This window comes from Mesorhizobium sp. U510 (genome assembly GCF_059180695.1).
The window spans coordinates 5,751,403-5,859,872 of record NZ_CP180532.1 but is presented as its reverse complement, the minus strand read 5'-3'; the positions used below and the strand labels follow the sequence as shown (position 1 = coordinate 5,859,872).

115 protein-coding genes and 1 pseudogene (2 of these 116 only partly in view) are annotated in these 108,470 nt (G+C 65.2%); 57 read left to right on the top strand and 59 right to left on the bottom strand.

The annotated features are described in order from the left end of the window. The 9 genes from ACLGL5_RS30280 to ACLGL5_RS30240 all read left to right on the top strand — a co-directional run. A protein-coding gene (locus tag ACLGL5_RS30280; RefSeq protein WP_069092729.1) for an aldo/keto reductase crosses the window boundary here: on the top strand, positions 1 to 802 show its 3' portion. It extends 188 nt beyond the left edge of the window; the window shows 802 of its 990 coding nt (coding positions 189-990); its start codon lies beyond the left edge, outside the window; the stop codon is at positions 800 to 802. A gap of 17 nt (positions 803 to 819) precedes the next feature. Continuing rightward, complete coding sequence (locus ACLGL5_RS30275; RefSeq protein ID WP_069092728.1) at positions 820 to 1,560, top strand: SDR family oxidoreductase; 741 nt, start codon at positions 820 to 822, stop codon at positions 1,558 to 1,560. A gap of 483 nt (positions 1,561 to 2,043) precedes the next feature. Further along, entirely contained in the window at positions 2,044 to 2,511 is a 468-nt protein-coding gene (locus tag ACLGL5_RS30270) for a GNAT family N-acetyltransferase (protein WP_064985902.1), read from the top strand. Between the two features lie 28 nt (positions 2,512 to 2,539). Further along, complete coding sequence (locus tag ACLGL5_RS30265; protein ID WP_069093480.1) at positions 2,540 to 2,923, top strand: ACT domain-containing protein; 384 nt, start codon at positions 2,540 to 2,542, stop codon at positions 2,921 to 2,923. A gap of 174 nt (positions 2,924 to 3,097) precedes the next feature. Beyond that, entirely contained in the window at positions 3,098 to 4,531 is a 1,434-nt protein-coding gene (locus ACLGL5_RS30260) for an aldehyde dehydrogenase family protein (RefSeq protein WP_069092727.1), read from the top strand. Between the two features lie 962 nt (positions 4,532 to 5,493). After that, positions 5,494 to 5,922 (top strand): MbcA/ParS/Xre antitoxin family protein, encoded by a 429-nt coding sequence (locus tag ACLGL5_RS30255; RefSeq protein ID WP_064985898.1) that lies wholly within the window; start codon positions 5,494 to 5,496, stop codon positions 5,920 to 5,922. Continuing rightward, a complete protein-coding gene (locus ACLGL5_RS30250; RefSeq protein WP_064985896.1) occupies positions 5,916 to 6,614 on the top strand; it encodes an RES family NAD+ phosphorylase in 699 nt (232 codons plus the stop codon). Before ACLGL5_RS30255 ends, ACLGL5_RS30250 begins: the two co-directional genes overlap by 7 nt. Before the next feature lie 170 nt (positions 6,615 to 6,784). Then, a complete protein-coding gene (locus tag ACLGL5_RS30245) occupies positions 6,785 to 7,075 on the top strand; it encodes an ArsR/SmtB family transcription factor (protein WP_032931173.1) in 291 nt (96 codons plus the stop codon). 43 nt (positions 7,076 to 7,118) lie between these two features. Beyond that, positions 7,119 to 8,234 carry an alkene reductase gene (locus ACLGL5_RS30240; RefSeq protein WP_069092725.1) on the top strand — a complete coding sequence of 372 codons (1,116 nt, stop codon included), beginning with the start codon at positions 7,119 to 7,121 and terminating at the stop codon, positions 8,232 to 8,234. Between the two features lie 157 nt (positions 8,235 to 8,391). Here ACLGL5_RS30240 and ACLGL5_RS30235 read toward each other — a convergent pair whose 3' ends face one another. The 7 genes from ACLGL5_RS30235 to ACLGL5_RS30205 all read right to left on the bottom strand — a co-directional run bounded on the left by ACLGL5_RS30235 (position 8,392) and on the right by ACLGL5_RS30205 (position 14,371). After that, positions 8,392 to 9,150: an amino acid ABC transporter ATP-binding protein gene (locus ACLGL5_RS30235; RefSeq protein WP_083246991.1), complete on the bottom strand. Its 759-nt coding sequence runs from the start codon at positions 9,148 to 9,150 to the stop codon at positions 8,392 to 8,394. Between the two features lie 41 nt (positions 9,151 to 9,191). Continuing rightward, positions 9,192 to 9,866: an amino acid ABC transporter permease gene (locus tag ACLGL5_RS30230; protein WP_019859628.1), complete on the bottom strand. Its 675-nt coding sequence runs from the start codon at positions 9,864 to 9,866 to the stop codon at positions 9,192 to 9,194. After that, complete coding sequence (locus tag ACLGL5_RS30225) at positions 9,863 to 10,534, bottom strand: amino acid ABC transporter permease (protein ID WP_019859627.1); 672 nt, start codon at positions 10,532 to 10,534, stop codon at positions 9,863 to 9,865. The genes ACLGL5_RS30230 and ACLGL5_RS30225 overlap by 4 nt, the downstream gene beginning before the upstream one ends. Positions 10,535 to 10,670: 136 nt before the next feature. Next, positions 10,671 to 11,459, bottom strand: a complete 789-nt coding sequence (locus tag ACLGL5_RS30220) for an ABC transporter substrate-binding protein (RefSeq protein WP_064985891.1) — start codon at positions 11,457 to 11,459, stop codon at positions 10,671 to 10,673. Between the two features lie 99 nt (positions 11,460 to 11,558). Then, positions 11,559 to 12,719, bottom strand: coding sequence for a saccharopine dehydrogenase family protein (locus ACLGL5_RS30215; RefSeq protein ID WP_069092724.1), 1,161 nt, complete (start codon positions 12,717 to 12,719; stop codon positions 11,559 to 11,561). Beyond that, positions 12,716 to 13,216 (bottom strand): Lrp/AsnC family transcriptional regulator, encoded by a 501-nt coding sequence (locus ACLGL5_RS30210; protein ID WP_010910740.1) that lies wholly within the window; start codon positions 13,214 to 13,216, stop codon positions 12,716 to 12,718. The genes ACLGL5_RS30215 and ACLGL5_RS30210 overlap by 4 nt, the downstream gene beginning before the upstream one ends. 258 nt (positions 13,217 to 13,474) lie before the next feature. Beyond that, entirely contained in the window at positions 13,475 to 14,371 is an 897-nt protein-coding gene (locus tag ACLGL5_RS30205; protein ID WP_069092723.1) for an AraC family transcriptional regulator, read from the bottom strand. A 135-nt stretch (positions 14,372 to 14,506) separates the two neighbouring features. Between ACLGL5_RS30205 and ACLGL5_RS30200 the strand changes: the two genes are divergently transcribed. Continuing rightward, positions 14,507 to 15,235: an SDR family oxidoreductase gene (locus ACLGL5_RS30200; protein ID WP_083246830.1), complete on the top strand. Its 729-nt coding sequence runs from the start codon at positions 14,507 to 14,509 to the stop codon at positions 15,233 to 15,235. Here the strand turns inward: ACLGL5_RS30200 and ACLGL5_RS30195 are convergent. Then, on the bottom strand, positions 15,208 to 16,137 hold the full coding sequence (locus ACLGL5_RS30195; protein WP_069092721.1) for a LysR family transcriptional regulator: 930 nt from the start codon (positions 16,135 to 16,137) through the stop codon (positions 15,208 to 15,210). The two genes, ACLGL5_RS30200 and ACLGL5_RS30195, sit on opposite strands and share 28 nt — an antisense overlap. A 125-nt stretch (positions 16,138 to 16,262) precedes the next feature. Here ACLGL5_RS30195 and ACLGL5_RS30190 point away from each other — a divergent pair, with 125 nt between their 5' ends. Beyond that, positions 16,263 to 16,457, top strand: coding sequence for a hypothetical protein (locus ACLGL5_RS30190; RefSeq protein ID WP_069092720.1), 195 nt, complete (start codon positions 16,263 to 16,265; stop codon positions 16,455 to 16,457). 10 nt (positions 16,458 to 16,467) lie between these two features. Beyond that, a complete protein-coding gene (locus tag ACLGL5_RS30185; protein WP_069093479.1) occupies positions 16,468 to 17,217 on the top strand; it encodes a sulfite exporter TauE/SafE family protein in 750 nt (249 codons plus the stop codon). A gap of 8 nt (positions 17,218 to 17,225) precedes the next feature. Here the strand turns inward: ACLGL5_RS30185 and ACLGL5_RS30180 are convergent, their stop codons facing one another. Both ACLGL5_RS30180 and ACLGL5_RS30175 read right to left on the bottom strand, forming a co-directional pair. Next, the gene (locus tag ACLGL5_RS30180; protein WP_069092719.1) at positions 17,226 to 17,783 is read right to left on the bottom strand and encodes a sugar O-acetyltransferase; all 558 of its coding nucleotides are present in this window, start codon (positions 17,781 to 17,783) and stop codon (positions 17,226 to 17,228) included. Between the two features lie 210 nt (positions 17,784 to 17,993). Then, a complete protein-coding gene (locus ACLGL5_RS30175; RefSeq protein WP_069092718.1) occupies positions 17,994 to 18,443 on the bottom strand; it encodes a universal stress protein in 450 nt (149 codons plus the stop codon). A gap of 362 nt (positions 18,444 to 18,805) precedes the next feature. Here ACLGL5_RS30175 and ACLGL5_RS30170 point away from each other — a divergent pair, with 362 nt between their 5' ends. Next, a complete protein-coding gene (locus ACLGL5_RS30170; RefSeq protein ID WP_223217899.1) occupies positions 18,806 to 19,750 on the top strand; it encodes a VirK/YbjX family protein in 945 nt (314 codons plus the stop codon). 103 nt (positions 19,751 to 19,853) lie between these two features. On the opposite strand, the gene ACLGL5_RS30165 is transcribed toward ACLGL5_RS30170, so the two are convergent. Beyond that, on the bottom strand, positions 19,854 to 21,386 hold the full coding sequence (locus ACLGL5_RS30165; protein WP_027047111.1) for an alkaline phosphatase family protein: 1,533 nt from the start codon (positions 21,384 to 21,386) through the stop codon (positions 19,854 to 19,856). Positions 21,387 to 21,637: 251 nt separating this feature from the next. Here ACLGL5_RS30165 and ACLGL5_RS30160 point away from each other — a divergent pair, with 251 nt between their 5' ends. Beyond that, the gene (locus ACLGL5_RS30160; RefSeq protein WP_069092717.1) at positions 21,638 to 22,219 is read left to right on the top strand and encodes a histidine phosphatase family protein; all 582 of its coding nucleotides are present in this window, start codon (positions 21,638 to 21,640) and stop codon (positions 22,217 to 22,219) included. Positions 22,220 to 22,225: 6 nt separating this feature from the next. Here the strand turns inward: ACLGL5_RS30160 and ACLGL5_RS30155 are convergent, their stop codons facing one another. From ACLGL5_RS30155 to ACLGL5_RS30145, 3 genes are all read right to left on the bottom strand, one after another. Beyond that, positions 22,226 to 22,627 carry a VOC family protein gene (locus ACLGL5_RS30155; protein ID WP_069092716.1) on the bottom strand — a complete coding sequence of 134 codons (402 nt, stop codon included), beginning with the start codon at positions 22,625 to 22,627 and terminating at the stop codon, positions 22,226 to 22,228. Positions 22,628 to 22,724: 97 nt separating this feature from the next. Then, positions 22,725 to 23,780 carry a sigma-70 family RNA polymerase sigma factor gene (locus ACLGL5_RS30150; RefSeq protein ID WP_069092715.1) on the bottom strand — a complete coding sequence of 352 codons (1,056 nt, stop codon included), beginning with the start codon at positions 23,778 to 23,780 and terminating at the stop codon, positions 22,725 to 22,727. Between the two features lie 42 nt (positions 23,781 to 23,822). Next, complete coding sequence (locus ACLGL5_RS30145) at positions 23,823 to 24,569, bottom strand: SDR family NAD(P)-dependent oxidoreductase (protein ID WP_069092714.1); 747 nt, start codon at positions 24,567 to 24,569, stop codon at positions 23,823 to 23,825. Positions 24,570 to 24,787: 218 nt separating this feature from the next. On the opposite strand from ACLGL5_RS30145, the gene ACLGL5_RS30140 reads away from it, so the two are divergent. Continuing rightward, positions 24,788 to 25,057 (top strand): hypothetical protein, encoded by a 270-nt coding sequence (locus ACLGL5_RS30140; protein ID WP_019859609.1) that lies wholly within the window; start codon positions 24,788 to 24,790, stop codon positions 25,055 to 25,057. 90 nt (positions 25,058 to 25,147) lie between these two features. Here the strand turns inward: ACLGL5_RS30140 and ACLGL5_RS30135 are convergent, their stop codons facing one another. The 8 genes and pseudogenes from ACLGL5_RS30135 to ACLGL5_RS30100 all read right to left on the bottom strand — a co-directional run. Then, complete coding sequence (locus ACLGL5_RS30135) at positions 25,148 to 25,894, bottom strand: pseudouridine synthase (protein ID WP_069092713.1); 747 nt, start codon at positions 25,892 to 25,894, stop codon at positions 25,148 to 25,150. 98 nt (positions 25,895 to 25,992) lie between these two features. Further along, positions 25,993 to 26,688 (bottom strand): VIT1/CCC1 transporter family protein, encoded by a 696-nt coding sequence (locus tag ACLGL5_RS30130; protein WP_069092712.1) that lies wholly within the window; start codon positions 26,686 to 26,688, stop codon positions 25,993 to 25,995. Next, complete coding sequence (locus ACLGL5_RS30125) at positions 26,685 to 27,089, bottom strand: OsmC family protein (RefSeq protein ID WP_019859606.1); 405 nt, start codon at positions 27,087 to 27,089, stop codon at positions 26,685 to 26,687. Before ACLGL5_RS30125 ends, ACLGL5_RS30130 begins: the two co-directional genes overlap by 4 nt. Positions 27,090 to 27,258: 169 nt before the next feature. Then, positions 27,259 to 27,648: a VOC family protein gene (locus tag ACLGL5_RS30120; protein ID WP_038648359.1), complete on the bottom strand. Its 390-nt coding sequence runs from the start codon at positions 27,646 to 27,648 to the stop codon at positions 27,259 to 27,261. 41 nt (positions 27,649 to 27,689) lie between these two features. Further along, positions 27,690 to 28,514, bottom strand: a complete 825-nt coding sequence (locus tag ACLGL5_RS30115) for an alpha/beta fold hydrolase (protein WP_051726845.1) — start codon at positions 28,512 to 28,514, stop codon at positions 27,690 to 27,692. Further along, complete coding sequence (locus tag ACLGL5_RS30110) at positions 28,504 to 28,998, bottom strand: SRPBCC family protein (RefSeq protein WP_069092711.1); 495 nt, start codon at positions 28,996 to 28,998, stop codon at positions 28,504 to 28,506. Before ACLGL5_RS30110 ends, ACLGL5_RS30115 begins: the two co-directional genes overlap by 11 nt. Beyond that, on the bottom strand, positions 28,995 to 29,330 hold the full coding sequence (locus ACLGL5_RS30105) for an ArsR/SmtB family transcription factor (protein ID WP_069092710.1): 336 nt from the start codon (positions 29,328 to 29,330) through the stop codon (positions 28,995 to 28,997). Before ACLGL5_RS30105 ends, ACLGL5_RS30110 begins: the two co-directional genes overlap by 4 nt. A gap of 210 nt (positions 29,331 to 29,540) precedes the next feature. Further along, positions 29,541 to 29,768: pseudogene (locus tag ACLGL5_RS30100) on the bottom strand (hypothetical protein); the annotation flags it as partial. Between the two features lie 159 nt (positions 29,769 to 29,927). Between ACLGL5_RS30100 and ACLGL5_RS30095 the strand changes: the two are divergent. Continuing rightward, positions 29,928 to 30,335, top strand: a complete 408-nt coding sequence (locus ACLGL5_RS30095) for a hypothetical protein (RefSeq protein WP_245307196.1) — start codon at positions 29,928 to 29,930, stop codon at positions 30,333 to 30,335. 103 nt (positions 30,336 to 30,438) lie between these two features. On the opposite strand, the gene ACLGL5_RS30090 is transcribed toward ACLGL5_RS30095, so the two are convergent. From ACLGL5_RS30090 to ACLGL5_RS30075, 4 genes are all read right to left on the bottom strand, one after another. Next, entirely contained in the window at positions 30,439 to 33,636 is a 3,198-nt protein-coding gene (locus tag ACLGL5_RS30090) for an efflux RND transporter permease subunit (RefSeq protein ID WP_069092707.1), read from the bottom strand. Beyond that, positions 33,633 to 34,595 (bottom strand): efflux RND transporter periplasmic adaptor subunit, encoded by a 963-nt coding sequence (locus ACLGL5_RS30085; protein ID WP_069092706.1) that lies wholly within the window; start codon positions 34,593 to 34,595, stop codon positions 33,633 to 33,635. The genes ACLGL5_RS30090 and ACLGL5_RS30085 overlap by 4 nt, the downstream gene beginning before the upstream one ends. Positions 34,596 to 34,606: 11 nt before the next feature. Beyond that, positions 34,607 to 34,807 carry a YgaP family membrane protein gene (locus tag ACLGL5_RS30080; RefSeq protein ID WP_027047108.1) on the bottom strand — a complete coding sequence of 67 codons (201 nt, stop codon included), beginning with the start codon at positions 34,805 to 34,807 and terminating at the stop codon, positions 34,607 to 34,609. Positions 34,808 to 34,937: 130 nt separating this feature from the next. Beyond that, a complete protein-coding gene (locus ACLGL5_RS30075) occupies positions 34,938 to 36,245 on the bottom strand; it encodes an NAD(P)/FAD-dependent oxidoreductase (RefSeq protein ID WP_069092705.1) in 1,308 nt (435 codons plus the stop codon). A 212-nt stretch (positions 36,246 to 36,457) separates the two neighbouring features. Here ACLGL5_RS30075 and ACLGL5_RS30070 point away from each other — a divergent pair, with 212 nt between their 5' ends. Continuing rightward, entirely contained in the window at positions 36,458 to 36,793 is a 336-nt protein-coding gene (locus tag ACLGL5_RS30070; RefSeq protein WP_069092704.1) for an ArsR/SmtB family transcription factor, read from the top strand. 24 nt (positions 36,794 to 36,817) lie between these two features. Here the strand turns inward: ACLGL5_RS30070 and ACLGL5_RS30065 are convergent, their stop codons facing one another. After that, the gene (locus tag ACLGL5_RS30065; RefSeq protein WP_019859593.1) at positions 36,818 to 37,702 is read right to left on the bottom strand and encodes an aldo/keto reductase family oxidoreductase; all 885 of its coding nucleotides are present in this window, start codon (positions 37,700 to 37,702) and stop codon (positions 36,818 to 36,820) included. Between the two features lie 93 nt (positions 37,703 to 37,795). Between ACLGL5_RS30065 and ACLGL5_RS30060 the strand changes: the two genes are divergently transcribed. The 8 genes from ACLGL5_RS30060 to arsK all read left to right on the top strand — a co-directional run bounded on the left by ACLGL5_RS30060 (position 37,796) and on the right by arsK (position 45,395). Beyond that, positions 37,796 to 38,701, top strand: a complete 906-nt coding sequence (locus ACLGL5_RS30060; protein WP_069092703.1) for a LysR family transcriptional regulator — start codon at positions 37,796 to 37,798, stop codon at positions 38,699 to 38,701. 160 nt (positions 38,702 to 38,861) lie between these two features. Then, positions 38,862 to 40,775 (top strand): diguanylate cyclase, encoded by a 1,914-nt coding sequence (locus ACLGL5_RS30055; RefSeq protein WP_064985862.1) that lies wholly within the window; start codon positions 38,862 to 38,864, stop codon positions 40,773 to 40,775. A gap of 66 nt (positions 40,776 to 40,841) precedes the next feature. Next, entirely contained in the window at positions 40,842 to 41,174 is a 333-nt protein-coding gene (locus ACLGL5_RS30050) for an ArsR/SmtB family transcription factor (RefSeq protein WP_069092702.1), read from the top strand. Positions 41,175 to 41,181: 7 nt separating this feature from the next. After that, positions 41,182 to 41,868 carry an aquaporin gene (locus tag ACLGL5_RS30045; protein ID WP_069092701.1) on the top strand — a complete coding sequence of 229 codons (687 nt, stop codon included), beginning with the start codon at positions 41,182 to 41,184 and terminating at the stop codon, positions 41,866 to 41,868. After that, positions 41,865 to 42,287, top strand: coding sequence for an arsenate reductase (glutaredoxin) (arsC, locus tag ACLGL5_RS30040; protein ID WP_038648335.1), 423 nt, complete (start codon positions 41,865 to 41,867; stop codon positions 42,285 to 42,287). The genes ACLGL5_RS30045 and arsC overlap by 4 nt, the downstream gene beginning before the upstream one ends. A gap of 65 nt (positions 42,288 to 42,352) precedes the next feature. Then, a complete protein-coding gene (locus ACLGL5_RS30035) occupies positions 42,353 to 42,673 on the top strand; it encodes an ArsR/SmtB family transcription factor (protein WP_064985856.1) in 321 nt (106 codons plus the stop codon). Between the two features lie 44 nt (positions 42,674 to 42,717). Further along, positions 42,718 to 44,103 carry an NAD(P)-binding protein gene (locus tag ACLGL5_RS30030; protein WP_064985853.1) on the top strand — a complete coding sequence of 462 codons (1,386 nt, stop codon included), beginning with the start codon at positions 42,718 to 42,720 and terminating at the stop codon, positions 44,101 to 44,103. Beyond that, complete coding sequence (gene arsK, locus ACLGL5_RS30025; RefSeq protein WP_069092700.1) at positions 44,100 to 45,395, top strand: arsenite efflux MFS transporter ArsK; 1,296 nt, start codon at positions 44,100 to 44,102, stop codon at positions 45,393 to 45,395. Before ACLGL5_RS30030 ends, arsK begins: the two co-directional genes overlap by 4 nt. Here arsK and ACLGL5_RS30020 read toward each other — a convergent pair. Next, positions 45,359 to 45,985: a class I SAM-dependent methyltransferase gene (locus ACLGL5_RS30020; protein ID WP_019859581.1), complete on the bottom strand. Its 627-nt coding sequence runs from the start codon at positions 45,983 to 45,985 to the stop codon at positions 45,359 to 45,361. The two genes, arsK and ACLGL5_RS30020, sit on opposite strands and share 37 nt — an antisense overlap. Positions 45,986 to 46,201: 216 nt before the next feature. Between ACLGL5_RS30020 and ACLGL5_RS30015 the strand changes: the two genes are divergently transcribed. Next, positions 46,202 to 46,648: an SRPBCC family protein gene (locus ACLGL5_RS30015; RefSeq protein WP_069092699.1), complete on the top strand. Its 447-nt coding sequence runs from the start codon at positions 46,202 to 46,204 to the stop codon at positions 46,646 to 46,648. A gap of 28 nt (positions 46,649 to 46,676) precedes the next feature. Here the strand turns inward: ACLGL5_RS30015 and ACLGL5_RS30010 are convergent, their stop codons facing one another. After that, positions 46,677 to 47,504: a helix-turn-helix transcriptional regulator gene (locus ACLGL5_RS30010; RefSeq protein ID WP_069092698.1), complete on the bottom strand. Its 828-nt coding sequence runs from the start codon at positions 47,502 to 47,504 to the stop codon at positions 46,677 to 46,679. Positions 47,505 to 47,594: 90 nt separating this feature from the next. Between ACLGL5_RS30010 and ACLGL5_RS30005 the strand changes: the two genes are divergently transcribed. Further along, the gene (locus tag ACLGL5_RS30005) at positions 47,595 to 48,479 is read left to right on the top strand and encodes an SDR family oxidoreductase (RefSeq protein ID WP_069092697.1); all 885 of its coding nucleotides are present in this window, start codon (positions 47,595 to 47,597) and stop codon (positions 48,477 to 48,479) included. 12 nt (positions 48,480 to 48,491) lie between these two features. On the opposite strand, the gene ACLGL5_RS30000 is transcribed toward ACLGL5_RS30005, so the two are convergent. Then, the gene (locus ACLGL5_RS30000) at positions 48,492 to 49,190 is read right to left on the bottom strand and encodes a RibD family protein (RefSeq protein ID WP_019859577.1); all 699 of its coding nucleotides are present in this window, start codon (positions 49,188 to 49,190) and stop codon (positions 48,492 to 48,494) included. Between the two features lie 340 nt (positions 49,191 to 49,530). Between ACLGL5_RS30000 and ACLGL5_RS29995 the strand changes: the two genes are divergently transcribed. The 3 genes from ACLGL5_RS29995 to ACLGL5_RS29985 all read left to right on the top strand — a co-directional run bounded on the left by ACLGL5_RS29995 (position 49,531) and on the right by ACLGL5_RS29985 (position 53,317). Next, a complete protein-coding gene (locus ACLGL5_RS29995) occupies positions 49,531 to 50,478 on the top strand; it encodes a substrate-binding domain-containing protein (protein ID WP_027047106.1) in 948 nt (315 codons plus the stop codon). Positions 50,479 to 50,708: 230 nt separating this feature from the next. After that, positions 50,709 to 52,304 (top strand): sugar ABC transporter ATP-binding protein, encoded by a 1,596-nt coding sequence (locus tag ACLGL5_RS29990; protein ID WP_069092696.1) that lies wholly within the window; start codon positions 50,709 to 50,711, stop codon positions 52,302 to 52,304. After that, a complete protein-coding gene (locus tag ACLGL5_RS29985; RefSeq protein WP_038648308.1) occupies positions 52,301 to 53,317 on the top strand; it encodes an ABC transporter permease in 1,017 nt (338 codons plus the stop codon). The genes ACLGL5_RS29990 and ACLGL5_RS29985 overlap by 4 nt, the downstream gene beginning before the upstream one ends. Before the next feature lie 150 nt (positions 53,318 to 53,467). On the opposite strand, the gene ACLGL5_RS29980 is transcribed toward ACLGL5_RS29985, so the two are convergent. Next, positions 53,468 to 54,046 carry a flagellar basal body-associated protein FliL gene (locus tag ACLGL5_RS29980; protein WP_245307195.1) on the bottom strand — a complete coding sequence of 193 codons (579 nt, stop codon included), beginning with the start codon at positions 54,044 to 54,046 and terminating at the stop codon, positions 53,468 to 53,470. A 185-nt stretch (positions 54,047 to 54,231) separates the two neighbouring features. Here ACLGL5_RS29980 and ACLGL5_RS29975 point away from each other — a divergent pair, with 185 nt between their 5' ends. Next, a complete protein-coding gene (locus tag ACLGL5_RS29975) occupies positions 54,232 to 55,497 on the top strand; it encodes a hypothetical protein (protein ID WP_069092695.1) in 1,266 nt (421 codons plus the stop codon). Between the two features lie 197 nt (positions 55,498 to 55,694). Here the strand turns inward: ACLGL5_RS29975 and ACLGL5_RS29970 are convergent, their stop codons facing one another. From ACLGL5_RS29970 to ACLGL5_RS29955, 4 genes are all read right to left on the bottom strand, one after another. After that, complete coding sequence (locus tag ACLGL5_RS29970) at positions 55,695 to 56,276, bottom strand: hypothetical protein (RefSeq protein ID WP_069092694.1); 582 nt, start codon at positions 56,274 to 56,276, stop codon at positions 55,695 to 55,697. Then, positions 56,273 to 56,869, bottom strand: a complete 597-nt coding sequence (locus tag ACLGL5_RS29965; RefSeq protein ID WP_069092693.1) for a hypothetical protein — start codon at positions 56,867 to 56,869, stop codon at positions 56,273 to 56,275. Before ACLGL5_RS29965 ends, ACLGL5_RS29970 begins: the two co-directional genes overlap by 4 nt. Next, positions 56,866 to 57,447 carry a hypothetical protein gene (locus ACLGL5_RS29960; RefSeq protein ID WP_069092692.1) on the bottom strand — a complete coding sequence of 194 codons (582 nt, stop codon included), beginning with the start codon at positions 57,445 to 57,447 and terminating at the stop codon, positions 56,866 to 56,868. The genes ACLGL5_RS29965 and ACLGL5_RS29960 overlap by 4 nt, the downstream gene beginning before the upstream one ends. Positions 57,448 to 57,546: 99 nt before the next feature. After that, positions 57,547 to 57,909 carry a hypothetical protein gene (locus ACLGL5_RS29955; RefSeq protein WP_083246825.1) on the bottom strand — a complete coding sequence of 121 codons (363 nt, stop codon included), beginning with the start codon at positions 57,907 to 57,909 and terminating at the stop codon, positions 57,547 to 57,549. Between the two features lie 173 nt (positions 57,910 to 58,082). Between ACLGL5_RS29955 and ACLGL5_RS29950 the strand changes: the two genes are divergently transcribed. Further along, positions 58,083 to 58,385 (top strand): hypothetical protein, encoded by a 303-nt coding sequence (locus ACLGL5_RS29950; RefSeq protein ID WP_019859569.1) that lies wholly within the window; start codon positions 58,083 to 58,085, stop codon positions 58,383 to 58,385. A 55-nt stretch (positions 58,386 to 58,440) separates the two neighbouring features. Here ACLGL5_RS29950 and ACLGL5_RS29945 read toward each other — a convergent pair whose 3' ends face one another. Beyond that, entirely contained in the window at positions 58,441 to 59,145 is a 705-nt protein-coding gene (locus ACLGL5_RS29945; RefSeq protein WP_019859568.1) for an XRE family transcriptional regulator, read from the bottom strand. A gap of 74 nt (positions 59,146 to 59,219) precedes the next feature. On the opposite strand from ACLGL5_RS29945, the gene ACLGL5_RS29940 reads away from it, so the two are divergent. Beyond that, positions 59,220 to 59,606 carry a hypothetical protein gene (locus tag ACLGL5_RS29940; protein ID WP_245307194.1) on the top strand — a complete coding sequence of 129 codons (387 nt, stop codon included), beginning with the start codon at positions 59,220 to 59,222 and terminating at the stop codon, positions 59,604 to 59,606. Between the two features lie 127 nt (positions 59,607 to 59,733). Beyond that, positions 59,734 to 60,411 carry a GcrA cell cycle regulator gene (locus ACLGL5_RS29935; protein WP_069092689.1) on the top strand — a complete coding sequence of 226 codons (678 nt, stop codon included), beginning with the start codon at positions 59,734 to 59,736 and terminating at the stop codon, positions 60,409 to 60,411. A gap of 199 nt (positions 60,412 to 60,610) precedes the next feature. On the opposite strand, the gene ACLGL5_RS29930 is transcribed toward ACLGL5_RS29935, so the two are convergent. Continuing rightward, complete coding sequence (locus ACLGL5_RS29930; protein WP_032921203.1) at positions 60,611 to 60,928, bottom strand: DUF982 domain-containing protein; 318 nt, start codon at positions 60,926 to 60,928, stop codon at positions 60,611 to 60,613. A gap of 84 nt (positions 60,929 to 61,012) precedes the next feature. Beyond that, positions 61,013 to 61,294 (bottom strand): DUF982 domain-containing protein, encoded by a 282-nt coding sequence (locus ACLGL5_RS29925; protein ID WP_019859563.1) that lies wholly within the window; start codon positions 61,292 to 61,294, stop codon positions 61,013 to 61,015. Between the two features lie 80 nt (positions 61,295 to 61,374). Here ACLGL5_RS29925 and ACLGL5_RS29920 point away from each other — a divergent pair, with 80 nt between their 5' ends. The 3 genes from ACLGL5_RS29920 (at position 61,375) to ACLGL5_RS29910 (ending at position 63,140) form a co-directional block, all read left to right on the top strand. Next, a complete protein-coding gene (locus ACLGL5_RS29920) occupies positions 61,375 to 62,073 on the top strand; it encodes a YdaU family protein (RefSeq protein ID WP_069092688.1) in 699 nt (232 codons plus the stop codon). Then, positions 61,994 to 62,371 carry a hypothetical protein gene (locus ACLGL5_RS29915; protein WP_141700961.1) on the top strand — a complete coding sequence of 126 codons (378 nt, stop codon included), beginning with the start codon at positions 61,994 to 61,996 and terminating at the stop codon, positions 62,369 to 62,371. The genes ACLGL5_RS29920 and ACLGL5_RS29915 overlap by 80 nt, the downstream gene beginning before the upstream one ends. 175 nt (positions 62,372 to 62,546) lie before the next feature. Next, positions 62,547 to 63,140: a DUF6456 domain-containing protein gene (locus ACLGL5_RS29910; protein WP_019859560.1), complete on the top strand. Its 594-nt coding sequence runs from the start codon at positions 62,547 to 62,549 to the stop codon at positions 63,138 to 63,140. A 55-nt stretch (positions 63,141 to 63,195) separates the two neighbouring features. Here the strand turns inward: ACLGL5_RS29910 and ACLGL5_RS29905 are convergent, their stop codons facing one another. The 8 genes from ACLGL5_RS29905 to ACLGL5_RS29870 form a co-directional block, all read right to left on the bottom strand. After that, the gene (locus ACLGL5_RS29905) at positions 63,196 to 63,498 is read right to left on the bottom strand and encodes a hypothetical protein (RefSeq protein ID WP_019859558.1); all 303 of its coding nucleotides are present in this window, start codon (positions 63,496 to 63,498) and stop codon (positions 63,196 to 63,198) included. Positions 63,499 to 63,814: 316 nt separating this feature from the next. Beyond that, positions 63,815 to 65,791: an acyltransferase family protein gene (locus tag ACLGL5_RS29900; protein ID WP_069092686.1), complete on the bottom strand. Its 1,977-nt coding sequence runs from the start codon at positions 65,789 to 65,791 to the stop codon at positions 63,815 to 63,817. Between the two features lie 138 nt (positions 65,792 to 65,929). Next, positions 65,930 to 66,427, bottom strand: coding sequence for a DUF2306 domain-containing protein (locus tag ACLGL5_RS29895; RefSeq protein ID WP_038648270.1), 498 nt, complete (start codon positions 66,425 to 66,427; stop codon positions 65,930 to 65,932). Between the two features lie 135 nt (positions 66,428 to 66,562). Next, positions 66,563 to 66,868 (bottom strand): hypothetical protein, encoded by a 306-nt coding sequence (locus ACLGL5_RS29890; RefSeq protein WP_019859554.1) that lies wholly within the window; start codon positions 66,866 to 66,868, stop codon positions 66,563 to 66,565. Between the two features lie 447 nt (positions 66,869 to 67,315). Beyond that, the gene (locus ACLGL5_RS29885) at positions 67,316 to 68,143 is read right to left on the bottom strand and encodes an ABC transporter permease (RefSeq protein ID WP_019859553.1); all 828 of its coding nucleotides are present in this window, start codon (positions 68,141 to 68,143) and stop codon (positions 67,316 to 67,318) included. A 2-nt stretch (positions 68,144 to 68,145) separates the two neighbouring features. Continuing rightward, positions 68,146 to 69,426, bottom strand: a complete 1,281-nt coding sequence (locus ACLGL5_RS29880; RefSeq protein ID WP_069092685.1) for an ABC transporter permease — start codon at positions 69,424 to 69,426, stop codon at positions 68,146 to 68,148. 2 nt (positions 69,427 to 69,428) lie between these two features. After that, positions 69,429 to 70,475 (bottom strand): ABC transporter substrate-binding protein, encoded by a 1,047-nt coding sequence (locus tag ACLGL5_RS29875; protein ID WP_083246824.1) that lies wholly within the window; start codon positions 70,473 to 70,475, stop codon positions 69,429 to 69,431. A gap of 43 nt (positions 70,476 to 70,518) precedes the next feature. Next, positions 70,519 to 71,652 carry an ABC transporter ATP-binding protein gene (locus ACLGL5_RS29870; protein ID WP_069092684.1) on the bottom strand — a complete coding sequence of 378 codons (1,134 nt, stop codon included), beginning with the start codon at positions 71,650 to 71,652 and terminating at the stop codon, positions 70,519 to 70,521. A 288-nt stretch (positions 71,653 to 71,940) separates the two neighbouring features. Between ACLGL5_RS29870 and ACLGL5_RS29865 the strand changes: the two genes are divergently transcribed. Then, the gene (locus ACLGL5_RS29865; RefSeq protein WP_069092683.1) at positions 71,941 to 73,329 is read left to right on the top strand and encodes an aminotransferase-like domain-containing protein; all 1,389 of its coding nucleotides are present in this window, start codon (positions 71,941 to 71,943) and stop codon (positions 73,327 to 73,329) included. Positions 73,330 to 73,390: 61 nt separating this feature from the next. Next, positions 73,391 to 74,638 (top strand): NAD(P)/FAD-dependent oxidoreductase, encoded by a 1,248-nt coding sequence (locus tag ACLGL5_RS29860; protein ID WP_069092682.1) that lies wholly within the window; start codon positions 73,391 to 73,393, stop codon positions 74,636 to 74,638. Here the strand turns inward: ACLGL5_RS29860 and ACLGL5_RS29855 are convergent. After that, on the bottom strand, positions 74,635 to 75,309 hold the full coding sequence (locus tag ACLGL5_RS29855; RefSeq protein ID WP_019859547.1) for a GntR family transcriptional regulator: 675 nt from the start codon (positions 75,307 to 75,309) through the stop codon (positions 74,635 to 74,637). The two genes, ACLGL5_RS29860 and ACLGL5_RS29855, sit on opposite strands and share 4 nt — an antisense overlap. Positions 75,310 to 75,460: 151 nt before the next feature. Continuing rightward, the gene (locus ACLGL5_RS29850) at positions 75,461 to 76,225 is read right to left on the bottom strand and encodes a helix-turn-helix domain-containing protein (protein WP_069092681.1); all 765 of its coding nucleotides are present in this window, start codon (positions 76,223 to 76,225) and stop codon (positions 75,461 to 75,463) included. 86 nt (positions 76,226 to 76,311) lie between these two features. Between ACLGL5_RS29850 and ACLGL5_RS29845 the strand changes: the two genes are divergently transcribed. Next, positions 76,312 to 76,587, top strand: a complete 276-nt coding sequence (locus ACLGL5_RS29845) for a hypothetical protein (protein WP_141700960.1) — start codon at positions 76,312 to 76,314, stop codon at positions 76,585 to 76,587. A 258-nt stretch (positions 76,588 to 76,845) separates the two neighbouring features. On the opposite strand, the gene ACLGL5_RS29840 is transcribed toward ACLGL5_RS29845, so the two are convergent. From ACLGL5_RS29840 to ACLGL5_RS29830, 3 genes are all read right to left on the bottom strand, one after another. Continuing rightward, positions 76,846 to 77,445, bottom strand: coding sequence for an SOS response-associated peptidase (locus tag ACLGL5_RS29840; RefSeq protein ID WP_064985800.1), 600 nt, complete (start codon positions 77,443 to 77,445; stop codon positions 76,846 to 76,848). 66 nt (positions 77,446 to 77,511) lie between these two features. After that, the gene (locus ACLGL5_RS29835) at positions 77,512 to 77,871 is read right to left on the bottom strand and encodes a low affinity iron permease family protein (protein WP_069092679.1); all 360 of its coding nucleotides are present in this window, start codon (positions 77,869 to 77,871) and stop codon (positions 77,512 to 77,514) included. Between the two features lie 142 nt (positions 77,872 to 78,013). Continuing rightward, entirely contained in the window at positions 78,014 to 78,259 is a 246-nt protein-coding gene (locus ACLGL5_RS29830) for a hypothetical protein (RefSeq protein ID WP_069092678.1), read from the bottom strand. 270 nt (positions 78,260 to 78,529) lie between these two features. Here ACLGL5_RS29830 and ACLGL5_RS29825 point away from each other — a divergent pair, with 270 nt between their 5' ends. After that, a complete protein-coding gene (locus ACLGL5_RS29825; protein WP_069092677.1) occupies positions 78,530 to 78,823 on the top strand; it encodes a hypothetical protein in 294 nt (97 codons plus the stop codon). A gap of 202 nt (positions 78,824 to 79,025) precedes the next feature. Here the strand turns inward: ACLGL5_RS29825 and katE are convergent, their stop codons facing one another. From katE to ACLGL5_RS29810, 3 genes are all read right to left on the bottom strand, one after another. Further along, a complete protein-coding gene (gene katE, locus ACLGL5_RS29820) occupies positions 79,026 to 81,134 on the bottom strand; it encodes a catalase (RefSeq protein ID WP_494372820.1) in 2,109 nt (702 codons plus the stop codon). A gap of 150 nt (positions 81,135 to 81,284) precedes the next feature. Next, positions 81,285 to 81,500 carry a CsbD family protein gene (locus ACLGL5_RS29815; protein ID WP_019859538.1) on the bottom strand — a complete coding sequence of 72 codons (216 nt, stop codon included), beginning with the start codon at positions 81,498 to 81,500 and terminating at the stop codon, positions 81,285 to 81,287. A gap of 275 nt (positions 81,501 to 81,775) precedes the next feature. Next, positions 81,776 to 82,807 carry a hydroxyacid dehydrogenase gene (locus tag ACLGL5_RS29810; protein ID WP_027047101.1) on the bottom strand — a complete coding sequence of 344 codons (1,032 nt, stop codon included), beginning with the start codon at positions 82,805 to 82,807 and terminating at the stop codon, positions 81,776 to 81,778. A gap of 201 nt (positions 82,808 to 83,008) precedes the next feature. Between ACLGL5_RS29810 and ACLGL5_RS29805 the strand changes: the two genes are divergently transcribed. Together ACLGL5_RS29805 and ACLGL5_RS29800 are read left to right on the top strand one after the other, a co-directional pair. After that, positions 83,009 to 84,064: a LacI family DNA-binding transcriptional regulator gene (locus ACLGL5_RS29805; RefSeq protein WP_069092675.1), complete on the top strand. Its 1,056-nt coding sequence runs from the start codon at positions 83,009 to 83,011 to the stop codon at positions 84,062 to 84,064. A 48-nt stretch (positions 84,065 to 84,112) separates the two neighbouring features. Next, positions 84,113 to 84,967, top strand: coding sequence for a sugar phosphate isomerase/epimerase family protein (locus ACLGL5_RS29800; protein ID WP_069092674.1), 855 nt, complete (start codon positions 84,113 to 84,115; stop codon positions 84,965 to 84,967). Between the two features lie 178 nt (positions 84,968 to 85,145). On the opposite strand, the gene ACLGL5_RS29795 is transcribed toward ACLGL5_RS29800, so the two are convergent. Beyond that, on the bottom strand, positions 85,146 to 86,330 hold the full coding sequence (locus tag ACLGL5_RS29795) for an FAD-dependent oxidoreductase (RefSeq protein ID WP_027047100.1): 1,185 nt from the start codon (positions 86,328 to 86,330) through the stop codon (positions 85,146 to 85,148). A 113-nt stretch (positions 86,331 to 86,443) separates the two neighbouring features. Then, on the bottom strand, positions 86,444 to 87,967 hold the full coding sequence (locus tag ACLGL5_RS29790) for a glucosamine inositolphosphorylceramide transferase family protein (protein ID WP_064985791.1): 1,524 nt from the start codon (positions 87,965 to 87,967) through the stop codon (positions 86,444 to 86,446). A 328-nt stretch (positions 87,968 to 88,295) separates the two neighbouring features. Between ACLGL5_RS29790 and ACLGL5_RS29785 the strand changes: the two genes are divergently transcribed. Both ACLGL5_RS29785 and ACLGL5_RS29780 read left to right on the top strand, forming a co-directional pair. Beyond that, positions 88,296 to 90,383, top strand: a complete 2,088-nt coding sequence (locus tag ACLGL5_RS29785) for a GumC family protein (protein WP_069092673.1) — start codon at positions 88,296 to 88,298, stop codon at positions 90,381 to 90,383. Position 90,384: 1 nt separating this feature from the next. After that, entirely contained in the window at positions 90,385 to 91,719 is a 1,335-nt protein-coding gene (locus ACLGL5_RS29780; protein ID WP_069092672.1) for a VpsF family polysaccharide biosynthesis protein, read from the top strand. A gap of 42 nt (positions 91,720 to 91,761) precedes the next feature. Here ACLGL5_RS29780 and ACLGL5_RS29775 read toward each other — a convergent pair whose 3' ends face one another. Beyond that, entirely contained in the window at positions 91,762 to 93,024 is a 1,263-nt protein-coding gene (locus ACLGL5_RS29775; protein ID WP_069092671.1) for a glycoside hydrolase family 5 protein, read from the bottom strand. Then, positions 93,021 to 94,190, bottom strand: coding sequence for a DUF1972 domain-containing protein (locus ACLGL5_RS29770; protein ID WP_069092670.1), 1,170 nt, complete (start codon positions 94,188 to 94,190; stop codon positions 93,021 to 93,023). Before ACLGL5_RS29770 ends, ACLGL5_RS29775 begins: the two co-directional genes overlap by 4 nt. A gap of 342 nt (positions 94,191 to 94,532) precedes the next feature. On the opposite strand from ACLGL5_RS29770, the gene ACLGL5_RS29765 reads away from it, so the two are divergent. The 4 genes from ACLGL5_RS29765 to ACLGL5_RS29750 are packed head-to-tail and all read left to right on the top strand — an operon-like array spanning position 94,533 to position 99,590. Continuing rightward, on the top strand, positions 94,533 to 95,801 hold the full coding sequence (locus tag ACLGL5_RS29765; protein ID WP_494372819.1) for a glycosyltransferase family 4 protein: 1,269 nt from the start codon (positions 94,533 to 94,535) through the stop codon (positions 95,799 to 95,801). Further along, entirely contained in the window at positions 95,798 to 97,099 is a 1,302-nt protein-coding gene (locus ACLGL5_RS29760) for an MATE family efflux transporter (protein WP_494372818.1), read from the top strand. The genes ACLGL5_RS29765 and ACLGL5_RS29760 overlap by 4 nt, the downstream gene beginning before the upstream one ends. A gap of 3 nt (positions 97,100 to 97,102) precedes the next feature. Beyond that, positions 97,103 to 98,338 (top strand): GNAT family N-acetyltransferase, encoded by a 1,236-nt coding sequence (locus ACLGL5_RS29755; protein WP_069092667.1) that lies wholly within the window; start codon positions 97,103 to 97,105, stop codon positions 98,336 to 98,338. A 28-nt stretch (positions 98,339 to 98,366) separates the two neighbouring features. Further along, on the top strand, positions 98,367 to 99,590 hold the full coding sequence (locus ACLGL5_RS29750) for a GNAT family N-acetyltransferase (protein WP_069092666.1): 1,224 nt from the start codon (positions 98,367 to 98,369) through the stop codon (positions 99,588 to 99,590). Between the two features lie 71 nt (positions 99,591 to 99,661). Here the strand turns inward: ACLGL5_RS29750 and ACLGL5_RS29745 are convergent, their stop codons facing one another. Next, complete coding sequence (locus ACLGL5_RS29745; RefSeq protein ID WP_019859524.1) at positions 99,662 to 99,976, bottom strand: EthD family reductase; 315 nt, start codon at positions 99,974 to 99,976, stop codon at positions 99,662 to 99,664. Positions 99,977 to 100,414: 438 nt separating this feature from the next. On the opposite strand from ACLGL5_RS29745, the gene ACLGL5_RS29740 reads away from it, so the two are divergent. The 8 genes from ACLGL5_RS29740 to ACLGL5_RS29705 form a co-directional block, all read left to right on the top strand. Further along, positions 100,415 to 100,591 carry a Flp family type IVb pilin gene (locus ACLGL5_RS29740; RefSeq protein WP_019859523.1) on the top strand — a complete coding sequence of 59 codons (177 nt, stop codon included), beginning with the start codon at positions 100,415 to 100,417 and terminating at the stop codon, positions 100,589 to 100,591. Between the two features lie 101 nt (positions 100,592 to 100,692). After that, entirely contained in the window at positions 100,693 to 100,917 is a 225-nt protein-coding gene (locus ACLGL5_RS29735; RefSeq protein ID WP_019859522.1) for a hypothetical protein, read from the top strand. A 70-nt stretch (positions 100,918 to 100,987) separates the two neighbouring features. Continuing rightward, positions 100,988 to 103,489 carry a DNA ligase D gene (ligD, locus tag ACLGL5_RS29730; RefSeq protein WP_069092665.1) on the top strand — a complete coding sequence of 834 codons (2,502 nt, stop codon included), beginning with the start codon at positions 100,988 to 100,990 and terminating at the stop codon, positions 103,487 to 103,489. A 279-nt stretch (positions 103,490 to 103,768) separates the two neighbouring features. Next, on the top strand, positions 103,769 to 104,677 hold the full coding sequence (ku, locus tag ACLGL5_RS29725) for a non-homologous end joining protein Ku (RefSeq protein WP_069092664.1): 909 nt from the start codon (positions 103,769 to 103,771) through the stop codon (positions 104,675 to 104,677). Beyond that, positions 104,674 to 105,798: a tetratricopeptide repeat protein gene (locus tag ACLGL5_RS29720; protein WP_019859519.1), complete on the top strand. Its 1,125-nt coding sequence runs from the start codon at positions 104,674 to 104,676 to the stop codon at positions 105,796 to 105,798. Before ku ends, ACLGL5_RS29720 begins: the two co-directional genes overlap by 4 nt. A 215-nt stretch (positions 105,799 to 106,013) precedes the next feature. Further along, complete coding sequence (locus ACLGL5_RS29715; protein WP_069092663.1) at positions 106,014 to 106,658, top strand: alpha/beta hydrolase family protein; 645 nt, start codon at positions 106,014 to 106,016, stop codon at positions 106,656 to 106,658. Positions 106,659 to 106,665: 7 nt separating this feature from the next. Beyond that, positions 106,666 to 107,436: an exodeoxyribonuclease III gene (locus ACLGL5_RS29710; protein ID WP_069092662.1), complete on the top strand. Its 771-nt coding sequence runs from the start codon at positions 106,666 to 106,668 to the stop codon at positions 107,434 to 107,436. A 344-nt stretch (positions 107,437 to 107,780) separates the two neighbouring features. Continuing rightward, on the top strand, positions 107,781 to 108,470 hold the 5' portion of the coding sequence (locus tag ACLGL5_RS29705; protein ID WP_069092661.1) for a transcriptional regulator. 906 nt of this gene lie beyond the right edge of the window; 690 of the gene's 1,596 nt are visible here — the first part of the coding sequence; it begins with the start codon at positions 107,781 to 107,783; its stop codon lies off the right edge, out of view.

Sequence of the window (108,470 nt, the reverse complement as noted above, 5' to 3'; positions counted from 1 at the left end):
AGAGGTGGTCGGCGAGGCGCTGCGGCCGATCCGCGACCAGGTGGTGATCGCCACCAAATTCGGCATCGACATCGCCGGCACGGCCGGACATGAGGGCATGGACAGCCGGCCGCAGCATATTCGCGACGTCGTCGAGGCCTCGCTCAAGCGGCTGAGGACCGACCGCATCGATCTTCTCTACCAGCACCGCGTCGATCCGGTCGTGCCGATCGAGGAGGTGGCGGGGACGGTGAAGGACTTGATCGGCCAAGGCAAGGTCAAGCATTTCGGCCTCTCCGAAGCGGGCGTGCGCACCATCCGCCGCGCCCATGCGGTGCAGCCGGTCGCCGCGCTGCAAAGCGAATATTCGCTGTGGTGGCGCGAACCCGAGGAGGCGATCGTGCCAGTGCTCGAAGAACTGGGCATCGGCTTCGTGCCCTTCAGCCCGCTGGGCAAGGGTTTCCTCACCGGCGCCATCAATGCCGATACAAGGTTCGACAGCAGCGACTTCCGCAACACCGTGCCGCGCTTCGCGGAGGAGGCGCGCAAAGCCAACCAGGCGCTGGTCGGCGCGATCGTCGCGATTGCTGCGCAGAAGAAGGTGACCCCGGCGCAGGTCGCGCTCGCCTGGCTGCTGGCGCAAAAACCCTGGATCGTCCCGATCCCCGGCACGACGAAGCTCAATCGCCTCGAGGAGAACATCGGATCGGCGGCCGTCGCGCTGACGGCGGAGGATCTTGCCGACATCGAAAACGCGGTCTCGGCGATTGCCGTGCAAGGCGAGCGCTATTCGCCGCAACAGGCGGCCAGGATCGATCGCTGAGGCGGAAGGAAAATCCCATGACAGACAGCATCAAGAACAAGGTCGTCGTCATCACCGGCGCCAGCAGCGGGCTGGGTGAAGCCGCCGCGCGGCTGCTGGCCAAGGAGGGCGCGAAGCTGGTGCTGGGCGCGCGCCGCCTCGACCGGCTCGAGGCGCTGGCCGCCGAGCTTTCGCTGGGCAAGGACGCCATCATGCAGACCGACGTCACCGATGTCGGCCAGGTCCGGCGGCTCGTCGACCATGCGGTGAAGACGCATGGCCGCGTCGCCGTGATTATCAACAATGCCGGACTGATGCCGCATTCGCCGCTGGAACGTGGCAAGGTCGAGGATTGGGACCGGATGATCGATGTCAACATCAAGGGCGTGCTCTACGGCATCGCCGCGGCGCTGCCGCACATGAAGAGGCAGAAGAGCGGCCACATCATCAACGTATCGTCGGTCGCCGGCCACAAGGTCGGGCCGGGCGGCGCGGTCTATGCCGCCACCAAGCACGCGGTGCGGATCATCTCGGAAGGGCTGCGGCAGGAAGTGAAACCCTACAACATCCGCACCACCATCATCTCGCCCGGCGCCGTGGCGAGCGAACTGCCCGACAGCGTCACCGAGCCCGATGTCGCCCAGGGCGTGCGCGCGCTCTACGACCGGGTGGCCATCCCCGCCGATTCCTTCGCCAGGACGGTGGTGTTCGCCATGAGCCAGCCCGACGAGGTCGACATCAACGAGATCCTGTTCAGGCCGACGGCGCAGGAGTATTAGGCGCGCGACGGGGACGTCTGACGTTCGTTCGCATCACGCCTTTGGCGATTGGCTGAAGCACCAACACTTCGTCATCCACGGGCGGAGCAAGGAGCGAAGCGACGCGGCGCAGACCCGAGGATCCATGCCGGGACTCCAACGCGCCACTACGGTTCGGAATCCTGCTCCGCTGCGCCTGTCAGCAAGGTCGCGGCATGGACCCTCGGGTCTCCGCGACGCCGCTGCCGCCCCTCGCTCCGCCGGTGGATGACGAAGTCGCGGGCTTGGGCCAATCCCCAAACCTTGACGCACCGCTCTTCCTGCTCCAGCCTGCCACCATGTTCGTTCTCGAGCCCACCATCGCCACGCGACGCCGTTCCTGCACAGTGCGGAGCGGCGAGCTGATTGCGCGACGACAAAGGCCGGCAGGATAGATCCGGTTCGTTCGTTTCCAGCCCCGCCCGCGACACCGCCGGCGGGGGTTTTCATGTCTGGAGCATTGTCATGACCATCAATTCTTCCATCCGGTTTCGGCCGGCCGAACCCGCTGACGCCGCCGCGATCAGGGACATCGTGCGATCAGCCTATGGCAAATGGGTGCCGGTGATCGGCCGCGAGCCGCTGCCGATGCGCGCCGACTACGGGAAGGCCGTTGCCGAGCATCCGTTCGAGCTCGCCGTCGCCGACGGCCGCATCGTCGGCATGATCGAAACCATGCTGGCCGGCGATCATTTGTGGATCGAGAATGTCTGCGTCGCGCCGCAGGCGCAGGGCAAGGGGATCGGCCGGCTGCTGCTGGAGCGGGCCGAGCGGAAGGCGCTCGAAGCAGGCCGCCTTGAGCTGCGCCTGCTGACCAATGGCGCCTTCGAGGCCAATGTGTTGTTGTACAAAAGGCATGGCTATACGATCGACCGGGAGGAGCCGTTCATGGGCGGCATGACGGTCTATATGAGCAAGAAATTGATGCGATAGCCGGCAAATCGGAGGCATGGACAAGACGATGGCTGCCAGGGTCAAATTGAGGCAACTTCCCGGCTCGTACGCGATTTCGCGGCTCGGGGCGGGTGATGGCATTCCCGGCTGGGCGGACGGGCCGGGCTTCGTCAGCATGACCAGGACCGACGACGAGCTTTCGATCACATGCCTGCAGGATCGTGTTCCAGGCACGGTCAAGCACGATGGCGACTGGGTCGCCTTCAAACTGCAGGGACCCTTTGCTTTCGACGAAACCGGCATCGTGCTGTCGGTCATCCAGCCATTGTCGGAAAACGAGCTGGGCATCTTCCTGGTGTCCACCTTCGACGGCGATCACCTGCTGGTGAAAGCGGCGGACCAGGAAGCGGCGCGACAGCATCTGGTCGAGGCAGGACACACGCTGCTGTAATCCATCCCATGCCGTCGAAAACGGCTGGGTTCTCTGGCCCAACGCCTCTGGCTCAATCACTGGCGCGCTGGCTCAACCACTTCGGGGGTTGCCTTTGACGGTGCGGTTCGCGCATCGTTATTTCTAGCTGGATATCACGGTCGGAACGGTCCTGCGGCACCCCAAGGAGAAACCATGTCACACAATCTGCAGTTCTATATCGACGGCGCGTGGGTCGATCCTGTCGTGCCCAACGCACTCGATGTCATCGATCCGTCGAATGAGGATGTTTTCGCGCAGATCTCGCTCGGCTCCAAGGCCGATGTCGACAAGGCGGTGGCCGCCGCCAAGCGCGCCTTCAATTCGTTCGGCTTCACCTCGGTGGAGGAGCGCCTCGATATCCTGAACCGCGTCATCGCGGTCTACAAGAAGCGCTCCACGGACCTGGCGCTTGCCGTGTCGCGTGAAATGGGCGCGCCGCGCCAGATGGCGCTCGACAGCCAGGTCGGCGTCGGCCTGGCGCATCTGGAGAAGATGGCGGAGACGCTGAAGACATTCCAGTTCCGCCACGCCAAAGGTTCCTCGCTGATCGTCAAGGAGCCGATCGGCGTCGTCGGCCTGATCACGCCGTGGAACTGGCCGCTGAACCAGATCACCTGCAAGGTCGGCCCGGCACTTGCCGCCGGCTGCACCATGGTGCTGAAGCCGTCGGAGATCGCGCCGCTCGACGCCATCATCTTCGCCGAGATCATCGACGAAGCCGGCGTGCCGAAGGGCGTGTTCAACCTCGTCAATGGCGACGGCCCGGGCGTCGGCCAGGCGCTGTCCAGCCACCCCGACGTCGACATGATGTCGTTCACCGGTTCGACCCGGGCCGGCATATTGGTGGCCAAGGCCGCCGCCGATACGGTCAAGCGCGTGCACCAGGAACTGGGCGGCAAGTCGGCCAACATCCTGTTCCCGGATGTCGACCTCGCCCGCGCCGTCACCAAGGGCGTCGCCGGCTGCTTCGGCAATAGCGGCCAGTCCTGCAATGCGCCCACCCGCATGTTCGTGCCGCGCGACCGTCATGACGAGGCCGCCGGCTACGCCAAGGCGGCGGCTGAGAAGTTCGTGGTCGGCCCGGCCGACGGCGCCAACACCAAGCTTGGCCCCGTCGTCAGCCAGGTGCAGTTCGACAAGATCCAGGACCTGATCCAGGCCGGCATCGACGAAGGCGCGACGCTGGTCGCCGGCGGCCCTGGCCGCCCGGCCGAACTCAACCGCGGCTACTATGTCAGGCCGACGGTGTTCGCCGACGTCACCCACGACATGCGCATCGCGCGCGAGGAAATCTTCGGGCCGGTGCTGGCGATCCTGCCCTATGACACGGTCGAACAGGCGGTCGAGCAGGCCAACGACACCGTCTACGGCCTTGCCTCCTACATCCAGGCCAAGGACATCCAGAAGGCGCGCGACGTTGCGGCACGCATGCGCTCCGGCAATGTCTACATCAACTACCCGACCTGGGACGCCGGCGTGCCCTTCGGCGGCTACAAGCAGTCGGGCAACGGCCGCGAATATGCGGAATACGGGCTCGAAGATTTTCTGGAGATCAAGGGCATCGCGGGGTATGAGGCGGCGGAGTAGGGACGACGGCATTGATCAGCGGACCGGCCGTTGGTAGGCCGGTCGCCGGAATGATTTTTGGGAAAGACCAAGCCGGCAGGCTCTTACAGATGGGCTACCAGTGTTACTGCGCTATGTGAAGCCGTGCCTGTGGATTTGGCCCGCGCGATCTAGCTTGCTGGGCGGAACATGCTCGAACTGTCTGAGATCGATTAGCGCACCCTTTACTTCGAGATCGCAGCGCTCTGGCACCCATCGCCATTGTTGACCCAAGCGAGGGTGTGGATTGTCGCGCCAACGCTTCACCTCTAGGCCGCCCACGTTGTTGCGTTCAAACTCGGCTGGCCAAATCTTTGCCGATGGCATTGTCAACGACGTCAACAACTCTGGCTCAGACATCTCAACCGCGCCGCACTGCGGCATGGGCGCGCGGGATGCTGCTTCGAGAAGTTTAGGCAAAAGCACTTTGATCAAATGCTGCGTCGCTGCGTCTCCAATTTCCGGACCTTGCCAATAGCAGGCGCGAAGTCCACTGCGGCCACTGAAAAACAGATCGGATAGTTCAGGCGGGTCCAGCCTAAGAGTGAAGACGGCTCGGCGCGCCTGCTTCTCCTGAGCTGTCTTCCCTGAGTAGTACGGTTCTAGCCCGGGATCCAAAACGGTCGAACCACGGGCTATCCGATCAGCGACCTCTTCAAATGGGACTTGCTGTGAGAGAAACGTCTTCCGGCGCTCTGGCAAACCGAGATAGTACCATTCACTTTCAGGAATGAGGCCTGGGGGCATCGTATCGCACCGAGAAGGGCTTTATCGGGAATACTTCGGGTTGCTCCTATATAGAACAATGCCCAGCCGTAGCCATGCCTGCATCTGACACATGTGTCTCTGGAGGATGACGACGTTTTCGAAATTGAACGCGCATCCTTATCCTTGCCAATTGGCAAATACATGCTATATCTCTGCCAATAGCAGGGTGAGCAATTATGCAGCTTCAGTCCATCGTCACCACGCCGGCCGCGGTCGGGTCAGCCATTTCGGATGAAGAGGCGGGCGCGCTGGCGCGCACCACGGTCAATCTGTTCAAGGCGTGGAACCTGACGGACCTCGAGGCCTGCATCCTGCTCGGCGGCATGTCGGCGCGCACTTGGGCACGTTGGAAGACTGGGGCACGTTGGAAGGAAGGCGGCATCGGCCGGATCGACCGTGACCTGCGCACCCGCATGGCGCATCTGATGGGCATCCACAAGGGCCTGCGCTATCTCTTCACCGAGCCGGCGCGCGGCTATGCCTGGATCCGCAAGCCCAATGCCACGTTCGGCGGCCAGTCGGCGCTCGACCTGATGCTGCGCGGCGAAATCTCCGACCTTGCCGCCATGCGCGAATGGCTCGATGCGGAGCGTGGTGCATGGTGAGTGGGCTCGCGGTCCGGCGCCGCGTCCACTGGCCCCAGACGTTTCGCATCATCCGCTCCATCCATCCGCCGATCGACCTGTTCGAGGACATTGCCGATCCGCGCGACTGGGAGGCACTGGCCGCCGTCGAGGAGAAGACCAATCCGCGCATAAGGCTGGAGATCGGCGACCTCGGCAAGGTCGCGGCGGCAAGACGGGTTTCCGGCCCCGGCGCCAGCTTCGTCATGGCGCCCTTCGTGCATTGTTCGACGCTGCGGCCCGGCCGCTTCTCCGATGGCAGCTACGGCCTCTATTATGCCGGCGACAGCGAGGATGTGGCGCTGGCCGAAACCATCCACCACCACCAGAATTTCATGCGTGCCACCAACGAGGATCCCGGCTGGACGGCTGACTTTCGTGTGCTGATCGGCAGCGTCGACCGCGACCTCGATGACGTCAACGGCGTGCCCGGCGTGCTCGACCCGGACGATTACACCGCCTCGCAGGCGGCGGGGCGGGCGCTGCGGGCAGGGGGCAGCGACGGGCTTGTCTGGAACAGCGTGCGCATGCCGGACGGGCAATGCATCGGCATCTTCTGGCCCGACGTCATCCCCGTGCCGGTGCAAGGCCGGCACTACTCCTACCACTGGGACGGCAAGCGCGTCGATTTCGTGCGCCAGCACGATACGGGCAAGGTGCTGGCGGTCACCTGACGCGATGGCGGCGCATTCGCCGCGGAGGCTGGCGCCCGGCCGCGCTATTTCCGGCATCGTGCCGTGTCCAGGGACCAGTTTGCTCCGATTGCCTTCGAAAATGGTATGGATTTCCTGCCATATCGGCTCTACCCGATCTATATATCGAGAGAGATCGATGCGAGGTGAAGATGGACCGCGACATCATATTGAAGGCACTGGCGCATCCGTTTCGACGCGATGTCCTGGCGTGGCTGAAGGAGCCTGAACAGCACTTCGCCGCGCAGGCGCATCCGCTCGAGATGGGTGTCTGCGCCAGCCAGTTCGACCATCGCGGCTTGGCGCAGTCCAGCGTCTCGGCGCATCTGGCGACGCTGGCATCGGCCGACCTCGTGACGACGCGTCGGGTCGGCCAATGGGTGTTCTACAAGCGCAACGAAGAAACCATCGCTGCCTTTCAGGCCGCCTTGTCCGATCTCTGACGATCCTCCCCCGATCCCCCAGAATGCATGAAAGGCATTTCTCATGACTACCCTCTTTGATCCCTTGCGGGCCGGCGACCTGACGCTGGCGAACCGCATCGTCATGGCGCCGCTGACGCGCAATCGCTCGCCCAATGCGGTGCCCGGCGACCTCTCGGTGACCTATTACAGCCAGCGCGCCACGGCTGGTCTTATCGTGACCGAAGCCACCGCCATCAGCCATCAGGGCCAGGGCTACGCCAACGTGCCCGGCCTCTATGGCGCGGATCAGCTTGCCGGCTGGAAGCGTGTCACCGATGCCGTGCATAGGGGCGGCGGCAAGATCGTGGTGCAGCTCTGGCATGTCGGACGCATCTCGCACAACACATTGCAGCCCGGCGGCGGCAAGCCGGTGGCGCCGTCGGCGATCCGAGCAAACTCCAAGACGTTCCTGGTCAAGCCGGATGGCAGCGGCGAGTTCGCCGAGACCTCCGAGCCGCGCGCGCTCGAAACGGCCGAACTTCCCGGCATCGTCGATGATTTCCGCCGCGCCGCCAAGGCGGCGATCGAGGTGGCGGGTTTCGACGGCGTCGAGATCCATGGCGCCAACGGATATCTCATCGACCAATTCCTGCGTTCGGGCACCAACCATCGCGGCGACGCGTATGGCGGGTCGATCGAGAACCGGACGCGCTTCCTGTTCGAGGTGGTCGACGCGGTCACGGGCGCTGTCGGCGCCGGCAGGACCGGGATCAGGCTGTCGCCGGTGACGCCCGCCAACGACGCTTCGGATAGCGATCCGCAGCCGCTGTTCAACCATGTGGTGACGGGCATCGGCAGCCGGGGCCTCGCCTATATCCACATCGTCGAAGGCGCGACCGGCGGCGCGCGCGACTTCAGCCAAGGCGACAGACCGTTCGACTATGCGGAGCTCAAGGCCACCTATCGCAAGGCCGGCGGCACCGGCGCCTGGCTGGTGAACAATGGCTACGACAAGGAACTGGCCGAAAAGGCCGTCGGAGACGGCTATGCCGACCTTGTCGCGTTCGGCAAGCTGTTCATCGCCAACCCCGACCTCGTCAGCCGGCTGAAGCGCAATGCCGACCTGAACGCCCCCGACAAGGCGACGTTCTATGGCGGCGATGCCAGGGGCTATACGGATTACCCGACGGCGGCCTGAGCCGCCCATCTCAGACGGTTTGCCCTTTCGCTTCCAGCGGAAGGGCAGCCGCTCGCCCGGTCCATGATCGGACTGAATATTTGACCCGAACGGCGTACAGATCCGTTGCACCGCAACGCTAACGGCCGCCGGACTGATCGACGGCCTTTCGCCGCCCTCAGTGCCTTAAAATCTTGCTCAGGAAGGCGCGGCTGCGGTCGGTCTTGGGGTGTGAGAAGAACTCGTCGGGCGTGCCGCTTTCGACGATGGCGCCGGCGTCCATGAACACAACGCGTTGGGCGACCTTGCGGGCAAAGCCCATCTCATGCGTCACCACCATCATGGTCATGCCTTCCTCGGCGACGGCGACCATGACGTCGAGCACTTCCGAGATCATTTCGGGGTCGAGGGCGGAGGTCGGTTCGTCGAACAGCATGATCTTGGGCCGCATGCCGAGGCAGCGGGCGATCGCCACGCGCTGCTGCTGGCCGCCGGAGAGCTGCGCCGGATAGGCGTTGACCTTGTCGGCGAGGCCAACCTTGGCCAGCAGTTCGCGCCCGGCATGCTCGGCCTCGGCGCGCGGGATCTTGCGGACATGGATCGGAGCGAGCGTGACGTTTTCGAGCGCGGTCTTGTGCGGGTAGAGGTTGAAGGACTGGAAGACGAAGCCGATCTCGGTGCGCAGCTGCGTCATGTTGGTGGCGGGGTCGCCGACGCGCTGGCCATCGACGACGAGATCGCCATCCTTGATCGTCTCCAGGCCGTTGATGCAGCGGATCAGCGTGCTCTTGCCCGAGCCGCTCGGGCCGCAGACGACGACCACTTCGCGCGGCTCGACGCTGAGCGTGATATCCCTGAGCACGTTGAGCGCGCCGAACCATTTGTTGACGCCGCGAAAGTCGATCATGCCGGTCTTGGTCGGGCCCGGTTGGGTCATGCCCGCTTTGGTCATAGTGCTTGGCCCTTTGGGGTTCGATGTCACAGCTGCACCTCGCCATGCGCCGCGCCCATGCGGCGTTCGAGCCGGCGGGCCAGCATGATCAGCGGATAACAGACGATGAAATAGCCGACGCCGACGAGGAAGAAGACCAGCAGGCCGTTGGGCACGCGCTGCACCACCAGCCAGCCGACGCGGGTGAGGTCGGTCAGACCGATGGCCGAGACGACGGAGGAATCCTTGATCAAGAGCACATATTGCCCGACCAGTGGCGGCAGCACGATGCGCATCGCCTGCGGCAGCACCACCTGGCGCATGCGCTGCCAGCGTGACAGGCCGGACGCCAGCGCTGCCTCGACCTGGCCCGTCGGCACCGAACGGATGCCGGCGGCGACGATCTCGCAGATGAAGCAGGCGGCGAGATTGGTCAGCGCGATGATGCCGGCGGTGAAGGCGTCGAGCTCGATGCCGAACTCCGGCAGGATGAAGAAGATCAGGAAGATCTGCACCAGGAACGGCGTGCCGCGGATGAGGTCGACCCAGGCGCCGATGACGCTGGAGATCAGCCGGTTGCCGCCGGTGCGCAGGATGCCGAGACCGAAGCCGAGCAAGGTGCCGAGCACCAGGCTGATCAGCGACAGCACCACCGTCATGCCGAGGCCGCGCAGAGCCAGCGGATAGGAGCCGGCGAGGCTGAGGAATTGTTGCCAGATCATGCGCGCGCCCCCGCCGTGCCGAGCCAGCGGCCGGAGAGAACGGCCAGTGCCTTCAGGCCGTAGTAGAGCAGCAAATAGAAGGCGGCGATGGTGAGAAAGCCTTCCGCCGGCATGAAGCGGTCGGAGGCGAGCAGTTGCCCGGCGCGCGTCAGCTCGGCAACCGAGATCAGCGACAGCAGGGCGGAATCCTTGACCAGCACGATCGCCTGGCCGAGCAGCGGCGGGATCGTCACCTTGAAGGCTTGCGGCAGCACGACCAGGCGCATGCGCTGCGTGTAGGTCATGCCCGAAGCGACGCTGGCCTCGACCTGGCCGCGCGGGATTGACAGGATGCCGGCGCGAATGATTTCAGAGATATAGGCGCCGCTGTTCAAGGACAAAGCGAGGATGCCGACGACGAGTTCCGGCAGCACGAAGCCGAGTCGCGGCAGGCCAAAATAGAGGAAATAGAGCTGCGCCAGCAAGGGCGTGGCGCGCACAGCGTCGATATAGGCCTTGGCCGGCGCGCGAAACAGCCAGCCGCGCTGCAAATTCATGGCGCACAGCACGATGCCGACGACGAGCGCGCCGACAAAGGACAGCGCCGACAGCCAGACGGTCGTGACCAGGCCCTGGCCGAACAAAGGCAGGTATTCGACGATGGTGCGGAAACTGAAATTTTCGAGCATGGCGCGCAGCGGTGTGAGTAGGCAGTAGGCAGTAGGCAGTAGGCAGTAGGCAGTAGGCAGTAGGGGAGTGTGTCGGAATGGAATGGCTATTCACCACTCACTATTCCCTACTGCCTAATTCCTATTCGCTAATTCCTCAGTGGTCTTTCTTCCAGGCGTCGGAATTCACCCAGTAGTCGAGGTTCTTCTGCAGGCGGCCGTCGATGGTGACCTGATTGAGGAACAGGTTCATCCAGATAAGCAGGTCCGGCTCGTCATAGCGGGTGGCGAAGGCAAGCGGCTCCTTCGACAGCAGCTCCGGCATGATGGTGAAGGTACCGGCCGGATAGGCGGTCGACTGGCCCTTGACCGCCGAGACGTCGTTGACGCCGCAATCGGCCTGGCCGTTGTTGACCGCGTCGAGCAGCAGCGGACCGCCGCCCTTGTAGCTCTTGATGTCGGCATCGGGGAAGGCGGCCTTGGCTTCCTTCTCACCGGTGGCGCCGAGCAGCACCGCGATCTTGGTGCCCTTGGCCTTGCAGTCCTCGGTGGTCTTGAACTTGCTGTCGGCCTTGGTGAAGACGGTGCTGCCCGTGTACATGTAAGGCGTGGTGAAGGCGACCTTCATGCCGCGCGCCAGCGTCGGCGTCATGTCGGCGACCAGAAGATCGGCCTTGCCCGACAAGAGCGCCGGGATCAGGCCGTCCCAGTCGAAGTCGAGGAAGGTGATCTTCACACCCATTTCCTTGGCCATCAGCTCGGCGAGTTCGACCGAACTGCCGGTGCGTTCGCCATTGGCGCCGACAAGCGAGAAGGGCGGACCTTGCGTCTGTACGGCGACGCGCAATTCGCCGCGCTTGGTGATCTCGTCCAGCGTTCCGGCGCTGGCGGCAGCGGTCAAGCCCGCGAGCGCAAGTCCGGCAATGAAAAGTCTGGCAATCTTCATTCTGGCATTCCTCCCAGTTGTTGTTTGCCCGCGGATTCCCTTGGGCGCTTTTTTGAGCGGCGGCGCCGTTTGCCGGCGGCGGCCACCGTTCGAAAATCCTCAGTCCCAGGCCACCGTCTCGGCAATTATGATGCCGCGTTTGGCCAGTTCGTCGAAGAAGGGTTCGTCGGGCACGTCGAGCAGCGGGTTCAAAAGGCCCGGCGTGGTGATCTCGCGTTGCGCGAGCATCTGCGCTACGATGCTGGCGGGATAGCCGACGCCGAGGCTCATGCCGAACAGGCCCGAGGTCAGGTCGCGCTCGATAATCAGGTCCGATGTCACGGTCTTGGCGCGGCCGCCTTCGAGGCCGGAAAAGACATTGCGCATCACGCAAAGGTCCTTCTCGCCGGGGCCGTATTGCAGTTGCGGGCCGAGCAGCCGGCCGAGGAATTCGCGCGGGCTGCTGGAGGTGCCGGGCACCTTGTCCTCGGAGAGAAAACCAAGCTCCTTCAACGGCGCCCAGAAGGCCGACCATCCCGGCCAGCGCAACGTGTAGCGGCCGGAGCGGCGCAGCCCGTTTGCGGAGGGAAGCATCTCGACATAATGCAGCGCGTCACCATTGGGGAAGGCTTCCAGCCGGCCGAGGCCGGCGACTTCGATCTCATGGATGAAAGGGCTGTCATGCTGGCGCGCGGCGGGTACTTCGACGCGCTTGCCGTCCTCGATCATGACGCTGTCGCGGTTCTGGCTGACCAGGACCATGTCGAAGTTCCAGCTCACCTTGTAGCAAAGCGGCTTGGCCATCGCCTTCGGCTCTGGGATGCCGCCGCAATAGGAATCGATTGATGTGATCGCATCGAACTGTTTTGCGGCGCGGGCGTAGAGCACGAGGTCGATGCCGGGGTCGAGCCCGCATTCGGTCATGATCGAAACACCGGCGCGTTCGGCTTCCGGCGCCAGATCGGCGATGGCCTTGCCGTAATTGGTGGTGACCAGCGGCGTGCGGGTCGCGATGGCGGCTTGCACCGCCTCGCGCATCAGCGGCTGCGGCAGCAAATCTATGACGGCGTCGGCGTCAGCCAGCACATCGGCCAGCGCCGGCCCGATCGCGCCGTTGGGCATGACGAAGCGCACGCGGGAAAGGTCGGTCAGATCAGCCAGCCGGGCCGCGCCGTCCGGCGTGGTATCGACGCAGATCACCTCCTCGACGCCACTGGCGACAAGATCGGCGATGGCCGCCCGGCCTTGCAGGCCGAGGCCGCCGAGGACCGCGATCCTCATGCCGGCTCCTTGCGGTCGTCCGACCAGCAGCCTTCCGGCAGGCTGACCCATTTGTTGCAGGACGCCATGACGACGAAGGTCTCGCTGCGCACGACCTCGCCCGGCTCGCCGGCGCCGGGGATCAGTTCGCTGGTGACGCGGTAGAGATCGGCGACGTCACCGGCCACCGTCACGTCGACGATGATGTCGAAGCGCCCGGTGACCACCGATGCCGAGTTGACGAAGGGCAGTTCGGAAATGCGCTGCGCCAGTTCACGGGCCCGGCCGCGCCCCTGGGCGTTGATGCCGACAATGGCCGAGATCAGCTCGGGCCGTTCGGTCAGGTTCAGCAGGCCGACGATCTTGAGCAGGTTGCGGTCGAGCAAATTGCGCAGCCGCGAGCGCACGGTGGGCACCGAAATCGCCAAGATCTCGGCGAGCCGGTTGATGCCCGGCTGCGCGTCCTGCGACAGCTGTTTCACCAGCCGCCGATCGGTCAGATCGAGATGTTCCCGCAAAAGCCAGTCTTTCATAAATGAGAGAAATAGATGCTATTTTCTTTCTTATGTGAAAAGACAGTATGGGAAATTTTTAATAACAGCAAGGCCCGTATCGCCTCTGGGCTGTGCCCCTCTCTTCTTCCATGCAGGCAGGTGGGATCAAGCGCCTGGTGGTAGATCGGTCGAAGCCGACGCACGGGCCGCTTGAGGGCGCGGCGCACGGGCTGGCAAGGCGCGGTCTTCCCGCCTTGCTCTTGCGTCTTCGAATTCAAGGGGTCAGGCGAGCTCGGTGGGCTCCGGAGTGGCGCGCAGGCGGCCGACATCGCGCACCGGCGGTGCGCCGAAGAGGCGGGCATATTCGCGGGAGAACTGGGAAGCGCTTTCATAGCCGACGGAGAAGGCGACGCCGGCCGCATCGCCCGACGTGGCGAGCAGGCGGCGGCGCGCTTCGTTGAGGCGGATGCGCTTCTGGTACTGGATCGGCGTCATCGCCGTGACCGCCTTGAAGTGGCGGTGGAACACCGAGGCGCTCATGCCGCCCATGCGGGCAAGATCCTCGACGCGGAACGGCTCCGCATAGTGGTCGCGGATCCAGGCCAGCGCGCGGCGAATCTGCGACAGGCGGCTATCGGCCCCGGCAATCTGGCGCAGCATGGCGCCTTGCGGCCCCTGCAGCAGCCGAAACAGGATTTCGCGTTCGAGCAAGGGTGCCAGCACTGGGATTTCGGTCGGATGATCGATGAGCTCAATCATGCGCAGCCACGCATCGACCAGCGCCTCGTCGGCCCGGCTGACGGCAAAGCCATGGCCGATCGGCGCCTCGGCAACGGGCGGCATGTCGAGGAGCAGCGGAGCGATCAGCGTGGTGTCGAGGGCCAGGCTGACCGAGAGGTAGGGATGCTGCGGGCTGGCCTGCAAAACCTTGCCGACGGCCGGCACTTCGACCGCGGCAATGAAGTAGCGGCCGGCGTCGTAATGCAGCAGCTGATCGCCGATCATGACGGATTTGGCGCCCTGCAGGACCAGGCAAAGCCTTGGGTCGTAGAGCCCCAGCAACGGCCCGGTCGTCGCCTCGCCCTTCATGATGGCCACGCGGGGAATCCCGGTTTCGGTCAGCCGGCCGCGCGCATGCCGCATCACCAGCGCTTTGAGGTCGTCGAGCGATTTCATCACAGCCTGTAGATCGCATCGGCGCGGCCGGCAATCAAGCTCCCGGCAGGAATAGGCAAGAACTCACCAGTTTTCGGCACGCGGCGGCCAGCGGTCGGCCCCATCTCTGCCGCAGACCAACCACAGATCAAACTGGAGATGGACATGACCGACAAGACCGCACTGGTGACCGGTGCCAACAAGAGCATCGGCTACGAAACCGCGCGCCGGCTGGGCGAAGCGGGCTACAGGATCTGGCTGGGCAGCCGCGACAGGGAACGCGGCGAAGCTGCGGCGGCCGAGCTCAGGCAAAAGGGGCTTGATGTGCGCATGCTGGAAATCGACGTCGCCAGCGACGCCAGCGTCGAGGCCGCCGCGCTGCGCGTTTTTGAGGAGGACGGACGCCTCGATGCGCTCGTCAACAATGCCGGCATCCTGGGCTCCATGCTCGCTCCCAGTGAAGAGCCCATAGCCATCATCAAGGATGTCTACGAGGTCAACGTGTTCGGCCCGATCCGCACCACGCAGGCCTTCCTGCCGCTGCTCAAGGCCGCCTCGCGCGCCAATGTGGTGATGGTTTCCAGCGGGCTGGGGTCACTCGGCGGGTTGACCGATCCTGCCAGTGAATTCTATGCGATCAATATCCTTGGCTACAACAGCTCCAAGACGGCGCTCAACGCCGCCACCGTTGCCTTCTCGAAGGAGTTCGCCGCAGCGGGTATCAAGGTCAATTCGGCCGATCCCGGCTATACCGCGACGGACTTCAACGGACACAGCGGCTACCGCACCGTGGGGCAGGCGGCCGAGATCATTGTTCGCCTGGCGACCCTGGACGAAAACGGTCCGACCGGCGGCTATTTCTACGATGAGGGTCCGTTGCCCTGGTAACGGCCCGGCAGGCCACCCGTTTCGGCTCCGGCCAGGGCCGCGGCCAGCAGCTTTGCCTGCGGTGTCAGTTCGTCGAAGCTGCGGGCGCAGAGGTTGAGCTGCCGCGTGGCCCAGTCGTCGCTGAGCCGCAGGCTGCGCAGCGTGCGGGCCGAGCGGCGGGCGGCACTCTCCGGCACGATGGCGATGCCGGCGCCTTGCGCGACCAGCCGGCAGACATTGTCGAGGCCGGGCACGCGGATGCGGATGTGCAGATGGCCGCCCAGGCGCGCGGCCTGACGGGTGATGTGCTCCTGCAGGGCATGGCCGAGGCTGAGGCCAACGAAGGATTCGCCCAGCATGTCTGCGAGGCTGGCGCTATGCAGGCCGGCAAGCCCCGGCCAGTTCCGCGCGGCGATCACCACCAGCCGGTCGACGAAGAACGGTTTCTGTTCGAGATGCGAGAGGCCGGCCCAGGTCGCGGCGATGCCGAGATCGGCCGCACCGCTGGCCACCGCCTCGGCGATCTCGTGGCTGGGGCGCTCGTCCAAATCAATGTCGATGCCGGGGTGGCCCACCAGGAAGGCCGGCAAGGTATCGCGCAAAAGCTCGGCCGTGGCGGCGGTGTTGGCCACCAGCCGGACACGGGCGCGCAGGCCGCCGGCATAGGCGCCGAGGTCGCCGGCCATCGCCTCTATCTGGTTCTGCACGGCGCGCGCATGATGCAGCAGCGCCTGGCCGGCCGCCGTCGGCACCACGCCGCGGCGGCGGCGTTCCAGCAGCGGCGCGCCGAGCCGCTCCTCCATGCCCTTGATGCGGGCGCTCGCCGAAGCCAGAGCCAGCCCGGCAAGCTCGGCGCCATGGGTGATGCTGCCGCGCTCGGCCACCAGCAGGAACAGCCGGAGATCGGTGAGATCGAAGCGCATTTCTTGCTCCCTGCGAGGTGCACGGCGTTGGCTTCAGCCTTCGGCCTGGACGAAGGCTGACAGCGCAACTTCCACATTGTGCGCGGGCCCGATGTCCGTCAAATCTTTTGCGATGGAGATTTGCGATGAGCGAAAAAGCGCGGGCCGGCTCGGTATTCTTGAAGGGCATGGCGATCGTGCTGGCGGTCGCCGTGGCCTCGCTTGCCATGGCGCAGGCACAGCCTGGCCCGCGCGGATGCACGACGGCGGTTCTCGTCAATCACGATGCCGTGCCGGCGAAACCGGATGCCGATGCCGCGGACATGCTGCTGCATGATTGATCCCGTGGGCATGCTCAGCGCCAGCTCCATCGCCTGGATCGGCGCGATCTTCCTCGCCGCCGGTTTCGTCAAGGGGGTCGTCGGCATGGGCCTGCCGACCGTGGCGATGGGCCTGCTGGCGGTGACGATGCCGCCGGCCGAGGCCGCCGCCTTGCTTCTGATCCCGTCGCTGGTCACCAATCTCTGGCAGTTGTTCACCGGCCCCGCCTTCGGCGCCCTGTGCAGGCGGCTGTGGACGATGATGGCCGGCATCATGCTGGGCACCGTCGCGGGGGCAGGGGTGCTCACAGGCGCGCATGCGGGCGCGGCCTCTGTGGGGCTTGGGGCAGCGCTTGTGCTTTACGCCATCCTTGGCCTGTTCAAGCTCAGCTTCACCACGCCGGCGCGCCACGAGGCCTTGATGTCACCGCTGGTCGGCGTGGCGACCGGGCTGGTCACCGGCGCGACCGGCGTCTTCGTCGTTCCGGCAGTGCCCTATCTGCAATCGCTGCGGCTGGAGAAGGAAGATCTCGTCCAGGCGCTCGGCCTGTCCTTCACCGTCTCGACGGCGGCCCTTGCCATCGGCCTGTTCAGGACGGGCGCGCTGGCATCGCCGGCGGCGCAGCTGACAGGCTCGATCCTGGCGCTGCTGCCCGCGCTGGCCGGCATGTTCATCGGCCAGGCGCTGCGGCAGGCGATGGGCGTCGAGACTTTTCGAAAGGTGTTTCTTGTCGGGCTGCTGACGCTGGGAGTGTATCTGGTGCTGGAGGCGTTGCGGTGAGGTTGGTCTCACTCGGCAATCGACCGGATAACCCGCGCCGGGTTTCCGCCGACAAGCGTGTTCGCGGGAACGTCTTTCGTGACCACCGAGCCCGCCGCGATGACGGCGTTTTCGCCGATGGTCACGCCGCCGATCACCGTAGCGCCGGCGGCGATCCAGACGTTGCGTTCGATGACGATCGGCTTCGCGTTGGTGAAGGCGCGGCGCCGTGACGGTTCGAGCGGATGGCCTGATGTGATGAGGCTGACATTCGGCCCGATCAGCACGTCGTCGGCAATGTCGAGCCCGCCAAGATCATAAAAGGTGCAGTTCTGATTGATGAAGACATTGCGCCCCACCCGGGTGTCGGCCCCGCCGGTCGCGTAAAAGGGCGGGATCAGCAGGAAGCTGTCGTCCACTTGTCTGCCGATCAGTTCGCTGAACAGGGCGCGGACCTCGTCCGCGTCGTTGAACGTCAGACGGTTGAGACGGGCGGTGATCGCCATCGTCCGCTTGACGTCCACCAGCATGGCCGCCGATTCCGACGTTCTCTCGGGGATTATCCTGGTACGATCCTCATGCGCCATTCGTCGTTTCCTCAGAGGCCCGGTCGAACGAATGTTGGCGCGCGATGGCCGCGCCGGGATGCGCCCCTTGGCTGTCTACTTGAGCATGATTCCAAAAGCCGGTTCCAGCTCTCGGGGTCACACTAACTCGTTGTTTTAAGGCCATTCCCAAGGGAAAGCGCTTTCGCGCTTTTCCCGGCAAAACCGTTTTACACTTTTCGTGGAATTGCTTTAGCGCACGACGAGCACCGGGATTGCGGTGTAGGACAGCACTTCCGCCGTCTGGCTGCCGAGAAGCAGCTTGCCCAACCCGCGGCGGCCATGCGAGGCCATCACGATCAGGTCGCAGCCTTGCGCCTGCGACAGTTCCAGGATCGCCTCGGCGGGCCGTTTGTCCTCGACATGCACAAGCTTGGCGGACACGCCGGCCGCATCGGCCGAGGCCTTGCACTTGGCCAGAACCTCCTTGCCATATTTGCGCGCCTCTTCCTGGTAGACGACCAGCTCATCGCCCGCCGCATAGCCGGCCATGGCGCCGCCCCAGGCGAAGATGGGGTAAGGCTCCGAGACGGTGACGAAGGTGACGGCGGCGTCGATGCCTTTTGCCAATGTGAGGCCATGGGCAACGCCCTTGTCGGCCAGTTCCGATCCGTCGGTGGCGATGAGCAGATGTTTGTACATGATGATCTGACCTGTTGTGCAAGGGCTGGCGCGCCCTTGGGGTGGCGGGAGCCTTGGTGCGGCTCCTCCTGATATAGTTGCGCCGCCGGTCTGCTCACAGGGCCAGCGTCATGTGGATCAGGGCCAGGCGAGGAAGCGTGCCGCGGCGATCTTCCGGTATCCCTGTTGGCTTTGGCTCGGTTGCGCCGCGACCGAGGTGGTTGCGAAGAAGAGCAGGCTCCGAAGACCACGCGCGGGAAGGTCGACCTTAGTGGCTACCTTACGAATTCGTATATCCGCGGCGAGGCGGCGGTAAGTTACGACATCCAACATTGAGATCATCCGCTGCCTTTGACTGACACGTCCCACCGAGAATACAGCAAATGATGATTGCCATGGGCGCTCCGCGGCCATTACGGCCAACAGGCCCAATAAAACGGTCGCCCTCCAAGTTTCGGCGCAAGCTGAACAATTGGGTGCATGAAAGCAAATGGGCGGCGCTTCGTTGGATGTTCCGGCGCGATATCGCCGCCATTCGATCGGCCCTCGGTGCTGAGCCGTTCACTGCAATCCTTGCTCAATATCCCGACATTGCGCTGAAGCCGGTTCGGCCGTATCTCGCCGCCAATTTGATGCGTATCCATCGTTGTGCAGCCGTCATTGGTCACTACACCGCGGCGGCGCGTCTTTTGACCGAGGCCGCCCTGGTCGAAAGCCACACGCGCGGTCGTCATCTCTTGGCAATGTCGACCGTTGCCGGTGAAGTCACGGTGGAACTGACGGGCCAGGCAGGTTTGTACCGAGAGGGGGAATGGCGCCTTCTCCTGCGCCTGGAAGGACGTCCCGTCATCGAGATGGCGCTCGCGATTGTGGACCGGTCGCTTCTACGTCTCGGTGGCGGCGGCAAGATCCTCTATATCGGCGCTCTGAAGTCGACGTCGACCGGTGTGCAAGGTCTCGAGGATTCCCGGATACTGACCAAAGCCATGGAAGGTCTGCGGCCGAAAACCCTGCTGCTCCTGGTTGCCCAGACTTTGGCATCCTCACTCAAACTGCGTGGCCTTGTCGCGGCATCAAACGCAGGCCACGTCTTTTCGAGGGACTATGCGCTGCGCCGCCGCATCACCGCGGACTATGACAGCTTCTGGGTGGAGTCCGGGGGTAGGCCAATACGTCGGACGATGTATGCCTTGCCCCTGGTGAAGGCTCAACGCGATCCAGCCGACTACAAGCCGAACAAACGGGCGCAAATACGCAAGCGTCAGCGCCGCGAGGTCGAAATCGCGCGTTCTGTCAGCGAATCCGTCAGGCTGTTGCTCCGAAGCTGAACGCCTTGCCGGGCCTGCATCCAGCCAGGTGGCCCACCGCAGGCGCTGGGCAGCTCGCCGGGCATGCCCGGCGGGCCAATCGCGAAACGGTATGATCCTTGGCTTAGAACGGTGCCGCCGGCAGCTCCTGGGTGCCTTCGAGCTTCACGGCCTGGAGTTCGTTCGCGTCATAGCCAAGAGCTCGCAGGATGGTGGGAGCTACCTGCGTCGTCTGCACCAGAGCTGGCACCGACCTCGGCTTGAGCGAAGGACCGCTGATGAGAAGCGCCACGTTGCGATCGTTCGCATTGGCGCCACCGTGCTCGGCAATCTTCGAGCCGGATGTGTAGACCACGCCCGGATTGACCGTGGCTATGAAGTCCGGCGTACGGCTGTCGGTGGCCGGATCCTGATAGGCGAGAGCAAGGGCATTCGGCGGCTGGATCTGGGCGATGCCTTCAGCCTTGCTCGATTTCTCGAGATAATCCTGCGCGGCCGCGAGGTTTTTGACCCTGTCTTGCGGCTTGAGCCAGATCAGCGCGGCGTCGTCGGCGATGTGGAAGGCATAGCCCGGTGTCTTCGTATAGGGATCATCGTCCAGTGGCTGGAACGACGCCGGGTCGATGGGCGACTGGCCATGCTTCGAGGCAAGTATGATCAGGGTCGAATTGGCGAGTTTGTTGTCCTTGAGTGCGGCCATCAGTTCGCCGACAGCGCCATCTACATAGGCGAGCTGGCCGGCGAGACCATTGCCAGGCGTGCCGCTGGCATCCAGATAGCCGCCCACCAGGCCGGCCTCGTCGCCGGGACCGGCCTTGGGAAGCTTCTGGCCCACGCTCACCGCCTGGAAATTCATGCCGAAAAGCGTGGGAACCGCCGCGGGATGCGAGCCGGTGCTGTCGAGGCCTTTGATTTCGTTGAGCACCGCCTGGACCCGCGCTTCATCGAAGTCGCGCTCGGCCTTGAAGCTTCCCGTCGTCTTGACCTTGGTGCCCGGAATCAGGCTGTCCTGTTCCAACGCGTAGAGGTCGTCGATGCCTTTGCCCGAAGGTCCGTTCAGCCATTCATAGGCGGGGTGCTTGTCGGACCAGGCCGTGCGGCCGCCATGCGCTTTCACGATTTCGAAGACGTTGTTGACCCGCACGAAATCATGCGGATAGACCACCGAGCATTTGCCGTTGATCAGCGTCATCGGCAGCTTTGCCGGGTCGATCTGGCTGCGGTAATCGCCTGGCTTGCCACCACCATCAAGGCGCGTCGAATCGACGTCGATGTTCTCGGCGAAGGCCACCTCGGCACCCGGCTCGCCCTTGCAGTCCGAAGCCGGCGCGAAATAGGTGCGGTCGTAGCTGTCGTCGTAGAACACGCCGGTCGATCTGGGTGTGCCGCCGGTTACCTGTGCCACAAGGCCAGGAAACGAGTCGGATGGGGCGCTGGCGAGCGCATTCGGATAGAAAATCCCGGTATCGGCGAGCGCGGCGAGCGAGCTTTTCGGATTTGCGGCGACATAGTTTGCCAGATCGAGCGCATGAAGCCCGTCGACGCTGATGAGCAGTACGTGCTTGTAGGGCGCGGCGATGGCGCTGGAATTAGACAGTGCGCCAGCCAATGCCGCCGTCAGCGTACCGGCTGCCAACGCCAGAGATAGTGTTTTCATAGAAGTGTCCCTCGTCTCGCAGCCCGCGATGGATCAAGGATAGGCGAGTGCACATGACAGGTTCATGAAAACTCGTTGGCAAAGGACCTTACGGATTGGTAAGCCAGCGGTGATGCACAAGAACCACCGCCGCCAAGCTGCGGAACGCAGGCGGCGAAGCGGCGCTCAAGTGCCGCGATGGCCGCCGGGTCTTTCGCTCCCTTGCGCCGACCGCTACAGCTTTGGCCCGACATCAACGAAGGGCCGAGCGTATGAACAGCGCGTATCCGCAAATCCATCTGGTCCGGCATGGCGAGACGGCGTGGAGCCTTTCGGGACAGCATACCGGTCGCACCGACATGCCGCTGACGCCGGCGGGCGAGGCCGCCGCGCGGGGCGTGGCGGAGCGGCTCAAGGGTCAGTCGTTCTCGGCGGTGTGGTCGAGCCCCTCGCAGCGCGCCTACAACACCAGCGTGCTGGCCGGCTTTGGTGCGCAAAGCGTCAGAAACGACGATCTGCAGGAGTGGGACTACGGCGCCTATGAGGGGCGGACAACCAAGGAAATCCTGGCCGATCGGCCAGGCTGGAACGTGTTTCGCGACGGCTGCCCGCAAGGCGAGATGGCCGCCGATGTCGGCGCCCGCGCCGACCGGATCATCAAACAGCTTCGCGAAGCCGGCGGCTCGATCCTGATCTTTTCCAGCGCGCATTTCCTGCGCGTGCTCGCCGCCCGCTGGCTCGGCCTGCCGCCGGAAGGCGGCGCGCTGTTCGTGCTCGATACGGCCAGCATCAGCGTGCTCGGCTACGAGCATGATCTCAGCGAGCCGGTCGTGCGCAAATGGAACCTGAAGTAGCGGCGGCTACTTCTCGAACTTCCGGATCGCTTCCGCCGTCACCGGCGTGAAGAAATTCACCAGATTGCCGTCGGGGTCGCGGAACAGCAGCGAGCGGTTGCCCCAGGGCATGGTGGTCGGCTTCTGCACGGTCGTGTCCCTGATGAAGTCCGACAGCCTGATGAATTCGGCATCGACATCGCCGACGCGGAATTCGAGGATGGCCGTGTGGTTGTCGGCGGGGCGGGCGATGTCGCCGCCGAACAGCATCAAGGTGCGCGTGCTGCCGATCGCCAGCGTGCAGGAAGGCGTCGCGAGTTCCGCGAAGTCCTCGGTGTAGACCGTCACCGGCATGCCGGTGATCTCGCCGTAGAAGCGCACGAGGCGCTGAACATCCGAGGTGATGATGCGGACAGAGACGAAATTCATTATTGGCTCCTTGATGGCTGAAGCCGCGGCCGGGCTTCCCGGCCGCTCTATAGGCCAGGCCTCCTGCCAGCTTTCTGTCAGCAGAAGTGGGCGACGGCTACGCTTCCGGTCCGGACCAGACCGGCGGCAGGCCGAAGGCGGCGAACAGGCCGGGGCCGAGCGGGGCGACATAGACCGTGAGCGATACGATGCCGCCATCGGCCGGCTCGATGACATGCAGGGATTGCGCGCGCCATTCCGGCTCCTGATGGCGCCGGGCATAGATCGCGACCGCCGGCTGGCCGTTGGCCCGTGTCGCCACGGCGCGGTAGCCGGCGAAATTGCTCCACACCGTCTTGAAGAAACCATGGATCGCCTGACGTCCCCGGTACCAGTCGCGCCATGGCGGCATGCGGTAGGTGGCGTCCTCGCGCAGCAGCGCGACCAAGCCGTCGAGATTGGCGGCTTGCCAGGCGCTGAGATAGCGTGCGAGCAGCACGCCTTCCCGTGGGTTGGGCTGCGATCGTTGCTGGGGGCGTCCCTGCGGATAGCGCTCACCCAGCGTCGCGCGCGCCCGCTGCAGCGCGCTGTTGACCGAGGCGGTCGAGCCGCCCAGCAATTGCGCGGTCTCCAGCGCCGACCAGCCCAGCACGTCGCACAGCAGAAGGGATGCGCGTTGCCTCGGCGGCAATAGCTGGATGGCGGCGACGAAGGCAAGCCGCACGGCCTCGTTTGTCTCGTAGCGCGCATCCGGGCCGGGCTCGCCATCGACAAGGTCCGGCAACTCGGCGTCGGGGTAGGGCTCCAGCCAGGAGAGCTCGGCGGCGGCCGGCCCGGCGGCGGCGCGCCCTTTGCTCGGCGGCCGTGCGGGCTCTTCGAGGATGCGGTACGCCGACGACCGCGCCTTGATGGCGTTGAGGCAGGCGTTGGTGGCGATCGAATAGAGCCAGCCGCGCGGCGAGCCGCGCCCGTCGAATTGCGCGCGCCCGCGCCAGGCCTTGAGGAACGTCTCCTGGACGAGATCGTCGGCCTCGTGCAGCGAGCCCATCATCCGGTAGCAATGCAGCTTCAGCGCCCGGCGGTGGGCCATCGTCAGGCGCTCGAAGGCAGGCCGATCGAGGATCGGCCTGCCTGTCGGGTCCAACGGCTCAAGCGGGCCGGGAGCGTCTGTCATATCGAGCCTGCCGTGCGGAGTTCGTCTGGCATCCTGCGCGCCTCATGCCGCAGCGGCAAGGCCGCTGCCGCTGACCGTGAAGGCGATGCCTGGCACCTTGCCGCCGGCCAGCGCCACCACGGCGCGCCCGACATCGGCGGGCGTCTGCACATCGCCCATGCTGGCCAGGAAATCCGCCGGGCTGATGCCGAGATAGGCGGAGATGCTCGAAATGCCGCGCTGGCCGACGCCGGTGCCGGCCATGATGCGCATCGGCGCCAGCGCCATGAAGCGCAGGCCAAGGCCAAGCCGGTCGGCCTCCTTCTGGCTGTGGGCGGCGAGGAACATCTGCATTTGCTTGGCGCCGGAATAGCCGCCGGAGTTCGGCGGTCCGCCGCTGAATGCCGCGCCGCTGGAGATCAGCACGACGCGGCTGCCCGGCTTCAACCGGCCCTGAAGTGCTGCCCTGCAGAACAGGAACGATGCCTTGACGTCCGTCTCCCAATTCGCCGAGAAATCGTCCCAGCTCTGGTCCTGGATGCAGGCCGACGGGGCAAAGGCGCCGGCGCAGATCACCAGCACGTCGGGCTGCAGCGCGGCGAACACCGTGTCGGGCGCCGTGTCCTGCGTGGCGTCGGCGGCCAGCGTCCTGACTCCAGACGCCTCCCAGGCGAGCTCCTTCAGGGCTTCCGCGCCGCGGGCGACGGCAAGCACATATGCGCCTTCGCCGAGCGCAGCTTCGACGATCGAGCGGCCGACACCCCGGCTGCCTCCGACCACGACGACATTTTGACCTTGCAACGATCCCATGGATCACCTCGCTTTTCCGGCCCGGACAATTCCGGCGCCTGTAGGTGAAGACAGGGGAGGCGGGCGGAAATCATCGGTGGGGCGGCGAAAATCTTTCGCGGGCGCGGATCAGGCGGCTCTCATTCGTTCGCCGGTTTGTCCAGGACATGATTGGAGCGATAAACTGGACGGCCCATCGCCGATCTCTTGGGCGCAACGAAAACCTGGGAGGAATGGATATGACGACACTGTTCGTGAGACATACCGTGTCCGACTACAAGGCCTGGCGCAAAGTCTATGACGGGTTCGCTCCGGTTCAAAAGGCCAACGGCGTGAAGGCCGAGGCCGTCTATCAGGCGGCGGACAACCCCAACGACGTCACCGTGACGCATGATTTCACCAGTGCCGCCGAAGCGCAGGCCTTCATCAAGAACCCAAAATTGAAGGAGGCGATGGCGAGCGCCGGCGTGGTCGGCGCGCCAAGCATGTGGATCACCAACAAGGCTTGATGGGCCGCCGCCCATCTCCTCGTTCCAACGCAAACTCCCGACGGAAAACTGAGCCTGGGCCGCTTGCGGTCTGGCCGGCGGGACGCTTGCTCAGCCGCCCAGCAGCGCCAGCTCCTCCGGCGTCAAATGCCGCGCGGTGCCCTTGGCGAGGCCGCCCAACGGCAGCCGGCCGATGGCGATGCGGATGAGGCGCTTGACCTCGATGCCGTGCGCGGCGAGCAGCCGGCGGATGTGGCGGTTGCGCCCCTCGTCCAGCACGATCTCCAGCCAGGCGGTGCGGCCGCCGCTGCGCAAAAGCGCGATCGAATTGGCGGCCAGGGTCTCGCCGTCGACGCTGACACCCGCACGCAGCGTTTGCAGCATCGCTTCGTCAGGCACCATGCCGACCTGGACGTGATAGGTCTTGGGCAGATGCGAGGCCGGGTCCATCAGCCGGTTGGCGAAATGCGTGTCGTTGGTCATGAGCAGCAGGCCTTCGCTGGCCTTGTCGAGGCGGCCGACCGGCGAGACAAAGGGCAAATCGAGTCTTTCCAGGCAGGTATAGACGGTGTCGCGCTGTTGCGGGTCGTCGCGGGTGGTGACCAGCCCGCGCGGCTTGTTGAGCATGACATAGACCTTGCGTTCGGCAACGACAGGCGCGCCGTCGACGACGATGCGGTCGCGGTTCAGGTCGACGCGCAGCGCGGCATCGCGCACCAACTTGCCGCCGACGCGCACGCGCCCTTCCGCGATCAGCACCTCGGCCTGCGTGCGCGAGCACAGGCCGAGTTTCGACAGCGCGCGGTTGAGGCTGACGCCGGGCGGCTTGGTTGTGGGCGATGTCGGTCGTGCTGCCATTCTGCTGCGGGTCGGTCCTTTGTATCGGACAGATGGCATGGGAGGCGCGGGAATCGCAAGCGATGGCCTTGTCCTGGATCAAGGTCGCGGTCGGTGGCTTACACCGCGGTCCCGACCAGCGCGCCGATGCCGGCGGTGAGCGCCATGGCGAAGGCGCCCCAGAAGGTCACGCGCAACGTTGCGCGAAGGATGTTGGCGCCGCCCGCCTTGGCGCCGATGGCGCCCAGCAGGGCAAGGAAAAGCAGAGACGCAAGCGAGACCGCCAGCACGAGCATTGAGGCCGGCGACACCAGCACCATGAGCAACGGCATCGCCGCGCCCACGCTGAAGGTCGCCGCCGAAGTCAGCGCCGCCTGGATCGGCCGCGCCGTGGTCATTTCCGAAATGCCGAGTTCGTCGTGGGCATGCGCGGCCAGCGCATCCTTGGCCATGAGCTGGTCGGCGACCTGGCGGGCCAGGTCCGTCTCCAGCCCACGCTTGACGTAGATTTGCGCCAACTCCTCGCGCTCGAATTCGGGCTGGGTCGCGAGTTCCTGGCGTTCGCGGGCGAGGTCGGCATTCTCGGTGTCCGACTGGGAGCTGACCGAGACATATTCGCCGGCCGCCATCGACATGGCGCCTGCCACCAGGCCGGCTATGCCGGCGACCAGAACCTGCGAAGCCGGCGCTGCGGCCGACGCCACGCCGACGATCAGGCTCGCGGTCGAGACGATGCCGTCATTGGCCCCCAGGACGGCGGCGCGCAGCCAGCCGATGCGCGACACCTGGTGGTTTTCGACATGCAGCCGGCTCATGCTTTTCTCCTGATCTTGCCTTCGAGTTTCGTGGCGGCGGCGACTGTATTGGAAATCGTGCCGTACTTGCGGACATTCTTGTGCAGCAACTCCAGCCGCTGGTCGGTTTCATCGGTGTCGACGACAAGCTCGTAGTCGATCGAGGCAATCCCCGGCGGGCTGTCGCGCCGAACGGCATGCAATGCGACCATGACGCCGCGCAGTTTGAAACCGAGCATCGGGGTGACTCGTTCGATGCCCTTGATCATGCAGCCGGCGATCGCCGCCAGAAGCAGTTCGGCTGGATTGAAGGCATCGGCCCGGCCCTCAAGACTGGTGTCGAGAACGAGTGCGGCGTCCTTGGTCGTGGCTGCGCTGCCTCGTGCATCGGTCCGTCTGGCTTCGACGCTGTATTCGAACATGGGGCCACCTGCTTCGCCGCCCGCGCGGCGGGCGCCATTCAGGCGTTTCTAGCCTCTTTTCAGGAATCCGGTTTTGATCCACGTCAGAATCCGGCCCTGCTGGCCCCGTTCACGTGCACGGCACCCCGCTGGTTGCGGGCGAGGCCGCCATTGTGAAGGCGATAGTGCCTCAACCGGCCTGTTGAGCCATGACGATGAAGTTGCCGCAGGTGTCGTCGAAGAAGGCGGCGCTGACCGGCCCCATGCGCCGGGGCGGCCCGAGAAATTTCACGCCGCGCCCGGCGAGGCGGTCGAAGTCGGCCTGGATGTCGCGGCTGGTGATCAGGGCCGCCGGGAATTGGGCATCATGGAGCGCTTGCTGCGCGGCACGCGCCGGCGCATCGCGATTGGGCTCAAGAACCAGTTCAGCGCCGTCGGCCTCGTCCGGAGACACCACCGTCAGCCAGCGGGCCTTGCCGCCGTCGTAATCATGCTTTTTCACGAAACCGAGGACCGACGTGTAGAAGGCCAGCGCCTTGTCCTGGTCATCGACCTTGATGAGGATATGACGAAGCCGCATGGTCAAATTTCCTTTTGTTCGCGTCGGGTCAGCGTCCGCGCTCAATCCCGCCCGTTGAAGAACGCCGTCAGCACCGGCGCATGCGCGGCGGGTTTCAGCATGTGGTTCTGGCCGGCCAGCGTCTGGTAGCGCGCATTGGGCAGGGCCTGTGCCAACGCCTTGTTGCCATGGCGCATCCACGACGGGCTTTTTCCGCCATCGGTCACCAATGTCGGCACGCCGAGCGTGGTCCAGCGTGCGGGATCCAGCGGCTTGCCGAGCTGGTCGCCGGCGACGATGGCGCCGTCATAAGGCAGCGTATGCGCCACTGCCTTGAGCTTGCGCCAGATCGGCGTCAGCTTCATGACGGCGATCAGCAGGCCGGGCATGCCGACCGATTTGAGGAAGGCGCTCACGGCGTCGCCGCGCCTGTCGTCCGCGATGGCTTGGCGGATCGTTGCCCAGTCGCCTTGCGTGGTCGTGCGGCTGTCGTCGACGATCAGCGGCGCTTCGTAGAGCGCAAGCCGCCTGATGCCGGGCAGGCGGGCTGCCGCCATCAGCGCCAGCATGGCGCCGGAAGACATGCCCCAGACATAGGCTTCGCCGCCGGCCGCCCGCAGCACGGCCTCGATGTCATCGATCTCGCGCTCGACCGTGTAAGGCGTGGTGTCGCCGCTGTCGCCACGGCCACGGCGGTCGTAGCGAAACACGGTGAAACCGCCTTCCAGCGCCTTGGCCAGCGGGCCGCTTGGACCCATGGTGCGCGAGCAGAGCGCGCCGTCGACGAGGATGAGCGGATGGCCCTGGCCGCGCCGCTCGCAGGCGATCGGCGTTCCATCCCGCGACAGCACGGCCTGCGTGGTCGGTTTGGCGTTCTCAGCCAGCATCGTCGGCTCCCTTGCCTATCAGCAGTTCCAGCCGGTCGAAGCTCTGCATCCAGCCGCCGCGCATGCCGAGCGCCAGCAGGCGTTCGCGGTCGGCGGCAGTCGCCAGCGTCACCTCGAAATGGACATGGGTGCGCACGCCGTCGGGCGTGAAGCTCACCGTGTGGCGGCTCCGGCCCGGCGGCTTGCCGGCCCATTCGCGGATTTCAGGATCCGGTTCGTCGTGGTAGCTCAGCCTGGCGTTCTCGACGACTTCGAGATAGCTGCCCTGGTTGCGGTAGAGCGCGCCACTGGCGGTCAGCATGTCGATGCGCCAGCAGCCGCCGACGCGCACGTCGAGCACGCAAAGGGGAATGGTGCAGTCCCTGATGCCCCACCATTGCGCCACCAGGAGCGGATCGGTCCACAGCCGGAAGACGCGTTCGACCGGCGCGTTGAAAATGCGCTCGATGGCAAAGCTGCGGTCGGTGGTTGCGGGCGCGGTCATTCCGGCCTGTCCGCGCCGCGCCGCAGCAGGTCTTCCATGCGGTCGAAGCGGCCTTCCCACAGCTTGCGGTAGTCGTTGAGCCAGCGGTCGATGTCGCGCAGCGGCTTGAGCTCGATGCGGCTGAGATGTTTTTGCGCCGCCCGGCTGCGGGTGACGAGGCCGGCCTGCTCCAGCACGCCGACATGTTTGGAGACCGCACGCACGGTGAGCGCGAAGGGCTGCGCCAGTTCGGCAACCGACGCTTCGCCGTCGAGCAGCCGGGCCAGTATCGCCCGGCGCGTGGGATCGGCGAGGGCGGCGAATGTGTCGTCGAGGGAGGTTTGATGAGCCATTGCGGAACCAATCAGTTCTGGAACTAATTGGTTCTATAAATGGTTTTAGCTGAGCCGTCAACGCGCTATACGGGACTGGGAGAGCTCGGGGAAATACGGCGTGAAGCCCCAGGCTCCTGTCTTTTTGTCCGCGATGCCGTTCAGCACTTCGAGCGCGTCGGCCGGCAACTCCAGTTCGGCCGCCGCCAGATTTTCCCTGAGGCGGCCCTTTTACGTGCGCAGCACCCGGTAGATCGCGGGGATGCCAGCACCGTCAGCGGCGTCGAGGAGAGGCCAGGCCGAACAGCAGCGAGATCGCCAGCCCCTGGAAGATCGGATCGGTCAGGATCACCGCCGCGCCGATCATAGCGGCAAGGGCGGTCAGCAGGATCGGCTTGAACCTGATCGCGCCGGCTTCGATCAGCGGCGCGCTGGTAGCCTGGGGTGCCTCGTTTCGTCTCCGATGGCCAAGCGCTGTCTGGACCTCATGTTGCCACAATCGGGAAATGCGATGGAACAGGCATCAGCAATGGGTCCAACACGTTGAAGAGCACTGTATTTCGTGCCCTCGTGGCGCTCCTCGGTACGGCGTTGCCGGCGCGGGCAGATGAGGCATGCATGGCCAATATGGGACGGTTTGAGCTCGGGCAATATGCCTGCCTGAGGGTCGGCGAGACGAGCCACCTGGCTCGCTGCGAGGTCAACCTCGATATCTTGTCCTGGAACGAGGTGCTTGACCATTGCCCGGGCGGCACCGCGCCGAAACCCGCGGTGGCTACGTCTGTTTGCCGGGCCAACGGCAAGTTCATCCCGGGCGGCGGGTTTGCTTGTCTCGTCGTGGCCGGCAGCACGCACCTGGCGCGCTGCGACACCGTGCTCAATGCTCCGTCTTGGACCAAGGTACAGGAGGGATGCCCCGGCGCACCGCTGCCGGAAGCCACTCCGGATGCCCAGGTGCATCCTGGGCTCAAAAATCTGTTGTCAGGTCCTCGCCGCCTGTTTGAACGGCTGCGAGACGCACTCTGAAGTCAGTGACGATTGGCGGTGGCGCTGTGCTGACCGTGGTTTGGCTGGACCGCCTGTTTGGCGTGCAGAGATTTCGCGTGATCCATGTGATAATCCGTCACCTTCACGTGCGCAGCACCCGGTAGATCGCGGGGATGACCAGCACCGTCAGCAGCGTCGAGGAGGCCAGGCCGAACAGCAGCGAGATCGCCAGCCCCTGGAAGATGGGGTCGGTCAGGATCACCGCCGCGCCGATCATGGCGGCAAGCGCGGTGAGCAGGATCGGCTTGAACCTGATCGCACCGGCCTCGATCAGCACCTCGCTCAACGGCCTGTCGGGCGACGCCGCATGGCGGATGAAGTCGACCAGCAGGATCGAATTGCGCACGATGATGCCGGCCAGCGCGATGAAGCCGATCATCGATGTGGCCGTGAACGGCGCCCCGAACAGCCAGTGCCCGCCGAGGATGCCGATGAAGGTCAGCGGGATCGGCGTCAGGATCACCAGCGGAACCTTGAACGAGCCGAACTGGGCGACGACGAGGATGTAGATGCCGAGCAGCGCGACGCCGAAGGCCGCCCCCATATCGCGGAAGGTCACCCAGGTGACTTCCCATTCGCCGTCCCACAAAAGCGTCGGCCGGCTTTCATCCTCCGGCTGGCCGTGCAGCGAGATCGCGGGCTTCGGCAGTCCGGTCCAGTCCTGCACGTCGATGGCCTTGCTGACGGCGAGCATGCCGTAAAGCGGCGCCTCGAAGCTGCCGGCAAGCTCGGCCGTCACCATTTCGGCGGCGCGGCCATTGTGCCTGAACACCGGGAACGAAGCGCGCTCCGGCGTCACCCGCACGACATCGCCGAGTTCGACGACGCCGCGGTCGCCAGGCAGGACATTGGCCGGAATGGGGGTGGTCAGGAAGCGCTCGTCGAGCGTCCTTTCGCCCTTCGGCCGCTCGATGCGGATCGGGATCGGCTGGCGGCCACCGCCGCGATGCGAATAGCCGACGGTCCTGCCCCCATTGAGGATGGCAAGCGTGTCGAAGACGTCGCTTTCCTCGACATGGAAGAACTCCGCATCGTCGGTGGAAATCGTGGCGCGCAGCCGGCGTGCCGGCTGTCCCCAGGAATTGTCGACGTCGACGATGAAGGGCACGGAGCGGAACGCCGTTTCGATCCTGGCGGCGACCTTGCGGCGGGTCTCGCCGTCGGGTCCGTAGATCTCGGCCAGCAGCGTCGCCATCACCGGCGGGCCGGGCGGCGGCTCGACCACCTTCAGGCTGGTGCCTTGCGGTACGGGGATCGTGGCGATGCGCTGGCGGACGTCGAGCGCGATCTCATGGCTGGAGCGGGAACGGTTCGCCTTCGGCAACAGGTTGAGCGCCACGTCGCCCTGCTGCGGCTCGGTGCGCAGGACGGCATGGCGGACGAGGCCGTTGAAGTTGAAAGGTGCCGCCGTCGCGGCATGTGTCTGGACCGATCGGACCTCCTTCAATTCGAGAACCTTGGCGGCGACGGCCTGCGCCACCGCATCGGTGGCCTCGACGGAAGACCCTTCCGGCAGGTCGATGGTCACCGACAGTTCGGACTTGTTGTCGAAGGGCAGGAGCTTGACCGTGACATGCTCGGTGTAGAACAGCGCGAGCGAGCCCAGGGTCAGGACGCCGACGACGAGCAGGAAGGCCCAACTCGCCTTCTTCGAGGCCAGGATCGGCCGCGCGACGGCGGTGTAGGCGCGGCCGAGCGGGCCGCCATTGCCATGATCCTGATGGGCATGCACCGGCGCCCGCCCGGCAAGTTTAAGCATCAACCACGGCGTCACCATCACCGCAACGAAGAAGGAGAAGATCATCGCCGCCGAGGCATTGGCCGGAATCGGGCTCATATAGGGGCCCATCATTCCCGAGACGAACAGCATCGGCAGCAGTGCGGCGACCACGGTCAAGGTGGCGACGATGGTCGGGTTGCCGACCTCCGCCACCGCCTCGATTGCCGCCTGCCGGCGATCGCGGCCGCCGCCCATGGCCCAGTGGCGCGAGATGTTCTCGATCACCACGATGGCATCGTCGACGAGAATGCCTATCGAAAAGATCAGCGCGAACAGCGAGACGCGGTTCAGCGTGTAGCCCATGACGCGCGAGGCAAACAGCGTGAGCAGGATGGTCACCGGAATGACGACGGCCACGACCATCGCTTCGCGGCGGCCGATGGCGACCCAGACCAGTACGATGATCGAGATCGTCGCCAGGCCGAGATGGTAGAGGAGCTCATTGGCCTTGTCGTTGGCGGTCTCGCCGTAATTGCGCGTCACGTCGATCGAGACATCGCCTGATATCAGCCCGCCCTGGAGCAATGCGACCCGGTGCAGAATGGCGTCGGCGACGGCGACCGCGTTCGATCCCGCGCGCTTGGCGATGGCGAGCGTGACCGACGGCACGCGCTCGACACCAACGCCGGCCCTGGTGACCGTCGACACCAGCGTATCGCCGGCGTCGGTGGCGAAGGCGACGTCGGCCACGTCGCGGACATAGACAGGGCGGTTGTCACGCGAGGTCAGAAGCAGGTTGCCGATCTGGTCTGGCGAGGCCAATGTCTCGCCGGCGACGATGTCGATCTGCTCGCCCTTGTCGCGAACACGTCCGGCGGGAAAGGCCTTGTTGGCGCCCGACACCTTGGCGGCGAGCTGCTGCAGGGTGACGCCGTAGAGGGCGAGCTTTTCGGGGTTCGGATTGACGCGGATGATCTCACCGGTGTCGCCGACCAGGTAGGTCAGGCCGACATTGTCGATCTTGGCGATCTCGGTGCGGAGTTCGCGCGCGACGCGGGTGAGGTCGTTGGCCGTCATGCGCGCGGCTGCCTGCGGCTTCGGCGACAGCGTCAGCGTGACGATGGCGACGTCGTCGATGCCGCGGCCGACGATCAGCGGCTCGGGCACGCCGACGGGAATGCGGTCCATGTTGGCGCGCACCTTGTCGTGGACGCGCAGCACGGCAGCGTCCGACGAGGTGCCGACGATGAAGCGGGCGGTGACCATCACCTGGTCGTCCCGCGTCTGCGAATAGACGTGCTCGACGCCGTCGATGCCCTTGACGATCGTCTCCAGCGGCTCGGTGATCAGCTTGACGGCGTCGTCGGCCTTCAGCCCGTCGGCGCGCACGAAGATGTCGACCATCGGCACCGAGATCTGCGGTTCCTCCTCGCGCGGCAGCGTGAGCAGCGCCACCAGCCCGAAGGCGAAGGCGGCGACCAGGAACAGCGGCGTCAGGGGCGACGCGATGAAGGCCCGCGTCAGCGCGCCGGCAATGCCGAACGAGGCGGGACCTTTCATGGCGTGACCACGACGTCGCCAGCCGCAAGACCGGTCAGGATCTCGACATAGTCGCCGTCGGCGCGCTTGGTCCGCTCGCCCGCGACCACCGCGCGCTCGACACTGCCGCCGCCTGCGGCGACGCGCACGAAGTCGATCCCCGAACGGGTCTGGATTGCCGAAGCCGGCACCAGCAGCGCGGAGCGCTCGGCGACCGGCAGCTCGACCAGGACACGGGCATCGATGAAATTGGTATCGAGATCATCGACCTCGACGTCGGCGATGACGCGGCCATTGTCGATCTGCGGATAGATCTTTGCGAGGCGGCCGGGGGCCTCCTTGCCGCCGGCATTGATGCGGATGGCCGCGCCCGCTCTCAGCGACCCCGCGTAACGCTCCGGAACGGCAAGCCGCAGGAACACCCCGCCGCCGCCAATGGTGGCCACAACCTCACCGGCCATGATGACCGCGCCACGCGTCACCGGCACGGTCAGCACGCGGCCGTCGCCAGGCGCAAAGACATCGCCCTCGGCGCCCTGCTGCACGATCACCGAACGCTGCGCCTCGGTCGCGGCAAGCTGGTTGCGCGCGACGTCGACTTCGGTGCGCAGCTGATCGAGACGCTGCGCGGTCATGACGCCCTTGTCGACCAGCGTCTGGCCACGGGTAAGTTCGGACTGCGCCGTCTCAAGCTGCGCCTGCAAGGCACGAAGCTGGGCGTCCAGAGCGGCGACCTGAAACGCGATCTTGTCGTCCTGGACGGTCGCGATCTTCTGCCCCGCCTTGACCAGTTCGCCCTCCGTGACAGCCAGATCGACGACAAGGCCGCCGATACGGGCGCGCGCAGGAACGGTGTCGCGTGCCTCGACACGGCCATAGACCGCCTTCCATTCGGTCACCGTCGTCGGCGCCAGTGTCAGCGTGCCGGCAAACGCCGGAGAGGCCGCCAGCAACGCGGCGAACAAAAGAGGCATGCGCATGCGGATTTTCCTCAGAACGCGCATCCCGGCTTGATGCCGAGCTTGCGGAAGACCATCGCCGCGGGGCAGAAGCCGGTGAACGCCGACTGCAGCATGTTCAAGCCGACGAAGACCGTCAGCCATACGAACAGCGGCGAGACAAAGGCGGTGAGCACGACGGACAGCAGCACCATGACGCCGGCGAAGGCGAGAACGGAACGGTCGAGGGACATTGTCATCTCCATTTGTATATGATGATATCTAAATATATGAATATTACCACTGACCGCAAGAGGCGATGCCAGATTTGTCGCTGGCGGTGCACCGCGCCCGCCAACCACCGTCCGCAAAGGCTAGCGCGGGTCAGGCTCCCGGGACGTCGGTTGATGCCTCGACCTTGATCTGCTTGAGCTTATCGATCCCAAGCGCCTGCAGTGCGAGGCGCTCATAGAAGGGTTCGGACTTGCCGGCCCTTATCTTGTGCAGGAAATACTTCTCGAAACCGACCTTGGCGGTGTGCACCCATTTGCCGGAGGACGACCAGTTGACATTGCGCGGCGGGATCTGCGGCTGCGCCACGAAGGCGACGCCGGAATCGCCGAAATCGGCGAGGCAGACCGCATTCCATGTGCCCTGGGCGTCAGGCTGCTTGCCCTCCACCAGCCGGCCGATGTTTCGCGCCGTCGCCGTGACCATGGATTCGATCATGAAGCCGGTCTTGGGCACGCCAACGGGGACCGGCGTCTTGCCGATCGGCGGGATTGCGACGCAGACGCCGACCGCGAATATTTCGGGGAACGCCGGGTTGCGCTGGTGCTTGTCGACAAGGATGAAGCCGCGCGGATTGGTCAGGCCCTCGATGCCGCGCACCGCCGCCACGCCGCGAAAGGCCGGCAGCATCATGGCATAGGCGTGCGGCAATTCATGCGCCTGCCTGACCGACCCGTCGTCGGCGAGTTCCTGGACGAACATCTTGCCGGGCTCGACCTTGTCGACCTTGGCGTTGCAGATCCACTTGATGTGATGCTGGCGCATCTCGCTCTCGAGCAGGCCCTTGGTGTCGCCGACGCCGTCGAGGCCGAGATGGCCGATATAGGGTTCGGAGGTGACGAAGGTCATGGGCACGCGGTCGCGCACCCTGGCGTCGCGCAAGGCCTTGTCGAGGATGAAGGTGAATTCGTAAGCCGGCCCGAAGCAGGACGCGCCCTGGACAGCGCCGATGACGACCGGGCCCGCCTTGGCGACGAGCGCGTCGAAGGCCGTCCTGGCCTTGAGCGCGTGATCGATGTGGCAAACGGACTGGGTGTTGTGCTCCGGCCCGAGACCCTCAATCTCGTCGAAAGCGAGTTCGGGGCCGGTGGCGATGACCAGATAGTCGTAGGAGACGGATGAGCCGTCGTTGAGTTCCACCGTGCGCTCGACGGGATGGACGCGCCTGGCTCCCTGCGGATGAAAACCGATCTTGCGGCGTGCCAGTACCGGAGCAAGGTCTATTTCGACCGCTTGCCTGTCGCGCCAGCCGACGGCGACCCAGGGGTTGGACGGCACGAATGAATAGTGGCTGCCATTGTTGACGACGGAGACCTGGTGTTCCCCGGCCAGTCCGTCGCGAAGCTCGTAGGCCATGATGGTGCCTCCCAGCCCGGCACCCAGGACGACAATATGCGCCATGTTCTTCCTCCGTTGCGGCGTCGCTTTGGCGCAACGCCGACACTGCCGATCCCTTGCGGGATTGGTTGATCTTGCGCCATTGTGGCGGGCTGCGATTTGACGCTGATCAAGCGACGTTGACGGAGCGAAGCATCGGCATCGATCCATCGACTTGACAGGCAGCCGTGCCAGGCTAATATTATTTGTAAATCTTAATATGATAATGTGTTCATATGCGCAACATAAAAATAGCCGAACTGGACAAGCGGGCGCGCGAAGCGTCCGAACTGCTCGCCGCGATGGCAAATGAAAAACGGCTGATGATCCTGTGCCATCTGCTGGACGGCGCGACGAGCGTGAACGAACTGGCCGAACTGGTTGGGATGAACCAGTCGGCGCTGTCGCAGCAGCTTTCAAAGTTGCGCGCGCTCAAGCTCGTGGACACGAGGCGCGACGCCCAGCAGGTCTACTATCGGTTGGCTTCGGTGGAGGTCGAGCGAATCCTGCAGACGCTCTACGGCATCTATTGCGATCCGCAGACACGGATCGCCAGGGTCGGCAGCCGGTAGCTGCCGACCGACGGCAGCAATGCCTTATGCCGCTTGCTCGGCTTCACTGCCGATGCCGTTCAGCACTTTGAGCGCATCGGCCGGCAGGTCGAGCTCGGCCGCCGCCAGGTTCTCGCGGAGATGACTGAGCGAGGAGGTGCCGGGGATGAGCAGGATGTTGGGCGCGCGGCGCAGCAGCCAGGCGAGCGCCACCTGCATCGGCGTCGCGCCGAGTTTCCGGGCGACATTGGCCAGCGTGTCCGACTGCAGCGGCGTGAAGCCGCCAAGCGGGAAGAACGGCACATAGGCGATGCCGTCGGCGGCAAGCGCGTCGATCAGCGCATCGTCGTCGCGGTGCGCGATATTGTACTGGTTCTGCACGCAGACGATCTCGGTGATGCTGCGTCCCTGGGCGATCTGGGTCGATGTGACGTTGCTCATGCCGATATGGCGGATGAGGCCCTGGCGCTGCAATTCGGCGAGCGTGTTCAACTGCGGCTCGAGGGATCCTTCGGCGGGGCCGTGGATGCCATGCATGGAGCGCAGGTTGACGACCTCGATCACATCAAGCCCGAGATTGCGCAGATTATCGTGCACGGCCTCGGTCAGTTCCTTGGGCGACATTGCTGGAAGCCAGGATGCATCGGCGCCGCGCCGGGCGCTGACCTTGGTGACGATGGTGAGGTTGGCGGGGTAGGGGTGCAGCGCCTCGCGGATGATCTGGTTGGTGACGTGCGGGCCATAGAAATCCGATGTGTCGATGTGGTCGACGCCGCTGGCGATCGCCTCGCGCAGCACGGCGAGGGCTGCGTCACGATCCTTCGGCGGGCCGAAGACGCCCGGTCCCGCCAGTTGCATGGCGCCGTAGCCGAGGCGCTTCACGGTGCGGTCGCCGAGTTTGTAGGTTCCGGCCTTGCTGATGTCGGTCATGGTCTCATCTCCTTTGGATCGGCCCAATGTAGACAAAGCGCGCCTGCGCGATAATATGGCGCAATCGGCACAGCCTGTGCGGAAAGGCGAACAATGGCAGCGGATCTTGGCGACCTACAGGCGTTCATCGCGGTGGCGCGCGCCGGCGGCTTTCGCGAAGCGGCCCGGGTGGGCAATGTCAGCGCCTCCAGCCTCTCGGAGACGGTGCGGCGGCTGGAGACCGGGCTAGGCGTGCGGCTGCTCAACCGCACGACGCGCAGCGTCGCCCCCACCGAGGCCGGCGCGCGCCTGCTCGAGCGGCTCGGCCCGGCGCTCGGCGAAGTCGAGGCGGCGCTCGACGTGGTCAACGGCTTTCGCGGCCGCCCGGCCGGCACGCTGCGGCTCAACGTGCCGGTCGTCGCGGCGAAACTGGTGCTGCCGCGGCTGTTGCCGCCCTTCCTCGCCGCCTATCCCGACATTCGCGTGGAAGTCACCGCCGAGGACAGTTTCGTCGACATATTGGCGAGCGGCTGCGACGCCGGCATCCGCTATGAAGAGCGGCTGGAGCAGGACATGATCGCCGTGCCGATCGGCCCGCGCCGGCAGCACTACGCCACCGCCGCCGCACCTTCCTATCTCGACCGGTACGGCCGCCCCGAGCACCCGCGCGACCTGTTGCATCACGCCTGCCTGCGCGGCCGCTTCGCCAGCGGCCTGACGCCGCCCTGGGAATTCGAACGCGACGGCGAGGTGGTGAGCGTCGAACCGACCGGCCCGCTTCTGGTCAGCACCGGCACGGCGATGGCGCTTGCGCTCGAAGTGGCGGTCGCCGGCGGCGGCATCGTCTCGCTGTTCGAGGACTGGCTGCGCCCCTATTTCGACGATGGCCGGCTGGAGCCGGTGCTGGAACCCTGGTGGCAGGAATTCTCAGGCCCGTTCCTCTACTATCCCGGCCGCCGCCTCACACCGGCGCCGCTCAGGGCGTTCATCGATTTCGTCGGCACGATGCGCTGGGGCTGATTTCGAGCCGATATCGCGCCGCCGGATGGCCATGCCCGTTGGCCCTGCTTGCCTGGTTTCCTTCGACAAAGAGTCAAAAGCCTGACGTAACACTTTGTTGTCATTGAGGGACTATCGAGGAGGCGATACGGCGAAAGCCCGGTGACAGGAAAGGCGCGCAATGGGTTCGCCCTGGTCCGAATTGCTGGCCAATCTCGCGGTCGTCGCGATGTTCGTTTCGGTCTGGATCCACACGCATGTGTGGCTGGATCGCAGGCCGGCCCCGGTAAAAGCCGCGGCCTTCGGCTTGCTTATGGGCGCCGGCGCCATCGTCCTGATGCTGACTCCCATGCAGTTGCAGCCGGGCGTGCTGGTCGATCTCAGGGCGACGATGATCGCCATTGCCGGCTTCTTCGGCGGTCCCGTCGCCGGCATTGTCGCCGGGGTCATGGCCGGTGCTTTCCGGACTTTCGAGGGTGGCATCGGCGCCTTCGCTGGAGCGGTCGGGATCGCGGCCACCATGCTGGTGGGTGTTGCCGGCAATCTTGCACTCAGGGGCCGCCGGCCCAGCATGGCCGACATCATGATCCTGGGTGCCGCAGCCGCGTGTGGCTCGCTGCTTGGCCTCAGTGTCCTGCCGCGGTCGGTCGTACAGACGGTTCTGCCGCAGGTGGTGTTTCCCTCCAGCCTGCTCATCTTTGTCTCCGTGGCAATGTCGGGGCTGGCGCTCTACCAGGAGCGGCGTCGCCTGGAGGCGCTGCAATCGAGGCGCATCTTCAAGGCGGTGGTCGAGACATTGCCCGACTGCCTAAACGTCAAGGATCTCGACGGACGCTTCATCGCCGCCAATCCGGCGACCGCCGAGTTGATGCACGCAGCCAACGCGAAGGCGCTGATCGGCAAGACGGATTTCGATTTTTACCCCAGCGAAACGGCGCGGGCATTCCGCGAGGACGAGCTCGCCGTCCTGGCATCCGGCACCGCCTCCACCATCGAGCAGCATCTTCACCACGAGGACGGCACCGATGGCTGGCTGGCGACACTGAAGGCGCCGTTTCGCGACAGGACCGGGGCCGTCATCGGCCTGATCACGCACAATCGCGACATCACCGAGCGCAAGCGGCTGGAGACCGAGCTGGCGGAAAGCCAGGCAAGGCTGGGAGACGCGCTCACGCACATGGCCGACGGGCTGGTGATGTTCGATCCCGCCGGAAAGCTCATTCTGTGCAACGCCCAGTATCGGGCCCTGTTTCCGAAGACGGCCGACATCAGGGTGCCCGGCACCGACTATCGCGACATATTGCGTGCCTCGGTCGCACGCGGCGAAAGCATCACGCCGCCCGACGCCGTCGAGGGCTGGATTGCCGAGATCATGGTCACGCAAACGCATGCCAGCCACCGCCAGATCCGGCTCGCCGACGGGCGCTGGCTCGACGTGCGGACCCGGCCGACCGGCAATGGCGGCAGCCTGAGCGTGTTTTCCGACATCACCGAGGCCAAGCAGGTCGAGGCGGAATTGCTGGCCGCCAACGAGAAGCTGAACCTCCTCGCGCATCGCGACGGGCTGACCGAACTGTTGACCCGGCGGGCCTTCGACGAGGCGCTGGCGCGCGAATTCGCCCGCGGCCGGCGCAACGCCACACCGCTCAGCCTGCTCATCATAGACGTCGACTGGTTCAAGCGGTTCAACGACCATTATGGCCACCCGGCGGGCGACGAATGCCTGCGCGCCGTCAGCGGCTGCATCGAGGCAACGGCGCGGCGGCCGGCCGACGCGGCGGCCCGCTATGGCGGCGAGGAGTTCGCGATCGTCCTGCCCGAGACCGACGCCAGAGGCGCCTTCGTCATCGCCGAGACCCTTAGAGGCAAGGTGCGCGACCTTCGGCTTGCGCATGCCGGCAGCGAAAAGGGTATCGTCACCGTCAGCATCGGGGTAGGCACTTTCGACGGGAGTGCCGACATCGAGATTGCCGATCTGCTGCGGCGCGCCGACGAGGCCCTCTATGGCGCCAAGGCCGCCGGGCGTGACCGCGTGCATGGCTGGCGCCCGCATCTGAGCGAACCACGCACGACGGGTTCCCGGCACAAGGCGTGAGCCCTGGTCGTCACACCACTGTCATGGTCCGCTGCCACTAATCCATACATCTGGATAGATGGATTGATGGACAAGACAACAGCATTGCTGGCGCTCGCAGCACTCGGCCAGGAAACCAGGCTGGAGGTGTTCCGGCTGCTGGTGCGGGCCGGGGACGAGGGCGTGCCGGCAGGCGAGATCGCGACGCGGCTCGGCACGGTGCAGAACACCATGTCGGCGCATCTGAAGATCCTCGGCCAGGCCGGGCTGGTCCATGCCGAGCGCGAAGGCCGCAGCATCCGCTATACGGCCGACATGACCGGGTTTCGCGATCTGCTGGCCTATCTGATGGAGGATTGCTGCAATGGCGCGCCGGGGCTTTGCCAGCCGATCCTCCAGGCGGTGACCTGCAAATGTTGAGCTTGACATGACCGATCTTCGTCGCCGCCTCGCAGCCGAAGCCTTGGGCACCGCCATGCTGGTCGCCACGGTGGTCGGTTCGGGGATCATGGCCAGCCGGCTGACCGGCGATGTCGCACTTTCGCTGCTCGGCAACACCCTTCCCACCGGCGCCATTCTGGTGGTGCTGATCACCACGCTGGGGCCAATCTCCGGCGCGCATTTCAACCCGGCTGTTACCCTGGTTTTCGGCCTGCGGCGCGACATTGGCTGGCTGGCCGCGCTGGGCTATATCACTGTCCAGATTCTCGGCGGCCTCGCCGGCACGCTGGTCGCGCATGCCATGTTCGAGCTGCCGCTGCTGCAGGTGTCGGCGACGGTGCGCAGCGGGCAGGGGCAGTGGCTGGCCGAACTGGTCGCGACTTTCGGCCTGGTCTTCACCATCCTTGCCGGCTTGCGCTTCCGCAGCGACGCCATCCCCTGGCTGGTCGGGCTCTACATCACCGCAGCCTATTGGTTCACGGCCTCGACCTCTTTCGCCAATCCGGCGGTGGCCATTTCGCGCGCCTTCTCCAACACGTTTGCCGGCATCCGGCCCTCCGATGTGCCGGCCTTCATAGCGGCGGAACTGGTGGGCGCGCTGCTGGCGCTGGCCGTGGCCGGATGGCTGCTGGCTGAACCCAAGACCCTCACTCAGATGAAAGCCGCGCAATGACCATCACCATCTATCACAACCCCGATTGCGGCACCTCGCGCAACACGCTGGCGATCATCCGCCAATCCGGCGAAGAGCCGCAGGTGATCGAGTATCTGAAGACGCCGCCGTCGCGCGAAAGGCTCGTCGAACTGATCGAGGCGATGGCGATGACGCCGCGTGCGCTGCTGCGCGAGAAGGGCACGCCCTATGCGGAACTCGGCCTTGGCGATCCCAAATGGAGCGACGACGAGATCCTCGATTTCATGCTGGCGCATCCGATCCTGATCAACCGGCCGATCGTGGTGAGCCCGCTCGGCGTCGTGCTGGCCCGGCCGTCCGAAAAGGTCCTCGACATCCTGCCCAATCCGGAGATCGGCGCGTTCACCAAGGAGGACGGCGAGGTCGTCATCGACGCGAGCGGCAAGCGGGTCGTCTGAAGCCTATTTCGATATTCTTCGAAATAGGACTTGACGGTTTCCGTCGCCGGCCGCATGCTATTTCCATGAAACTCGAACAAGCAGCGAAGCAGCTGGAAGCGCTCGGCAATCCGACGCGGCTGAACCTCTATCGTATCCTGGTGCGGGCCGGCGAAGCGGGCCGGCCGGTCGGTTATTTGCAGGAGAGCCTCGGCATCGCCGCCTCGACGCTGTCGCACCATCTGCACCGGCTGATCCTGACCGGGCTGGTCAGCCAGGAGCGGCAGGCGACGACGCTGATCTGCCGCGCCAACTATCCCGTGATGAACGATCTCATCGGTTTCCTGGCCGACGAATGCTGCGCCGATGCCGCCTGCAGCCCGGCAGCGGGGGACGCGGCCGCCTGATTTTTTTGCCTGTTATTTCGATAGTACCGGAAGGATAGAAGCTGATGCAAAACGATCTGCCCATCGCCGTCATCGGCGCCGGTCCGGTTGGTCTCGCCGCCGCTGTTCATCTCATGGCCCGGGGCCTGCCGGTGAAGCTCTATGAGGCCGGCAGCGGTGTCGCGGCCAATCTGCGGGATTGGGGCCATGTGCGGGTGTTCACGCCCTGGCGCTATTGCGTCGACGAGGCGGCCAGGAAGCTGCTCGAAGCCCATGGCTGGCGGATGCCGGACGCGGAAGCCTTTCCCACCGCCGATGAACTCGTCGCGCACTATCTCGAGCCGCTCGCCAACCTGCCGGAACTGGCGCCAGCGATCGAAACCAAGGCGCGTGTCGTCGCCATATCGCGCTGGGGCGCCGACAAAGTGCGCGGCAGCGAGCGCGGGACGCGGCCCTTCATGCTCGTGGTCGAAACCGCCAATGGCACCAGGCGCGACAGCGCCCGCGCGGTCATCGATGCCTCGGGGACATGGCGCACGCCCAATCCGCTCGGCGCCGGCGGCATCGCGGCCGAAGGCGAGGCGGAGCTTGCCGGCCGCATCGCCTACGGCATCCCCGATGTCCTTGGGCGCGACCGCGCGCTCTATGCCGGCCGCACGACGCTGGTCGCCGGTTCCGGCCATTCGGCGGCCAACGCCTTGCTCGACCTTGCCAGGCTGGCGGATGTCGCGCCCGGCACGGCCTTCATCTGGGCGGTGCGCGGAACCGACCTCGTGCGCATCTATGGCGGCGGCGACGCCGACCAATTGCCGGCGCGCGGCGAACTCGGCGCCGATATCCGCGACCTCGCCGAAAGCGGCCGCGTCCAGCTGGTGACGGGCTTTGCGACGCTTGCGATCCGCGAGCGTGACGGAAGGCTGATCGTCGAGGGGCAAAGCGAGGAGGGATTGCTGCAACTCGGCCCCGTCGACCGCATCATCGCCGCGACCGGGCAGCGTCCGGACCTGTCGCTGACCCGGGAGCTCAGGCTCGATCTCGATCCGTGGCTGGAAGGCGTCAAGGCGCTGGGTCCGCTCATCGATCCCAACGAGCATTCCTGCGGCGACGTGCCGCCGCATGGCCACCGCGAACTCAGCCATCCGGAGCCAGGCTTCTACACGGTCGGCATCAAGAGCTATGGCCGCGCGCCGACCTTCCTGCTGCTCACCGGCTACGAGCAGGTGCGCTCGGTCGCGGCGGCGCTCGCCGGCGACATGGCGGCGGCCGACGCGGTGCAATTGGTGCTGCCCGAAACCGGCGTCTGCACGGTGCCGGCTGGCCGTGCGTCGCAGGGCTGCTGCGGCGGGCCGGCGCCGGCGGCGATCGATGCGTGCTGCGTGGCGGATGCCGACGCCAAGGCCGCCGGCAAAAGCGGTTGCGGTTGCGCGGGCAAGATGGAAGCCGCCGAGTGAGCGACGCCAAGATCCCCGCTTGCGCCATCTGGGCGCTGGGCACCACGCAGATCGTCGGCTACGGCACGCTCTACTACAGCTACAGCATCCTGGCGCCGGCGGTGGCGGCGGAACTCGCCTGGTCGCAGCAATGGGTGTTCGCCGTGTTGTCGGTGTCGCTGCTGGCAAGCGCCATACTGGCGCCGTTCGCGGGCAGCCTGGCGGACCGGGTCGGGGCAGGGCGCCTGATGGTGCCGGGATCGCTGGCGGCGGCGGGTGCGTTGCTGTTGTGCGCGCTGGCGCCGGGGCGCGCCGGCTTTGCGCTTGGCGTGCTGGCCATGGAACTCGCCTCCTGCTTCGTGCTCTACAGCACGGCCTTCGTCGCCATCGTGCAGCTTGGCGGTGCGCGGCGCGGCATCACCCATCTCACCTTGATCGCCGGCTTCGCCTCGACCCTGTTCTGGCCACTGACGACGCTCCTGCACCAGCATCTCGGCTGGCGCGAGGTTCTCGCTCTCTTTGCCGCGCTCAACGCCTTTGTCTGCCTGCCGATCCATTGGTGGCTGGCCCGGCTTTCCACCCGCATCGGCAAGGCGAGGGAGCGGGTCGTCCCGGTCACGGCGGGCCTATCAGGGCCAGCGCCCGACCGGCGATGGTCGCTCCTGTTCGTCCTGGTGCTGGCCGGCTTTGCCATAGAAGGTTTCGTGCTTTCGGCTGTTCTCGTGCAGATGGTGCCGCTGCTCACTCTGGTCGGTCTCGGCGGCGCTTCGGTGCTGGTCGCCAGCCTGTTTGGCCCGTCGCAAGTGGCGAGCCGGCTGGTCAACATGCTGTTTGGCCGGGGCCTGACGCAGACATCGCTGGCGCTCGGTGCGACCGCCGCACTGGCCGGCGGCCTTGCCGTGCTGCTGATGGTGGCGCCCTCCGTTCCCGGCGCCATGCTGTTTGCCGTGCTTTTCGGCTTCGGCTCGGGCCTGATGAGCATTGTCGGCGGCACGCTGCCGCTCGAATTGTTCGGCCAGGAACGCTACGGCTCCTATGTCGGCTGGATCACGGCGGCGCGCCAGTTCAGCTCCGCCTTCGCCCCGTTCGGCCTGACCCTGATGATATCGGGCCTCGGCGTCTTCCCGGCCTTGTGGCTCAACGTCGTGGTCGGCCTGTTCGGCATCGCCGCCTTCGCCGCCGTCGCGCTGATCAGCCGGCAATCGCTTAGGGGTGAAAAGGGCGGCACGGCCGATGCGACGGCGCCGGGCGCGGACAGTTTTGCAGCAGCGCAAGGTTACGTGTCAGGTGCTCGCCTGAAAACGCTGAACTGAAAGGACTGAGAGGAGCCCCATGGCGTCAGATGCAGATGGTCGAGTGTGCGAACCAGTGCAAAGCCGGATCCAAGGACTTGGGCGAGCTTGCTTGCATCGTATCGTTGAACGGGCAGGCCGCTGCATTTCTCCGGCCCGTCGAGCGCGAAAGTCGCGATAATCGCGTAGCCGTTCGGTGCGAGTGCCCGTCCGAGTGTTGAGAGGTAAGCGTCACGATCCGCTTCTTCGACCATGAAATGGAAGGCAGCCCTGTCATGCCAGACATCGTAAATTCGCCTCGGCGACCAGGTGCGAATGTCAGCCACGATCCAATCGATTTGGCCGCCTGTCCCAGCCAGTCGACCGCGAGCCGCCGCGATCGCCGCCGCAGACAGATCCAGGACAGTGACGTCCTCAAAGTGTTGTTCCTGAAGATTATCCACCAATCGAGAGGCGCCGCCCCCTACGTCAATGATGGCAGAGCTGCGATCGGCAATCTCTTTTATCAACGAAAGAGAGGGCTCGGGATTATCTTGGAACCAACTGACGCCGTCCTCGCGTTTCGATTCATATGTTGCGTTCCAGTGCAACTGCGATGCCTCTTTCTCCATCGGGCCGGGCCTCACTTTTGGTGACACCGTCCAGCATATCAGTCGCGGTCGCCGGCCGGTGATCAAATTGTGGAAGCACGATTGTTCAGACCGGCAAGGATTGATCCAGCAGGGGCTGTTCGCGCCAAGGCGCAAATTGCCGCCAGCTGAAATTGCGCGGAAGTGCCAACCGATATTGCGTTACACTTTCCCCCGGCAGTCGCGGTAAATGCGGGGATGACCGATCCCTCCGCACCGATCGTCAAAACCATAGTTATCGAGGCAGCGCCGGCTGAGGTCTGGCAGGTGCTGACGACGCCCGCGATGATCCGGCAATGGATGTCGGACGAGGAAGTGACCGTCAGGCTGGAAGGGCATGCCGGCGGCGCGATCGTGATACGCGGGCTGCTGCATGGCATGCGGTTCGAGAACCATGGCACGGTCCGGGCGTTCGAGCCGGAGCGGCTGTTCTCCTACAGCTACTGGAGCACGCTGTCGGCCTCGCGCCTGGCGGACGTGCCCGAAAACCACACGCTGGTCCGTTTCGCATTGGCGCCGGCGGATCAGGGAACGCTGCTGACGCTGACGCTCTGCGACTTCGCCGAACCGGCGATCCGCACGCACGCCAATTTCTACTGGGGCCCGACCTTGCAGATCCTGAAGGCGGTGTGCGAGCGTCCTTGACGAAGACGCCGCGCAATGAGCCCAGCCTTTACCCCTTTGGACGCCGCGCCAAAGCCCGGATGCGGTCGGCGACCTTGCTGTCGATCGGGTTGTAGACCGTCAGGTTCAAATCCGGCCGGCCGTCGACCGCGAAGGACGAGTATTCCAGCTCGATGTCACCCAGTTCCGGGTGTTTTAGGCGCTTTGTCCCGTCGCCATGGGCGAGCACGTCATTCTCCTGCCACAGCGCGGCGAACTCGGCGCTGCCGCTGCACAGTTCGTCCACCAGCTGGGTGACCTCGGAGACGGGGCCGGCACGCGCCGCATCGGCCCGGAAAGCGCCGACGACGAAACGGGCAAGGTTTTCCCAATCATGCTGCTTGGCGCGGATGTGGGGCGTGAGGAACATGAAGCGCAATATGTTGCGCCGGCCGGCGGGGATGGTGCCGTAGTCGGTCAGCACGATCTCGGCGGCTCGGTTCCAGGCGACGACGTCCCAGGTGGCGGTCTTGACCAAAGCGGGGCTGGCCTCGAGCGTGTCGATGAGGCGCTGCAGCCGGGGGCTGACGCCCTCGTCGCCCCGGTAGCGGACCTCGGGCGGACGGCCGAGCCCCAGCATGAAGAGATGTTCGCGCTCCGCCTCGGTCAACAGCAGCCCCTTGGCGATGCGGTTCAGCACATCGGCCGAAGGCGCGCCGCCACGGCCCTGTTCCAGCCATGTGTACCAGGTCGGGCTGATGTTGGCGCGCTGGGCGACTTCTTCGCGGCGCAGCCCCGGCGTGCGCCGGCGCCCGGAGAAGCCGAACGAGGTGGGATCGAGCCGGGTGCGCCGGTCTTTCAGGAAGGCTGCGAGCGTGCCGGCTGAGTTTGTGGGCATCCTGTTAGCCATTATACCATGATAAGGTCACTACTTTAATGGAATAATAGACCGGAGATATTGCGCAGGCAACTGTGCAGGAGATTTTGCATGCGTATCTTTTTGACCGGCGCCACCGGTTTCATCGGCTCGGCGCTTGTTCCCGAACTCATCCAGGCCGGCCATGAGGTGGTCGGCGTCACCCGCTCCGATGCCGGCGCGGAGGCGCTGGCGGCGGCGGGCGCCGAAGTGCATCGCGGAACCCTCGAGGAACCGGCAAGCCTGCGCGACGGCGCGGCCGAAGCGGACGCCGTGATCCACACCGCCTTCGACCATGATTTCTCGCGCTTTGCCGAGAACTGCGAAAAGGACAGCCAAGTGATCGCGGCACTCGGCCAGGCATTGGCCGGATCCGACCGGCCGCTGGTCATCACGTCGGGCGTCGGCATGGGCAGCCCCGGACATGGCCAACTGGCGGTCGAGGACGTCTTTAACGCCAGCCATCCCAATCCGCGCATCGCATCGGAACTCGCCGGCAATGCCTTGCTGGAGGCCGGCATCAATTTGTCGGTCGTTCGCCTGCCGCAGGTGCACAATCCGGTCAAGCAGGGGCTGATCTCGCCGCTCATCGAGGTCGCGCGCGAAAAAGGCGTCTCGGCCTATGTCGGCGAAGGCCGCAATCGCTATTCGGCGGGGCATCTCTCCGACGCCGCGCGGCTCTACCGGCTTGCTGTCGAAAAGCGCCAGCCGGGCGCGCGCTATCACGCGGTCGGCGAGGAAGGCGTCGAGGTGCGCGCCATCGCCGAGGCGCTTGGCCGGGGCCTCAACCTGCCCGTCGTCTCGATCGCGCCGGAAAAGGCGGCGGAGCATTTCGGCTGGATGGGAATGTTCGCCCCCATGGACCTGCCCGCGTCCAGCGCGCTGACCCAGGCACGGCTCGGCTGGCACCCGACCGGCCCGACGCTGATCGCTGATCTCGACGCCATGCGCTATTGAGGCGCTGCGGCCTCAGCCAGGGCTGACGGCGTAGCGCAAGTGGATCAGCCCATGCGCCAGCGTTTCGCAGCTTGTCAGCGACAGCTGCATCTTGCCGGCGAGGCCGCTTTCGCCGAACTCGACAAAACCCTGGTTTCCCGCCCGCGCGTCGAGCGCGGGCGCGACGAGCAGGCTTAGTTCATCGACAAGCCCGGCCGCGAAGAAGGAGCCGTTGATGCCGGCGCCGCCTTCGAGCAGCAGACGCCTTATGCTGAGCTCACGCCCGAGCACGTCGAGCATGGCGGCGAGATCGATCTCGGCCGTTTCCGACACGATGTAGGACACGCCGTCGGCGGCGAGCTCGGCCAGATGGCTGTCGGAGACGTCACGCCCAAGCAGCACCACGACATGGTCGCCGCCGACATCGGGCTTGGCGAAGTGGAGCTTGCCGGAGGTATCGAGCGCCACGGCATAGGTTCCCGCGTCGCGTTGCGCGAAATGATGCGGCCGCTCGACCTTGCCGGCATGCGCCGGCGGGTGCGCGCCGGCCTTGCTCATCTCGGCCATGGTGACGCGCCCGACGATCCAGGCGTCGCCCCGGAGATCGCCGTGGATCTGCTCATAGAGGCCTGACCACTCGGCCCGGGTTCCGTCCCGGCTGGCGGTATAGCGGCTCGGATGAAGACTGCCGTCGAGCGAGGCGAGCATATGGCAGATGATATGCGGCTTCATGCAATTCTCCAGGGACGGACTGATCTTCAGAAGGACTCGGGGGTTCAAACTAGGGCCGCAGCCCCGGAATGGAAGCCGAGGCAAGTCGGTTTGATCAAAATTCCGACAATTCCGATAATTCGCCTCCAGCACTGTTATATCGATGTTGCACAAATGGTTGACCCTGGGTTAGCATTCCCTTGCTGATGCCGATGGGAGGCAGTTTTTGCAACGGCGATCAGCTGGAGCGGCATGCGCTGTCCTGCGCAAGGAGGATGCTCCAACACTTTGAACCGACGCATGATCCTTCCTGAAACCGTCCCGGTTTCCGGGGCGTGCGTTCTTGTGGAGGAGATCAACCATGAACAGACGTGAATTCCTGATGACGTCCGTGGCCGCCGGCGCCATGATGCTTGCAGCACCTTCGGCGTTCGCCGAGGATAAGCTGACCATACTGGGCTCGGTGCCCAATCTCGGCTTTCCGTTCTTCGTGCACATGCTCAATGAGATCAAGGCCGAAGCGCAGGCGCAAGGCGTTAACCTGACCGAAAGCGACGGCCAGAATTCAGCCACCAAGCAGACCGCCGACATCGAAGCGGCGCTGGTGCAGAAGGTCAACGCCATCGTGATTTCGCCCCTCGACGTCAACGCGCTGGCGCCGGCGATCGAGGAAGCGGTCAAGGCCGGTGTTCCCGTGGTGACGATCGACCGCCGCGTCGACGGTGTCCAGGGCATCCTCGCCCATGTCGGCGCCGACAATGTCAAGGGTGGCGAGGCGGAGGCGCAAGCCATGGTGGCGGCGTTCCCCAACGGCGCCAAGCTGTTCCATCTGCAGGGCCAGCCCGGCGCTGGCCCAGCGATCGACCGCAACAAGGGCGTGCACAATGTGCTCGATCCCCTGAAGGACAAGTACCAGATCATCTTCGAGCAGACCGCAAACTTCGCCCGCGCCGAGGCGTTGTCGGTGACGGAAGCGGGGCTCGCCGCCAATGGCAAGCCGGACGCCATCATCTGCGCCAATGACGACATGGCGCTCGGCGCGCTCGAGGCTTGCGCGGCGCGCAACTTCACCGACGTCAAGATCTACGGCTTCGACGCGCTGCCGGAAGCGCTGGTTGCCGTGCGCGACGGCAAGCTCGCCGGCACGGTCGAACAGTTCCCCGGCCAGCAATCGCGCACCGCCGTGCAGATCGCGGTCGCCTACGCCAAGAACAAGACCGAGCCGAAGGAGAAGCTGGTGCTGTTGACGCCGATCGTCATCGGCAAGGACAATCTCGACAAGGCCGAGAGGTTGAGCGAGACGAAGTAGGCTGATTGGATGAGGCCGGCGGGACAGCACCCCCCTCTGCCCTGCCGGGCATCTCCCCCGCAAGGGGGAGATCGGCAGTGTCGATGACGGCACTTTCCTTGCGACGTTGGAGATTAGCGAAAGCCGAATGGACAGCCAATCTCCCCCCTTGCGGGGAGATGTCCGGCAGGACAGAGGGGGGTGTTCACGCGCTGACGGGACCAGCATGAACCGCATCGAGGAAGCAATCATTGGCTGAAGCCGCACCTGTCCTGCTTGCCGTCGAGGGCGTCACCAAGCATTTCGCCGGTGTCACCGCGCTGAGCGACGTCTCGCTCGACATCCACCCCGGCGAGATCCTCGGCCTGCTCGGCGAAAACGGCGCGGGAAAATCGACGCTGCTCAAAATCCTGTCGGGCGTCATGCCGCTGTCCAGCGGGCGCATCACTTTCGACGGCGCCGACTACGCGCCGTCCAGCCCGCAGGATGCCAAGCGGCTCGGCATCGTCACCATCTACCAGGAGCTCAGCCTGATCCCGACGCTGACGGTGGCGGAGAACATCTTTATCGGCCGCGCGCCGGTCGGGCCGTTCGGCCTGGTGAGCTGGAAGCGCATGGAGCGCGACTCGCGCGACATCATCGCCCGTGTCGGCCTTTCCATCGATCCGATGACGCCGGTCTCGGCGCTGTCGGTGGCAGAGCAGCAGCTGGTCGAGATCGCCCGGGCGCTGTCGCTCAAAAGCCGGCTGATCATCATGGACGAGCCGACCTCGGCGCTGACCGAGACCGAGGTGCAGCGGCTGTTGTCGATCATGGGCCGGTTGCGCCAGGACAAGGTCGCCATCATGTTCGTCACCCACCGGCTGGAGGAGGCCTCCGCCATCTGCGACCGCATGACGGTGCTGCGCGACGGGCGGCTGGCCGGACATCTCGACCGCGACAAGGGGCGGCCGATCCAGTTGCCGCGGATCATCGAGAAGATGGTCGGCCGCGCGGCCTCCGAACTCTATGCAAGGCCGTCGCAGCGCGCGGTGGCCGGCGATGTCGTGCTGTCGGTGCGTGGTCTGCGCACCGTGCGCGACCCCGAGGCGCCGCATGCCATCGTGCTCGACGGCGTCGACATCGATCTCAAGGCCGGCGAAATCCTCGGCGTCGCCGGGCTTGTCGGCTCGGGCCGCACGGAGCTGGCACGCGCCATTTTTGGCGCCGACCGCATCGCGGCCGGAACCATCACGCTCGACGGCAAACAGATCGTGCCGGCCTCGCCGGCGGATGCCATCGCACTCGGTATCGGCCTTGTGCCGGAGGACCGCAAGCACCAGGCGATCTTTGCCGCCTTGGGCATCCTGCCGAATTTCTCCGTCGCTTCGCTCGGCACGTTCAGCAACGGCTTCGGCTTCATGGCCGAGCGGCGCGAGCGCGACGCGCTGTCGGGTTTCAGGAAGATGCTGTCGATCCGCATGGCCTCGGCCGAGCAGGCGATCGAGGGCCTGTCGGGCGGCAACCAGCAAAAGGTGATCCTGGCGCGCTGGCTGGCGCGCGATCCGAAAGTGCTGATCGTCGACGAGCCGACGCGCGGCGTCGATGTCGGCGCCAAGGCGGAGGTGCATCAGATCCTGGTGCAATTGGCAGCGCGCGGCATCGCGGTGATGATGATCTCGTCCGAGCTGCCCGAAGTGCTGGCGGTGTCGGACCGCATCGTCACCATGCGCAGGGGCCGCATCACCGGTGAGATGCCGGGCGTCGAGGCAAACGAGGAAAAACTGATGGAACTGATGGCGCTCGACAAGCAGGATGCTCTTGGGCAAGACGCGCTTGGGCAGGATGCGGAGGATCAGGCACGATGAGCATCGCTGAAGAGCAGAGCCAGCGCGGCGGCGCGACGATCGCGCGGCTGTTGATGAGTTTCGGGCCGCTGCTGTTCCTGGCGGCGCTGGTCGTCGTCTTCACCGTGCTGAAGCCGAGCTTCATCGACCCGATCAATCTGTTCAACATCACGCGCCAGATCTCGATCACCGGGCTGATCGCGCTCGGCATGACCTTCGTCATCCTCACCGCCGGCATTGACCTGTCGGTCGGCTCGCTGCTGGCCTTCTGCGGCATGGTCGCCGCCGTCGTCGCCAAGGGCGGTGCGGCCAACACGCTGTCGCTGTCGACCTCAGGCACACAGGGCTATGGCTGGTTCGCGGCGCTGCTGGCGGCCGTCATCGTCGGCGCCGCCGCCGGCGGCGTGCAGGGGCTTGCCATCACCCGACTGAAAGTGCCGCCCTTCGTCGTCACGCTGGGCGGGTTGACGGTGTTTCGCGGGCTGACGCTGACCATCTCCAATGGCGGCCCGATCTCGGGCTTCGACGCCTCTATGCGCTGGTTCGGCACGGGGTTGATCGGCCCGGTGCCGGTGCCGGCCATCATCTTCGCCATCGCCGCGATCCTGTGCCACATCGTGCTGCGCTACACGCGCTATGGCCGCGCCGTCTATGCCGTCGGCGGCAATGCCGAGGCGGCCCGATTGTCTGGCCTGCGCGTCGACCGCATCCTGGTCTCGGTCTATGTCATCGTCGGCTTCTTCGCCGGGCTCGCCGCCTTCGTGCTGTCGGCGCGGCTCAACTCATCGGAAGCGGTGGCCGGCATCGGCTATGAGCTGACGGTGATTTCTGCCGTCGTCATCGGCGGCACCTCGCTGTTCGGCGGCATCGGCTCGGTCGGCGGCACGGTGGTGGGTGCGGCGCTGATCGGCGTGCTGCAGAACGGGCTGCAGTTCAACAATGTCTCGTCCTACACGCAAAGCATCGTGATCGGGCTGATCCTGATCCTGGCGGTGGCGTTTGACCGGTGGCTGAAGTCGCGGGTGCGGAGATGAGGGTGTTCGACGGAACGAGGCGTTGATGATTTTGCGCCGATATACCCGCCGCAGAACAAGCGTGGCGCCAAGCTGGAGCACCCCTCGTCCGGCTCGGCGCTGACGCGCCGATCCACCTTCTCCCATAGGGGGAGAAGGGAAGATGGCGCATCACCCCGGCAACTGCTCCTCGACCACCCGCGCCGAGCCCGGCACCAGATGCCCGGCCTGATCGAAGTGCAGCACCACCACCCAGTTGAAGACATCGCCGGGCCATTTGCCGTTCGGCAGCAGCGCCTGCGGGTCGGCGCCAAAGGCCTTGATGAGTTTTCCGAGCTGGCCGTGATGCCAGGCGATCAGGATCGACTTGCCGTGGGTTTCACTGGAGAGTGCGGCGACGAGGGCTTTGACGTCCTTGTCGGCGAAGCGCTGGTCGATGGGCAGTTTCAGCGCCTGGCTGAGCGGGGTGAGCGTCAGCCGCTCGCGCGCGCTGTTCTTCGAATCGGCGCTGGCCACCAGCATATCGGGCCGGAAGGCGATACCGTCGAGCAGGAAGGGCTGGAAATAGGCGACATAGGCCTGCGCGCGGGCTTCGCCCTCGGGCGACAGACCGGGTCCGCTGTCGGGCTTTTCGCCATGGCGCACGATCAGCACCGTGGCGTCGGCAAGCCCTGATGTGCTGTTGCCGGCGGCATGGGCGGACAGAGCAAGCGCCATCACCCACAGGGCGGCGAGAACGAGGGGTTTCATGGCGGTCCTTCCCTGGGTTTCGAGCCGACCAATCAACGTATCAATTCGACGGAATCAGGGCCGCCACGGTACCCACGGCATCCCGGCATTGAACCAAGGAGATGCGCGGCCATTTCCCGGCCCGGTTGCAAAACGATCGCCCTTTGCTAGAAAGGCCTGGGGCGGGTGGCATCGTGAGAGACCTCATGTTTGCCGATATCATCAGGCCGATCAGCTTGAGTTTTTCGCTGCTGCGGCGCTTCTGGCCGCAGCTTGTCGCGCTGGTGCTGGCCGGGGTGCTGGCCGGCGATCTCCTGCTGCAGCTGGCGGCGAAAGTGGCGCTCGCCAATCATTTCGCCGGGCTTGCCATGCTGACGCTGGTGGCGCTGGCGCAACTGGTGGTGACGGTGGCGATGTTCCATGTGCTGCGCCCCGGCCTGCCGCATCTCTTGGCCGCGCAGCGCGGCGCCGACAAGGCCGCGGAGGAGCAGGTCACTGGCGACCGGCGCGGCTCGCGGCTGGTGCGCATGATCACCATCGCGCTGTTGCCTTTCTTCGCCTATTACGCGGCCTGGGGGTTCCTCGGCGATATCGTGCGGCAATATTCGCGCGCCACGCTCGACCAGGCCGATTTCGGCCAGGCCGGAAATGTGCTCGACGTGCTGGATTCGCGCTGGCTGCTGATCTCGGTGGCGGTGTCCTGGCTGATCCGCCGGCTGGCCAAGTTCATGCAGACGAAAACCAAGACCGCCTCGTTCTGGCAGATCGTCGTGGTGATCTGCGAGACCAACTGGATCTTCGTCGGTCTCTATGTGATCAGCCGCTGGAAGGATACGGCGCTGCAATGGCTGATGAGCCGGTCCTTCTGGTCGGTGGTGCAGGCGTCGGCCGATGGGCTGGCGAGCCCAGTGCCGGTGGCGACGGCGGCCCCGATGGTGCCGGTCGAGATCACCTCGATCGCGCCGTCGACGGTCGCCATCAACCTGTTCTTCTACATGCTCCTGCCGCTGATCTGGCTGGTCATGGCGGCGCTGATCTATGGCTATGACGTGCGCGACGATGCCGCGCTGATGCGCGTGCACAACCGGGTGGAGCGCTTCGGCAAGCGCTATGCCGGCCTGCCGAAATTCCTGCGCGACTTCGTCGAGCATTTCATCGCCGGCTACCGCTCGCGCTACCTGCCGATCGCCAATGGCGTGCGGCTGACGGTGAGTTCCAGCCTTCTCCTTCTGTGCACGCTGATCATCGGCTATCGCCTCATCGACTGGGGCGCCGCCTGGCTGTGGCTCGGCGCGACACGGCTGATCGGCCCGCACGAGCTCGATGTCTGGCAGATCTTCTCGCACGGCGTGACGCTGCTGTTCGGCAGCCCGTTCCAGGATTCCTCCACCGGCATTTTGATCGAGCCGATCAGGATATGTTTTCTCGCCGCCGTGCTGGAGACGGCGTTTTCGCTGTCGAAGGGTAGATGAGCTCCCTTCTCCCCGTTTACGGGGAGAAGGTGCCGGCAGGCGGATGAGGGGCGGCGCTGTCGCGAAAGAATTGAGCTTGATTTCGTAGGGCCGGCGCTGGCCGTGACGTTAGGCAAATCAGCCACTTACCGGAGCGTTGGCGCTGCCCCTCATGGCCCTGCCGGGCATTTCCCCGTATAGTGACGGGGAGAAAGTAGCTACTTCGGCGGCCTTTGAAACCGCAGATACCATGGCCGTTCACTGCCCAGCCCGACCGCCGGGCGAATAGTTTTCACCGCGTCTTCCGGCACGATGAAGATGTCGCCGATGGTGACAGTGTCGCCCTTTTTGACGCCGGAGAATATCGCCGAGGTGCAGTTCATCACACCCGCCGGCAGGCTGACGCCGGCGATGACATCCGGCAGCCAGCGGCGCCCGGCGGCGTCGGTCAGCATCAGCTTGCAGCCCAGCCACTGCTTTTGCAGGTCGGGGTCACCTATCTTGACCGAGAACGTGGCGATGACGGCGAAGGCGTGGTCGGGCAGGCGGCCGGCCTTGCCGCCGCGCAGATCGGCCAGTTTCCAGTCGCTGCCGCCGAACGGCACGGACTGGCCGAAATCGACATCCCTGGCGATGAGGTCCTCGCCATGCAGCCATTCGCGCAGGCTGTCATAGCTGGTCTCGGCCAGCGTCAGCGGCAGCAGGATGGCAAGCGCCACAAGGCTGCGCCGCCGCCATTTTTGCTCGGCCTGCCGGTCTTCGCTGGCGATCGGTCCAGAGGCGGTAGAAACGGCGCTCATGACTTGCCTTGAGGTGGCGGCGCATCGAGGTCGTATTCCGGCAGCACATCCGCCGGCTGGCCATCGGCGCTTGTCGGCACCCCATCGAGGCTGATGCGCGCTTGCGCGTCGAGCGGGCCGAACTGGCGCGCTGCTATCAGCAGGCTGGCGCCGCGGATCTGGTCGGGCGGTATTTCGAACACGAACAGGCCGCGCTTCTCCAGGCCCGGATCGACGCCATGCGGCGGCATGTCCTGGCGGTAGCCGAGCCGTTCCGTCTGGTGATAGCGCAGCCCGGTCGGGCCTTGCCAGGTGCCGTCGGCAACCGTGGTGGAGGCAGCGGTGGCGGTGAGGCTGGTCGTCACCACCGCCCACAGGCCGCTGGTGGTCAAAAGCTTTTGCCGGCCGAACTGGTTGGTTTTCAGCGCGCGGGCAAAGACCACCTTGTCGAGCCGGACATCGAAGCTGCGCGCGCGGATGGTGTCGCGCATGGCGCCATCGGCCGGGATCGGCGCGGTGAGGTCGGCATAATGCGGCTTTGACACCTGCATGCCATAGCTCAGCACCACGGTCGCGCCGAGGATGACGAGATTGCCGAGGATGCGGATTCTCATGAGCCGGTTCCCGGCACGTCGGCGACCGGCAAGGTGATGGTGCCGAGCCGGTAGGGATTGAACCAGCCGGGCATGCCATAGAGGTTGTCGCGCGGCTTGAATATCTCGGCGGTGACGCCGAAGCTCAGGCTGGCCGGGACAATGGCGTCGCCGGCCAGCGGCCAGACATAGGCCATGCGCTCCGTCATGCCGGGATGCAGTTCCGGCGTCAGCGTCTCGTCCCGCGTCAGCGCGATCATCGGCATGGGATCGGGCAGGGCGAGCCCGTCCGGCTTGAAGACATCGAAATAGGCCTTGTCGGATTGCGCGGTGCGATTGGTCATGTCGGCCTCCAGCACCAGCGCCTTCTGGCCGGGCTTCATCAGCACGCCATAAACCTTGGCGTAGCTGACATAGGCGCGCACCGGCTGGACGCGCCAGCGTCCGGCATCGATGGCAGTGTCGAGCGGCAATTGCGGCGGAGCGTGGGCGGGGAGGGCGCCGAAGGCGCCCATCAGACCGGCGACGAACAGCGCCGCGATGGTTCCCGCGCCGGCCGTGATCCAGGTTTGAACTTTTGAGCGGGCAGTCCTGAACATTCCAAATCATGCACGTCGAACGAAGAGCCACCCACGCGCAATCTAGAAAGAAACGGAACCGATTGGAACCCGCAAATGGCTGGTCCAGCGTGCCAGGCCTCAGGCCGCTTCGAGCGCCCACAGGCGATGGCCGTAGCGGCGGAAGAAGCGGGCTGCGAGACGCTGCTGCCTGGCCCGAACGAGATCGGGCAGGCGCCGTTCCTGGCGCCAGCGCGGCATGTTGCGCCAGCAGGCGATGAAGCGGGCGGTGTCCTCGATGGCCTCCTGCGCCGACAGCGCCGGGCCGATTGCCGCCAGGAACAGTGGTTCGGATTGTTTCAACTCGTCGATGACGGCCTTGCGCCGGAAATGATCCTGGCGGGCCTGCGTGATGCCGTTGCGACGGATCACCTCGAAGGCTTCGAGCAGAGCAGGACTGTCGCCGGTGTAACCGCAGGCGCGGGCGAAATCGGCGGCATCCATCACTGCTCCCGGGTCTGATGCGGCAGGCGACTCACATCTGCGAGTTGTTGAAAGCATAACTCAAAAACCGATAAAAGGGAAACTTTTGGGAAAGTGTTAAAACTGCGACTCGACTCCCGGCTCAAAACACAGGATTATACGAACAAACCAGGAACAAACGGGGTGGAGAGGCAATGGCATTGCCGGGCAGGAAACCAGTCATCGCGCATGTCGCCTCGATATCGGTCGAGTGCGCCGATTGCGGCCGCAACAGATGGTGGAAACCGGATGAACTCCGGCGTTTCGGGGTGACGGGCAGCACGCCGCTGGCGGAGCTTTCGGGCCGCATCGTCTGCTCGGCCTGCCGCGCCGACGGGCTGCCGGGGACGGCGGTGTCGATCCAGGCCGCCTTCATCGACGAGCGTCAGCGCGTGCGCAGCGAGGCACAGATGCTGAGCGAGCGCGAGGTGCTGGTGGAGGGGGCGAGGCGGGCTTGACAGGGGGTGGCGGTGGTTTTTCCTTCTCCCGCAAGGGGAGAAGGAAAAAAGTGCGCTAATATCCCAGCAATTCCTTCAGCGGTATAACCCGCCAGACATGCTTGATCGCGTAGCGGTTGAAGGTCAGCGTCTTCGGCGGATTGTACTGCTCGACCACCAGCTCGCTCGCTGTGCGCTTGACCAGTTTCTTGACGAAGGCCTTGCCGTTCTTCTCGTTTTCTTCCGGAAACGTCTCGATCACCACATGGTCGCCGGGCACGGCGTCGCGGCCGCCGCAATAGATGAGGTCGCCGGGTTCGTAACGCGGCACCATGGAGTCTGAGAGTACATGCAGCGCGAACACCTTGGGCAGGTTGCGCACGCCCGGCGGGCGCTGGACATAGCCGGCGGGCTCGCCGTTGAAGGTGAAGTCGCCGTCGTCGCCGCCGACCGCCGCACCCAGCACCTCGATATCCATTGAGCCGGCGGGCATCGGGCCGGCATCGGTGACGATCTCGGCGTCGGCCACCGGTCCGGCATCGTCGAGGAAGACGACCTCGCCTTTGCCCAGCGCCACCGGGTCGACGCGCAGGAAGGCGGCGGTCTTCAGAAGGTTCTCGGTCTTGGGCAGGTTGCGGCCGGTTTCCCAATTGCCGACAGCGGCGACATCGGTGTCGTTATGCTCGGCAATGTGGCGCATGACCAGGCCGCGCTGCTTGCGCGCCTGGCGTATCGCCGCCCCGACCTTGATCGACAGTTCCGTTTTGGCCATGGCACCCATGTGAGCGATGAAAGCGGCTCTCGTCTATGAAAGAATGGCTTGCATATATTTTTGAGTTATGCTTATATCTGGTCATGCAGAACCTGTCCAGCTTTCATGGCGCGATAGCGCCGGCCTCGCGTGAGGCGAACAAGGCGACTGAAGTCGCCGCCCATTCCCTTCCGTCCTGGCCGTCCTCCCCGGCCGGGGCCAAGCCCGAGCGCTTTGACGCCTCGGGTCCGGCCCGCCTGTCCCTGGCGGCCGGAACGGCCGGAGCCGCCGCTCCCCTCGGCTCCGGCCCCCAATTCGACCGGCCCGTTTTGTCCGCCGGTCCCTACGTGCGCTCCTGCATCCGCACGCCGGACGGCACTGTCATCCTATTCGAGCCGATGACGGGCAGGGCGGTTTCCGCTCCCGACAGCAAGACGGCGGAGGCGCGGCTGGCGCGCCTGACTGCCGGACACGCGATCCGCTCCGGCTGATCCGGCCAAGAGCCGGCTTTAACACCGAACACCTGACCGTGGCCCGGACCGGGCCCGAACCCTGACGCCTTGCCGACGGCGCGCTCTCCAGTGCTGCCGAAGGCGCACCCCTGGATGGAGCCTGGACATGGCAAGCTACAGCGACGCCGAACTGCAAGAGATCGCCCGCTGGCTGAAGGAGGGGCTTTCGGCCTGGAGGATCGGGGCGGCGTTCAGCGCACTGCGCGGCAGCCAGGTGTCACGTAACGCCATCATCGGCATCGTCCACCGCAACGCCATGCTGGGCGCGATCGGCTTTGCCAATGGCCAGGGGATGCCGCCGGTCGCGAGACAAGCCGCCGGCGAAAGGACAATGCGCAAGCCGGCGGCCGCAGAGCGTGCAAATGGCAAGGCCAGCGGCAAGGCAGTGGCGCAAGAGCGCGCCGGCGTCCATTCGGCAGAGGGCGCGCGCAAGAACAAGGCCCGGCCCAGGCGCGATGCCTCGCCGGCCTGGCTGCCGCCACGCCTGTTCGTGCGCGAGGTGGGCGTGCTGATCGCCGATGGCGAGGCGTACCGTCTAGAGCCGCCCGCGCCCCAGCGTGGACCGATCGGCCGCCAGCCGCACGGCGTAGCGATGCGCTTCATCGACTGCCTGTTCGACCGCTGCCGTGCGCCGCTCGCTCTGACCCTGGACGAGGACCCGGAGAACGATGCGCCGGGCGGCCGGCCCGGCGCCGACATGCTGTGCTGCGGCATGCGAACCAAGGGGCAGAAAAGCTACTGCGGTTATCACCACGCGCGGTTCCAGCGGCGGGTTTGCACGTGAAAGCTTGCCTTCTCCCCGTCTCTATACGGGAGAAGGAGCCGGCAGGCGGATGAGGGGCAGCGCTGACATGGCAGGATTAAAAGCAGATATGAACTTCAAGCATCCAGTTCAGGCGCTACTCGTTCAGACGCCGGCGCCGCCCCTCATTGCCCTGCCGGGCATTTCTCCCCTTATAGTGACGGGGAGAAAGACGCTTGGCCTATTTCGGTATCTGCCGGCCCTGTTTGGGCATGCGGCTTTGCACGGTTCGTGCCTCCAGCCGCATCGGCGGGCCACCCTCGGCAACCAGGATGCCCGCGACGCGGGCAAAGCCGGTGAACACCTTTATCGCGTCGGATTCGGAGATCTGCGCGGCGATCGCGGCACTGCAGGCATTGAGCGCGCTGCGGTAGACGTGACCGCGCCGCTCGATCGGCCAGCGCTGCAGGAAATCGGCGGCATCGCTGACGCTGTCGATCTCCTCGACATGCCCTTCCAGGTTGACTTTGAGCGGCACTCCGGTTTTCAGCGTACCCACGGCGTTCACCTTCGATCTCAGCGAGACTATAAAGCCCGCGCTTATAAACGCGCAAGGCCGCCACGCGGTTGCATCGCCGCGGCGTCACGGGCCGGCGGCGGCGTCGAGCCAGTCATGCGCGCGGCTTCTCGGCTTTACCACCAATATGCCCTGTTGCCTGGCGGTCTTGCTGAAGGCCTCGAAGGCCGTTCGCGGGCAGCAACTGCCCTCGACCGCCAACCTGACCAGCCTTGCGGCTTCGATATAGGCGGGTGCGGTCTTGTCGGGCCATTGGTGCCGCAATGCCGTTTCTGCGTCGGCTACCGAGCCGACCAGCATGGTCTTGTTGTCGCAAAAGCGCAGCGTAATCGGCATGAACGCCGTCATCGGCAAACCTCCCCTTGGCACGGACGCGTCATAACGTGCGGGCCGGCGGCTGGTTCCATTAGCTTGCGTGCAGGCACCACATGAGCGAGCGGCCCTTCATGCAGCTCTATGTCTCCGATTTCGTCGGCGACACCTTGCCGCTCTCCACCGAGCAGATCGGCGCTTACATGCTGATCCTGATGGCGATGTGGAACGCCGGCGGGCGGCTGCCCGACGACGACGCCAAGCTGGCGCGGGTGGCGCGCCTTTCCCTGAAAAGATGGCGCACCATCAGCGTCGATCTGCTGAGCTTCTTCGAGCGCGAGGCGGGCGAGATCGGCCACAAGAGGCTGACCAGGGAATTGCACAAGGCGCAGGTCAAAAGCGAGGCGAGGGCCGCCGCCGGCGCACGCGGTGGAACCGCCACCGCCTTGAAAACAAAGGCTCATGGGGCGGCAAATGCCGGCGTTTTGCCACGGCATTCTCCAGACTCCAGAAACCAGAGCGAAAAAGCTTCTTTTTCCCCTGAAAATGCGCAGCATTTTTCGACTCATGGAGATCAAGAGGTGGCAGGGGGCTCCTTTGAAAATGCGCAGCATTTGTCCCCTGCTGCGGGCAGAAACAGACCAACTCCCAGTTTTTCGAGGAAGAAACCCGGCTGGCAGCGGCCGAAAACCCACACCGACGCCGCCAATGCCATCATCGAGGAGATCCGCAGCCATGACCGCAGCCGAACTGCAACAGGCGACGAAAGCGCTGGCCGCGATGTTCTCATGCTTCCCGCAATCCGCCCTGACTGACGTCGAGATGCAGATGCGTGGCTATCTCGGCGCGGTGCGCGACGCCGAGCTTGCCGATCTGCAGGCCGCCATCCAGCGCTTCGTGCGCGGCGAGGTGAAAAGCGGCAACGCCCAGTTCTGCCCATCGAGCGCGCAGCTCTGCATCGAGGTGCGGGAGCGACGGGTGATGCGCGAGCTGATGGCGCGGCGGGCGGCCTCACAAATCTTAGGTTCCTCGCCCCCGCAAGGCGGGGGAGAGGTGGCCCGGCGAAACCGGGACGGAGAGGGGGGCGACCTCCGCCAAGCCAAAGCCGGTTGAGGATGGAGCACGAAATCCCGTTGTACGTCGGGCCGTTTCCCTTCGACCGTCGGCGCTACCCCCGCTCCGTCTCGGGCTTCGCCCGATCCACCTCTCCCCCGCTTCGCGGGGGCGAGGAACCCAAGTTCTGCAAGGCCAGCTCACCATCCAACCACCCAACCCCAAGGAGCCACCCATGCCCAAAAAAGCCAAAGCCGCCAAACCGCAGGCCCCCAAACTGCCGAAGGGCGAGGCAGAGCAGGTGCGCATCCGCCGCGAGCTCGGCCATGATTTCGCGCTCAGCGACGACGCCTTCGGCCGCAAGCGCCTGGCCACCGGCACGGCCGAAGCGCGGCGCGTCTATGAAGTGTCGAATGACGGCTACACCTCCACCGGCGGCATCGTGCGGGTGCGCAATGTCGACCCGCTCCTGGGCATCACCTCGCTGTCGCGCCAGCAGCGCGAGGCCGGCCAGCGCTACCGCGAGGATTTCCAGTGCAGCCAGCAGGCGAGCGTGAAGCCGATGCGCTGGAGCGAGCGCGTCGACGGCGGCCGCCATGGCGGCGGCATCGCCGACAGCGTGCTCGACTCCGGCCGGGCGCATGCCGCCGCCACCAGGGCGCTGGGGCACTGGGAGGTCGCGGTGGTGGTACGACAAGTCTGCTGCGTGGGCGGCTCGATCAAGAGCCTGGCTGAGCAGACCGGCGAGGGCAGGGACGTGGTGACGAAGCTGTTGAAGGTCGGGCTGGACCTGCTGGCGGTGCATTATGGGATGATGATGGGGCGGTGAGGGGGCGCGAACAATCCGGCCAGCGATGCCGGCCGGATCAGTTCACGGGATCAGATTATCCGCAGACGCGGACTTCCTCGACGATCCTGTGATGATGGCGCCAGTGATTGATCACTTCGATGTGGCAACGGTGGTGCCGGTGGAAATAACGGGGCCTGTAGCCGTCATCATAGGGGTCGTAGGGGCTATAGACATAACGCCCGCCGCCATAGTCCCCATAGCCATCGTAATAGTCATTGCCGTAGGAATTGTCGTAGCCGCCGATGCCGATAAAGACGTGACTGCGGGCGGCGGCCGGGGCGATCATCGCCGCCGCCGAAGCAATGGCGATAACCGAGACAAGCAGGAGCTTCTTCATGGCTACCTCCTTTTCAGGTTGATCTAATATAACTCCCGGGAGGCGGGCGCGTTCCATGGATTTTACGATCCACCGACCAGACCAGAGCGCGGAAAGGTGACGCTTGGCGCTATGTGGCGGAACCGGTTGAGGCCGGGTGAGGGGCTCTTCCCTTCTCCCCTTGCGGGAGAAGGTGGATCGGCGCGTAGCGCCGAGACGGATGAGGGGTGTTCCAGCGGAGTGAGGCGTCGGCATTCTCTGGAACACCCCTCATCCGACCTCGCTTCGCGAGGCCACCTTCTCCCACAAGGGGAGAAGGAAGAAGCGCTTTGTCTCCCTAAAACAGCGCCTTCTCCAACGGCCCTTCCAGCGTCTCCGCAAAGGCCGTCGCCAGATGATGCCGGTCACGGAAGGCCAGTTTGCCACCGATGAACACGTGACACTGTGTCGGGCCGCAGAAGCGGTCGGTGAGGTCGACATAGCGCGTGTCTGGCACGCTTTTCACCACGGCGCGCTCTTGCGCCGCAGTGCTGTCGTTCGCGGCCTCAGCCCTCGGCGTGTCGCAGCGCGAGGGGGCTTCGCGCCACCACAAAGCGCGGGCCACGCAGGAATCGGCGAAACTGTCGCCGATCGGCGTGTCGCGGATGACGGCGGTCTCGACGCCGGCCTGGCTGAAGGCCTGCAACGTGGAGCGCAGGCCGGCCTGCCAGCGCGCGGTCTCGGCCTTGCGGCCGGCGGCGGGCATGTCGCGCGTCAGATTGCCGATCGAGAATTCCGAGATCACCACCAGGCGCGGCTTGCGGCGGATGATGTCCGTGATCGCCTGTTCGCGCCAGGCGTCGCATTCGGTGTAGTCGCGCTTCAGCACCGTGTTGAAGGTCGAAAGCCGTGACGCGCGGCACGAGGATTTGAGATAGGTGACCACCTTGGTGTCGTTGCGCTTGGCCGCTTCGACCAGCGGCGTCGACCAATGGTCGGCGTGCGAATCGCCGAACAGCACGATGGTGTGGGCGGCGTCGGCCGGGCCGAAGGTGCAGGGTTTCGGCTTCACCGTGTGGAAGTCGAGCAGGCAGTTCTTGTCGACGGCGCGCGCGATGGAGGGCTGTTCGGCGGCCTGTTCGATGCCGCGCTGGGCGGGGTCGATGTTGCGTGTCGCCAGATGCGCGTTGGTATAGGCCGCCGCCACGCCCATGCCGGTCAGCGCCAGGGCGGGGGCGAGTGCTCGAGCGCCAACGGTCAGCCAGCCGCCGCGCCGCGCCGGGTTCTCGATCAGATGATAGGTCAGGAATGCCAGCGCCAGCGCCAGCGCGCCGCAGCCGAAGCGCTGGAGGATGCTGAGATCCGGCGCCAGCATGCCGGCATAGACGATGACCGGCCAGTGCCAGAGATAAAGGGAATAGGAGAGCGTGCCGACCCACTGCAGGGGCGCTAGCGAAAGCACGGAGGCAGGCGCAAGAGCCTGCCAGCGGGCCGGGCTGGTTTCCGCCGCATCGTTCTCTTCGCCGGCGCCGCTCAGCAGCACCAGCACCGTGCCGGCGACCGGCAGCAGCGCATACCAGCCGGGGAAGGGCAGGTCCTCGCTCAAGCTGAGATAGGCGACCGCGATCAGCACCAGGCCGAGCCAGCCTTCCGCTGATCGCAGCCATGGCCGCTGTTGCCACAAGGCCGCCGGCGCCTGCGTCGCCAGGCCGCCGGCGGCGAACTCCCAGGCGCGCAGCGGCGAGAAGTAGAAGGCCCAGGCCGGCGAGAGGCTGGTCAGCCACAGGCAGGCAGCGAAGGAGGCGAGGCCGGCGACGCCGATCACCACGACAGCCATGCGTCGGTCCGGACGCAGCCAGGCCGCGAAGAGCAGCAGAGCCGGCCAGACGAGGTAGAACTGCTCCTCCACTGACAGCGACCAGAAGTGGATGAAGGGGTTGCTCAAGGCGTCGGCGGCGAAATAATCGAACGACCAGCGCAGCAGCCACAGATTGATGGCATAGGCCGAGGCGAACATGGCGCCGCGCGAATAGAGCGCCTGCTCCTGCGGCGCCAGGATGAAATAGCCGAGGCCAAGCGTCATCAGGATGACGAACAGGGCCGCCGGCAGGAGGCGCCGGGCGCGCCGCGCATAGAAGCGCCAGAGGTCGAGCCGGCCGGTCTCGGTGATCTCGCCCATAAGGTGCGTGGTTATCAGCCAGCCGGAAATGACGAAGAAGATATCGACGCCGGCAAAGCCGCCGGGCAGTGCCGAGAGCCCGAAATGATAGGCCACGACGCCACCGACCGCCAGCGCGCGCAATCCCTGTATATCAGGCCGAAACGATGCCGCCACGACAGCTCCTTCGTTACTTAAAGCCCGCCACTTGTCTCGGCGCAACCGGCCGATATCGCAATGCAACAATGTTTTCGCAGTGCAACATGGCCAGAACAAGGAAATGGTCGGAAAGGCGGCGGCTTCGCCGGCTGACACTCAGCCCGGCACCCGCGCACTGCGCGAGGCGTAGAGGCCGGCCGCTGCCGCGAGGATGACCAAAGCGGCGAAGATCGCCAGCTTCTGCGGTGTCGCGCCCTGCGGGCCGAAGGCGACGGCATACATGGTGCGGCCGGGAATGAAGGTCAAAAGTCCGGTGATGATGAGCCCGAAAATATAGGTGCCCTGCATGATGCGGCGGTGGGCGGCAATGTTGCCGCCGCGCGCGGCGCGCACGCCGCGCCACAGCATCACCAGCACCAACAGCGACAGAAGGTGGATCGGGCTGAACGGTCCCCACAGCCGGATCGTCCAGATGAACAGGCCGGAGCCGGCGACCGTCGCCATCAGCGCCACCCAGACGCGGCCAAGCGCGCGGTGGAGCCGGTCGCCCTTGGTGCGCCAAAGCTGCACGGCGCCGAGCAGCAGCGCGGCAATGGCGATCAGCGCGTGGAGCTGGATGACGGGCGAGGCATGGAACAAGGGGCTGAGCGACATCGGTGTTCTCCACGATATCGCGGATTATGGCCGATGAGACGCTGAGGCAGCAAGGACGGCTATGCGACTTCTCGATCCGGCCGCCCAAAAAAACAGCCCCGCCAAAGGGGCTGTTTTTTCAATGGTCTGGGCGCGTTACTTGCTGCCGCCGTTCTGTTTCACGCTGCTGCAGAATTCCGGATGGGCGTTGGTGGGATTGGCGTTCTTGGCCTCATCATCGCAGGCCGCCATCACCATCTTCTGGTCTTCCGGCGTCAGCGCTTTCCAGGCCTTGATGAACTCGTCATTGCTGCGCATCTTCTTCATGGTGGAGTCCGTGTAGAAGGGCTGCATCTTGGCCGGGTCGTCGAGAGCCGAGGTCCCGCTGCCCGATGCGGCGAGAGCCGAGCCGGCAACCATCGAAAGCGCCATGGCGCCAAAGCAGATCATCTTGGTATTCATAATGGATTCCTTCCCTGTTGCTTTGTGACCGTCTAAGCAACGATCAAGGGTGTAACGGGAGGATTTGGGTAAAAGTTCCAATTTCCCACGCAAAATGAACTCGGTTTTCTAAAAATGGCATACGAAAGATTTCAACGTTTGCAAGTTTCATTCATTCGCGCAGGAGAAAGCTCTCATCTGTTGGCGGATGGCTGCACAACGACTTGCCCCGACGTGCACCGTGGCCAGCGCCGAAGTTGGCCGGACGTCTAGGAGCCCAGCGATTTGAGAACTTCTCGGCTCTCTGATTGTTCCGCGCCGGCGGCCTCAAAAAAGGCCCCACCGGCAGGACCGGCGGGGCATTGATCGGAGGTCTGCGATCGCCCGGGAGGCGATCCCAAAAAGCCACGGGAACGACATGCGAAAAGTTTCACCGTCGCGTACGTCGCCCGTCGCCGATGGCGGGTCTCAGCCGCTTGCTGGCCGGCGGCCCTGGCCGCGTCGGGCAAGCAGGTTCGCCACCACCAAAAGCACGATCGACAGCGCCATCATCAGCGTCGCGGCGGCGGTGATGGCGGGCGAGAGTTTTTCGCGCAGGCCAATGAACATTTCGAGCGGCATGGTGCGCTGGCCGGCACTGGCCAGGAACTGCACGACCACCACCTCGTCGAAGGAAGTGACGAAGGCAAACGCCGCGCCCGAAAGCACGCCGGGCAGGATCAGCGGCAGCATCACCCGGAAGAAGGCGGTCAGCGGTTTCGCGCCCGAGATGGCGGCGGCGCGCATCAGATTGCGGTCGAAGCCGGTGAGGCTGGCCCCCACGGTGACGACGACGAAGGGGCTGGCAAGCGCGGTATGCGCCAGGATGATGCCGGCATAGGTGCTGGCGAGCCCGATGCGGGCGTAGAACAGATACGAGCCGACGGCGGTGATCACCACGGGCACGATCAGCGGCGAGAGCAGCAGCGGCATGACGATGCGGCGGCCGGGAAATTTCTCGTTCGACAGTGCGATGGCCGTCAGCGTGCCGAGCGTTGTGGCGATCAGCGTCGTGCCGAAGGCGACGATCAGGCTGTTGCCGATCGCCGACTGCCAGCGCTGCGTGCCCAGCACCACCTCGTACCAGCGCGTCGACAGGCCTTCGAGCGGGAAGATGAAGAAGGCGCCACTGTTGAAGGAAAGCGGCACAGGGATGAGGATCGGCACCAGCAGGAACAGGATGACCAGCCCGCACCACAGCCAAAGCAGCGCGACGCGGATGCGTTCACCAGGAGTGGGGTAGGGCGAGAGCAGCATGGCTACACCATCTTCAGGCGGTCGAGGCCGAGGATGCGGGCGAAGATGCCGAACAGGGCCAGGGTGAAGACCAGCAGGATGAAGGAGAGCGCCGCCGCCATCTCCCAGTTCAGTTCGACATTGACGTAATTGGCGATGAAGTTGCTGATCAGCTGGTCGCTGGCGCCGCCGATCAGGGCCGGGGTGATGTAGTAGCCGAGGCACAGGATGAAGGTGAGCAGGCAACCGGCCATGACGCCGGGGAAAACCTGCGGGAGGTAGACGCGCCGGAAGGCAGTGAAGGGTCTAGCGCCGAGCGAATAGGCAGCCTTCATCTGCGAGGGCGCGATGGTGCGCATGACGGAGTAGATCGGCAGCAGCGTGAAGGGCAGCTGGATATGCGTCATGGCGATGATCAGGCCGATGCGGCTGTACATCAAATCGAGCCGCTCGGAGGCGAAGCCGAGCCACAGCAGCATGTCGTTGACCAGGCCGAATTTCTGCAAGAGCACCGTCCAGGCGGCGGTGCGCACCAGGATCGAGGTCCAGAACGGCAACAGCACCGCCACGATCAGGATCGCCGCCAGCCCTTTCGGCACGCTCGCTATGAGATAGGCGAGGGGAAAGCCGAGCAGCAAGGTGGCAAGCGTCACGGCGGCGGCGACGAAGAAGGTGCGCAGGAACACTTGCAGGAAGATCGCCTGTTCGGGCGGCACGCGCTCGATGCCGCCATCGGCGTTCCACCTGAGGTCGAGGGCGCTCAGCAGGTAAAACGAGGTGAGGGCGTGGGTGCCGTTGGAGATGGTCGGCCAGGTGCCTGGCGCCGACCAGAAGGGCACGGCTTTGACGATCTCGAGCGGCGGCTTGCCGGCGGCGCCTTCGAGCTGGCGCACGGTTTTCAGCACCTGGCTGCGGGCGCCGGGCAGGCGTGCGTTGAGCGCCTTGGCCAGCTCATAAGCGGTGCCCTTGGCTTGGTTTTCGCTGAGGTCGGCGGCGAGCGCGATGAAGGCGGCGTCCGCAGGCAGGCCCTGGCCGTTCCAGTCGGCAAGGGCCTGGCTGGTGCGCGGCAGAGCGTCGGCGATAGTCGGGTCGTAGACGGCGCGCGACAGCAGCAGCACGATCGGGATGCCGAAGCTCAGGGCCAAAAGCAGGAGCAGGGGTGCTGCCAGCGCCAGCGAACGCAGCCGGTCGCCGAATTCGGCGCGCCGCAGCGCCGCCGACGCGGTTCCGGGATACGCGCCGGCGGCCGGCCGGCCGCGGGCCAGCGCGGGCCGGTCGAGTTCGCTGGGCTGCAGCGCCGACATCGCTACTGCGCCAGCCAGGCGTTGAAGCGCTTGACAAGGTCCTCGCCATAGTCGCCCCAGAACTCGGTGTCGGCGACCAGATAGGCGCCGGCCAGATGGTCCGGTGCGTTGGGCAGTTTCGGCAAGGCGTCGGCCGCGACGAACGAGGCCGCGTCGGTGCGCACCGGCCCGTAGGTGATGTAGCTGGCGAGCTTGGCATTGTTTTCCGGCTTGGAGATATAGGCCAGGTATTTGTAGGCGAGCTCCGGGTTCTTGGCGCCCTTCGGAATGGCGATCATGTCATATTCGAGGATCTGGTTGTTCCAGACGATCTTGAAGGGCTTCTTGTCGGTGTCGATGGCGTTCTGGATGCGGCCGTTCCAGGCGGTGGTCATCACCACTTCCTTGGAGGCGAGCAGCTGCGCCGGCTGCGCGCCGGCATCCCACCAGACGATGTCCTTCTTGATGGTGTCGAGCTTCTTGAAGGCGCGGTCGACACCTTCGGGCGTCGCCAGCACCTTGTAGACGTCGGCGGGCGCCACGCCGTCGGCCATCAGCGCCCATTCGAGGTTCTGCGCCGGGAATTTGCGCATGGCGCGCTTGCCCGGGAATTTCTTGGTGTCGAAGAGGTCGAGCACCGAGGTCGGCGCTTCCTTCAGCACGGTCGGGTCATAGGCGAGGATGTCGCCGTAAGCATCGAGACCGACACCGCAATCGAGTGCCGAGCCTTCGATGAATTTATCGCGCGGGCCGATCTTGGCATAGTCGAGGCGTTCCAGAATGCCGGCGTCGCAGCCCTGCAGCACCGTCGCGGTTTCGACCGTCACCAGGTCGATCGGCACGTTGCCGGTGTCGACCATGGCTTTGACCTTGCCGAGATCGCCGAGATATTCCTGCTCGAGGATTTTTGCGCCGGTCTCCTTGCTGAACGGCTCGAACCAGGCCTTGCGCTGGGCATCCTGCCAGGCGCCGCCGCTGGCCATGATCGACAGTTCATCGGCGAAGGCGTGGCCGATGCTGAACAGTGCGGCCGCGGCGAAAGCGAGCATCCGGGTCTTTGCGATCTTCATTTTTCTTCCCCTGTTTTTGAGATGGATCTGTTCTTGGCTTGGTTCAGGACGGCCCCGCTTTGGCAGCCGAGGCATCGGCGGGAAAGGCGCGGCAGTCCTGCGGCGCGCAGGAGACCGTGACGGCCTCGCCATTGGCCATGGTCGCCTCGGGGCCGACCTTGACGGTCAGCAGCTGGTCATTGCCGAGCCGGGCCAGAAGCCGCAGATGGTCGCCGAGATAGATGCGGCCGTCGACCGTCGCGGGCAAGGCGTTGGCACCGGCCGGCATAAGGCTCAGCCGCTCGGGGCGGATGGCGACATGGCAGGCATTGCCCTGCGCCACGCCGATAGCGAGCGCCGTGAGTTCGCCCCCGCCGGTCAGCCGCACGCGGCATTCCTTGCCCGAAACGCGGTCGACGATGCCTTCCAGCGTGTTGTTCTCGCCGATGAAGCTCGCCACGAAGGAGCTCTGCGGGGCGTTGTAGAGGTCGTCGGGCGAGCCGAGCTGGGCGATGGCGCCATTGTTGAAGACGGCGACGCGGTCGGACATGGTCAGCGCTTCGCTCTGGTCATGGGTGACGTAGACGATGGTGACGCCGAGCATGGTGTGAATCTGCTTGATCTCGAGCTGCATGTGCTCGCGCAATTTCTTGTCGAGCGCGCCGAGCGGCTCGTCCATCAGCACCAGGCTCGGCTCGAACACCAGCGCGCGGGCCAGCGCCACGCGCTGCTGCTGGCCGCCGGAAAGCTGCGCCGGCTTGCGGTCGCCGAACTGCTTCAGCCGCACCATGTCCAGCGCGCGGCCGACGCGGCCGGCAATGTCGGCCTTGCTCACCTGCCGCACGGAGAGCGGGAAGGCGACGTTCTCCGCCACGCTCATATGCGGGAACAGCGCGTAGTTCTGGAACACCATGCCGATGTTGCGCTGGTAGGGCGGCAGCCGGTCGACCGGCCTGCCTTCCAGCGTGATGGTGCCGCTGGTCGGCCGTTCGAAGCCGGCCAGCATGTTGAGCGTCGTCGTCTTGCCCGAGCCGGATGGGCCGAGCAGGGTGAGGAATTCGCCGCGCGCCACGCCGAGGTTCAGCCTGGTCACCGCGAAGGCGCGGCCGTCATAGGATTTTTCGACATCGACGAAATCGACGAAGGCCGGGCCGGCGGCAGAAGCCGAGGCTGGCGATGATGCGGCCAGGGCGCTCATCGGGCGCGATCCCGAAACGTACCGGCTGAAGCATTATGCGCCTTGTGATGCATGGTTCCATCCCATTGGAAGCCCGCTTCTCGGCGGGTCGTCCAAACTTGTATGCTCACACAATCATTCTGAATCAGAGCATAGATGCATACAACTTTGGGCGTCAAGCCAGTTTTTCGGCGATTGTGTGATATTTTCGCTTGGAGTTCTCCGGTTTTGAGTCACACAAGCGCTATTGTCCGGCGAATTGTCTTATGCTAGAGCGCTTACATCAGTCCCAGCCCGAATCCTGTCCGTATGCTCAGCGATCTCCGCCTTACCGAGGATGAAAGTCCGGTCTATCGCCGTCTCGCCGACGCGATCGCCGAGCGCATTGCCGCCGGCACGCTGGCGGTCGGCGACCGGCTGCCGCCGCAACGCGACATTGCGCGGGCGCTCGGCATCAACGTCACCACGGTGACGCGGGCGCTGGCGACGCTGCAGCAGCGCGGCCTGCTGGAGGCGCGGCCAGGGCGGGGCACGACGGTGGCGGCCAGGCAGGCCGGCGAGCGGCCCGGTTTCGTCTCGGCGCCGAGCGACGAGAGCGGCATCATCGACCTCTCGGTCAACCGGCCCGCCACCTCGGCCTATCTCGACGCGCTGGCGGCTCTTTTGCCGCGCCTGTCCAGGGATCCGCACTATGCCTCGCTGCAGGACTATCACCCGCCGGAAGGGCCGCTGTGGGCGCGCGCGGCGATCGCCGACTGGCTCAAAGCGGTTGCCGGCGACGGCGACCCCGGCCGCGTGGTGCTGGCGGCCGGCGCCCAGCACGGGCTCGATTGCCTGCTTGGCGCGGTAACCAGGCAGGGCGAGGTGGTGCTGGCCGACGAGGTGACCTATCAGGGCATCAACGCGCTCTGCCGGGTGCACGGGCTGGATCTGCGGGGCGTCGCCATGGATCGCGGCGGCATGCGGCCTGATGCTTTCGACGCCGCTTGCGCGCAGCTGCGCCCCCGCGCGGTGTTCCTGGTGCCGACGCTGCACAACCCGACGACGATTACGCTCAGCGAAGCGCGCCGCCACGAGCTTGCCGCCGTGGCGCGCCGTCACAATGTGCTGATCATCGAGGATGACGTCTACCGTCCCTTGGCCGACGAGGCCTTGCCTTCCTTCGCCATCCTGGAGCCGGAACTGACGGTGCATATCGGCGCGCTGTCGAAATGCCTGGCGCCCGGCTTGCGGCTCGGCTTCGTCATCGCGCCGCGCGCCATTGCCGGGCAGGTCGCGGCGGCGCTGCGCATCAATTGCTGGAGCATCAGCCCGCTGACGGCGCTGATCGGCGCGCGCATGATCGAGGACGGGGCAGCAGCGCGGATCATCGAGGTGCAGAAACAGGAACTGCGCCAGCGCCAAACGATCCTCAGCGAAATCCTCGGCCGCTACGATGTCCAGAGCCAGCCGAGCGCCACACATGCCTGGCTGCGCCTGCCCGAGCCCTGGCGCGGCGCCGGCTTTGCCCGCACGTGCCTGGAACGCGGCGTGGCGCTGCTGCCGGGCGATGCCTTCGCTGTCGGCCGCGAGCCGGTCCAGCACGGCGTGCGCATCAATGTCGGTGCGGCGCGTTCGCAGGACGATCTGCGCACGGCGCTGACCATCATGGCCGAGCTGCTGTCGGCCGGGCATCTGCAATTGCCGGGTTTTGTCTGATGTCTGCCGCCCAAAAGGGCGGCGTGGTTTTGCGACAAGGACAGGCGTGGGGGAACAACAAGTGACAGCTTCGAAGAGTGTCGAGATCGCCGTCATCGGGGCCGGCGTGGTCGGGCTGGCGACGGCGCTGCGGCTGGCCGGCGACGGCCGCGAAGTCGTGCTCATCGATCCCAACGAGCCGGGCTCGGGCGCCTCGTTTGGCAATGCTGGGACGCTCGCCGAATATGCCTGCATGCCGGTCGGCAATCCCGCGGTGCTGCGCGCGCTGCCGAAACTGCTTCTTGACGCCGACAGTCCGTTCTCGCTGCGCTGGAGCGCGCTCATGCATCTGGCGCCGTGGCTGCTGCGGTTTGTCAGGCAGTCGCTGCCGGCCGCCACCCATGCCAATGCCGTGGCGATGGCCGGGCTGCTGGCCGATTCCCTGCCGGCCTGGGAGGAGATGGCTGTCGAGGCCGATGCCGCCGATCTGCTGCGCCGCAATGGCTGTCTCTATCTCTATCGTCGCCCGGGCGATCTTGCCGGCGGCGCGTCGAGCCGGGCGTTGCGCGCCGAATTCGGCGTCGACCAGGCGGTGCTCAGCCCGGAGGAAGTGGCCGCGCTGGAACCGAACCTGCCGGCGGTGCAGGGTGGCGGGCTGTTTTTTCCGCAGTCGATGAACCTCACCGATCCCCAGACCATGATGGCGCGGCTGCTGAAGGCGGCGACAGGCCGGGGCGTCGCCTTGCTGCGGGGCGAGGTGACAGAACTGCAGGCCGATGCCGGCGGTGTCGACCTCAGCGGTCCCGGCCTGCGGCTGCGCGCCCACAAGGTGGTGATCGCCGCCGGTGCCTTTTCGCGGCCACTGGCGGCGCAGGCCGGCGACCGCATCCCGCTCGAAACCGAGCGCGGCTATCACCTCGAATTCGCGACGCCGGCGCCGGTGCTGACGCGGCCGGTGTGTCCGGTCGATCTCGGCTTCTACATGACGCCGATGGCCGGCCGGCTGCGCGTTGCCGGCACCGTCGAACTCGGCCGGCTGGCCTCGCCACCCAATCCGCGCCGGCTGTCGCTGCTCGATCGTGGCGTGCGCCAGTTCTTCCCCGCGCTCGGCCAGCCGTCGTCAAAATGGCTGGGCTTCCGCCCGTCGCTGCCGGATTCCAGGCCCGTCATCGGCCCGTCGCCCGGCAATGCGAACGTGATCTACGCCTTCGGCCATGGCCATCTTGGGCTGACGCTCTCGGCCGTCACCGCGCGGCTGGTTGGCGACCTCATAGCCGGCCGGCGACCCAACAGCGAAAGGCTTGCGCCTTTCGCCGCCAACCGTTTCTAACCGCCGCTGGCTGCCGGCGCCGTCTCGATCTCCTGGAGATAAAACACCTTGCTGGGCTGCAGATGGTCGACGCAGAGCTGCGCCAGCACCCAATTGTCCCGGCGCTTCAGCGCCTGGATCATCATCGCGTGGTGCTGGCGCGAGACGTCGAGCTTTTCCCTGTCGGCCAGCGAATTTGCCCGCACCGGCAGGCTGAGGCGCATATAGTGTTCGATCGAGGCGACAAGATAGGCATTGCCGCAGGCCGAGAACATGGTCAGGTGGAAGCGGTCATTGGCCTCGTGGATGCCCCTGAGGTAGCCTGCATCGACATGGCCGCTGTAGATGCGGTGGATCTCCTCCAGTTGCGCGATAAGCGCCTCGCTGACCGGCAGGGGGATCATCAGCGCCGCCTGGCGCTGCAGCATTTCTCGCACTTCGTAGATCTGCCGCACTTCCTCCGGCGAGAGCTGGCGCACCATGGCGCCCTTGTTGCGCTCGCGCGTGACGATGCCGAGTTTTTCCAGCTGGTACAGCGCCTGGCGGATGATGTGGCGCGAGACCGGGAAGCGGGCCAAAAGCGCATCCTCGACCAGGCGCGTGCCGGGCGCCAGCCGGCCGAAGATGATGTCTTCCTCCAGCGCATGCACGGTGTCGGCTTCCTTGCCGCCATAGTCGAAGCTGTTGAGCATCGCGTATCCCTGCTGCTCCCGGCTTCCTGTCCACCGGGAATGCCAGTCTAAAGCGGTTCATCGTTTCACGGAAATGCCTAACCACTGCATTTCCCTGCTGGGCGCAATTCCCCGGGGAAAGTGCCGCGCGCATTTCCCCGGGAAAACCGTTTCACACTTTTGCTGGAATTGCCTGGCCTTCGCGCACAAGGCTGACGACGATCTGGTCGAGGAGCGGGTCGTCGAGGCTGACGGGCCGGCACATCCCCAGCACCTGCCTGAGGCTGATCCTGCCGACTTCCTGGCGCATGATGACCGACACGCAGGCCGGTCCGGAACCGGTCAGGACGAATGCCTTGCCGACCAGAACCGGGTCCGAGAAGGGTGCCCATTGTACGGTTATGACAGACGGCTCCCTGGTCTGGCGGCGGTTGATGCCGGCGAAATAGATCCAGTTCAGGCGGGAGATGGCCACGCCATAATGCCAGCCGGGCACGCGCGCTCCACCCTGTCGATGGCCCTCGGCCCAGCGGGTGACGCGCCGGAAGGCCACCAGTTCGGGCTCGCGCCGCACAAAGGTGACCGACCGCAACAGCAGGTCGGGACGGTCGGGAATCGTGAAGTAGGTGAAGTAGGTGCCGCCCGCGATGGCGGGAGCCGGGCCGCGCATCATGTTCTCGTAAAGCGTCTGGTGGATCGGCAGCAAGGTCGGGTGTGCGGGCGCGGCGGCTTCCGGCGCGCGGTACAGTTCATCCTCGTCGATATGGAAATAGTCGCAGATGATCCTGGCTGTCGCCCGATTGGGCACGCTCTTGCCTTGCAGATAGCGCTCGAACTGGGTGCGGTTCATGTTCAGCCCGCGGCACACGGCGGCCACCGACGCATGGCTGCTGACCAGCCGTCGCAGATTCGCGGCAAGATTCTTGCGAATTGGCACGAAACCGCCCCTCGACAGTCGTCCGAACCATTATTCAAGTAATCGCTTATATTGCGCCAATCTCGCACAACATCGCGGCGCTGCGAATGGGACCTTCGACCAATATGGCGCTGCGCGGGATTATCCTTGTTCAAGCCAGGAACCAATGCGTGCGGCCAGCCGTTGGGTCGCACGGAAGGGACATCCGAAAAATGACTGACGAGCAAGAGAAGCCACCGGCCGCGACGGACGACGTTGTTCGCCGTTTGGTCAACAAAACCGGGATCACCGAAGCGCAGGCCCGCGAGCTTGTCGCCTTTCTTGGGCGGAACAATTGGACATCGCTGTTGCGCGAAGCGCGGATATTGAACCCGAAGCCCTAGAGCCGTTTGAAAGCGGCAAGCCCGAGGTGCCCACCCTGGCCTTCGGCGAAGGCCAGGGTGCTTGGCGGAATTGACCAGGATATTCTGGACTGGATTGTGCGCAAGAGACTTTGCCGGCCTTGAGAGTGCCCGCGCCGCGTCAGTCGACGTCGATGATTTTTCGTGGGGCTTTGCGGGCCCACGCATCAGACTCATGATTTCTTCTTCTGTCGGCAACATAGCCGCAGGGGAGGGCATCGGTATGATCGTTCCTTGCGGTTACGCACTTTCGGGGCGCACGGTCTCCACCTGAAGCGCTCCAGCCGGAAGTGGACGCAACAGTTCGGCTTCCGGTTTTGTCAGGTTGATCCAGGCCGCCCAATCAGCGGGCTGAAGAACGACAACCTGGCGATTGTGGTAGGGCGCGATATCCGGCCCGGGGTCCGTCGTCAGCATGGTGAAAGTGGGGGGCTTGTTGCCGACGGCTTCACGCCAAAGCCCCGCAATGGCCAGGAACGGGGAGCCGTTGAGCGTAAAGCGATGTTTCGCCTTCGGATATTTCGCGCCGGTGAATTCGAAGAAGCCGGACGCCGGGACGAGACAACGTTTGCTGTTTGCGAATTGCCGGCCTTCGGAGCGGAAGTTGAACACTGGCCCGCCTTTGGGACCGGCCGGCGGAAATCCGAATGTCATCGACGCCAATTCGATAGCGTCGCTGCCGGCGGTGGCGCGCATTATGGGCGCCGGGTCGTTGATGCGAATGTCATCGGCTTGAGGCAGGTCAAGTTCGCTCTGGTGGCTGGGTATTCGAAGCGCCAGGGACTCCATCATCCGGCAATACTCGGCCCATGCCACATGCTGTTCGTAGTCATTGCACATATCCGGCACTCGCTCTCAATGCGCTGGATTCTCGTATAACGGATTCCTCCGCCGCCGATGAAGTGCTTAGCCGGCCTCGGTTTCAGCGCGGCGAACCAGTGTCCGTGCCGCCTCTTCCTCGAGCTTGCCAAGCTTTGCCTTGATCTCCTCTGGGTCGGCATGTTCGAGACCGACGACGTCGTTCCTGGCGTCATTGAGCGCGACGATGATCTCGTCGAGCTTGGCGTGGATGGCGGCGGTGTCGCGGTAGCCCTGGATCAGGACGACGCCGGTGATGATGATAGCCGCCACGGACAAGGCATAGGTGACGGCGTTTGTCAGGCCGAAGGGCACCAGGGCAGTGCACACCACCATGGCGACGATGATGACGTAGAAACCCGGCGGGCGAGACAGGAAGTCAGCGCTGGCGAAGAGGAATTTGTTCATGCTTCCCACCGACCCTCCAGATGTTCACCAGGGCCAGAGCAGTTCCAGGAAAATTGTGAACGGCTCGCAGTACGGAATTGCATCACACAGGCACGGGCATGCGTTTCAGGAGAACGACCGCATCCAGGCCACACCGCAATCCTCACTCCCCCGAGGGCTTCGTCTTGCGGGCGTCTTGTTCGCCATTCAGAAGACCAAAATCCGCTGAACGCGTGCCGCTGTTGGCATGCAGGAAGCCATCGGAGGCGAGGCCACGGCGCAGCAACTCACGCACGGCGGCGGCTCGGCTTGGCATGCGCTTGTCGAAACGCCATGTGTCGAGGGCCGCGAATTCTTCCTCGTTCAGCATGACCTGCAGGCGTTCAGGGCGCTCGAGATTATCAGCCATCGTGGAGATCCTTCTTCCGGCGATGCAGGCGGTGAGCCGAATGAGTAAGTGACTTATGTGCCTCACAATCTGCCAATGGCCTGTTTGGTTCCGAGGTAGCCAAATACATTTGTTGCATCAGTCCCTCAAAGTGCTCCGGTTGCATCACTGGCTCAACATACTAACTAATTGATTTTATTAATACTTTTTTCACAATTGGCTTGCTTTAACGAATCGTGGGGCGCATGGTGAAAGTGAGGGAAAACCCAGTCCGCTGGACAGGAGTTTGCCATGCACAACTACCCGATCGAACTGCGCGACGACCTGAATCGCACGCTGATCAAGACCATCTACGATTTTGGAATCGTCAACGTTCCAGTCCTTGCCGCTCGACTGGCCGGCCGCCATTGCGACCTGTCGCTTGCCGACGCCGAACGGCTGGTGCTGGGCTTCGCCCAGTTCTATTCGGCGCCGATCGAGTTCGACCGCTCAGCCCGCGATTGGCGGTCGAGGGAGCCTGTCGGCGCGGACAATAATGGCCTGCTGCTCGATATCGTCGAAAACGGATTCGGCCGCGCCGCCTGACGCTTGGCCGGCGGGTTTCGGCTGGTTTGGTTGTGCGGGCTGATGCAGGATCCCCGCAACGGTCGGCCGGATTCCATCCGTATCCGTCAGCCCTAATATCCGGTGATGCCCCCCACTGCCGACGCGGGCGGCAATCTCGCCGCCGACTTCACAATCGCTGGACCTGGCTGCGGCGTGCGCGCAGCCAGGTCCAGTTCCGAGTTCAACCCAGCTTCACCTTCGGCTCACGCGCCCAGAAGCGCAGGTCGCCGAGACTGGCAATGAAGCCCGCGACATCCTTGGCGGAAGCCAGCGCAATGACCGCCTCGTCCTCGACAATACCGGCCTTGTCCAGCAGCGGGGTCGCCGCCTCGACGAAGCCGATGAACTTACAGTGCGCGAAGGCGTCGGCGACGAAATCGCGGGCGGTCGATTCCTTCAGCAGTTCGGCCATTGCAGGCTTTGCCGGCAGCAGCGCAATGGCGTCGTAGAGGACAGACGGCGCGCCGGCGATCATCTGTTGCGCGTCGATCCAACTCCCGTCGCTGGCCTTGGCGCCGCCGACCTTCGGCGCGATGATCTCGAACTTGGCGCCGGCCTTGGTCATCCCCTGCTTCAGCGCATTGAGCAGAGCTGCGTCGGTGCCGTCGGTCACCAGCATGCCGAGCTTGCGGCCCTCGAAGCGACCGGGGCCGTTCTTGAGGATGCTGAGCTTGTCCGACGCGGCAAGGTCGGTGCGCGTCGGCACCGCCGCATCGGCGGGCTTCGGCATCGCCTTCAGGCCGAGCGCATCCGCCACCTTGCGAGCCAACGCATCATCGATATTGAGAAGGTGGGACACGATGCGCTCGCGGATGACCGGGGTCTGCACCTTGCTCAGTTCGAAGGTCAGCGCCGAGGCGATGTGGCCTTGTTCAACGGGGTGCTGGCTGATGTAGAATTGGCGTGCCTGGCTGTAGTGATCGGCAAAGCTTTCGGAGCGCAAACGGGCCTTCGGTCCGGCTTCGGCTTCGGCAAAGGAACGGAAGCCCTTTTGCGGGGATTCGCGCGGGCCTTCATTCCATGAATTGGGCTGGTAGTTGGCCCGGCCGACCGGGTTGCGCATCGCCATATGTCCGTCCTGCTGGAAAGTGTGGAAGGGGCATTTCGGCGCGTTGATCGGGATGTGGGTGAAGTTGGTGCTACCCAGCCGTTTGATCTGCGTATCGAGATAGGAAAAATTGCGGCCCTGCAGCAGCGGGTCGTTGGAGAAGTCGACGCCGGGCGGCACGTTTTGCGTCATGAACGCCACCTGCTCGGTCTCGGCGAAGAAATTGTCGGGCATGCGATCGAGCACCAGGCGGCCGACCGCGATCGGCGGCAGCACCTCCTCGGGAATGATTTTGGTCGGATCGAGGATGTCGAAGTCGAAACTGTCGGCGAAGGCCTGGTCGAAAAGCTGCAACTGCAGTTCCCATTCCGGGAAATTCCCGGCGTGGATCGCGTCCCAGAGGTCGCGGCGATGGAAGTCGGGGTCCGCGCCGTTGATCTTGACCGCCTCGTTCCAGGCGACCGACTGGAGGCCGAGCTTCGGCTTCCAGAGGAATTTGACGAAGGTCGATTCATCCTTGGCGTTGAGCAGCCGGAACGTGTGGACGCCGAACCCTTCCATGAAGCGCAACGAGCGCGGGATGGCCCGGTCCGACATTGCCCACATGATCATGTGCATGCTTTCCGGCGTGAGCGAGATGAAATCCCAGAAATTGTCGTGCGCGGTCTGTGCCTGTGGGAAATCGCTGTTGGGCTCGGCCTTCGCGGCATGGATCAGGTCGGGAAACTTGATCGCATCCTGAATGAAGAATACCGGCATGTTGTTGCCGACAATGTCCCAATTGCCTTCCTGCGTGTAGAGTTTTACGGCGAAGCCGCGCACGTCGCGGGCAAGATCGGCGGAGCCCTTGTTGCCGGCAACGGTGGAGAAGCGCACGAAGGCCGGTGTCTTTTCGCCGGCGCGCTGGAAGATGTCGGCGCGGGTGTATTTAGCCAGCAATTCGTACGTCTCGAAATAGCCGTGGGCGCCATAGCCGCGCGCATGGACGACGCGTTCGGGAATGCGCTCGTGATCGAAATGGAAGATCTTTTCGCGGAAGTGGAAATCCTCAAGCACGGTTGGCCCACGGGCACCGATCCTCAGCGAGTTCTGGTCGTCGGAGACAGGGCCGCCCTGTGCGGTCGTCAGCACCTCTGCCGAACCGGAAGCGGTCTGGTGCAGTTCGCCGCCTTCGCCGCGCTGCAGTTTCTGATCGTGGATGGTCGCGGCCGTCCCGGCCGCTTTGGATGTTTGCTTCGCCATAACTGAAAATCCCTGGGGTCAATGCGCGGGCTGCGCTGGTTCCTCAATCTCTGGAATGGCAATGCGTTCCCGGCCGATTTCAAAACCGCAAAGAAGAAAGCCGCCGGTTCGAACGGCGGCCTCCAATTGTCTCTAGAAAGCGAAGAACCCTCAGAGGTTCTTGTTGATTGCGGCCGCGGTCTTGTTGGTCGCGTCCTTGACGGCCGACTTGGCGTCGCCGACGGCTTTCTGGACCTTGCCCTTGGCCTCCTGTGCGGCGCCTTCGGCGCGCAGGCGGTCATTGCCGACGGCCTTGCCGACGCCTTCCTTGGCCTTGCCTACGGCCTGATTGGCGAGACCAGAGGCCTTGTCACTTGTGCTTCCCATGGAATGTTCCTTTTTGCGAATTGTCTGCCTGACCGGCGGGGACCAACGTCGCTTTGTCAGGAAGGTTCCTCATGCCATGAAGAGCGCGGCAAAACGAAAAGGCCCGCCACCGACGCGAATCGTGACGGGCCTTCTGGAGTCGGTCGGGCGTCCCACCGCCCGACCTTTTACAGAACCTGTCAGCGGGGTGATCGTTCCATCACGACGTGAAGCCCGCCGGCTTCCGGGCTTTTCGCAAGATCTCGCAAGATGATGGAAATGCGGTGCCTCGCCCGTCAGTTCCGATCCACCGGCTTCGATCGCATGCGCGAGACCGTCTCGCGCTCGGCGCGCTTGGAGCGCAGCGGCGGCAGGCCGCGGTCGATCAGGTCCATGTCCTCCAGCACCATGTCGCCCATGCGCTTGAAAGCGATGTCGAGCGCGCCGGCGCGGTGGGCCGAGCGCAGGAAGCCGGGCAGGGTGCGAACCGGATGATCCAGTGCCGGCGGCTCTTCCGGGAAGACATCACTGGCGGCGACGATGTGGCCGCTCTTCACCGCCGCCATCAGTGCGGGGAAATCGACGACGCCGGCGCGGCTGAGCAGGATGAAGGCGGCGCCCCTGCGCATGCTGGCGAAGGCCTCCGCACCGAGAAAACCCTGGTTCTCGGAGGTCACCGAGGCGACGACGAAGACGAAGTCGCTCGAGGTCAGCACCTCGTCCAGCGAGGCGGGCTCGACGCCATTGTCGATCAGGATCGATGGCGGCAGCCAGGGATCGAAGACTTTGGTGCTGACGCGGAAACCCGTCAGCAGCCGGTTCAGCGCGCGGCCGAGATCGCCGAAGCCGATGATGCCGACATCGGCGCCCGACAGCAGCCGCGCCGTCTGGTTGCCGTCGCCGCCCCACAGCTCTTCGCCCTTGCGGAAGGCGAGGTCGGCATCGACGATGTCGCGGGCAAGGTTGAGCGCCATGGCAAGGCCAAGCTCGGCCACCGGCTCGGCGAACACCAGACCGGTGGTGACGACATGGATGCCGCGCGCGAACAGCGTCTCGTAAGGCATGTTGTTGAGGAGGTTGGACTCGACATTGAAGACGCAGCGCAGCGCCGTCATCCGACCCAGCGTCTCCGACGAGATCGGCGGCTGGCCGACAATATAGCGGGCCTGCGCCAGCACATTGGCCGGCAGTTCGGCGACACCGTCGGCCGTGGTCTCGACGATGCGGTATTTCGCCCGGAAGCGCGCCAGCTGCGGCGGCGTGAAGATCAGTTCCAGCGAGCGCGGTTCCGGCGCGCTGATCACCAGCGGCAAATCGTTGTTTGGCACGATGATTCCTCCCGACGCGGTCGACGCCGCGCATTTTTGCTTTGCCCATGTCGTTGCCCCAAAACCGTTTACATCTTTGGGCGACATGTGGCTCCGCAGCTAAAATACCGCCGATGAAACGATTTACAACTGCGAAAAATCGATTTACTCGTTTCTCATGCGGACAGAAATGCCTCTGTCCGCGCCTCGGAAGGAGGAGCAATGGCGCACAGGCAGGACCAGCAGCGGCGTGCGTCGATCCACGACGTGGCCAGCCGTGCCGGCGTGTCGGCGGCCACCGTCTCAAAGGTCATGGCCGGCGTCGCCACGGTGAAGCCCGAGAATGCGCAGCGCGTCTTTGACGCCATCGAACAGCTCGCTTACCGCGTCGATCCGCTGGCTTCCGACATGCGCCGGGCCAAGCGCCGCATCATCGGCGCCATCATGCCGGAATTCGAAAGCGAGTTCTTCGGCCAGATGGTCAGCCAGCTCGAAAGCCTGGCCGAGCAGCGCGGCTATACGCTGGTGGCGGCGTCGAGCCGCGAATCCGAAGCCCGCGAAACGGAAATCCTCGCCCGTATGCATGACTGGCGGGTCGCCGGCGTGGTGCTGGCGCCGGTGCGCAACGAGCATGGCCCGGCGGCCGCCTTCATGAAGGCCAACGGCATGACCGGCGTGCTGATCGACCGCGTGCTGTCCGACGACGCCTTCGACACGGTGTCGGCCGACAGTGGGGCGGCCAGCGCCGAAGTGGCGCGCGAGCTGATCGGCAAGGGCCATCGCCACATCCTGGTCGTCGGCCTTGGCGAGCAGGCGGCGACGGTGCGCGCCCGTCTCGACGGGTTTCGCACCACCGCGCTGCGCTTGGCGCAGGATGTGCGCATCGATGTCGTGCTTGCCGAAAGCGATGTCGAACCGCTCAGGGCACAGCTGCGTGATTACTTTGCAGAAGGCGAGCGCCCGACGGCGGTCTATTCGCTGTTCCTCAAGGGCACGCTGGTGGCGCTGTCGGAGTTCCGGCGGCGCGGCTGGCACTGCCCCAACGACATTTCGCTGGTCGGCTTCGACGACGCCGAATGGATGCAGGTGACATGGCCGGCCATCGCCGCCGTGGTGCAGCCGGTGCGCCAGATCGCCGGCCACGCCATGGAGGCGCTGTTTGCCCGGATTGAAGGCGAGGAGGGGCCGCCGACGGCACGTCTCGAACCTTGCAAGGTTTTGATGCGGGAATCCGTTGGCTCGCCAGGCAACGGCCCGCATTCCGTAAACCCGCAATAGAAGCTTCGGCGACAACAGCATCGCGACCGCGCGATCACAGAGGCTGAGATGAACACTTTTGGACTGCACACTTTCGCCATCGCCCCGGTCTGGGACCTCGACCTGATCGAGCCGCAGATGGAGCGGCTGAAGGGGTTGGGCATCGGCCTGCTCGAAATCCCGCTGCTGCGACCGGAAGAGATCGACACCAGGCGCACGCGCGCTTTTGCAGAACGCTGGAATGTCGAGCTTATTCCGTCGCTTGGCCTGCCGGCTTCACTCGATGTTGGCGCGCGGCCGGACGAGGCGCTGGCCTTTCTCGAGCCGGCCTTCGGCGTCTGCGAGGCTGTCGGCAGCAACGCGCTGGGCGGCGTCACCTATGGCACCATCGGCAAGACGTCGGGACGCGCGCCAACCGAAGACGAGATCGACGGCATGTGCCGCTTCCTGGTGCGCGCGGCCAAGGCCGCCAAGGCGCATGGGCTGAAGCTCGGCATCGAGCCCTGCAACCGCTACGAGACGCATCTGATCAACCGCGGCATCGATGCGACGCGGATCATCGAACGCGTTGGCGCCGACAACATCTTCATCCATCTCGACACCTATCACATGCATATCGAGGAGGAGAGTTTCGAGGCCGGCTTCAAGGCGGCGGCGCCCTATCTCGGCTATGTCCACGTCTCGGAAGCCAATCGCGGCGTGCCAGGACGCGGCATGCTCGACTGGGCGGCCTGCATGAAGGCCATCGCTGACATCGGCTACACCGGCGCCATCACGCTCGAAAGCATGAACCATGTCGACGCCGACATCGCCGGCGGGCTCGCCGTCTGGCGCCCGGTGGCGGAGAACCCGGACGACGTCATCGGTGTCGGCCTGCCGTTCCTGCGCGAGGCGGCGAGGAAGGCGGGGCTGCAATTGGGGTGAGGGTTTCCTCGGACTATGTGGCCCGCCGCGCTGGGCGGCGGATAGAAGCAACGGCGTCAAAGCGTTAACGCGTTGCTCTCAGCCCACAATCCTGGGCCTGGCGCGCTTCCCGTCTCCGCGGGAAGGGAGAAGGGAACACGCCTCGGCCTTGGATGGCGGGAGAAAGTGGGGAGGACCCTCACGCCATTCCGGGCTCCCGGCGCGGTCCCAAATGGCGCATCTTGCGGCCGATGATCATCAGCTGACGCGCCGTGTTGTTGCGCAGGCGCCGCACGCGCCATTCCAGTCCGGTTTCGGTGGTGATCTGCTTGGCGTAGAAGCTCACCCGCATGCCTGCCTTATCGGAGGCCACCTTGACCGGGTCGTCATAGAAAGCGCCGATCTTGTCAGCTGCCATGCCTGGTGTTTCCAGCCAGCGCGGAATGTGAACGGAATGGAGCTGATCGACATCGACCATGACCCGCCCGATGCCGACGCCCGGCGTCGGGCATGTCGTGTTGAATGCGTCGCCGATGAAGACGACGCCGTCGCGGCGATGGCCTTGTGTCGTGGTCAGATTGACCTGCCTGACCTCGACCGGGCTCGCCACCTCGAAGTTGCCGCACTGCGCCGCGATCTCGGGCATCAGTTCGCGAAGCATCTTCTGCGGATCGGCGCGGAAGTCCCGCGTCCATTGTTCGGCGACGGTGCGATAGACGAACATGTTCGCGCGCATCTTGTCACCGATGGGAAAGACGGTGAGATAGGCGACACGGTCTGAGGCTCGCTTGCCGTAGCAGGTGACGGCCCCAAAGGCGCAGTCACGCCGCGCAAGAGCGAGGTCGAATCCCATCGACAGCGAATGCGCCTTCGACAATTCGACGCGCTCGACGCCGATGGCGCGCCGCACCAATTCGCTGTAGCCGGTGGCCACCACCAGCAGGCGGGCATCGATGACGGCGCCGTCGGCCAGCACAAGCCGCTGCCGGTCAGGTCCGGTCGAGACTTCGGCCACCTTGCCGATCGTGATCGGCACTTGCGGCGGCAAGGCATCGCGCAGGCCGTTGATCAGCGCACCATAGGAAAATGCGTACTCCCACTTCTTTTCACGGGCGAAGAATTGACCGAGGCGGAAGACATCAACGTCGGTAAACGGGGTGACGAGCGGCATGACCATCTTGTCGAGGCCGAGCTTCTGGAACAGCTGCATTTGATCCGCACCGATCTTCTCGGCCCGGAATTCGTCGTGATGAACGCGGTGCGGATCGATCAGCGCCACCTTGCGGCCGGCGTTTCCCAACAGCGTTGCCAGGGTGGTGCCGGCCATTCCGGCGCCGACGATCGCTACGTCGACTTCGGTCGGGCCAGCCGCGGCGGTGGTCATGTCTTTGCCTTTCTGCTGGTCATCTTGCGCCTGCCACAATCTGCAGTGGAAATATCTTCCGGCCCCATATCAACCTCAAGCAACCAGCGCGGGTGGCTGGTAGTAACGATTGTTTACGTTAACGACGAACGCTTCTGTTTCCAGCGCGGCGCGATCGCCGAGCCATCGATGAATTCCAGGCCGCCCGCCTCGTTGAGCGTGTGCAGCTTGCGCCCATTCCATAGCGCCCCAGGAGTTAAGATGGTCTCGACGACTTGCTCCATGCCGTTCAAATCAAGGTGAGCGACGCGTGCGATGCCAAGGGCGGCGCCATAACTCCTGCGGCAATCCTGCACCGGGCGCAGCAATTGGCCGTTGCGCTCAACCATGCGGCCGGCCGGTCGCGCCGAGGCGATGTCGACCAGCACGGGGTTCTTGGGATGCGGTGTCCAGGGGCCGCGGAAGTCGGGCGCCGACCAAAGATGCAGCGCATCGGAGAAGGCGCCGCCGCCGTCCCTGACAGTGGCGAACAGCCACCAGCGCCCGCCATGCTCGACCAGAGTGGCGTCGCTGGCGACGATGTCGGACAAGAGCGTGGCTTCCTTGACCCATCCGCCGGGGAAGGCGGTGGCGCGATAGAGATCGACTGTGCGGTTGGCGCAGCTTTCCGGCACCATCCAGACCTCGCCGTCGCGCTCGAAGACGAAGGGGTAGGAGAGGTGGTAGGGCAAGTCGAGAACAGGCTCGGGACGGCCGATCGGTCCCGCCGGGCCGAACGGCACGGCGGAGATGATGGCCCGGCCCAAGCGGTGGATATAGTCCTCGACGAACAGGGTCACTTGTCCCCGGTACAGGATCGGGAACGGATCGGCGTAGAAGCGGCTGCCGTCGTCGGGCAGCACCTGCCAGCCGGCTGCCGGATGGACGCGCAGGTCGAACAGATCCTGCCCCTTGGTCTCGCGCCAGCCGACCTTCCAGTGCGGGGCATTGTAGCAGAGATGGTAGATCTTCTGGACGATGCGCCGCGCCAGCGCCTTGCCTGCCCTGATGCCGAGTTTGGTGGGCGAGGGTATCTGCGGCGGGGCACCGGCTTGCGCCGGTTCGGGCAGCACCGGCAGGGCGGCCCGCGCCGCGCCATTCACTGCCGAGGGGGGCATTGCCGCGAGGATGAGGCTTGCGGTGCGCGCGAGCATGTCCTGGAAGGAGGCCAGCGCGATGCCGCCATATTCGGTGCCCAGGCGCCCTTCGGCAACGGTGGCGCCGCTCTCCTCGACGCGGGCAATCGGGGTGCGGCCGTCCAGGATCAGCGCCAGCAAGGCTGCTTCGCCGGCGGCGCCGTCATAGGTGACGCGCCAGACCCGCGTTCCTTCCAGCCTCACATCGCCGCAGAGGTCGATCACCAGATCGGGAGAGGCGGGCGGCTGCGTCCGATAAGGCGCCAGCGCCGACAGCGGCAGGCGCTTGGCCAGTCCGTCCGCCGGCAAGCCATGGATGGCTGTCTCAAGCTGGAAAAGCGCGGCAGCGCTGCCCGGAATGCCGCCCCCGGCCGGCCTGGCATCGACCGACATCTCGACCTGCGCCAGTGCCGCCAGGCGCTGCAGCAGCAGCAGGTGAAAAGCACGGACGCATTCGCTGTCCAGGCGCAGGCTCACTTGCATGTAGCACCCCTAGCATCTTGATCGGTGTCGGGCCGGTGTTCGAAAATGGGGCAGGAGAGATGGCCGCACGGATGGTCTGGACTGATCTGCTGCCCCATTTCCATCCGTCTCCTGTTCACCAGCGCCGTGTCGACATGCACGTGCCTTTATCAGGCAAACTCCGTGCCAAAAATCAGAAGAGCTCTCAACATAATTAACAGTGTTTTAACAGTTGGAGGAATAGCTAGGTCGAAGCTGCAATTTACACTTGCAGGCACACGGAGTGTTGTCGGAGCGACCTTTGCAATCATCCCTGCTCTCGTTGCCGCAACAACCCGCTTCGGAGGCGATGCAATATGCCGCCCCGGAGCCAGTGCCGACGGCGTCCTATGCATCCTCGACCGTCGAGCTGGGTGACCTGAAGCGCATATTGGTGCGCCGCCGTTTCCTGATCTTGTTGACCGCCGCGCTGCTGACCCTCGGGGCGCTGGCCTATGGCTTGCTGACGCCGGCGCTCTACAGCTCGGTGGCGGAAATCCTCATCGATCCGCAAGACCTGCAGGTGGTCACCAACGACGTCAATCCGAGCCGCGTTCCGCCCGATGGCGGCATCACCATGGTGGAAAGCCAGGTCAGCGTCGTCCAGTCGACAGGTGTCCTGCTCAAGGCCATCGAGGCGACCAAGCTGACCGAGGATCCGGAATTCAACGGGCAGGGCGGGTTGGTGAGCCGTCTGCTCGGCGGCTTGCTCGGCTCGGGGTCGGCCGAAACCGACAGGACGGGCAAGACGCTCGATGCGCTGCGCCGCCGGCTGGCGGTTAAGCGGGCAGACAAGGTGCTGGTGCTCGACGTGATCGTCACCGCCAAGAGCGCCGACAAAGCGGCGAAGCTCGCCAACGCCATCGCCCAGGCCTATCTGGCCGATCAGGCGAGCGCGCGCGCCAAGATGGCCACGGACGCTTCCGATTCCATCACCGCGCGGCTGGAGGAGCAGCGCAAGCGCGTGCAGCAGGCCGAGAACGCCGTCGAGGCCTACAAATCCGCCCACAACATGGTGATGGCGGCGGGCAATCTGGTCAGCGACCAGGAACTGACCGAGATCAACACGCAGCTTTCGGCGGCGCAGAGCCGCACCGCGGCGCTGAAGGCGCAGGTCGACCAGCTGCGCCGCTCCGGCGGCGCGCCGGACGCCACCTCGGAAGCGATGCGCTCGTCGGTCATCTCCAGCCTGCGGGCGCAGGAGGCGACGCTTGTCGACCAGGTCTCGCAGCTTGGCACGGAACTTGGGCCGCGCCACCCCTCGATGATCGCCGCACAGCAGCAGCTGCGCGACACGCGCGCCCTCATCGCGCGCGAACTCGGACGCATCGGCGCCGCCGCCGAAACCGACTACGAGCGGGCGCTGGCAAACCAGCAGGCGCTGGAGGCCAAGGTCGCCGGCATGAAGAGCAAGTCGCTCGACACCGACCAGGCCTCGGTCAAGCTGCGCGAATTGCAGCGCGACCTCGAGGCGGTGCGCTCGGTCTACGCCACCTATCTGCAGCGGGCGCAGGAAACGCGCGAGCAAATCAATGTCGACAGCACCAATGCGCGCATCATCTCCAATGCGATGCCCGCCCTGAACAAGAGCTGGCCGCCTTTGCCGCTGCTGGTTTTCGGCGCCCTCTTCGGCGGGCTGGGACTGGGCACCGCGCTGGCGCTGATCGCGGAATATTCCTCGCCGACCGTGCTTTCCAGCGCGCAGATGCAATCGGCCATCGACGCGCCGGTGTTTGGCGTGCTGCCGGCAAAGGTAGGCAGTGGCCGCCGCTGGTGGCCTTTCAGCGGCGCCGCCGCCGCGGCCGGGCAGAAGACGGATGCGGTTGCGGGCCTGGCGCTGAGGCGGCTGTTCGCCTCCAGCCGGCGTCCGCCGAACTGGCCGCTGGTGCCGTCCATCCTGCTGACGTCGCCGCCGGAAGACGCCGCGCATCGGGGCCGGGTGGCGCGCCTGCTCGCCAATGCCGCGGCCGCCAGGGGCAGCCGCGTCCTGTTCATCGACACCAATGCCGTCAGCGGCAAGAAGGAGCCGCAACCCGGCCTGCTCGACGTGCTGCGCGGCGAATATGCCTTCGAGGCGTTGAGCCAGCACACCGCCGGCAGCAATGTCGCGGTGCTGGGCAGGGGCCGGCAAAAGGCCGTCTTCTCCGAGGCGCAGGGCGTCTACTTCACGCAGCACATGCTGGCCCAGGCCGGCCGCAACTTCGACCTCGTCGTCGTCGACGGCGGCGCGCTGGCAGACAATCTCAATGCCTCGCCGCTGGTCGCCATGGTCGACGAGATCGTGATGGTCGCGACGCTGAACTCGACGCCGATGCGCGACGTCACTGCGGCCTCGCAGGCCATTTCCGTCATGGGGCGGCTGCCGACCGGCGCCTTGCTGGTCGACGAGGCGGCCTGACATGGCCGCGACCGGGACCGACACCCGGACAGCCAACCCGGCGGCCGGCTGGGCCGGTTCCGGTCAAGTCCGCGCCGGCGATTCCGTCGACTGGATCACGCGCTTCGGCCTGGTCGCGACGGTGGCGCTGCTGTTCGCCATCTCCGGCGGCATGCTGTGGCTGGTGGGCTACAATTACGACGGCCTGACCGGCAACCCGGCGACCAAGATCCATCCTTCTACCTATCTGCTCGTATTGGTGTTTGCCTGGCGCGCCTGCACCTTCGGCAACCCGGTCGGCTATATGGTGGCCGTCGCCGACCGGCGGCCGGCCAGCACGCTGATGGCGGTCATCTCGATCGTGCTCTTGGTGGTCGTCGTCGCCAGGCAGCGTCCCGGCATGGCCGGCATGGTCGACACGTTCGTGGCGCCGGCGCTGCTGGTTATGATGCTGGCCGAGGACGACGAGAAGACATTCGCCCGGATGCAGACCGTCGTTCACGCCATCATGACCGTGAACGCGCTGCTCGCTCTGTTCGAGTTCGCCACCAAGACGCTGCTCTTTCCCTATCGCCTCGACGGCGAGGCGTTCATGAGCGACCTGCGCTCGACGGCGCTTCAGGGCCATCCGCTGTCCAACGCCACGGTCACCTCGATCTATGTGCTGGCGCTGCTCTCCGGTTCGAGATCCCTGTCGATGCCGGTGCGGCTCGGACTGATCGGCCTGCAATGCGCGGCCCTCGTCGCCTTTGGCGGCCGCTCCGCGATGGTGCTGACGATCGTGCTCGGCGGCTGCTACCTGCTCATCCAGGGGCTGCGCGGCTTGCGCACGGGGCGCGTCAACCTGCTCGGCGCGGCGCTCGGCCTGATCCTTGCCGCGCTGGTGCCGGTGGTTATCGCGGTCGCGGCGGCATACGGCTTTTTCGATGCGCTGCTCGAGCGCTTCGTGTCGGACTCCGGCAGCGCCAATGCCCGCGTCGAGATGTTCGAACTGTTCAAGCATTTCGAACTGCGCGACCTGATCGTGGGGCCTGACATCGACCTCATCGAGAGCCTGCGCCGCATCAGCGGCCTCGAACAGGGCATCGAGAACCCGATCATCCGCATGGTCCTCTACCAGGGCGCCTTCTTCACCTTGCTGCTGTTCGTCGGCTTCGCGCTGTTCATGCACGAAGTCGCGCGCCGCTGCCATGCCGGCATCTGGCTGCTGATGTTGGGCTGGCTGATCCTGCTCAACACCTCCGAAAGCCTGGCGTCGAAGACGACGCTGATGACCAAATTCGTGGTGATCGCGCTGGTGCTTTATAGGCCGGCAAGGGGTGTGGTGGGGCAGAGGGTGCAAGCCGGGCGAAGGTAGCGCCGTAGAACGCGACGATTGCCTGTGTGGAACGGTGGGCGCCTATCCCGGCATCACCAACCCAAGCGCCTCGACCATCGCCGGATCCAGCGCGCGCGTGGTGTCGTCCATCATGCCCATGCCGTCGAAGAGGTCCCAGAAGGCCCAGGGGAAGCCGGCCGCCTCGGCGCTCTGGCGGACATCGGAAATGTAGCGGGCGCGGTCGGGGTTGGGGGCGGCGGTGTAACGGGCGTCGGTGCGCAGCGCGCCGAATTCGCCCATGATGACACGCTCCGGGGCAATGCCGTTTCTGTCGGCCCAGTCGCGCGCCTGGCTGAGATATTTGTCGATGAACCAGCGGTCGGGCCGGGCGTCGAAATAGACTTTCAGCACGCGCTCGGTTTCGGCATAGGCGGCCTGCTTGTCCGCTTCCGAGGTCTCGGTATCCTGCGCCATGCGCGTTCTGACCGAGGCGAGCGTCGCGTCGAGCGAGCCGGCGGAGGCAGGCCACGGTACATTGTTCAGCGAGCGGTAGACGGGCTCGCGCATCCAGGGCGCGCCCTGATGGCTGAACAGATAGGGCTCGTAAAAGTGGAAGGTGAACAGGATCGGCTCGAAGGATGCCAGCGGCGCCGGCTCGAGTGCCGCCAGCCCGCTGACCATCGAGCCGCAGCCGCCGGTGACGACCAGCGGCAAGGTCCGGGCTGACGCCCTGGCCGCGGTCAGCAGGGACGCCTGGACCTGCGACCAGACGTTGGAGTCACAGGATTGCGCCGGTTCGTTGACCGGCTCCAGCGCCACCATGCCTGGCGTGAACCGCGCCAGCCTGCCGGCAAGCTCGCCGACCAGCGCCCGGTAGAGGCCGAAGGCCGGAGCCTCGGTGCTGGAGACCATGCGGTCGGGGTTCCAGTAATGCGTGGCGCCATTGGCCTGGACGTTGACGATGATGCCGAGACCGGCGGCGAGCGTGGCGGCGACGGCGGCGTCCAGCATGTCCAGCAGCTTGCCGCGCGTGGCGTCGTCTCCCGCCAGGAACGGACCGGGATCGACGGGCAGGCGGATGAAATCGAGCCCGGTGGCGCGCAGCCGACCAAGGTCGTCCGGGGTCGGCACCGGCCGCTGCGACTGGAAGGGCGGCCAGTCATAGTCGGTGCGCGGCGCGGGAAATTCGCGTGTCAGCGCGAACCAGGGCCAGGCGTTGACGCCACGGCGGAAACGCCATTCACCACTTGCCGCTCGCGCGGACGAAAGCGGCGCCAGCGCGGCAGGCACCAGCGCTGTCGACAGCGCGGTGGTGAGAAGCCGCCGGCGCGACCAGCCCGTCATACCGCGCCGGGCGAGGGGCGGTCGATCGCGGCCGTTCGGGCCGATGTGACGCCGAGAAGCCGGTAGGCTTCATTCTCATAGGCCAGAAGCACATCCTCCCAGCGGAAGGCTTCGCGGGCGCGCGTCCTGGCGGCCTCACCGCAGGCCTTGACCAGCGCGTCGTCCTCCATCGCCTGCTGCATCCGCTCGGCGCAGCTTTGCGTATCGGTGAAATAGATGGCGGCGGCTCCGGCGACCCATTTGTTGTAGGGATTGTCGTGCGCGATCACCATGTTGCCGGCGGCCAGCGCCTCGACCAGCGACGGGTTGGTGCCACCGACCGTGTGGCCATGCATGTACGCGCGCGCATGGTACCGCAGCGCCTTCACCGCCGCCTGGTCGTAGATGGCGCCGGGCAGGACCACCGAGGCGTTCGCTGCCTTGCGGACCGCGGCATGATAGGGGATCTGGTCGGACAGCGTGCCCAGCACCACCAGCTTCATGTCGCGCTTGCGGCTGCAGAAGGCTTCGACGATCGGCAGGATGCTGTTGTCGGGCTCGATGCGGGCGATCGAGATCAGGTATTTTCCGGGCTCGAGGCCGAGCGCGCGCACCGGCGCTTCGGGTGCCGATGTCACCGGATCGGCGCCATAGGCGATGGTGGAAATGGCGCTGCGCGGCCGGCGCGTCGCCAGGTGATCGGCAATGACAGGATGATCGGCGACCAGCCGGTGCGAAGCCCAGGCGCCGATCCACTCATTGAGCCAGAACCAGGTGCGCGCCGCGCGCCCCCATTTGGGGCGGCGCCACTCGATACCGTCCATATTGGTGATGACCTTGCGCCGCATCAGCCTGAGCCAGGTCAGGAAGACCGCGCCATTGTAGCCGAGCACCAGGCAGACGCCGGGCCGGCGCGCAGCGTCGAGCACGCATTGCCAGTCGAATTCCAGCGTCGCGCGCGGGCCTTTCGAGGCGACCTGGACGTGGATGAGGTCGATGCCGCGCCAGCTGTCGAGGCGCACCCTCTGATCGACCCGCTCGACCTCTTCCTGGCAGTAGACGCCGACCTTCCAGCCGCGTGCGACCAGAAAAAGCGCCAGTCTCTCGGCGAAGGTCTCGAAGCCGCCATGGGCCGCGGGGATGCCGCGCGTTCCCAGGATCAGGATGGAAGGCTGTTCCGGTTTCATGGCTGCTGGCGCTTTCAAATCCGTCCGACCCGCTGTGGAAGGCTGTCCCGTCTCGGCCTTGCAATAAGCCTGCCAGGCCCGATTCCAGCCATTGTCGCATTCGGGTTGTAAAATATTTGTTCCAGCCGCCGGAGTTGTTTCACTATCGGTCAACTTTCCGAACGTATGTGTACCGAAACGAGGCGATGCCGGGGCCAGTCGGCCCGCGAATGGATATAAATGGATATATTAGCCCGGCATGAACCTTGCTGATGGACTTCTGCGCGCCGGAAACGGCGGAAGGCGTGCAGCGTTGGTGTGGTGAACCGGAACAGATCCGTTTCATGACCGCACTGAAAACCAGTGAAGTCCAAAGGGGTGTTGGGCTTGACGTTTCCGATCGCCGGTATGGTCAGGCGGCGGAATCGTCACACCACCCCTGGCAGAAAGATGCGCGCGAAGATGCGGATTGCCTGCATCCATCAGGGGTACGAACTCTACGGCTCCGACCGCAGCTTCGCGGAGAGCGTGGCGGCGCTGCGCGCCGCGTTTCCGTTGGCCGACATCGAAGTGGTCCTGCCGCGCAGCGGACCGATCGTCGAAATCCTTCAGCCTCATGCCAGCCGCATCGTCTTCGAGCCGCTCTGGGTGCTCAGGCGCCAGGCGATGCTGAGGCTGGCGACCATCGAGATGGCGCGGCTGCCGGTCGCGCTGTGGCGGGCATGGCGGCGTCTGCGCGATTGCGACCTCGTCTATGTCAACACTTCGATCGTCGCCGATTATGCGCTGGCCTCGCGCCTGCTGCCTTCCAAGGCGCTGCTGCACATCCATGAAATTCCCGAAGGTGTGCTGCGCCGGATCCTCGTCGGGCTCATGCATTGGAGCCATGCCGATCTCATCTTCAACTCGAAAGCGACGCGCGACACGTTCGGCGAGCCCAGATCCGCGCGCTCCTACGTCGTCTATAATGGCGTTGCCGGTCCGGCGTCGGCGGAGGCGATGACCTATGACGGCAAGCGCCCGCTGCGGGTGCTGCTGCTTGGCCGCGTCAACCGGATCAAGGGCCAGGAAGTGCTTCTGGAGGCGATCGCCTCGCTGCCGGCCGAAGTCAAGTCAAGGATCGAGGTGCGGCTGGTCGGCGGCGCCTTCGAAAGCGTCGAGCGCGAGCGCGCCCTGGCCGAACTGGTCGAAACCATGGGGCTGGCCGGACAGGTCAGCACCTTGCCTTTCATCCCGGACCCTTCGGAGCATTATCGCTGGGCCGACATCGTCACCGTGCCGTCGCGGCGTCCGGAATCGCTCGGCCGTGTCGCCATCGAGGCCATGGCCTATGGTCGGCCGCCGCTGGTGTCGGCGATCGGCGGGCTGGTCGAAGTGGTGGCCGACGGCGAGACCGGCTGGCATGTTCCGCCAGGCAATGCAACGGCGTTGGCCGCGAAGTTGCAGGAGATCATCCTCGCCCCCGAGACCTGGCGCGGTTTCGTCGCCGCCGGGCGCAAGCGCTACGAGACGGTGTTCAGCGAACCGGTCGCCGCGGCCGCGATCGCGGCGATCGCCGCCGACAAGCTGAAGGCTGCCATCGCCAGGCCGGGCCGGACGGCAAGCACCCGGCAGGCGGAGACGCGGCCGTGAAGTTCCCCCTCCATCTGGTGCGGCGCCTCGTGCTGATGATCGGCGGCGAGGCGATGCAGAGCGGCTTTCATTTCGCCCTCAACATCGCGCTGTTGCACATGTTGTCGGCGCAAGGCTACGGCCTCTTCGCCATCGCCATGGTGATGGGCGGCGTCGGCCTGTCCTACATCAGATCGCTGACTGCCGTTCCAGCCTCGATATGGATGGGCAAGAGCACCAACAGTGCCGGCGTCGATGCTCATGACGTGGCCTTCGGATCCGCGGCGCTGGTGGTGGCGCTGCTGATGGCCGTCGGCACGGTTATCCTGATGCGTCTCCTGGGCGACCCGAGCGGCATCGCGGCCGGCTGCTTTGTCGGCGCCTGGTCGCTGCGCAGCCATATGCGTACGGCATTCTTCGCGCGCCGCCAGCAGGTGATCGTCTCCGTCAGCGACGCGGCTTTCACAATCGCCGGCACCGTGTTCGCCGGCCTGGCGATCTGGTTCGCCGAGGCCGCGCTGCAGACCGTGTTCTATGCCCTTGCCGCGGCCAATGTGATCGGCATCCTCGTCCTGGCCCGGCTGGCGCCCCGCACGCTTCGCATCAGCTTCCGCATGCCGACGCGGCGGCGCTATACCAAACTCTGGCGCCAGCTGTGCTGGTCGGCCTTCAGCGCGACCACCACCAACATCCAGGGGCAATGCCTGGCTTTGCTGGTCGCCGGCATTGCCGGACCCGCGGCCTACGCGCCGCTGGCGGCGGTGATCGTGCTGTTCGCGCCGCTGCGCATCATCAGCCTTGCTTTCGTCAACATGACGCAGCCGGAGCTCGCCAAGCTGATGCGGCGCAATGAAACGCGCCGCGTCTGGTCTCAGGCGAAGATCTGGTCGGTCGTCATGGGGCTCGGCGGCCTGGCCTATGGATGCGCCATCCTGTTCGTCCTGCCGATGATCAAATCCCAGGCCCTGCAGGATGCCTCGGTCGAGTTCATCGGGCTCTTCGTGACGGTCAATTTTATCCCGATCATGCTCTACATCATGCCCCGCATCGTCCTGGAGATTTTCGGTGATTTCCGCATCGTCGCCTTCATCACCATGGGCGGCGCCATCGTCGGGCTGGCGCTGATCGCCATCCTGCTGGCCGTCGCGTCCCCACCATGGGCGCTGCTGGGCTCCGCGGTCTCCGAGACCTTCGTGCTCGCGGCATCATGGTATTTCGCGCACCACCGCATGTGGAACATCGAGCATCCGGACCAGCAGCGTAACAGCCGTTTGGGCTCCTGGCGGCGGGCGGTCACGTTCGCCGCGGTAAAGCGATAGGAGATGGATGTGGCTGGCCAGGCGGTACAAATTGCTGCGGTGGATGACGGCTTGCCTTTAGGGGAAGCCTCCCGTCCGGTGACCGTCCCCGCGAACGACGCGTATACGGCGCGATTGCACACAAGCCTTGAAGCGGTCAGGCCGCTCTGGCTGCGCTTCCAAATGGACGGTGTCTGCACCGCCCACCAGCATTTTGCGTGGGTGCAGGGGATCGTGGCGCGGCTGATGCCGGCAGGCGCGGAGCCGCTCATCGTTGAAGTGAACGACGCGGTGACGGGCGCGCCCTTGATGCTGGTGCCGCTGATGCTGCGATCAGCCTTCCAGCATCGGGTGATCGAGTGGTTGAGCTGTGGCGTGTGCGACTATTCGGCACCGCTGCTGGCCGATGCGGGTGCGTGGACCGCCCAATCGGCGCAGGCTGCGTGGGCGGCGGTGCGTTCCGTGCTGCCGTCGGCGGATCGCTTCCATATCACGGGAATACCGCAGCAGATCAGCGGCGTCGCCAATCCCCTGGCCTTGCTGACGACCACGCGCGATTCCGTCCAGACCACCTTCGGTCTTGCCATCGACGGCGACCCGGAAACCGTGCTCAAGCGTCTCTGCAGGCCATCTTTCGCCAAGGAATTCGGCAAGGACTGGCGCCGGCTCGAAAGGCTCGGCGATGTGGAACTCGTCCAGGCCGGTTCGCCGGACCAGGTGGAGGAAATCTTCGGCGAACTGGTCCGGATGCGGCTCAGCCGCTTCCGCGAGCTTGGCCGCTTCGACCTGCTTACGCAGGAGGCTGTTGTCGATTTCTACCGTGACGCGGCCATCCAGGGGTTGTCGGACGGCTCGGTGCGGCTCTTCGGGCTGCGCGTCGGCGGCTCCCTGATCGCGGTTCAATATCTGCTTGTCCATCAAGGGACTGTTCATGCTCTCCTGATAGCCATGGACCAGAGCGTCGTGCCCAACGTCTCACCTGGAATGGCGATCATTGGCAGGTTGATGAGTTGGGCACGCGAGCAAGACTTCGGCTATTTCGACCTGTCGGTCGGCAACCAGAGCTACAAGGAACATATGGGCGCCAAGGGTTCGGTTCTTGTGGAACTCTGCCATGGGTACACGATGCGGGGCAGGGCGGCGAGCAACGCCATCGATCTACGCAACCGGACCGAAGCCTTCGTGCGATCCAAACCACGGCTGCTCAACGTGGCCCAGAGACTGATGCGAGGTTTGCGGCGTTCGCGTGGAGGACGTTGAGAGCAGGCCTGAACGGCGGGAGAAGTACGTGGCAGGCCAGGCAGTGCGAATAGTCGCGGTGGGGGATGCACCGGGCCAACCTCTTTCCCCAATTATCGCCGGTTGGGGCGCCGCCGCGCGCTTTGCCGCGCGGCTGCACACCAGCTTCGATTCCGTAAGGCCGCTGTGGTTGCGCCTCGAGGCGACCGGCTTGTGCACGGGCCATCAGGGCCTTGCCTGGGTGGAAGGGATCGCCAACCGTCTGATGCCCAAAAGCGCGGAACTGCTGGTCGTCGAGGTCAACGACGCCGCAACGGGCGCGCCGGTCATGCTGTTGCCGCTGATGCGCCGCCGGGCCATGGGCCATTATGTGATCGAATGGCTGAGCTGCGGCGTGTGCGATTATTCCGCGCCGCTGCTGGCCGATGCGAGACCCTGGACCACGCAGAGCGCCGACGCCGCCTGGGCGGCGGTGCGCGCCGTGCTGCCGCCGACGGACCGCTTCCACATAGCGGGGATTCCGCGAGAGATTCACGGCGTCGCCAATCCGCTGGCGCTGCTTTCGCAGGCGCGCGATTCCATCCAGATCGCTTCGAGCCTGGCCCTGAGCGGCGATCCGGATACGCTGATCAAGCGCATCTGCAAATCGTCCTTCGCCAAGAATTTCCACAAGCACTGCCGCCGCTTCGAACAGATGGGCAAGCTCGATCTGGTCGAAGCCGAGACGCCCGACATGGTGGAGGCGCATTTCGCGACGCTGCTCGAGCTCAGGCTCAACCGCTTCCGCGAACTCGGGCGCTTCGACCTGCTGACGCAGGCGCCGATCGTCGAATTCTACCGCAATGCCGCCCTGCAGGGCCTGTCCGACGGCTCTGTGCGGCTGTTTGGGCTGCGTGTCGGTGAAGCCTATCTCGCCGTCATGTACGTACTTGTCATGAAGGGCACCTTGCACGCGCTTTTGCTCGGGATCGATCACGACGCGGTGGCCAACGCCTCGCCAGGCCTGACGACGATGGGCAAGCTGATGATGTGGGGGGTGGCGCAGGGGCTCGACTGTTTCGACCTGTCGGTCGGCAGCCAGGGCTACAAGCAGCACATCGGCGCTTCGAGCGCGGTGCTGGCAGAATTGTGCGAGGCGGTGACGCTGCGCGGCCGGGGCTCGACCACCTTTATCCAGTTGCGCGGCAAGACCGAGCTTTTCGTGCGCTCCAAGCCCGGGCTGTACAAGGCCGTGCAGGGCGTGATGCGGCGATTTCGGCGATTGAAGAATTGAAGAATTGAAGAACGGCTCCCGAAGCGGCTTCGGGAGCAGGAATTGATGGCCGTGCGCCACGACGTGACGGCTCACAGCGGCTCGGTGTCGAAGAGCAGCATCGTCACCAGATCGTCATCCCCGGCGAATTTGCGCCGGTCCTCCGCGCAGGCGCGGCCGATCTCGCTGGCAAAGGCTGTGCGAATGGCCTCCAGACTGTCGAAATAGAGGATGGCGACCCTGTAGGGCGTCTCGCCCGGCAGGACGTTCATGACCGGCGACCGGCTGATCTCGTAGCGATGCAGTCCGGGCAATTGCTTGGCCAGCGGCACGTGAATGTCGTGGTAGTGACGCTCGAAGGCCGCCGGATCGGCGGGGGTTTTGTAGATGACAAGCATCTTGGCCATGATGGTGCTCCCTGTTTGAGGTGATCGCGCCTCGTCGGCGCCGCACCAATGTCGTTCGCCGGAAGCGGATTTCGACAGGGATGCGGGTTTTCGCGAGACCAACGGCATGGGGCCGGCGCCAGGAGACGTTCCGCGCCTCGCCATCTTGGCCGCCGGCCGGTGCCTGCGGCTGCGCACTTGATCCATGTCAAAGCGGATCGGCGTCGATGCTTTTATCTGGTTCAGTGTCTTGGGAAGGACACAAGGCGGTGGGTGGTTCCGGACCGGCAAGTTGAAAACAGCTCCGGTCCGGACTGCCTGTCCCTAGCCATGGCCGATGCTTCATGTTTTGATTCAATCCCGCGGGCAAGCACCTTCAAAACTCTGGCAGAATTTAACCGAACTGCAACTCACGATCTGTATTAGGTTGTGTGAGGGCTACGAAACCAAGGGCTTGCAATGCCATCAATTGTTTCCCGTTTCATGCGAGATGAAACCGGTGCTACCGCCATCGAGTATGGCCTGATCGCCGCCCTCATCGCGCTCGCCATCATCGCCGGCGCCGGTGCGCTCGGCAATGCGATCAACGCCAAGTTCACGAAAATCGGCAACACGCTCAACAGCAGCGGGTCGTAACGGTCGGCCACGGTCGCCAACCCGCGAAATTGACAGGACAGTTCGTCTCCGTCATCCTTGAGCCAGTCGCCTGATGTGTCAGGGCGACCGAGGGCAGCGTCATGTTCAGTCCCGTCACCAGCCAGAATGCCAAGCGCGCCGCGGTGCGCAAGGCGCTCGACGCCCACAAGGTCTACATCACCGCGCAGAGCTTTTCTGACGGTGCCTACCGCGCCCGCGTGCTGGTCGACGGCGAGGCCTATTGGGTGGATGAGTTTCGGCTGAGCCAGCTGCAGCAGGGCCTGTCGCCGGCCGAGCTCGAGCTGACCCCGGCCGCCGACGATTGACAGCGTGACTTCCATCCGTTCCGGAAAGCGGCGGTTGCTTCTGCTTGCCAAGCGCTTCGAGCGCTGACCCATGCCCGCTCCCGCCAAACTCAAAACCTATCGCGCCAAGCGCGAATTTTCCAAAACGCCGGAACCGGCCGGCGGGCTGATCACTGGCGACGGCAACCGCTTCGTCGTCCACAAGCACCACGCCACGGCGGATCACTATGATCTGCGCCTGCAGGTCGGCGACGTGCTGAAGAGCTGGGCGGTGCCGCGTGGGCCCTCGCTCAATCCGGCCGACAAGAGGCTGGCGGTCGAGACCGAGGACCATCCGCTCGAATATATCGATTTCGAGGGCGTCATTCCCGAGGGGGAATATGGCGGCGGGCCGATGATCGTCTGGGACACCGGCACCTGGGCGCCGATGGACGATGTCGAGAAGAGCCTGCGCACCGGCGCTTTCAAGTTCCGGCTGGCCGGCGAAAAGCTCAATGGCGGCTGGATGCTGACCCGCCTGAAGCCCAAGCCTGGCGAAGACGAGAACAAGAAGAACTGGCTGCTGTTCAAGGAGCGCGACCTCGCCGCCGACACGGCGCTGAATATTCTGGAGGCGCAGCCGGAAAGCGTGAAATCCGGCCTGTGCATCGAGGAACTGGCGGCCGCCGCGAAACCGCCAGCGAAGTCCGCGCCAAAGCCGGGTTCCCTGAAGCCCGGCGAACTGCCAGGCGCGGTGAAGGCGCCGGCGCTCAGCCGTATCGAGCCGCAGCTGGCGACGCAGGCACTGAAGCCGCCGGGCGGCGAAGGCCCTGCCGAGAACACCAACGAACTTTGGCTTCACGAGATCAAATTCGACGGCTACCGCACCATGGCGCATCTGTCCGACGGGCAGGTGCGGCTGATCACCCGGGGCGGCATCGACTGGACGAAGCGCTATGGCGACCTGCCGCATGCGTTCGCCAAACTGCCGTGCCGCGAGGCGATCATCGATGGCGAGATCGTGGTGCTCGACGCCAAGGGCATCAGCCGCTTCGCGCTGCTGCAGGATGCGCTGGCCGAAGGCGCCGGCAGCAAGCTGCATTTCTATGCCTTCGACCTCCTGCATCTCGACGGCTGGGATTTGCTGAAAGCACCGCTCATCCGGCGCAAGGCGCTGCTGGCTGAGCTGCTTGGCGGGCTCGGGGCGAATTCCGCCATCCAGTTCTCCGACCATGTCGAGGGCTCGGGGCAGGGCCTGTACGACCAGGCGACGGAGCTCGGGCTCGAAGGCATCGTTTCCAAGCGCGCCAGCGCGATCTACCAGAGCGGCCGCACCAAGAGCTGGACCAAGTGCAAGGCGCTGCAGAAGGACGATTTCGTCATCGCGGGTTACACGATTTCCGACGCGGCGGAAGGGCTGGCGGCACTCGGCATGGCCGAGTGGGAGGACGGCGAGCTGCACTATCGCGGCAAGGTCGGCACCGGCTTCGATGCCGAGACGGCAGCCGACCTGCTGGCACGGCTGGAGCCGCTGACATCGGGCGCCACGGCGCCGGAAGGCGTGGCGCGCGAGATCATGCGCGAGATGCATTGGGTGAAGCCGCTGTTCTCGGCGCGCATCCATTACGCCAACCGCACGGCGGACAATGCGTTGCGCCATGGCGTGTTTCGCGGTCTCAGGGATGTCGGCCTGTCGACGCCGGTCTCGGCCAAGCGCAAGCGGCTGATCTCGGAGGCGGATCTTGCCACCATCTGGGTGACCAATCCGGAGCGGCGGCTGTTCGGCAAGACGGGGCCGACCAAGCTCGATATCGCCGTCTATTACGCGCTGGTCGGCGACTTCATGCTGCCGCACATCCTTGGCCGTCCGGTGTCGCTGGTGCGCTGCCCGACCGGCCTGCCAAAGGATTGCTTCTTTCAGCGCCACGCCTTCACCGGCATGCCGCCTTCGGTGGTGACGTTCCAGGCGACCAATTCCGAGGGCGAGACCAAATCCTATCTCTCGGTCGAAGGGGCAAAAGGCTATCTGGCCCTGGCACAGTTCGGCGTCGTCGAGTTCCACACCTGGGGCACGCACCGCACCAGCCTCGACAAACCCGACCAGATCGTCTTCGACCTCGATCCGGGCGCGGGGATTTCCTGGCGCGAAGTGGTGGAAGCCGCCGTCCACATCAAGGGCGAGCTCGAGGGGCTGGGGCTGGTGCCGTTCGCCAAGACGTCCGGCGGCAGCGGCATCCACATCACCGTACCGGTGACGAAAAAGCAGAACTGGAAGAAGCTGCACCAGGCGACCAGCGCCATCTCCACCCATCTGGCGGCGACCGCGCCCGACACATTCACCACCACCATGGGCAAGGAAAACCGCAAGAAGCGCATCTTCATCGACTACCACCGCAACGCCCGCGGCCACACTTCCGCCGCGCCCTATTCGCTGCGCGCCCGCACCAATCTGCCGGCCTCGACGCCGGTGAGCTGGAGCGATCTGGAGGCGATCGATGCGCCGCAGGACTTGAATTATTCCTCGCTGCCGGGGCTGCTGGAGACGTCGGGCGATCCCTGGGCGGATATCGAGGATTTTGCGCGGGATTTGCCGACCCATCTTTCGTCATCCTAGGGTCTGCGCCGCGTCGCTTCGCTCCTTGCTCCGCCCTAGGATGACGAAGAAATGGGGAGCTTGTCGTTGTCAACCTCTGTCTAGGCCAAGGAGTCCAAGTCCATCGACGCTTCATACAATTTGAATTATCCTCCGCCCGCGACCCTCCAGCGCCCTAAAACACTTCGTCAGGGATTTGCCAGTATCTTGCGGGGTCGGTGTAGGATTTGCGCAGCCTTGTTCGTCCTTCGGACGAAAAGCGCTGAGCAGTATCAGTGCATGGCCGCGTAGGAGTGTATCATGGCGCCCAGGGCAAGTTGGAAGGGTTATCTCAAGCTCAGCCTCGTCAGCTGTCCGGTCCGGCTCTATCCGGCGACGACGACCAGCGAGCGCATCTCGTTCAATCAGCTGCACAAGAAGACGCATAACCGCATCAACATGAAGCCGGTCGATCCCGAACTCGGGCTCGTCGAGCGCTCGGACCTGGTCAAGGGCTACGAGTACGAGGACAAGCAGTACATCATCATCGATGATGCCGACCTCGACGCGGTGCGTATCGAATCCAACCACACGATGAACATCGAGGCCTTCGTCGACGAGGGCGAGGTCGATGTCATCTACCAGGACGCGCCCTATTACCTGGCGCCGGACGGGGCGATGGCCGAGGAAACCTTCGCCGTGCTGCGCGAAGCCATGCGCAAATCCGGCAAGCTGGCGATCGCCCGGCTGGTGCTGTCCAGCCGCGAGCGGGTGGTGACGATCGGCGCGCGCGAGAACGGCATGTTCGTGTGCACGTTGAGGAACCCGAACGAAGTGCGTGGCACGGCTGAATATTTCGGCAACATCCCGGCCGGCACGCCCGACCCGGAAATGCTCGAACTGGCCGAAGCGCTGATCAAGCAGAAGGAAACCACCTTCGATCCGAAGGATTACGAGGACCGCTACGAGATCGCGCTGATGGCGATGATCCGCGAGAAGCTGAAGGGCCATAAGCCGATCATCGCGGCCGCCCCCGAGCGTGGCAATGTCATCAATCTGATGGATGCGCTGAAGGCCAGCCTGTCGCAGTCGAAGCCGCCGGCCAAGTCGAAGAGCAAGGCCGACGAAGTGGTGGCCAAACCCGCCGCCAAGAAGGCGGCAGCGGGCGGCGCGCCTGAGAATCCGCTGAAGGCCAGTCTGCTCAAGGCGGTCGGCAAGAGCAAGAAATGACGGCACCGGCCGTTTCGGTTCCGGGGGCCGTCTTCGGTACCATCGGCGCGCTGGCGGCATTTCCCTTGCGGCTCGCCGCGCGGGAGGTCGAGCGCCAGCACGGCCAGCTGAGGCGCGGCATCACCAGGCGCACGACGCATGTCGTGTTCGGCCGCGCGCTGCTCGCCAAGGCCGGATTGACGAAAAACGGCGATGTCGGGATCGAGCGCCGCGTCGCCGTCGAGCGCGCGGCCGGGCGCACGCTGATCAGCGAGAACGGTTTTTTGCGCCTGCTCGGCCTGATGAAGGCGCCGGAGGCGTCATCACTGTCGCGGCAATCGCTGATCGAGCAATCGCGACTGTTGGGCGCCGACCTCGACCTGCTGTCGCTGTTCGATGCGTTCGAGCATGATTGCGAACCCTATTCCTTCCGCGACCTGATCCTGGCGCGCAAATATGCCGGGCTGGTGGCCGGCGGCGCGACCTGGGGCGCGATTGCGCGCTCCGTGCACCGCTCCGGTCCGGTCGCCTCGCTCACCGCCAAATCGCTCAACGTCGGCTCGCAGCACGGCCGCCCCGACGCAATCTATCTCGAAGGCGGCCAGAGCGAGCTCGACGGGCAATTGCTGTTCGATCTGGGCGCAGCGGCACAAGGCGACGACACGCTGGAAGATTTGTTCGCCGAGGCCGAAGCGGCGGAGGAGGGCGGCGACCACGAAGGTGCTGCCGCACTTTACCAGCGCTGCCTCGCCATCGACCCCAGCGACGCCATCGCCGCCTTCAACCGCGCCAACTGCCTGCGCGCCGGCGGCCACGCGGCGGATGCCGCGCATGACTATGCCAGGGCGATAAAGCTCGATCCGGCCTTTGTCGAGGCCTGGTTCAACCTCGCCGGGCTGATGAGCGAGCAAGGCCGCGATGCTTCCGCGCGACGGCATTTGCAGAGGGCGATCGCGCTCGACAGGAGCTATGCCGATCCGGTGTTCAACCTGGCCAGGCTGGAATTCGACGCCGGCAATCTGCCCGAGGCGCGGCGGCTGTGGGTGCGGTATCTGGAGCTCGACGCGGAGTCCGAATGGGCCGGGGTGGCTGCTAAAGGCGTGCAGTTCGTGGATATGCAGCTGGCACGGACGGCGGGGTGAGGGGGATCAATGGTCGCGCTTGAACACCCCCTTCTGTCCTGCCGGACATCTCCCCCGCAAGGGGGGAGATTGCGCGCTCACCCGCTTTCGCCAATCTCCAGCGCTGCAAAGGTGGGCCGGGCGTGCGAGCTGCCGATCTCCCCCCTCGCGGGGGAGATGGCCGGCAGGCCAGAGGGGGGTGTGACGGAACGCGGCCTTTCCGGGAAGACCGCCCCATGACCAGCTTCCTCTTCGATGGCTTCGACACCGCTCCCGTCACCATCCTGCTCGCCCATGGCGCCGGCGCTTCGATGGATTCCCCCTCGATGACCGCCACCGCCAAGGCGCTGGCCGTCGCCGGCTTCCAGGTCGCGCGCTTCGAATTCCACTATATGGCTGCGCGCCGCTACGGCCAGCGCAAGCCGCCGCCGCGTGCCGAGACGGTCAACCCGGAATATATCAAGGCGATCGCTGATCTCAGGGCCAAGGGCGTGACCGGGAAGCTTATCATCGGCGGCAAGTCGATGGGCGGGCGCGTCGCTTCGATGGTCGCGGACGAGATGTTTGCCAAGGGCGAGATTTCAGGGCTGGTCTGTCTCGGATATCCCTTCCATCCGCCCGGAAAACCCGACCAGCTGCGCACCAAGCATTTGACCGGGCTGAAGACGCCGATGCTGATTTTTCAGGGCACGCGCGACGAGTTCGGCACGCGCGACGAGGTGGCGGGTTATGGGCTGTCCGATGCGATCGAGGTGATCTGGCTCGAGGATGGCGACCATGACCTCAAGCCGCGCAAGGGCATTTCGGGATTTTCGACGGCCGATCATCTGAAGACCATGGCGGAGACGGTGAAGGCTTGGGCAGGCCGGATCGCCTCCTGATCCAACCATGAAACTCGCCACCTTCAACATCAACAACATCAACAACCGGCTGGAAAACCTGCTGGCATGGCTGGCGGTGGCGAAGCCCGATGTCGTCTGCCTGCAGGAACTCAAGGCGCGCGACATGCAGTTTCCGCGCACGGCGCTGGCCGAGGCCGGTTATGGCGCGGTGTGGAAGGGTGAGCCGACATGGAACGGCGTCGCCATCCTGGCGCGTGGCGCCGAGCCGGTGCTGACCCGCGATGCCTTGCCCGGCGACGATGCCGACCGGCAGAGCCGCTATATCGAGGCGGCGGTCGACGGCATCGTCATTGCCTGCCTCTATGCGCCGAACGGCAATCCGCAGCCGGGGCCGAAATTCCAGTACAAGCTTGCCTGGCACAAGCGGCTGGAGGCGCATGCGGCGCAACTCCTCGACACCGGCCTGCCGGTCGTGCTGGCCGGCGATTACAACATCGTGCCGGAGCCGCGCGACATCTATGCCACGCGCTCCTATGACGACAACGCGCTGGTGCAGCCGGAAAGCCGCGCCGCATTCGCCGCCCTCGTCGAGCAGGGCTGGGTCGACGCGTTGCGGAAGGTCTATCCGAAGGAGACGCTCTACACCTTCTGGGATTACCGCAGGAACCGCTGGCCGCGCGATGCGGGCTTAAGGCTGGACCACATCTTGCTGTCGAAGACGCTCGCCCGCCGACTGAAGGGGGCGGGTATCGACCGCGACGTGCGCGGCGAGGATGGCGCCAGCGATCATGCGCCGGTCTGGGTGGAGTTGAAGTAGCTCGCCTTGGTCATCTCCCGGCAAGCGGCGACGCCCCGGAGTATTCGCGCTTCAGCAGGCTCGTGATTTGGGCGTCGACAGGCTCGTTACCGTCCTGCCAGTCAGCACCGGTTTGGTCGCCTGTGTCATGGACGCTCCCTTGATTGGCCCAGCCTTGTTTCGAACGAAGCACGGAATGTCCAGCCATTTCCGTGCGTTCGCGCCCACGCGGCATTCGCTCCGGCGGCCACTCGACTCCGACGCGGCCTTGCGTAAGATCGGTCGCGGCGAGGGAATTCGATGCGACCACAGCCTGCGAATATCGAGGCCGATGCCGTCATCGGCGGCATCATGAGCCTTGCGCCATGACCAGGGGTGCCGACAGGTTAATGGCGGTGCTGCTGATGGCGCTGGCCGCGGCTTGCCTTGTCCATCTCTATCTCTTGCCGGGGGGCAAGAGTTTCGGCCTGACGGCCATGCATGAGCCTTGGGCGACGCAGCTGGTGGCCTTCTCGCTGCTGGCGTTCGCCTGCCTCGTCGGCGCGGTGCTGTTCTGGGCCGGGCTATTGCCGGGGCGGCCGACGCATCTGGCCGGGACACCGCTGTTCGGCCGCGCGGCCGAGGCGCAGGAGACCGGCAGGCCCGGCCTGCGCAAGATCTTTTTCGCGTTGCCGTTGATCGTGCTCGCAGCACTGGCCGTCGACCGGTTCGGCCCGTGGGGCGGCGGCGAGGTGGCCAGCCTGCCGAACGAACCGCCGAATGAACCGAAGACGGCCGAACCCAAGCCCAGTGAACCCAAGCCCAGTGAACCCAAGCCCGATGAACCCAAACTTGCCGAACCCAAACCCGCCGAGCCGAAGGGCCAGGATGTCGCCAGCGCACCACCGGCACCTGAGCCTGCCCCTGCGCCAGCCCCGCAACCAGCTCCGCCACCGATAGCCGCCAACCCGCCGCCGGCATCCGCGCCGCAGGCGCCGGCCGCTCCGCCGGAGGTCGCGGTCGTTCCGCCGCCCACCGTGGCGCCGTTGCCGCCACCACCGCCGGCGGCGCCGACG

Coding starts and splice junctions, on each gene's coding strand:
- ACLGL5_RS29855 (WP_019859547.1), bottom strand. CDS start 75,309: ATGCTCAACAGCTTCGACTATGGCGGCAAGGAAGCCGACACCGTGCAT.
- ACLGL5_RS29770 (WP_069092670.1), bottom strand. CDS start 94,190: ATGAAACCGGAACAGCCTTCCATCCTGATCCTGGGAACGCGCGGCATC.
- arsC (WP_038648335.1), top strand. CDS start 41,865: ATGACCATCACCATCTATCACAACCCCGATTGCGGCACCTCGCGCAAC.
- ACLGL5_RS29735 (WP_019859522.1), top strand. CDS start 100,693: ATGTTCAGTCCCGTCACCAGCCAGAATGCCAAGCGCGCCGCGGTGCGC.
- ACLGL5_RS30015 (WP_069092699.1), top strand. CDS start 46,202: ATGACCGATCCCTCCGCACCGATCGTCAAAACCATAGTTATCGAGGCA.
- ACLGL5_RS29895 (WP_038648270.1), bottom strand. CDS start 66,427: ATGTCGCTCAGCCCCTTGTTCCATGCCTCGCCCGTCATCCAGCTCCAC.
- ACLGL5_RS29720 (WP_019859519.1), top strand. CDS start 104,674: ATGACGGCACCGGCCGTTTCGGTTCCGGGGGCCGTCTTCGGTACCATC.
- ACLGL5_RS29890 (WP_019859554.1), bottom strand. CDS start 66,868: ATGAATACCAAGATGATCTGCTTTGGCGCCATGGCGCTTTCGATGGTT.
- ACLGL5_RS29970 (WP_069092694.1), bottom strand. CDS start 56,276: ATGAGCGCCGTTTCTACCGCCTCTGGACCGATCGCCAGCGAAGACCGG.
- ACLGL5_RS30105 (WP_069092710.1), bottom strand. CDS start 29,330: ATGGCTCATCAAACCTCCCTCGACGACACATTCGCCGCCCTCGCCGAT.
- ACLGL5_RS29940 (WP_245307194.1), top strand. CDS start 59,220: ATGCAGAACCTGTCCAGCTTTCATGGCGCGATAGCGCCGGCCTCGCGT.
- ACLGL5_RS30140 (WP_019859609.1), top strand. CDS start 24,788: ATGACGACACTGTTCGTGAGACATACCGTGTCCGACTACAAGGCCTGG.
- ACLGL5_RS29830 (WP_069092678.1), bottom strand. CDS start 78,259: ATGGCTGATAATCTCGAGCGCCCTGAACGCCTGCAGGTCATGCTGAAC.
- ACLGL5_RS29925 (WP_019859563.1), bottom strand. CDS start 61,294: ATGACGGCGTTCATGCCGATTACGCTGCGCTTTTGCGACAACAAGACC.
- ACLGL5_RS29785 (WP_069092673.1), top strand. CDS start 88,296: ATGCAATATGCCGCCCCGGAGCCAGTGCCGACGGCGTCCTATGCATCC.
- ACLGL5_RS29805 (WP_069092675.1), top strand. CDS start 83,009: ATGGCGCACAGGCAGGACCAGCAGCGGCGTGCGTCGATCCACGACGTG.
- ACLGL5_RS30200 (WP_083246830.1), top strand. CDS start 14,507: ATGGACATGACCGACAAGACCGCACTGGTGACCGGTGCCAACAAGAGC.
- ACLGL5_RS29815 (WP_019859538.1), bottom strand. CDS start 81,500: ATGGGAAGCACAAGTGACAAGGCCTCTGGTCTCGCCAATCAGGCCGTA.
- ACLGL5_RS29920 (WP_069092688.1), top strand. CDS start 61,375: ATGAGCGAGCGGCCCTTCATGCAGCTCTATGTCTCCGATTTCGTCGGC.
- ACLGL5_RS29945 (WP_019859568.1), bottom strand. CDS start 59,145: ATGGGTGCCATGGCCAAAACGGAACTGTCGATCAAGGTCGGGGCGGCG.
- ACLGL5_RS30010 (WP_069092698.1), bottom strand. CDS start 47,504: ATGCCCACAAACTCAGCCGGCACGCTCGCAGCCTTCCTGAAAGACCGG.
- ACLGL5_RS30185 (WP_069093479.1), top strand. CDS start 16,468: ATGCTCAGCGCCAGCTCCATCGCCTGGATCGGCGCGATCTTCCTCGCC.
- ACLGL5_RS30165 (WP_027047111.1), bottom strand. CDS start 21,386: ATGAAAACACTATCTCTGGCGTTGGCAGCCGGTACGCTGACGGCGGCA.
- ACLGL5_RS29740 (WP_019859523.1), top strand. CDS start 100,415: ATGCCATCAATTGTTTCCCGTTTCATGCGAGATGAAACCGGTGCTACC.
- ACLGL5_RS30235 (WP_083246991.1), bottom strand. CDS start 9,150: ATGACCCAACCGGGCCCGACCAAGACCGGCATGATCGACTTTCGCGGC.
- ACLGL5_RS30170 (WP_223217899.1), top strand. CDS start 18,806: ATGATGATTGCCATGGGCGCTCCGCGGCCATTACGGCCAACAGGCCCA.
- ACLGL5_RS29755 (WP_069092667.1), top strand. CDS start 97,103: ATGGATGTGGCTGGCCAGGCGGTACAAATTGCTGCGGTGGATGACGGC.
- ACLGL5_RS29880 (WP_069092685.1), bottom strand. CDS start 69,426: ATGTCGGCGCTGCAGCCCAGCGAACTCGACCGGCCCGCGCTGGCCCGC.
- ACLGL5_RS29975 (WP_069092695.1), top strand. CDS start 54,232: ATGTTTGCCGATATCATCAGGCCGATCAGCTTGAGTTTTTCGCTGCTG.
- ACLGL5_RS29955 (WP_083246825.1), bottom strand. CDS start 57,909: ATGGATGCCGCCGATTTCGCCCGCGCCTGCGGTTACACCGGCGACAGT.
- ACLGL5_RS30160 (WP_069092717.1), top strand. CDS start 21,638: ATGAACAGCGCGTATCCGCAAATCCATCTGGTCCGGCATGGCGAGACG.
- ACLGL5_RS30000 (WP_019859577.1), bottom strand. CDS start 49,190: ATGAAGCCGCATATCATCTGCCATATGCTCGCCTCGCTCGACGGCAGT.
- ACLGL5_RS29845 (WP_141700960.1), top strand. CDS start 76,312: ATGGGACCTTCGACCAATATGGCGCTGCGCGGGATTATCCTTGTTCAA.
- ACLGL5_RS30045 (WP_069092701.1), top strand. CDS start 41,182: ATGACCGATCTTCGTCGCCGCCTCGCAGCCGAAGCCTTGGGCACCGCC.
- ACLGL5_RS30095 (WP_245307196.1), top strand. CDS start 29,928: ATGGCCAATATGGGACGGTTTGAGCTCGGGCAATATGCCTGCCTGAGG.
- ACLGL5_RS29790 (WP_064985791.1), bottom strand. CDS start 87,967: ATGCAAGTGAGCCTGCGCCTGGACAGCGAATGCGTCCGTGCTTTTCAC.
- ACLGL5_RS29910 (WP_019859560.1), top strand. CDS start 62,547: ATGCCCAAAAAAGCCAAAGCCGCCAAACCGCAGGCCCCCAAACTGCCG.
- ACLGL5_RS29960 (WP_069092692.1), bottom strand. CDS start 57,447: ATGTTCAGGACTGCCCGCTCAAAAGTTCAAACCTGGATCACGGCCGGC.
- ACLGL5_RS30060 (WP_069092703.1), top strand. CDS start 37,796: ATGGCAGCGGATCTTGGCGACCTACAGGCGTTCATCGCGGTGGCGCGC.
- ACLGL5_RS29905 (WP_019859558.1), bottom strand. CDS start 63,498: ATGAAGAAGCTCCTGCTTGTCTCGGTTATCGCCATTGCTTCGGCGGCG.
- ACLGL5_RS30035 (WP_064985856.1), top strand. CDS start 42,353: ATGAAACTCGAACAAGCAGCGAAGCAGCTGGAAGCGCTCGGCAATCCG.
- ACLGL5_RS30085 (WP_069092706.1), bottom strand. CDS start 34,595: ATGCGCATGCCTCTTTTGTTCGCCGCGTTGCTGGCGGCCTCTCCGGCG.
- ACLGL5_RS30110 (WP_069092711.1), bottom strand. CDS start 28,998: ATGACCGCGCCCGCAACCACCGACCGCAGCTTTGCCATCGAGCGCATT.
- ACLGL5_RS29965 (WP_069092693.1), bottom strand. CDS start 56,869: ATGAGAATCCGCATCCTCGGCAATCTCGTCATCCTCGGCGCGACCGTG.
- ACLGL5_RS29935 (WP_069092689.1), top strand. CDS start 59,734: ATGGCAAGCTACAGCGACGCCGAACTGCAAGAGATCGCCCGCTGGCTG.
- ACLGL5_RS30005 (WP_069092697.1), top strand. CDS start 47,595: ATGCGTATCTTTTTGACCGGCGCCACCGGTTTCATCGGCTCGGCGCTT.
- ACLGL5_RS30090 (WP_069092707.1), bottom strand. CDS start 33,636: ATGAAAGGTCCCGCCTCGTTCGGCATTGCCGGCGCGCTGACGCGGGCC.
- ACLGL5_RS30215 (WP_069092724.1), bottom strand. CDS start 12,719: ATGAGGATCGCGGTCCTCGGCGGCCTCGGCCTGCAAGGCCGGGCGGCC.
- ACLGL5_RS30130 (WP_069092712.1), bottom strand. CDS start 26,688: ATGAGCCGGCTGCATGTCGAAAACCACCAGGTGTCGCGCATCGGCTGG.
- ACLGL5_RS30120 (WP_038648359.1), bottom strand. CDS start 27,648: ATGCGGCTTCGTCATATCCTCATCAAGGTCGATGACCAGGACAAGGCG.
- ACLGL5_RS30265 (WP_069093480.1), top strand. CDS start 2,540: ATGGCTGCCAGGGTCAAATTGAGGCAACTTCCCGGCTCGTACGCGATT.
- ACLGL5_RS30065 (WP_019859593.1), bottom strand. CDS start 37,702: ATGACCGACATCAGCAAGGCCGGAACCTACAAACTCGGCGACCGCACC.
- ACLGL5_RS29950 (WP_019859569.1), top strand. CDS start 58,083: ATGGCATTGCCGGGCAGGAAACCAGTCATCGCGCATGTCGCCTCGATA.
- ACLGL5_RS30030 (WP_064985853.1), top strand. CDS start 42,718: ATGCAAAACGATCTGCCCATCGCCGTCATCGGCGCCGGTCCGGTTGGT.
- ACLGL5_RS30135 (WP_069092713.1), bottom strand. CDS start 25,894: ATGGCAGCACGACCGACATCGCCCACAACCAAGCCGCCCGGCGTCAGC.
- ACLGL5_RS30270 (WP_064985902.1), top strand. CDS start 2,044: ATGACCATCAATTCTTCCATCCGGTTTCGGCCGGCCGAACCCGCTGAC.
- ACLGL5_RS29795 (WP_027047100.1), bottom strand. CDS start 86,330: ATGACCACCGCCGCGGCTGGCCCGACCGAAGTCGACGTAGCGATCGTC.
- ACLGL5_RS30145 (WP_069092714.1), bottom strand. CDS start 24,569: ATGGGATCGTTGCAAGGTCAAAATGTCGTCGTGGTCGGAGGCAGCCGG.
- ACLGL5_RS29875 (WP_083246824.1), bottom strand. CDS start 70,475: ATGAAGATCGCAAAGACCCGGATGCTCGCTTTCGCCGCGGCCGCACTG.
- ACLGL5_RS30175 (WP_069092718.1), bottom strand. CDS start 18,443: ATGTACAAACATCTGCTCATCGCCACCGACGGATCGGAACTGGCCGAC.
- ACLGL5_RS30225 (WP_019859627.1), bottom strand. CDS start 10,534: ATGCTCGAAAATTTCAGTTTCCGCACCATCGTCGAATACCTGCCTTTG.
- ACLGL5_RS29980 (WP_245307195.1), bottom strand. CDS start 54,046: ATGAAACCCCTCGTTCTCGCCGCCCTGTGGGTGATGGCGCTTGCTCTG.
- ACLGL5_RS30250 (WP_064985896.1), top strand. CDS start 5,916: ATGGTGAGTGGGCTCGCGGTCCGGCGCCGCGTCCACTGGCCCCAGACG.
- ACLGL5_RS29985 (WP_038648308.1), top strand. CDS start 52,301: ATGAGCATCGCTGAAGAGCAGAGCCAGCGCGGCGGCGCGACGATCGCG.
- ACLGL5_RS30220 (WP_064985891.1), bottom strand. CDS start 11,459: ATGAAGATTGCCAGACTTTTCATTGCCGGACTTGCGCTCGCGGGCTTG.
- ACLGL5_RS30255 (WP_064985898.1), top strand. CDS start 5,494: ATGCAGCTTCAGTCCATCGTCACCACGCCGGCCGCGGTCGGGTCAGCC.
- ACLGL5_RS30050 (WP_069092702.1), top strand. CDS start 40,842: ATGGACAAGACAACAGCATTGCTGGCGCTCGCAGCACTCGGCCAGGAA.
- ACLGL5_RS30230 (WP_019859628.1), bottom strand. CDS start 9,866: ATGATCTGGCAACAATTCCTCAGCCTCGCCGGCTCCTATCCGCTGGCT.
- ACLGL5_RS30075 (WP_069092705.1), bottom strand. CDS start 36,245: ATGGCGCATATTGTCGTCCTGGGTGCCGGGCTGGGAGGCACCATCATG.
- ACLGL5_RS30195 (WP_069092721.1), bottom strand. CDS start 16,137: ATGCGCTTCGATCTCACCGATCTCCGGCTGTTCCTGCTGGTGGCCGAG.
- ACLGL5_RS29840 (WP_064985800.1), bottom strand. CDS start 77,445: ATGTGCAATGACTACGAACAGCATGTGGCATGGGCCGAGTATTGCCGG.
- ACLGL5_RS30240 (WP_069092725.1), top strand. CDS start 7,119: ATGACTACCCTCTTTGATCCCTTGCGGGCCGGCGACCTGACGCTGGCG.
- ACLGL5_RS30150 (WP_069092715.1), bottom strand. CDS start 23,780: ATGACAGACGCTCCCGGCCCGCTTGAGCCGTTGGACCCGACAGGCAGG.
- ACLGL5_RS30115 (WP_051726845.1), bottom strand. CDS start 28,514: ATGCTGGCTGAGAACGCCAAACCGACCACGCAGGCCGTGCTGTCGCGG.
- ACLGL5_RS30180 (WP_069092719.1), bottom strand. CDS start 17,783: ATGGCGCATGAGGATCGTACCAGGATAATCCCCGAGAGAACGTCGGAA.
- ACLGL5_RS30055 (WP_064985862.1), top strand. CDS start 38,862: ATGGGTTCGCCCTGGTCCGAATTGCTGGCCAATCTCGCGGTCGTCGCG.
- ACLGL5_RS30275 (WP_069092728.1), top strand. CDS start 820: ATGACAGACAGCATCAAGAACAAGGTCGTCGTCATCACCGGCGCCAGC.
- ACLGL5_RS30080 (WP_027047108.1), bottom strand. CDS start 34,807: ATGTCCCTCGACCGTTCCGTTCTCGCCTTCGCCGGCGTCATGGTGCTG.
- ACLGL5_RS29995 (WP_027047106.1), top strand. CDS start 49,531: ATGAACAGACGTGAATTCCTGATGACGTCCGTGGCCGCCGGCGCCATG.
- ACLGL5_RS29710 (WP_069092662.1), top strand. CDS start 106,666: ATGAAACTCGCCACCTTCAACATCAACAACATCAACAACCGGCTGGAA.
- ACLGL5_RS29915 (WP_141700961.1), top strand. CDS start 61,994: ATGACCGCAGCCGAACTGCAACAGGCGACGAAAGCGCTGGCCGCGATG.
- ACLGL5_RS29870 (WP_069092684.1), bottom strand. CDS start 71,652: ATGAGCGCCCTGGCCGCATCATCGCCAGCCTCGGCTTCTGCCGCCGGC.
- ACLGL5_RS30020 (WP_019859581.1), bottom strand. CDS start 45,985: ATGGAGAAAGAGGCATCGCAGTTGCACTGGAACGCAACATATGAATCG.
- ACLGL5_RS29780 (WP_069092672.1), top strand. CDS start 90,385: ATGGCCGCGACCGGGACCGACACCCGGACAGCCAACCCGGCGGCCGGC.
- ligD (WP_069092665.1), top strand. CDS start 100,988: ATGCCCGCTCCCGCCAAACTCAAAACCTATCGCGCCAAGCGCGAATTT.
- ACLGL5_RS30190 (WP_069092720.1), top strand. CDS start 16,263: ATGAGCGAAAAAGCGCGGGCCGGCTCGGTATTCTTGAAGGGCATGGCG.
- ACLGL5_RS29775 (WP_069092671.1), bottom strand. CDS start 93,024: ATGACGGGCTGGTCGCGCCGGCGGCTTCTCACCACCGCGCTGTCGACA.
- ACLGL5_RS29865 (WP_069092683.1), top strand. CDS start 71,941: ATGCTCAGCGATCTCCGCCTTACCGAGGATGAAAGTCCGGTCTATCGC.
- ACLGL5_RS30245 (WP_032931173.1), top strand. CDS start 6,785: ATGGACCGCGACATCATATTGAAGGCACTGGCGCATCCGTTTCGACGC.
- ACLGL5_RS29825 (WP_069092677.1), top strand. CDS start 78,530: ATGCACAACTACCCGATCGAACTGCGCGACGACCTGAATCGCACGCTG.
- ACLGL5_RS29715 (WP_069092663.1), top strand. CDS start 106,014: ATGACCAGCTTCCTCTTCGATGGCTTCGACACCGCTCCCGTCACCATC.
- ACLGL5_RS30155 (WP_069092716.1), bottom strand. CDS start 22,627: ATGAATTTCGTCTCTGTCCGCATCATCACCTCGGATGTTCAGCGCCTC.
- ACLGL5_RS29885 (WP_019859553.1), bottom strand. CDS start 68,143: ATGCTGCTCTCGCCCTACCCCACTCCTGGTGAACGCATCCGCGTCGCG.
- ACLGL5_RS29745 (WP_019859524.1), bottom strand. CDS start 99,976: ATGGCCAAGATGCTTGTCATCTACAAAACCCCCGCCGATCCGGCGGCC.
- ku (WP_069092664.1), top strand. CDS start 103,769: ATGGCGCCCAGGGCAAGTTGGAAGGGTTATCTCAAGCTCAGCCTCGTC.
- ACLGL5_RS29835 (WP_069092679.1), bottom strand. CDS start 77,871: ATGAACAAATTCCTCTTCGCCAGCGCTGACTTCCTGTCTCGCCCGCCG.
- katE (WP_494372820.1), bottom strand. CDS start 81,134: ATGGCGAAGCAAACATCCAAAGCGGCCGGGACGGCCGCGACCATCCAC.
- ACLGL5_RS30070 (WP_069092704.1), top strand. CDS start 36,458: ATGCGCAACATAAAAATAGCCGAACTGGACAAGCGGGCGCGCGAAGCG.
- ACLGL5_RS30125 (WP_019859606.1), bottom strand. CDS start 27,089: ATGTTCGAATACAGCGTCGAAGCCAGACGGACCGATGCACGAGGCAGC.
- ACLGL5_RS30260 (WP_069092727.1), top strand. CDS start 3,098: ATGTCACACAATCTGCAGTTCTATATCGACGGCGCGTGGGTCGATCCT.
- ACLGL5_RS29800 (WP_069092674.1), top strand. CDS start 84,113: ATGAACACTTTTGGACTGCACACTTTCGCCATCGCCCCGGTCTGGGAC.